This is a genomic window from Aminobacter sp. J44 (assembly GCF_007829415.1).
GTDB lineage: Bacteria > Pseudomonadota > Alphaproteobacteria > Rhizobiales > Rhizobiaceae > Aerobium.
This window is the reverse complement of sequence record NZ_VLJG01000001.1, coordinates 16750-129752: the sequence shown is the minus strand read 5'-3', so window position 1 is coordinate 129752 and position 113003 is coordinate 16750. Positions and strand designations below refer to the sequence as shown.

At 63.3% G+C, this 113003-nt stretch carries 111 protein-coding genes, 2 tRNA genes and 1 pseudogene (1 of these 114 running past the window's edge); 56 read left to right on the top strand and 58 right to left on the bottom strand.

The features are described from left to right. The 3 genes from pip to rarD all read left to right on the top strand — a co-directional run. Positions 1-70, top strand: partial view of a prolyl aminopeptidase gene (pip, locus tag L610_RS00650; protein WP_024848567.1) — the 3' end only. The gene continues 884 nt to the left of window position 1, outside the view; the window shows 70 of its 954 coding nt (coding positions 885-954); its start codon lies off the left edge, out of view; the stop codon is at positions 68-70. Then, positions 67-1680 carry a citramalate synthase gene (gene cimA / locus L610_RS00645; RefSeq protein WP_144701670.1) on the top strand — a complete coding sequence of 538 codons (1614 nt, stop codon included), beginning with the start codon at positions 67-69 and terminating at the stop codon, positions 1678-1680. The genes pip and cimA overlap by 4 nt, the downstream gene beginning before the upstream one ends. A gap of 101 nt (positions 1681-1781) precedes the next feature. Beyond that, a complete protein-coding gene (gene rarD, locus L610_RS00640; RefSeq protein WP_024848565.1) occupies positions 1782-2720 on the top strand; it encodes an EamA family transporter RarD in 939 nt (312 codons plus the stop codon). Here the strand turns inward: rarD and L610_RS00635 are convergent. Then, positions 2704-3315, bottom strand: a complete 612-nt coding sequence (locus L610_RS00635) for a TIGR00730 family Rossman fold protein (protein WP_024848564.1) — start codon at positions 3313-3315, stop codon at positions 2704-2706. The two genes, rarD and L610_RS00635, sit on opposite strands and share 17 nt — an antisense overlap. Positions 3316-3429: 114 nt before the next feature. Here L610_RS00635 and L610_RS00630 point away from each other — a divergent pair, with 114 nt between their 5' ends. The 5 genes and pseudogenes from L610_RS00630 to L610_RS00610 all read left to right on the top strand — a co-directional run bounded on the left by L610_RS00630 (position 3430) and on the right by L610_RS00610 (position 8964). Then, on the top strand, positions 3430-4950 hold the full coding sequence (locus L610_RS00630; RefSeq protein WP_144701667.1) for a LysM peptidoglycan-binding domain-containing protein: 1521 nt from the start codon (positions 3430-3432) through the stop codon (positions 4948-4950). An 84-nt stretch (positions 4951-5034) separates the two neighbouring features. After that, positions 5035-5376, top strand: coding sequence for a helix-turn-helix transcriptional regulator (locus tag L610_RS00625; RefSeq protein ID WP_024848562.1), 342 nt, complete (start codon positions 5035-5037; stop codon positions 5374-5376). Positions 5377-5396: 20 nt separating this feature from the next. Continuing rightward, complete coding sequence (locus tag L610_RS00620) at positions 5397-7295, top strand: ABC transporter ATP-binding protein/permease (RefSeq protein WP_024848561.1); 1899 nt, start codon at positions 5397-5399, stop codon at positions 7293-7295. Positions 7296-7428: 133 nt separating this feature from the next. Next, positions 7429-8127: pseudogene (locus L610_RS00615) on the top strand (phosphatidylserine decarboxylase); the annotation flags it as partial. A gap of 3 nt (positions 8128-8130) precedes the next feature. Then, complete coding sequence (locus L610_RS00610) at positions 8131-8964, top strand: phosphatidylcholine/phosphatidylserine synthase (protein WP_144701662.1); 834 nt, start codon at positions 8131-8133, stop codon at positions 8962-8964. Positions 8965-8971: 7 nt separating this feature from the next. Here L610_RS00610 and L610_RS00605 read toward each other — a convergent pair whose 3' ends face one another. The 3 genes from L610_RS00605 to L610_RS00595 all read right to left on the bottom strand — a co-directional run bounded on the left by L610_RS00605 (position 8972) and on the right by L610_RS00595 (position 10949). Then, the gene (locus L610_RS00605; RefSeq protein WP_144701659.1) at positions 8972-9676 is read right to left on the bottom strand and encodes a 1-acyl-sn-glycerol-3-phosphate acyltransferase; all 705 of its coding nucleotides are present in this window, start codon (positions 9674-9676) and stop codon (positions 8972-8974) included. Between the two features lie 98 nt (positions 9677-9774). Then, positions 9775-10116 carry a hypothetical protein gene (locus L610_RS00600; protein ID WP_024848557.1) on the bottom strand — a complete coding sequence of 114 codons (342 nt, stop codon included), beginning with the start codon at positions 10114-10116 and terminating at the stop codon, positions 9775-9777. A gap of 86 nt (positions 10117-10202) precedes the next feature. Further along, entirely contained in the window at positions 10203-10949 is a 747-nt protein-coding gene (locus tag L610_RS00595; RefSeq protein ID WP_024848556.1) for an SDR family NAD(P)-dependent oxidoreductase, read from the bottom strand. Between the two features lie 180 nt (positions 10950-11129). Between L610_RS00595 and sugE the strand changes: the two genes are divergently transcribed. After that, positions 11130-11447 carry a quaternary ammonium compound efflux SMR transporter SugE gene (gene sugE, locus L610_RS00590; RefSeq protein ID WP_024848555.1) on the top strand — a complete coding sequence of 106 codons (318 nt, stop codon included), beginning with the start codon at positions 11130-11132 and terminating at the stop codon, positions 11445-11447. Here the strand turns inward: sugE and purF are convergent, their stop codons facing one another. The 8 genes from purF to rpsF form a co-directional block, all read right to left on the bottom strand. Next, a complete protein-coding gene (purF, locus tag L610_RS00585; RefSeq protein ID WP_144701656.1) occupies positions 11448-12917 on the bottom strand; it encodes an amidophosphoribosyltransferase in 1470 nt (489 codons plus the stop codon). 61 nt (positions 12918-12978) lie between these two features. Beyond that, positions 12979-13518 carry a CvpA family protein gene (locus L610_RS00580; protein ID WP_024848553.1) on the bottom strand — a complete coding sequence of 180 codons (540 nt, stop codon included), beginning with the start codon at positions 13516-13518 and terminating at the stop codon, positions 12979-12981. Between the two features lie 42 nt (positions 13519-13560). Continuing rightward, entirely contained in the window at positions 13561-14958 is a 1398-nt protein-coding gene (gene radA / locus L610_RS00575) for a DNA repair protein RadA (protein ID WP_024848552.1), read from the bottom strand. Between the two features lie 38 nt (positions 14959-14996). Further along, complete coding sequence (locus L610_RS00570; protein WP_144701706.1) at positions 14997-16487, bottom strand: replicative DNA helicase; 1491 nt, start codon at positions 16485-16487, stop codon at positions 14997-14999. 240 nt (positions 16488-16727) lie between these two features. Then, a complete protein-coding gene (locus L610_RS00565) occupies positions 16728-18023 on the bottom strand; it encodes a cyclopropane-fatty-acyl-phospholipid synthase family protein (protein ID WP_144701652.1) in 1296 nt (431 codons plus the stop codon). A 123-nt stretch (positions 18024-18146) separates the two neighbouring features. Beyond that, the gene (gene rplI / locus L610_RS00560) at positions 18147-18725 is read right to left on the bottom strand and encodes a 50S ribosomal protein L9 (RefSeq protein WP_024848549.1); all 579 of its coding nucleotides are present in this window, start codon (positions 18723-18725) and stop codon (positions 18147-18149) included. A 189-nt stretch (positions 18726-18914) separates the two neighbouring features. After that, a complete protein-coding gene (gene rpsR / locus L610_RS00555) occupies positions 18915-19163 on the bottom strand; it encodes a 30S ribosomal protein S18 (RefSeq protein ID WP_019170551.1) in 249 nt (82 codons plus the stop codon). Continuing rightward, positions 19163-19588: a 30S ribosomal protein S6 gene (gene rpsF, locus L610_RS00550; protein WP_024848548.1), complete on the bottom strand. Its 426-nt coding sequence runs from the start codon at positions 19586-19588 to the stop codon at positions 19163-19165. The genes rpsR and rpsF overlap by 1 nt, the downstream gene beginning before the upstream one ends. Positions 19589-20010: 422 nt before the next feature. Here rpsF and fabD point away from each other — a divergent pair, with 422 nt between their 5' ends. The 7 genes from fabD to gmk all read left to right on the top strand — a co-directional run bounded on the left by fabD (position 20011) and on the right by gmk (position 26378). Then, positions 20011-20952, top strand: a complete 942-nt coding sequence (fabD, locus tag L610_RS00545; protein WP_144701649.1) for an ACP S-malonyltransferase — start codon at positions 20011-20013, stop codon at positions 20950-20952. A gap of 59 nt (positions 20953-21011) precedes the next feature. After that, on the top strand, positions 21012-21749 hold the full coding sequence (gene fabG / locus L610_RS00540; RefSeq protein WP_024848546.1) for a 3-oxoacyl-[acyl-carrier-protein] reductase: 738 nt from the start codon (positions 21012-21014) through the stop codon (positions 21747-21749). A 237-nt stretch (positions 21750-21986) separates the two neighbouring features. Continuing rightward, positions 21987-22223 (top strand): acyl carrier protein, encoded by a 237-nt coding sequence (locus L610_RS00535; protein ID WP_024848545.1) that lies wholly within the window; start codon positions 21987-21989, stop codon positions 22221-22223. Positions 22224-22266: 43 nt separating this feature from the next. Next, positions 22267-23526 (top strand): beta-ketoacyl-ACP synthase II, encoded by a 1260-nt coding sequence (gene fabF, locus L610_RS00530; RefSeq protein WP_024848544.1) that lies wholly within the window; start codon positions 22267-22269, stop codon positions 23524-23526. 99 nt (positions 23527-23625) lie between these two features. Beyond that, positions 23626-24801 carry an endolytic transglycosylase MltG gene (gene mltG, locus L610_RS00525; RefSeq protein WP_144701646.1) on the top strand — a complete coding sequence of 392 codons (1176 nt, stop codon included), beginning with the start codon at positions 23626-23628 and terminating at the stop codon, positions 24799-24801. 29 nt (positions 24802-24830) lie between these two features. Next, positions 24831-25718: a YicC/YloC family endoribonuclease gene (locus L610_RS00520; RefSeq protein WP_144701643.1), complete on the top strand. Its 888-nt coding sequence runs from the start codon at positions 24831-24833 to the stop codon at positions 25716-25718. A gap of 3 nt (positions 25719-25721) precedes the next feature. Next, on the top strand, positions 25722-26378 hold the full coding sequence (gene gmk, locus L610_RS00515) for a guanylate kinase (RefSeq protein ID WP_144701640.1): 657 nt from the start codon (positions 25722-25724) through the stop codon (positions 26376-26378). A gap of 19 nt (positions 26379-26397) precedes the next feature. Here gmk and blaOXA read toward each other — a convergent pair whose 3' ends face one another. The 7 genes from blaOXA to lptF form a co-directional block, all read right to left on the bottom strand. Continuing rightward, positions 26398-27207 carry a class D beta-lactamase gene (blaOXA, locus tag L610_RS00510; protein WP_144701637.1) on the bottom strand — a complete coding sequence of 270 codons (810 nt, stop codon included), beginning with the start codon at positions 27205-27207 and terminating at the stop codon, positions 26398-26400. Beyond that, a complete protein-coding gene (gene rsmA, locus L610_RS00505) occupies positions 27204-28049 on the bottom strand; it encodes a 16S rRNA (adenine(1518)-N(6)/adenine(1519)-N(6))-dimethyltransferase RsmA (RefSeq protein ID WP_144701634.1) in 846 nt (281 codons plus the stop codon). Before rsmA ends, blaOXA begins: the two co-directional genes overlap by 4 nt. After that, the gene (gene pdxA / locus L610_RS00500) at positions 28046-29041 is read right to left on the bottom strand and encodes a 4-hydroxythreonine-4-phosphate dehydrogenase PdxA (protein WP_144701631.1); all 996 of its coding nucleotides are present in this window, start codon (positions 29039-29041) and stop codon (positions 28046-28048) included. Before pdxA ends, rsmA begins: the two co-directional genes overlap by 4 nt. A gap of 36 nt (positions 29042-29077) precedes the next feature. Then, positions 29078-30010, bottom strand: coding sequence for a peptidylprolyl isomerase (locus tag L610_RS00495; RefSeq protein ID WP_024848537.1), 933 nt, complete (start codon positions 30008-30010; stop codon positions 29078-29080). Between the two features lie 92 nt (positions 30011-30102). Beyond that, positions 30103-32433: an LPS-assembly protein LptD gene (locus L610_RS00490; protein ID WP_144701628.1), complete on the bottom strand. Its 2331-nt coding sequence runs from the start codon at positions 32431-32433 to the stop codon at positions 30103-30105. Positions 32434-32510: 77 nt separating this feature from the next. Further along, positions 32511-33593 (bottom strand): LPS export ABC transporter permease LptG, encoded by a 1083-nt coding sequence (gene lptG / locus L610_RS00485; RefSeq protein ID WP_144701625.1) that lies wholly within the window; start codon positions 33591-33593, stop codon positions 32511-32513. Beyond that, positions 33590-34786 (bottom strand): LPS export ABC transporter permease LptF, encoded by a 1197-nt coding sequence (lptF, locus tag L610_RS00480; RefSeq protein ID WP_144701622.1) that lies wholly within the window; start codon positions 34784-34786, stop codon positions 33590-33592. The genes lptG and lptF overlap by 4 nt, the downstream gene beginning before the upstream one ends. 294 nt (positions 34787-35080) lie before the next feature. Between lptF and L610_RS00475 the strand changes: the two genes are divergently transcribed. The 3 genes from L610_RS00475 to L610_RS00465 are packed head-to-tail and all read left to right on the top strand — an operon-like array spanning position 35081 to position 37639. Then, the gene (locus L610_RS00475) at positions 35081-36571 is read left to right on the top strand and encodes a leucyl aminopeptidase (protein WP_144701619.1); all 1491 of its coding nucleotides are present in this window, start codon (positions 35081-35083) and stop codon (positions 36569-36571) included. A 16-nt stretch (positions 36572-36587) separates the two neighbouring features. Continuing rightward, complete coding sequence (locus L610_RS00470) at positions 36588-37037, top strand: DNA polymerase III subunit chi (RefSeq protein WP_144701616.1); 450 nt, start codon at positions 36588-36590, stop codon at positions 37035-37037. Next, a complete protein-coding gene (locus tag L610_RS00465) occupies positions 37034-37639 on the top strand; it encodes a hypothetical protein (protein ID WP_144701613.1) in 606 nt (201 codons plus the stop codon). The genes L610_RS00470 and L610_RS00465 overlap by 4 nt, the downstream gene beginning before the upstream one ends. A gap of 23 nt (positions 37640-37662) precedes the next feature. On the opposite strand, the gene L610_RS00460 is transcribed toward L610_RS00465, so the two are convergent. Together L610_RS00460 and L610_RS00455 are read right to left on the bottom strand one after the other, a co-directional pair. Beyond that, positions 37663-39549, bottom strand: a complete 1887-nt coding sequence (locus L610_RS00460) for an ABC-F family ATP-binding cassette domain-containing protein (RefSeq protein ID WP_144701610.1) — start codon at positions 39547-39549, stop codon at positions 37663-37665. A 42-nt stretch (positions 39550-39591) separates the two neighbouring features. Next, positions 39592-40059 carry a MarR family winged helix-turn-helix transcriptional regulator gene (locus L610_RS00455; RefSeq protein WP_144701607.1) on the bottom strand — a complete coding sequence of 156 codons (468 nt, stop codon included), beginning with the start codon at positions 40057-40059 and terminating at the stop codon, positions 39592-39594. A gap of 93 nt (positions 40060-40152) precedes the next feature. Between L610_RS00455 and L610_RS00450 the strand changes: the two genes are divergently transcribed. After that, a complete protein-coding gene (locus L610_RS00450; protein WP_144701604.1) occupies positions 40153-41235 on the top strand; it encodes a sialidase family protein in 1083 nt (360 codons plus the stop codon). Continuing rightward, positions 41235-41501, top strand: a complete 267-nt coding sequence (locus L610_RS00445; RefSeq protein WP_144701601.1) for a MoaD/ThiS family protein — start codon at positions 41235-41237, stop codon at positions 41499-41501. Before L610_RS00450 ends, L610_RS00445 begins: the two co-directional genes overlap by 1 nt. A gap of 4 nt (positions 41502-41505) precedes the next feature. On the opposite strand, the gene L610_RS00440 is transcribed toward L610_RS00445, so the two are convergent. Further along, a complete protein-coding gene (locus L610_RS00440; RefSeq protein WP_144701598.1) occupies positions 41506-42018 on the bottom strand; it encodes a DinB family protein in 513 nt (170 codons plus the stop codon). A gap of 117 nt (positions 42019-42135) precedes the next feature. On the opposite strand from L610_RS00440, the gene ndk reads away from it, so the two are divergent. Next, positions 42136-42558: a nucleoside-diphosphate kinase gene (ndk, locus tag L610_RS00435; RefSeq protein WP_144701595.1), complete on the top strand. Its 423-nt coding sequence runs from the start codon at positions 42136-42138 to the stop codon at positions 42556-42558. Positions 42559-42691: 133 nt separating this feature from the next. Here ndk and L610_RS00430 read toward each other — a convergent pair whose 3' ends face one another. The 4 genes from L610_RS00430 to uvrC all read right to left on the bottom strand — a co-directional run bounded on the left by L610_RS00430 (position 42692) and on the right by uvrC (position 46125). After that, positions 42692-43159, bottom strand: coding sequence for a molybdenum cofactor biosynthesis protein MoaE (locus tag L610_RS00430; protein WP_144701592.1), 468 nt, complete (start codon positions 43157-43159; stop codon positions 42692-42694). Position 43160: 1 nt separating this feature from the next. Further along, a complete protein-coding gene (gene moaD, locus L610_RS00425) occupies positions 43161-43415 on the bottom strand; it encodes a molybdopterin converting factor subunit 1 (protein WP_024848523.1) in 255 nt (84 codons plus the stop codon). 2 nt (positions 43416-43417) lie between these two features. Beyond that, a complete protein-coding gene (gene pgsA, locus L610_RS00420; RefSeq protein ID WP_024848522.1) occupies positions 43418-43999 on the bottom strand; it encodes a CDP-diacylglycerol--glycerol-3-phosphate 3-phosphatidyltransferase in 582 nt (193 codons plus the stop codon). A 95-nt stretch (positions 44000-44094) separates the two neighbouring features. Further along, positions 44095-46125, bottom strand: coding sequence for an excinuclease ABC subunit UvrC (gene uvrC / locus L610_RS00415; protein WP_246658880.1), 2031 nt, complete (start codon positions 46123-46125; stop codon positions 44095-44097). A gap of 143 nt (positions 46126-46268) precedes the next feature. On the opposite strand from uvrC, the gene L610_RS00410 reads away from it, so the two are divergent. From L610_RS00410 to L610_RS00400, 3 genes are all read left to right on the top strand, one after another. Next, positions 46269-47036: an SDR family NAD(P)-dependent oxidoreductase gene (locus L610_RS00410; protein WP_186441265.1), complete on the top strand. Its 768-nt coding sequence runs from the start codon at positions 46269-46271 to the stop codon at positions 47034-47036. Then, positions 47033-47398 carry a dihydroneopterin aldolase gene (gene folB, locus L610_RS00405; RefSeq protein WP_144701582.1) on the top strand — a complete coding sequence of 122 codons (366 nt, stop codon included), beginning with the start codon at positions 47033-47035 and terminating at the stop codon, positions 47396-47398. Before L610_RS00410 ends, folB begins: the two co-directional genes overlap by 4 nt. A gap of 208 nt (positions 47399-47606) precedes the next feature. Further along, complete coding sequence (locus L610_RS00400) at positions 47607-48263, top strand: outer membrane protein (protein WP_144701579.1); 657 nt, start codon at positions 47607-47609, stop codon at positions 48261-48263. 77 nt (positions 48264-48340) lie between these two features. On the opposite strand, the gene L610_RS00395 is transcribed toward L610_RS00400, so the two are convergent. The 4 genes from L610_RS00395 to L610_RS00380 form a co-directional block, all read right to left on the bottom strand. After that, positions 48341-48940, bottom strand: a complete 600-nt coding sequence (locus L610_RS00395; protein ID WP_144701576.1) for a glutathione S-transferase family protein — start codon at positions 48938-48940, stop codon at positions 48341-48343. 57 nt (positions 48941-48997) lie between these two features. Then, positions 48998-49654, bottom strand: coding sequence for a ribonuclease (locus tag L610_RS00390; protein WP_144701573.1), 657 nt, complete (start codon positions 49652-49654; stop codon positions 48998-49000). A 12-nt stretch (positions 49655-49666) separates the two neighbouring features. After that, on the bottom strand, positions 49667-50101 hold the full coding sequence (locus tag L610_RS00385) for a hypothetical protein (RefSeq protein ID WP_024848515.1): 435 nt from the start codon (positions 50099-50101) through the stop codon (positions 49667-49669). A 97-nt stretch (positions 50102-50198) separates the two neighbouring features. Continuing rightward, a complete protein-coding gene (locus L610_RS00380) occupies positions 50199-51050 on the bottom strand; it encodes a 23S rRNA (adenine(2030)-N(6))-methyltransferase RlmJ (protein ID WP_144701570.1) in 852 nt (283 codons plus the stop codon). A gap of 73 nt (positions 51051-51123) precedes the next feature. Here L610_RS00380 and L610_RS00375 point away from each other — a divergent pair, with 73 nt between their 5' ends. Then, a complete protein-coding gene (locus tag L610_RS00375; RefSeq protein ID WP_024848513.1) occupies positions 51124-53277 on the top strand; it encodes a molybdopterin-dependent oxidoreductase in 2154 nt (717 codons plus the stop codon). 40 nt (positions 53278-53317) lie between these two features. On the opposite strand, the gene purN is transcribed toward L610_RS00375, so the two are convergent. Both purN and purM read right to left on the bottom strand, forming a co-directional pair. Beyond that, positions 53318-54016 carry a phosphoribosylglycinamide formyltransferase gene (gene purN / locus L610_RS00370; RefSeq protein WP_024848512.1) on the bottom strand — a complete coding sequence of 233 codons (699 nt, stop codon included), beginning with the start codon at positions 54014-54016 and terminating at the stop codon, positions 53318-53320. Continuing rightward, positions 54013-55077: a phosphoribosylformylglycinamidine cyclo-ligase gene (purM, locus tag L610_RS00365; protein WP_024848511.1), complete on the bottom strand. Its 1065-nt coding sequence runs from the start codon at positions 55075-55077 to the stop codon at positions 54013-54015. Before purM ends, purN begins: the two co-directional genes overlap by 4 nt. Positions 55078-55270: 193 nt before the next feature. Here purM and L610_RS00360 point away from each other — a divergent pair, with 193 nt between their 5' ends. From L610_RS00360 to hdaA, 3 genes are read left to right on the top strand one after another with little or no spacing between them, the layout of a single operon-like run. Continuing rightward, positions 55271-55819: a CDP-alcohol phosphatidyltransferase family protein gene (locus L610_RS00360; RefSeq protein ID WP_024848510.1), complete on the top strand. Its 549-nt coding sequence runs from the start codon at positions 55271-55273 to the stop codon at positions 55817-55819. Beyond that, positions 55800-56930 carry an AI-2E family transporter gene (locus L610_RS00355; protein ID WP_024848509.1) on the top strand — a complete coding sequence of 377 codons (1131 nt, stop codon included), beginning with the start codon at positions 55800-55802 and terminating at the stop codon, positions 56928-56930. The genes L610_RS00360 and L610_RS00355 overlap by 20 nt, the downstream gene beginning before the upstream one ends. Before the next feature lie 13 nt (positions 56931-56943). Beyond that, on the top strand, positions 56944-57636 hold the full coding sequence (gene hdaA / locus L610_RS00350; RefSeq protein ID WP_024848508.1) for a DnaA regulatory inactivator HdaA: 693 nt from the start codon (positions 56944-56946) through the stop codon (positions 57634-57636). A gap of 2 nt (positions 57637-57638) precedes the next feature. Here the strand turns inward: hdaA and L610_RS00345 are convergent, their stop codons facing one another. The 6 genes from L610_RS00345 to L610_RS00320 all read right to left on the bottom strand — a co-directional run bounded on the left by L610_RS00345 (position 57639) and on the right by L610_RS00320 (position 64398). Further along, positions 57639-60413 carry a sensor histidine kinase gene (locus tag L610_RS00345; RefSeq protein ID WP_024848507.1) on the bottom strand — a complete coding sequence of 925 codons (2775 nt, stop codon included), beginning with the start codon at positions 60411-60413 and terminating at the stop codon, positions 57639-57641. Further along, a complete protein-coding gene (locus tag L610_RS00340) occupies positions 60410-60646 on the bottom strand; it encodes a hypothetical protein (RefSeq protein ID WP_024848506.1) in 237 nt (78 codons plus the stop codon). The genes L610_RS00345 and L610_RS00340 overlap by 4 nt, the downstream gene beginning before the upstream one ends. A gap of 18 nt (positions 60647-60664) precedes the next feature. Then, the gene (locus L610_RS00335) at positions 60665-61054 is read right to left on the bottom strand and encodes a response regulator transcription factor (protein WP_024848505.1); all 390 of its coding nucleotides are present in this window, start codon (positions 61052-61054) and stop codon (positions 60665-60667) included. A gap of 203 nt (positions 61055-61257) precedes the next feature. Then, on the bottom strand, positions 61258-61638 hold the full coding sequence (locus L610_RS00330) for a hypothetical protein (protein WP_186441264.1): 381 nt from the start codon (positions 61636-61638) through the stop codon (positions 61258-61260). A gap of 65 nt (positions 61639-61703) precedes the next feature. Further along, positions 61704-63836 (bottom strand): histidine kinase dimerization/phosphoacceptor domain -containing protein, encoded by a 2133-nt coding sequence (locus tag L610_RS00325; RefSeq protein WP_034330212.1) that lies wholly within the window; start codon positions 63834-63836, stop codon positions 61704-61706. Further along, a complete protein-coding gene (locus L610_RS00320) occupies positions 63817-64398 on the bottom strand; it encodes a biliverdin-producing heme oxygenase (protein ID WP_144701564.1) in 582 nt (193 codons plus the stop codon). The genes L610_RS00325 and L610_RS00320 overlap by 20 nt, the downstream gene beginning before the upstream one ends. Positions 64399-64541: 143 nt before the next feature. Here L610_RS00320 and L610_RS00315 point away from each other — a divergent pair, with 143 nt between their 5' ends. Continuing rightward, positions 64542-64880, top strand: coding sequence for a hypothetical protein (locus L610_RS00315; RefSeq protein ID WP_144701561.1), 339 nt, complete (start codon positions 64542-64544; stop codon positions 64878-64880). Positions 64881-64921: 41 nt separating this feature from the next. Beyond that, positions 64922-65890, top strand: coding sequence for a YihY/virulence factor BrkB family protein (locus L610_RS00310; RefSeq protein ID WP_144701558.1), 969 nt, complete (start codon positions 64922-64924; stop codon positions 65888-65890). Positions 65891-65958: 68 nt separating this feature from the next. Here L610_RS00310 and L610_RS00305 read toward each other — a convergent pair whose 3' ends face one another. Further along, a complete protein-coding gene (locus L610_RS00305) occupies positions 65959-66972 on the bottom strand; it encodes an ROK family protein (protein WP_186441262.1) in 1014 nt (337 codons plus the stop codon). 219 nt (positions 66973-67191) lie between these two features. Here L610_RS00305 and L610_RS00300 point away from each other — a divergent pair, with 219 nt between their 5' ends. Continuing rightward, complete coding sequence (locus L610_RS00300; protein WP_024848499.1) at positions 67192-67488, top strand: SemiSWEET family sugar transporter; 297 nt, start codon at positions 67192-67194, stop codon at positions 67486-67488. 164 nt (positions 67489-67652) lie between these two features. Here L610_RS00300 and L610_RS00295 read toward each other — a convergent pair. The 8 genes from L610_RS00295 to L610_RS00260 all read right to left on the bottom strand — a co-directional run bounded on the left by L610_RS00295 (position 67653) and on the right by L610_RS00260 (position 72854). Then, positions 67653-67729: transfer RNA gene (locus tag L610_RS00295), tRNA-Arg, on the bottom strand. A gap of 19 nt (positions 67730-67748) precedes the next feature. Next, positions 67749-68054, bottom strand: coding sequence for an ETC complex I subunit (locus L610_RS00290; RefSeq protein ID WP_024847905.1), 306 nt, complete (start codon positions 68052-68054; stop codon positions 67749-67751). A 20-nt stretch (positions 68055-68074) separates the two neighbouring features. Continuing rightward, positions 68075-68151 (bottom strand) — tRNA-Pro (locus tag L610_RS00285). An 85-nt stretch (positions 68152-68236) separates the two neighbouring features. Further along, positions 68237-68953, bottom strand: coding sequence for an ABC transporter ATP-binding protein (locus L610_RS00280; protein ID WP_024847904.1), 717 nt, complete (start codon positions 68951-68953; stop codon positions 68237-68239). Further along, positions 68946-69710 carry an ABC transporter ATP-binding protein gene (locus L610_RS00275; RefSeq protein WP_034329746.1) on the bottom strand — a complete coding sequence of 255 codons (765 nt, stop codon included), beginning with the start codon at positions 69708-69710 and terminating at the stop codon, positions 68946-68948. Before L610_RS00275 ends, L610_RS00280 begins: the two co-directional genes overlap by 8 nt. Beyond that, the gene (locus L610_RS00270; protein ID WP_051473156.1) at positions 69710-70696 is read right to left on the bottom strand and encodes a branched-chain amino acid ABC transporter permease; all 987 of its coding nucleotides are present in this window, start codon (positions 70694-70696) and stop codon (positions 69710-69712) included. Before L610_RS00270 ends, L610_RS00275 begins: the two co-directional genes overlap by 1 nt. 7 nt (positions 70697-70703) lie before the next feature. Continuing rightward, positions 70704-71555 carry a branched-chain amino acid ABC transporter permease gene (locus tag L610_RS00265; RefSeq protein ID WP_198019539.1) on the bottom strand — a complete coding sequence of 284 codons (852 nt, stop codon included), beginning with the start codon at positions 71553-71555 and terminating at the stop codon, positions 70704-70706. 132 nt (positions 71556-71687) lie between these two features. After that, complete coding sequence (locus L610_RS00260; protein ID WP_024847901.1) at positions 71688-72854, bottom strand: ABC transporter substrate-binding protein; 1167 nt, start codon at positions 72852-72854, stop codon at positions 71688-71690. A gap of 301 nt (positions 72855-73155) precedes the next feature. Between L610_RS00260 and L610_RS00255 the strand changes: the two genes are divergently transcribed. The 3 genes from L610_RS00255 (at position 73156) to L610_RS00245 (ending at position 76336) form a co-directional block, all read left to right on the top strand. After that, positions 73156-73890: a GntR family transcriptional regulator gene (locus L610_RS00255; RefSeq protein ID WP_024847900.1), complete on the top strand. Its 735-nt coding sequence runs from the start codon at positions 73156-73158 to the stop codon at positions 73888-73890. A 246-nt stretch (positions 73891-74136) separates the two neighbouring features. Then, positions 74137-75540 carry an aminomethyltransferase family protein gene (locus L610_RS00250; protein WP_024847899.1) on the top strand — a complete coding sequence of 468 codons (1404 nt, stop codon included), beginning with the start codon at positions 74137-74139 and terminating at the stop codon, positions 75538-75540. 61 nt (positions 75541-75601) lie between these two features. Next, positions 75602-76336, top strand: a complete 735-nt coding sequence (locus L610_RS00245) for a GntR family transcriptional regulator (RefSeq protein WP_144701555.1) — start codon at positions 75602-75604, stop codon at positions 76334-76336. Positions 76337-76424: 88 nt separating this feature from the next. On the opposite strand, the gene L610_RS00240 is transcribed toward L610_RS00245, so the two are convergent. Then, positions 76425-77597 (bottom strand): cystathionine beta-lyase, encoded by a 1173-nt coding sequence (locus L610_RS00240; protein WP_144701552.1) that lies wholly within the window; start codon positions 77595-77597, stop codon positions 76425-76427. 415 nt (positions 77598-78012) lie between these two features. Between L610_RS00240 and L610_RS00235 the strand changes: the two genes are divergently transcribed. The 4 genes from L610_RS00235 (at position 78013) to L610_RS00220 (ending at position 82413) form a co-directional block, all read left to right on the top strand. Next, positions 78013-79044 carry an amino acid ABC transporter substrate-binding protein gene (locus L610_RS00235; RefSeq protein WP_144701549.1) on the top strand — a complete coding sequence of 344 codons (1032 nt, stop codon included), beginning with the start codon at positions 78013-78015 and terminating at the stop codon, positions 79042-79044. A gap of 158 nt (positions 79045-79202) precedes the next feature. Further along, the gene (locus tag L610_RS00230; protein WP_144701546.1) at positions 79203-80393 is read left to right on the top strand and encodes an amino acid ABC transporter permease; all 1191 of its coding nucleotides are present in this window, start codon (positions 79203-79205) and stop codon (positions 80391-80393) included. A gap of 1 nt (position 80394) precedes the next feature. After that, positions 80395-81552, top strand: coding sequence for an amino acid ABC transporter permease (locus tag L610_RS00225; RefSeq protein ID WP_144701543.1), 1158 nt, complete (start codon positions 80395-80397; stop codon positions 81550-81552). Positions 81553-81609: 57 nt separating this feature from the next. Then, positions 81610-82413 carry an amino acid ABC transporter ATP-binding protein gene (locus tag L610_RS00220; protein WP_144701539.1) on the top strand — a complete coding sequence of 268 codons (804 nt, stop codon included), beginning with the start codon at positions 81610-81612 and terminating at the stop codon, positions 82411-82413. A gap of 84 nt (positions 82414-82497) precedes the next feature. Here L610_RS00220 and L610_RS00215 read toward each other — a convergent pair whose 3' ends face one another. Continuing rightward, positions 82498-83679 (bottom strand): FAD-dependent oxidoreductase, encoded by a 1182-nt coding sequence (locus tag L610_RS00215; RefSeq protein ID WP_144701536.1) that lies wholly within the window; start codon positions 83677-83679, stop codon positions 82498-82500. Positions 83680-83689: 10 nt separating this feature from the next. Beyond that, positions 83690-83935 (bottom strand): zinc-finger domain-containing protein, encoded by a 246-nt coding sequence (locus L610_RS00210; protein ID WP_024847891.1) that lies wholly within the window; start codon positions 83933-83935, stop codon positions 83690-83692. Positions 83936-84091: 156 nt separating this feature from the next. Between L610_RS00210 and L610_RS00205 the strand changes: the two genes are divergently transcribed. Both L610_RS00205 and ppx read left to right on the top strand, forming a co-directional pair. After that, complete coding sequence (locus L610_RS00205; protein ID WP_144701533.1) at positions 84092-86302, top strand: RNA degradosome polyphosphate kinase; 2211 nt, start codon at positions 84092-84094, stop codon at positions 86300-86302. Beyond that, complete coding sequence (ppx, locus tag L610_RS00200) at positions 86299-87816, top strand: exopolyphosphatase (RefSeq protein WP_144701529.1); 1518 nt, start codon at positions 86299-86301, stop codon at positions 87814-87816. The genes L610_RS00205 and ppx overlap by 4 nt, the downstream gene beginning before the upstream one ends. A gap of 45 nt (positions 87817-87861) precedes the next feature. Here the strand turns inward: ppx and rnd are convergent, their stop codons facing one another. Continuing rightward, positions 87862-89016 (bottom strand): ribonuclease D, encoded by a 1155-nt coding sequence (gene rnd / locus L610_RS00195; protein WP_144701526.1) that lies wholly within the window; start codon positions 89014-89016, stop codon positions 87862-87864. Positions 89017-89091: 75 nt separating this feature from the next. Beyond that, a complete protein-coding gene (locus L610_RS00190; protein WP_144701524.1) occupies positions 89092-90366 on the bottom strand; it encodes an MFS transporter in 1275 nt (424 codons plus the stop codon). Positions 90367-90651: 285 nt separating this feature from the next. Here L610_RS00190 and aspS point away from each other — a divergent pair, with 285 nt between their 5' ends. After that, positions 90652-92442, top strand: coding sequence for an aspartate--tRNA ligase (aspS, locus tag L610_RS00185; protein ID WP_144701703.1), 1791 nt, complete (start codon positions 90652-90654; stop codon positions 92440-92442). A 107-nt stretch (positions 92443-92549) separates the two neighbouring features. Here aspS and L610_RS00180 read toward each other — a convergent pair whose 3' ends face one another. Continuing rightward, the gene (locus tag L610_RS00180; protein WP_144701521.1) at positions 92550-93734 is read right to left on the bottom strand and encodes a hypothetical protein; all 1185 of its coding nucleotides are present in this window, start codon (positions 93732-93734) and stop codon (positions 92550-92552) included. A gap of 207 nt (positions 93735-93941) precedes the next feature. On the opposite strand from L610_RS00180, the gene parC reads away from it, so the two are divergent. Continuing rightward, positions 93942-96224 carry a DNA topoisomerase IV subunit A gene (parC, locus tag L610_RS00175; protein ID WP_144701519.1) on the top strand — a complete coding sequence of 761 codons (2283 nt, stop codon included), beginning with the start codon at positions 93942-93944 and terminating at the stop codon, positions 96222-96224. Between the two features lie 147 nt (positions 96225-96371). After that, entirely contained in the window at positions 96372-97889 is a 1518-nt protein-coding gene (locus tag L610_RS00170; RefSeq protein WP_024847883.1) for an ATP-binding protein, read from the top strand. Here the strand turns inward: L610_RS00170 and L610_RS00165 are convergent, their stop codons facing one another. The 4 genes from L610_RS00165 to hemB form a co-directional block, all read right to left on the bottom strand. Further along, the gene (locus L610_RS00165) at positions 97890-98771 is read right to left on the bottom strand and encodes a DMT family transporter (protein WP_245263691.1); all 882 of its coding nucleotides are present in this window, start codon (positions 98769-98771) and stop codon (positions 97890-97892) included. 57 nt (positions 98772-98828) lie between these two features. Then, positions 98829-99590, bottom strand: coding sequence for an arginyltransferase (locus tag L610_RS00160; RefSeq protein WP_024847882.1), 762 nt, complete (start codon positions 99588-99590; stop codon positions 98829-98831). Positions 99591-99701: 111 nt separating this feature from the next. Next, positions 99702-100172 carry an RDD family protein gene (locus tag L610_RS00155; protein WP_024847881.1) on the bottom strand — a complete coding sequence of 157 codons (471 nt, stop codon included), beginning with the start codon at positions 100170-100172 and terminating at the stop codon, positions 99702-99704. Between the two features lie 81 nt (positions 100173-100253). Further along, positions 100254-101285 (bottom strand): porphobilinogen synthase, encoded by a 1032-nt coding sequence (gene hemB, locus L610_RS00150; RefSeq protein ID WP_144701516.1) that lies wholly within the window; start codon positions 101283-101285, stop codon positions 100254-100256. A gap of 110 nt (positions 101286-101395) precedes the next feature. On the opposite strand from hemB, the gene L610_RS00145 reads away from it, so the two are divergent. The 11 genes from L610_RS00145 to L610_RS00095 all read left to right on the top strand — a co-directional run bounded on the left by L610_RS00145 (position 101396) and on the right by L610_RS00095 (position 112299). Next, complete coding sequence (locus tag L610_RS00145) at positions 101396-101824, top strand: DUF6163 family protein (RefSeq protein ID WP_024847879.1); 429 nt, start codon at positions 101396-101398, stop codon at positions 101822-101824. Between the two features lie 146 nt (positions 101825-101970). Continuing rightward, positions 101971-102486, top strand: coding sequence for a transcriptional regulator LdtR (ldtR, locus tag L610_RS00140; protein WP_024847878.1), 516 nt, complete (start codon positions 101971-101973; stop codon positions 102484-102486). Between the two features lie 229 nt (positions 102487-102715). Then, positions 102716-103966: a murein L,D-transpeptidase gene (locus tag L610_RS00135; RefSeq protein WP_144701513.1), complete on the top strand. Its 1251-nt coding sequence runs from the start codon at positions 102716-102718 to the stop codon at positions 103964-103966. Between the two features lie 157 nt (positions 103967-104123). Next, positions 104124-105437: a serine hydroxymethyltransferase gene (gene glyA, locus L610_RS00130; protein WP_144701510.1), complete on the top strand. Its 1314-nt coding sequence runs from the start codon at positions 104124-104126 to the stop codon at positions 105435-105437. Positions 105438-105471: 34 nt separating this feature from the next. After that, complete coding sequence (nrdR, locus tag L610_RS00125; protein WP_024847875.1) at positions 105472-105936, top strand: transcriptional regulator NrdR; 465 nt, start codon at positions 105472-105474, stop codon at positions 105934-105936. A gap of 6 nt (positions 105937-105942) precedes the next feature. Further along, positions 105943-107058 (top strand): bifunctional diaminohydroxyphosphoribosylaminopyrimidine deaminase/5-amino-6-(5-phosphoribosylamino)uracil reductase RibD, encoded by a 1116-nt coding sequence (gene ribD, locus L610_RS00120; RefSeq protein WP_024847874.1) that lies wholly within the window; start codon positions 105943-105945, stop codon positions 107056-107058. Next, positions 107058-107675, top strand: coding sequence for a riboflavin synthase (locus L610_RS00115; protein ID WP_024847873.1), 618 nt, complete (start codon positions 107058-107060; stop codon positions 107673-107675). The genes ribD and L610_RS00115 overlap by 1 nt, the downstream gene beginning before the upstream one ends. Positions 107676-107793: 118 nt before the next feature. Beyond that, positions 107794-108249: a 6,7-dimethyl-8-ribityllumazine synthase gene (locus tag L610_RS00110; RefSeq protein ID WP_024847872.1), complete on the top strand. Its 456-nt coding sequence runs from the start codon at positions 107794-107796 to the stop codon at positions 108247-108249. 2 nt (positions 108250-108251) lie between these two features. Further along, entirely contained in the window at positions 108252-108758 is a 507-nt protein-coding gene (nusB, locus tag L610_RS00105; RefSeq protein ID WP_024847871.1) for a transcription antitermination factor NusB, read from the top strand. After that, on the top strand, positions 108755-109981 hold the full coding sequence (locus L610_RS00100) for an MFS transporter (RefSeq protein ID WP_024847870.1): 1227 nt from the start codon (positions 108755-108757) through the stop codon (positions 109979-109981). Before nusB ends, L610_RS00100 begins: the two co-directional genes overlap by 4 nt. A 179-nt stretch (positions 109982-110160) precedes the next feature. Continuing rightward, positions 110161-112299: a sodium-translocating pyrophosphatase gene (locus tag L610_RS00095; protein WP_024847869.1), complete on the top strand. Its 2139-nt coding sequence runs from the start codon at positions 110161-110163 to the stop codon at positions 112297-112299. Positions 112300-112369: 70 nt separating this feature from the next. On the opposite strand, the gene L610_RS20080 is transcribed toward L610_RS00095, so the two are convergent. Beyond that, positions 112370-112522, bottom strand: coding sequence for a hypothetical protein (locus L610_RS20080; RefSeq protein WP_156941755.1), 153 nt, complete (start codon positions 112520-112522; stop codon positions 112370-112372). 116 nt (positions 112523-112638) lie between these two features. Here L610_RS20080 and L610_RS20280 point away from each other — a divergent pair, with 116 nt between their 5' ends. Beyond that, positions 112639-112920 carry a PepSY domain-containing protein gene (locus L610_RS20280; RefSeq protein WP_024847868.1) on the top strand — a complete coding sequence of 94 codons (282 nt, stop codon included), beginning with the start codon at positions 112639-112641 and terminating at the stop codon, positions 112918-112920. Positions 112921-113003: the final 83 nt, after the last annotated feature.

Sequence of the window (113003 nt, the reverse complement as noted above, 5' to 3'; positions counted from 1 at the left end):
CGCCTACAACGAGCCCGGCATCCTCGATCGCCTCATCTATGCTACCGACAAATTTGCAGGCAAAGCATGACACGCAAGCGCATCTATCTCTTCGACACGACCCTTCGGGACGGCCAGCAGACGCCGGGCGTCGATTTTTCGGTCGAGGACAAGATTGTCATCGCGAACATGCTGGATGAGTTCGGCTTCGACTATGTCGAGGGCGGTTATCCGGGCGCCAATCCGACGGACACCGCCTTCTTCGAAAAGAAGCGTACGTCGAAGTCGCGTTTTGTCGCCTTTGGCATGACCAAGCGCGCGGGCATTTCCGCTTCGAACGATCCGGGACTTGCCGCGCTGCTGCAGGCGAACTCTGACTGCATCTGCTTTGTTGCCAAGAGCTGGGATTATCACGTCCGCGTCGCGCTCGGCTGCACCAACGAGGAAAACCTCGAGTCGATCCGTGAGTCGGTGGAGGCCGCCAAGGTTGTCGGCAAGGAGCCGATGGTCGACTGCGAGCACTTCTTCGACGGCTTCAAGGCGAACCCGGAATACGCGATGGCGTGCGCGAAGGCGGCCTACGATGCCGGCGCGCGCTGGGTCGTGCTGTGCGACACCAATGGCGGCACGCTACCGTCCGAGATCCGCGAGATCGTGGGGAAAGTAATCGCCGGCGGTATCCCCGGCGAAAATCTTGGCATCCACGCCCATGACGACACGGGCCAGGCAATCGCCAATTCGCTGGCAGCCGTTGAGGCGGGCGTGCGTCAGATCCAGGGCACGCTCAATGGCATCGGCGAGCGCTGCGGCAATGCCAACCTGATTTCGATCCTGCCGACGCTCGTTCTCAAGCCTCGTTTTGCCGAACGCTTCGAGACCGGCGTTTCTCGCGAGAAGCTCAAGGGCATCTCGCGCCTGTCGCACGCTTTCGACGAGCTTCTCAACCGCGCGCCGGATGCGCAGGCGCCCTATGTTGGCTCGTCAGCCTTTGCGACCAAGGCCGGCATCCACGCCTCCGCGATTCTCAAGGAGCCAGAGACCTACGAGCATGTACCGCCGCAGTCAGTCGGCAACAGCCGTAAGGTCATGGTCTCAGACCAGGGCGGAAAATCGAACTTCATTGCCGAACTCAAGCGCCGCGGCATCAACGTCGCCAAGGACGACCCGCGCCTCGATACGCTCATCGCTCTGGTCAAGGAGCGCGAGGCGCAGGGCTACGCTTATGAGGGCGCCGACGCGAGCTTCGAGCTGCTTGCCCGCCGCACGCTTGGCTCAGTGCCGGATTTCTTCCACGTCACCGGTTTCCGCTGCATGGTCGAGCGCCGCTACGACGCCACCGGCAAGCTGAAGACTGTCTCGGAAGCCATCGTGAAGCTCGTCATCGACGGTGAGCAGAAGATGTCGGTCGCTGAGGGCGATGGCCCGGTCAACGCGCTCGACATTGCGCTGCGCAAGGACCTCGGCAAGTTCCAGGACGAGATCGCCGATCTTTCGCTAACCGACTTCAAGGTGCGCATTCTCAACGGCGGCACCGAGGCCATCACCCGCGTGCTCATTGAGTCGCACGATGCGACCGGCGCGCGCTGGTGGACGGTGGGCGTGTCCGAGAACATCATCGATGCCTCGTTCCAGGCGCTGATGGACTCGATCATCTACAAGCTGGTCAAGAACCGCGAGGACATGAAGGTCGCAGCCGCCTGATCAGGGAACCGTGCAGTCCTTTTGATCGGTTGATCAGAAAATCGCGTTGGTAGCTCTTCACCTGCGGGTGTAGGAGATTGCCCCAAAGGAAACGCATCTGAATGCAGGAACATGTGAAGCTGGCGCCCGCCACCGAAGGGGTGTCGCGTATGCCTGACGCGACGCGCGGCTTCTTCTTCGCGCTTTTCGCTTACCTGATGTGGGGCTTCCTTCCCCTCTACATGAAGGCGATCTCGTACATCCCGCCAGTGGAGATCATCGCTCACCGCATTGTCTGGTCGGTACCGGTGGCTGGCATCGTGCTGCTGATGCTTGGCCGTACGGGCGATATCAAGATCGCATTCCGCCAGCCGCGCACGCTGGCGATGGCCGCGCTCACCGCGGCGATCATCACCATCAACTGGGGCGTTTATGTCTGGGCGATTGCGGCCGATCGCGCCGTCGAAACGGCGCTCGGCTACTACATCAATCCGCTCGTCAGCATGGTGTTCGGCGCGCTGTTCCTGAAGGAGCGCTTCACGCGCCTCCAGATGGTGGCGCTGATGCTGGCGACCTTGGCGGTCGTCGTCCTGACTCTCGACGCCGGTGGTCTGCCGTGGGTGTCGCTGGTGCTCGCCTTCTCGTTCGCGATCTATGGTTTCCTGCGCAAGACGCTGCCGGTGGGCCCCAGCCAGGGCTTCTTCCTCGAGGTGCTGATCCTGTGCCTGCCGTGCCTTGCCTACATCTTCTGGCTAGAGGAGACGGGGCAGGGGCACTTCTTCGACAGCAGCTTCAACTTCCTCATGCTGCTCGCCTCCGGCATCGTCACAGCGGTTCCGCTGATCCTGTTTGCCTTTGGTGCCAAGCTCCTGCGCATCTCGACCATCGGCATCATGCAATACCTCGCGCCGACGATGATCGCGCTGATCGGTGTCTTCCTGTTCGGCGAGCCGTTCGGTACCGGGCGCATGATCGCCTTCGCGCTGATCGTCAGCGCGCTCGTGCTCTATACATGGTCGATGCTGTTCGGCGCGAAGCCCGAGCCTAAAGACGGTCGATGACCTTTGGGTCGCCTTCGCTGGGAGTTCCGGAGGAGGCGGCTTCCGACAGGATCGCCGGAACGATCTTGTCGACGGAGTCCACCACCAGCGGCTGAACCAGATGCGACGTGTGCACGAAGCCCGCGTCGCGCATGTGGTCGAGCAGCGCCAGCATCGGATTCCAGAAGCCTTCGATGTTTGCGAACACGATCGGCTTGCGGTGCCTGCCGAGCTGCGCCCAGGTCATGATCTCGACGATTTCCTCGAGCGTACCGATACCACCGGGCAGCGCCACAAAAGCATCGGATTCGAAGAACATCTTGCGCTTGCGCTCGTGCATGTTCTCGGTGACCACCAGCTGCGATAGCTCCCCGAGGCCTTCTTCCGTCGCTTCCTTGTTCATCAGGAATTGCGGAATGATGCCGAGCACCTGGCCCCGGCCTTCGAGGGTCCCGCGCGCAACCGCGCCCATGATGCCCTTGGTGCCGCCGCCATAGACGAGACGCAGCTTTGACGCGGCGATCGCCCTGCCGAGGGCGTAGCCGGCTTCGACGTACGTTTCACTGCGTCCGGGCGAGGAGCCGCAGTACACGCAAATTGAACGAATCATATTCATGAAGGAGATTGGTGACTACGCTTGGGTGATGGTCAAGGCATCAAGGTGTTTTTGTTGTAGGTACCTGAAAAACAGGCTAGACGCAGGAAAACGCAGGCAAAGGAAAGCTCTATCATGATGCCAGTCTGGCTCAAGGCGCTCCTGTTCGTGGGGGGAGGCGTGGTTGCAGCGACAGGGGCCGCTTATGTGACAGGCGCTCTCGATCCGTGGCTGGGTCGGCAGCCGGCATCAGTGGCGGAAACTTCCGCAAATCAGCCGGCACCGCAACAGCCGGCGAAGACGGAACCGCAGCCCGAGGCGCAGCAGCCTGCAACCGAAACAGCCAAGGAACCTGCCGAGCCGCAGACGACGGAAAAAGAGGCTCGTCTTCCTGCTCCGAATTTCGATGTTCTCCGCGTAGAAGCCGACGGCTCCGTGGTGGTCGCCGGTACTGCTCCCGCCAAGGCAAAGGTCGAGGTGCTGCATGGCGACACGCAGCTTGCCGGTACCGAGGCGAACGAAGGCGGCGAGTTCGTGATCGTCTTCGATAACCCGCTGGCTCCGGGCGACTACGTCCTGTCGCTACGCGCGACGACGCCGGAAGGCGAGGTGATCGAATCTAGCGAGACGGCCGTCGTCTCGATCCCTGAGAAGAAGGACGGCCAGGTCCTCGCCATGGTGCAGGAACCGGGCGCAGCCGCGCAGCTGATGGCCGTTCCCGAAGCAAAGAAGGAATCCGAAGAGCCGGCCGCGCCTGCGCAGGCCGAGGAGAGCGCATCCTCCACGGATGAGCCAGCCGTAGCCGCTTCCGAAGAAGCCTCGCCGGCCTCCGAGGCGCCTGCCGCCGAGCAGCGTACTGTCGCCGCGGCGGAAGATGAGGCTGAGAGCGACGCTTCAGCCGCCGAACCCGATACCGATCAGAGCTCTACCGAACAGGAAGTCGCCGCCGCGTCGCCTGAGCCGCAATCGGCACCCGAGCCGCAGCCAGCGCAGACGGGGCAGGTTGTGGTCGAGGCCGTCGAGATCGAGGGCGACACCATCTTCGTGGCGGGTCATGCCGATCCCGGCTTCACCGTGCGCGTCTATGCCGGCGACATCCTGCTGGGCGACAGCGTTTCCTCGAAGGCCGGCCGTTTCCTGGTCGAAGCCAAGCGCGACCTTCCGGTTGGCAGCTACGTGATCCGCGCTGATCTGCTTGCGCGCGACGGCAGTGTGATTGCCCGCGCAGCGGTGCCGTTCGAGCGCGAGGCTGGAGAGACGCTTTCGGCTGTTGCCATGCAGCAGCCGTCTGACAGCACGGCGCCGTCCGCAGCAGGGCAGGCGGCTGGTTCGACGGATGCTGCAGATCCTAGTGCATCCGGCTCTGACACGCAGGCCGCGGCATTGGACACCCAGTCGGGCGACCTGACCGCTCCGGCTCTGCAGCGTGTAGACGGATCGGTCATCATCCGTCGCGGCGACTCGCTTTGGCGCATCTCGCGCCGCGTCTATGGTCGCGGCGTCCGCTACTCGACCATCTACCTCGCCAACCAGGATCAGATACGCAATCCGAACCTGATCTGGCCCGGACAGGTCTTCACGGTGCCGCAGGTGACCGAGGAAGGCGAGCAGGCCGACCTCGACGCGATCGCCGATCAGGTCGTGAAGCCGCAGTAAGAACAGTGCGAAAGTCGGCGGCGGAGGAAGAAATTTCTCCGCCGCCTTGTTTTTCGCACATTCATCGTCTATCGGCGATAGACGATGAATTGTTCCGCTGCATCTGATATCAGGCCTGCCTGCGATAGTGTTGCGATCGCGGCGAAGCTCGCGGCGCTCTCGCATCCTGCCCGCATCGACATCCTGCAGCACCTTGCCGGCGTTGATGCTTGCTGTTGCAAGGACGTCGTGGAGCGGCTGGACCTTGCGCAATCGACCGTCTCGCAACATCTCAAGGTTCTGGTCGATGCCGGTTTGGTGCGCGTGACGCCCGAGCGGCAGCGCTCCCGTTATGAGGCGGACCGGGCCGCCCTTGCAGAACTTTCCGCCGCGATCAGCGGTTTGCTTTCCTCCTGCTGTGCCGACAAGCCGGCCGCGCGGGACTGACCGATTACAGGACGAATATTTTGGCTTCCAAGACTGTTTCAGCTGATTCCGGCTCGACATTCAGCACGCTGGCAAACCTGTGGCCCTACATGTGGCCGGCGGGACGTCCGGACCTCAAAGTCCGCGTGCTGTGGGCGACGTTTTTCCTCGTCATCTCCAAGCTGATCCTCGTTCTGGTCCCCTACTTCTTCAAGTGGTCGACCGACGCCCTGACGGGCGAGTTCCAGCCCTACCCATGGATCCCGTCGCTGCTCGTTGCGCCGATCATGCTGGTGCTGGCGTACAACTTCGTCCGCATCGTCCAGCTCGGCTTCAACCAGCTGCGTGACGCGCTGTTTGCCCGCGTCGGCCAGAACGCGGTGCGCCAGCTTGGCTACCGGACCTTCGTGCACATGCACAACCTGTCGCTGCGCTTCCACCTCGAGCGCCGCACGGGCGGCCTGTCGCGCATCATCGAGCGTGGCGTGAAGGGCATCGAGACGATCGTCCGCTTCACCATCCTCAATACGGCGCCAACCGTGCTCGAGTTCGCGCTGACGGCGATCATCTTCTGGGTGGTCTACGGCTGGATCTATGTCGCCATTATCGCCGTGACGGTCTGGGTGTACACCTGGTTCACAGTCAAGGCGAGCGACTGGCGCATCTCCATCCGCCGCGAAATGAACGAGAGCGACACAGACGCCAACACCAAGGCTGTCGATTCGCTGCTCAACTACGAGACGGTAAAGTACTTCTCGAACGAGAAGATGGAGGCGGAGCGCTTCGACCGCTCGATGGCGCGCTACGAGGACGCCGCGACCCGCACCTGGACCTCGCTCGGCTGGCTGAACTTCGGCCAGGGCGTGATCTTCGGCGTCGGGATGGCAGCCGTGATGGCGCTGTCGGCCTGGGAAGTCATGCGCGGCACGCACACGATCGGCGACTTCGTCTTCGTCAACGCGATGCTGATGCAGCTGTCCATCCCGCTCAACTTCATTGGCTTCATCTACCGCGAAATCCGCCAGGCGCTGACCGACATCGAACAGATGTTCGACCTGCTCGACGTGAAGCCGGAGGTGAAGGACAAGGAAGACGCAAGGCCCCTGGAAGTCAGGGACGGCACCGTCACCTTCGAGAACGTTCACTTCGCCTACGATCCGGAGCGCCCGATCCTCAAGGGCATTTCCTTCGAGGTTCCCGCCGGCAAGACGGTTGCGATCGTTGGCCCGTCGGGTGCCGGCAAGTCGACCATCTCGCGACTGCTGTTCCGCTTCTACGACATCCAGTCCGGCTCGATCCGCATCGATGGCCAGGACATCCGCGACGTGACGCAGGAGAGCCTGCGCGCGGCGATCGGCATGGTTCCTCAGGACACGGTGCTGTTCAACGACACCATCCTCTACAACATCCGTTATGGCCGCATGTCGGCCACGGAAGAGGAGGTGGCACGCGCAGCCGAGCTCGCGCAGATCAGGGACTTCATCCTGCAGCTCCCGGATGGCTTCAAGACGATGGTCGGCGAGCGCGGCCTGAAGCTTTCCGGCGGCGAGAAGCAGCGCGTGGCGATTGCCCGCACCATTCTCAAGGCGCCGCCGATCCTGATGCTCGACGAGGCGACCTCCGCGCTCGACACCCAGACCGAGCAGGAGATCCAGGCAGCGCTCGACCTCGTCAGCCAGGGCAGGACGACACTCGTTATCGCCCACCGCCTGTCGACGGTAATCAGCGCCGACGAGATCATCGTGCTGAAGGACGGCCAGATCGCCGAGCGCGGCCGCCACGCCGAGCTCCTTGCAAGGCGCGGCCTCTATGCCCAAATGTGGGATCGTCAGCGCGAGGCGACCGAGGCCGAGGAGGCATTGCGGCGCGCACGCGAGGAAGACGAGATGGGAATCCTCGTCCGTCGCCGCACCCCCGAGGTCGAACCGGAACAGGGCTGAGCGCCCGCGCCCTGATGGCACCGCGCTCGCGCGCGGCCCCGGATGCCGGCTTCCGGCGTCCACGGGTCACGTTGCCCTTGGTGCGTCAATCCGTTAAAGGTCCACCTCCAGTCTTGAGAGGGAGAAGTCAGGCCGCATGAGCATCGCCGACACGATCAGGAACACACTGGTGCCGGTGCGCCGCGAAGGATGGCCTTTTATTGCCGCCTTTGCTGCCGTTGCCATCATCCTCGGCTTCTTCTCGACCAGCCTGTTCTGGATCGGGGCGATCCTGACCGCGTGGTGCGCCTACTTCTTCCGCGATCCCGAGCGTGTGACTCCGATCGATGACCGGCTCGTCATCAGCTCGGCCGACGGCATCGTGTCTGCCGTTGGTCCCGCAGTGCCGCCACGCGAGCTCGGCCTCAGCAACAGCAAGATGCTTCGCATCTCCGTGTTCATGAATGTCTTTTCCTGCCACGTGAACCGCTCGCCGGTACGTGGCCGCATTGCGACGATCGAGCACCGCCCCGGAAAGTTCCTCAACGCCGAGCTGGACAAGGCGAGCGTCGAGAACGAGCGCAATGGTCTCGTCATCGACAGCCCCAACGGCCGCATCGGTGTCGTTCAGGTGGCGGGCCTCGTCGCCCGTCGCATCCTGTGCTGGGCGGAGCAGGGCAACGACATTTCGACCGGCGAGCGCTTTGGCCTGATCCGCTTCGGCTCGCGCGTCGATATCTACCTTCCGGAGGGCTTCGCCCCGATGGTTGCGGTCGGCCAGTCCGCAGTCGCCGGTGAGACGATCATCGCCGAATTTGGCGCGCCGCGGACGCCGCTGGTCAGGGTGTCGTGACCCATGGACGTCGATCCTCAAGCTGAAGGACCCGGCAGCCGCGGCCGCAGCCTGCGCGGCATTCCGTTGCGCGTGCTCGTCCCGAACCTGATGACGGTGCTGGCGATCTGCGCCGGCCTCACCGGCGTTCGCCTTGCATTTGAAGGCCGTTTCGAGCTTGCCGTCACGATGGTGCTGGTCGCGGCCCTTCTCGACGCCGTCGATGGCCGCATCGCCCGCATGCTGAAGGGCACCTCGAACTTCGGCGCGCAGATGGATTCGCTCGCGGACATCGTCAACTTCGGCGCAGCACCGGCGCTGCTCCTCTACGCCTACATGCTCGACGTGGCAGGGGCGTTCGGCTGGATCGCGGCGCTGATGTTTGCCATCGCCTGCTGCCTGCGCCTCGCGCGCTTCAACGTCATGCTGGAAGACCCGAACCGGCCAGCGTGGAAGGCGGATTATTTCGTCGGCGTGCCGGCACCGGCGGGCGCTCTGCTCGTCCTGCTGCCGCTCTATCTCGGCTTCCTCGGCATGCCCCGCAACGAGGTCACGGCCTTCTGCGCCAGCGCCTATTCGGTGGTCGTCGCCCTGCTGATGGTCAGCCAGCTTCCGGTCTATTCCGGCAAGACCGGCATCCGCGTTCGCCGCGACCTGGTCATGCCGCTGATGCTCGGCATCGTCCTCTACGTCGCGCTGTTCTTCAGCTTCAGTTGGGAGACGATGGCCGCGTCGGCAATTGCCTATCTGATCTTCCTCCCGTTCAGTGCTGTCGCCTACAAGCGCCGCGAGAAGGTCGAGGCCGCCAGGCTGGAAGCCGCCTTGCAGGAAGAGCCGAAGGGCGAAGAAGACTTCTGACCGCGGCTCAGGCGGCGGCAGCCGCCTCGCGCCGGCGCAGCTCTTCGCAGCGTGCGTAAAGCGCCGCGGAGGAGGTGTTTATCTCCGGATCGCGCGCGACAAGTTCCTCGAGGGTGATCGGCTTCAGGGTTCTCACTGCCAGCTGTGGAAACAGCTGGCGCTTGCCGGTGCTGCTTTCGACAAACGACGACGTCAGCCTGTCGGCCCCCTCGACATGGATCGGCTGCACCCGCGCCTCGGCGCGCAGCGCGATGCGCGCAACCGCACGGTAGAGGCGGAAGGCGCGAGAGTTTGGGTCCATGTCGGCCGCGAGGTAGACGCAGAGACGCCCCTTGCTACGCAGCACGCGCACCAGCCGCCGGCTGACGAAGACATGCTCCGGATTAAAGGCGATGGTGCGGGCGAGCTCCCGCCAGGGCTCCAGCCAGATCGAGCGTGCTGCCCGGTCGTCGAGAATATGGAGCGTGTCCTCCGGCAGGAGGCTCAGCATCAATGCCGGATCGAGCCGCGACTGGTGCGAGACGATATAGAGGATTGGACCTTCATCATCGGCCGTATCCTCCAGCGCCGTCGCATCGACGCGCCACAGCGCCGCCAGCGGCACGTAGAGCGCCGCCTGATGGAAGCTGATCTTATGCCGGCGGGAAAACCAGAAGGCCGCGGCAAGCCATGCCGCAGCTACGGCGGCGATGATGAGTCCGATCAGGATCAAGTTCGCCTCCGGTTCAGTCGAACGTCGCCAGGCTGAGCAGGAGGGAAGGGTAGCGCAAGGACCTGACGCGTCAATCGCCGCTCACGCGAAAATTGTGTTTAGGGCCTCCAGCCCTGCTCCCACGGTGGCGGGTTGCCGCCATAGGTGAGGTCGAGGTACTTCCGCGCCTGCGACTGGCCGGTGGTCGTGATCGAGAAATTGCCGAACTGGCAGGTCGTCGCCCTGGTCTCACCGGCGAGGTTGCCCGAATAGGACGGAACCATCTCTTCCTTGCAGTTGCTGCCGGAAGTTACACCCGGCACGACGTCGAGATTAACGCCCGGCAGGGCATCCGACGTCGACGGACTGCCGTCGAAGCTCTGCGAGCTGAAGACGTCCGCCTGGGCGGGAACGACCGCGGCGACCGCAAGACCAAGCGCAAAGAGCAGAGAAGTCTTCATGTGGGGTTTCCAGCTGTCTCGAAGATGCAAGCAACGTTCAGATGCTTAGCATGGGCGGGAAACCCGGTCGATAGTGTGACGCAGGGTTACTGCGGCATGGAGTATCGCAGGAATTTCTCCGCGCGCACGTCGTAGATCGCGCCGGTTTCGGTCAGCGTCGGGCTGGCGAGCGGGATGATCTTGGGGGCGACCTCTGACGGATGCGGGACCGTCTTGGGATCCTCGCCCGGCATCGCCAGCGCGCGCATCGCGGTGCGCGTGCGGCCCGGGTTCACGCAGTTGACCCTCAGCGCAAGATTCTTGGTCTCGTCGGCCCAGGAGCGCGCCATGGCTTCGACTGCCGCCTTGGAGGCCGCGTAGGGCCCCCAGTAGGCCTTCGCGCTATGGGCGGCGCCCGAGGACATGATGATGGCGCGGCCAGCGTCGGAGAGGCGCAGCAGCGGGTCGACCGATCGGATCAGCCGCCAGGTCGCGGTGACGTTGATGTTCATCACCTTCTCGAAGGTCTTCGCCTCAACGTGGCCAAGCGGCGCAATGACGCCGAGGATCGCGGCGTTGGCAACGAGGATGTCGAGCTTGCCCCAGCGTTCGTGAATTGCGCCGCCAAGGCGGTCGATGCCGGCCATGTCGGTGAGGTCGAGCGGCACCAGGGTTGCCTGGCCGCCCGATGCCTTGATCTCGTCGTCGAGCTCTTCCAGCCCGCCCACGGTGCGCGCAACGGCGATCACATGCGCGCCGGCAGCGGCGAGTTCCTTGGCGATAAAATATCCGATGCCGCGGGAGGCGCCGGTAACAAGAGCGATGCGGCCGGACAGATCAGGGGCTTCGGACATGATAATTCCCATGGTTGATTGTGGCGCTTCGGCCAGTTCACGAGCCGACTTAGCCTAATCGGGGCGGGAGGGGAACCCGCTTGACCTTCCTGACGGTGCGTCCCATATCTGCCCGGCCGGGACGACCCGGTCTTCGGACAACAGATGGGGACGGCCCCATCTCCTCAAAGGAGACGGGCAATGGCCTGGATTTATCTGTTTTTCGCCGGATTGTTCGAAGTGGCCTGGGCGGTCGGCCTCAAATACACCCACGGATTCTCGAAGCTCGTACCGAGCTTGTTCACCGTCGGCGCAATGGGCGTGAGCCTGTTTTTGTTGGGCCTTGCCCTGCGCACGCTGCCGCTCGGCACGGCTTATGCCATCTGGACCGGCATCGGCACCATCGGCACCGCGATCCTCGGCATCCTGCTGTTTTCTGAGCCGGCCGAAATCATGCGCATTCTCTGCATCGTCATGATTGCGGCCGGCATCATCGGCCTTAAGCTGGTATCGCCCTGATCAGGAGTTGCTGGCCAGCAGCGACAGGGTGCGGACGTTTTCCGAACCTTCCATGTCGGCAAGGCGAGTCGGGTACTCGCCTGTGAAGCAGGCGTCGCAGTACTGGGGCAGCGCGTTGTCGCGGGCTGCCTCGCCGACCGCGCGGTAGAGACCGTCGATCGTCAGGAAGCCGAGCGAATCGACACGGATGAAGTCGGCCATTTCCTCGACGGTCATCCGCGAGGCGAGCAGCTTCGACTTCTCCGGCGTGTCGACGCCGTAGAAGCACGAGGCGCGGGTCGGAGGCGACGCGATGCGCATGTGCACCTCGCGGGCGCCGGCGTCGCGCACCATCTGCACGATCTTCTGGCTGGTGGTGCCACGAACGATCGAGTCGTCAACGAGGACGACGCGCTTGCCTTCGATCATCTTGCGGTTGGCGTTGTGCTTCAGCTTCACGCCCATGTGACGGATGGAGTCGCCAGGCTGGATGAAGGTGCGGCCCACGTAGTGGTTGCGGATGATGCCGAGTTCGAACGGAATCCCCGAGGCCTGGCTGAAGCCGATGGCAGCGGGCGTGCCCGAATCCGGAACCGGAACGACGATGTCTGCGTCGACCGGGTTCTCGCGGGCGAGTTCAACGCCGATCTGCTTGCGCACCGTGTAGACGTTGCGGCCCTCGATCGTGGAGTCGGGGCGGGCGAAGTAGACGTATTCGAAGATGCAGAACCGCGCCTTCTGCTTCTCGAACGGATAGAAGCTCTCGATTCCCTTGCTGGTGATGACCACCATCTCGCCCGGCTCGATGTCGCGGACGAAGCGGGCGCCGATGATGTCGAGCGCGCAGGTTTCCGACGCGAGGATCCAGGCGCCGTCGAGGTCACCGAGCACTAGAGGGCGGATGCCGAGCGGATCGCGGCAGCCGATCATCTTCTTCGCGGTCAGCGCGACCAGCGAGAAGGCGCCTTCGATCTGACGGACAGCATCAATGAAACGCGAGTTGATGTCCGCCTCACGGCTCATGGCGATGAGGTGGAGGATCGTCTCGGTGTCGGAGGTCGAGGTGAAGATCGCGCCCTGCTTCTGCAGTGCGCGCTGCACCGTCATCGCGTTGGTGAGGTTGCCGTTGTGGGCAACGGCGATGCCGCCTTCGGCGAGTTCGGCGAACAGCGGCTGGRTGTTGCGGRKGCTGGCGCCGCCGGTGGTCGCGTAGCGGGTATGGCCGATAGCGCGGTTGCCTTTGAGGCGGTCGAGGACCGACTGCTTGGTGAAGTTGTCACCGATCAGGCCAATGTGCCGCTCGACGAAGAACTTGTGGCCGTCAAAGGAGACGATGCCCGCCGCCTCCTGTCCGCGGTGCTGCAGCGCGTGCAGTCCCAGCGTTACGATGGCTGCCGCGTCGGGCCTGCCGAAGATGCCGAAAACGCCGCATTCGTCATGAAAGCGGTCGTCGGCACCTGAGGAAAACGGAGTATCGTCTGCGTCAGCCATTGGTCTGCGCCCTTCATACCGCTCTATGTGCGTTGTGTTCTTGTCCCTTTGGGGACTGGTCCTAGTTCTCGGCTGGCGCTTCGCCTGCGCCATCTCCCTTGATACGATCAAGGATGGAGTTTTCCGGGTCGTCCGGCAGGATGCTTTCCAGCCAGTCTCCCACACCTTCCAGCAGCGGCAGCGACTTCGCCTCGGAAATCCATGTCGGGGCGTTCGGTCCGACGAGCCACGAGAAGAAAAGCAGGCCCACTGCAACCACCAGCACGCCACGGGCAGCGCCGTAAAGGAAGCCAAGCGTGCGATCGAGCGCGCCGATGCGCGAATCGATGATGAAGTCGGCGATTTTCATGGTGATAATGGTCACCACGATCAGCGCGACGAAGAACACGATGGCTGCCGCGACGGCGAGCTGTACCTGTGCGTGGTCTATGTAGGGCTGAACGTAAGGCAGAACAATGGGGTGGAAGAAATATGCCGCAGCGGCCGCAGCCACCCATGACGCGATCGACAGAACCTCGCGGGAAAATCCGCGGACCATCGCCAGCATGGCGGAAACCAGCGTGAAGCCGACGAGGATACCGTCCAGCAGGGTGATTGGCATTCGAGCTGTCACTCCATCATGGCGCATGCGCCGCCAGTTTCATCAACCATCTGCGTCCCGCGCACGCGCTCCGGCGATCCGCGCGACGAGTTCCGAAAGCGTAGACGGCTGAAAGTTTCCCCGCGCGCCGCCACCTGGCTCGTCACCATTCGAGGGCGGCATCACCGCCCTTGCAAAACCCAGCTTTTCCGCCTCTTTCAGGCGCTGCTGGGCGTGTGCGACTGGCCGTATCGCCCCCGAAAGGCTGATTTCGCCGAAATAAACGCAATCGGCTGGAAGGGCAAGACCGGTGAGCGACGAAACCAGAGCTGCCGCAACGGCAAGATCCGCTGCCGGCTCGGTGATCCGGTAGCCGCCTGCGACATTGAGGTAGACGTCGTGCTGCGAGAAGCGGACGCCACAATGGGCTTCCAGCACCGCCAGCACCATCGACAGGCGCGAGGAATCCCAGCCAACCACGGCTCGGCGCGGCGTGCCGAGCGGCGAGGGGGCAACCAGCGCCTGGATTTCCACCAGCACCGGCCGCGTGCCTTCCATGCCGGCGAAGACTGCTGCGCCGGGCGCGGCTGCACTGCGCTCGCCAAGGAAGAGTTCAGACGGGTTGGCGACTTCACGCAGGCCTCGGTCGGACATCTCGAAGACGCCGATTTCGTCGGTTGGGCCGAAGCGGTTCTTCACCGTCCGCAGGATGCGGTAGTGGTGGCCGCCTTCGCCCTCGAAATAGAGCACGCCGTCGACCATGTGCTCGACCACGCGCGGGCCGGCGATCTGGCCTTCCTTGGTGACGTGGCCGACGAGAACGACCGCGGCACCGGTCGATTTTGCATAGCGGATCATCGCCTGCGATGCCGCGCGCACCTGCGTCACTGTGCCAGGGGCGGAATCGGCCATGTCGGTCCACAGGGTCTGGATCGAGTCGAGGATCAGGAGGTCCGGGCGCTTGCCTTCGGCAACCGTCGCCAGAATGTCCTCGACATTCGTCTCCGCCGCGAGTTCGACCGGCGTTTTGTCGGCGCCGAGCCGCTGCGCGCGCAGACGGATCTGCGCTACCGCCTCCTCACCGGAGACGTAGACGACGCGATGACCGCGCAATGCGAGCGCAGCCGCGGCCTGCGTCAGCAGGGTCGACTTGCCAATACCTGGATCGCCGCCGATCAGCAGCGCCGAACCGCGCACGAAGCCGCCTCCCGTCGCGCGGTCCAGCTCGCTGATACCGGAGACGATGCGTGGCGCTTCCTCGATCTCGCCCGAGAGGGTTGTGAGTGCTACCGGCCGGCCCTTGCGCGCACTACGCAGGCTTGAAGGCCCGGCGCCGATGCCACTGGACGTGCCTTCCTCGATCAGCGTGTTCCATTCGCCGCACGCGTCGCACTTTCCAGCCCAGCGGGCGTGAACCGTGCCGCAGTTCTGGCAGATGAATTGCGTGCGCGACTTAGCCATGGGCGCGCGTCGCCTGGAACGACCAGCTTCTCAAGGCACTACTCAAAGCGCTCGGGCAGACGGTCCTCGTCCGCCAGATCCGAGAAGCGGGTGTACTGGCCCTCGAAGGCGAGTTCGACGGTGCCCGTAGGACCGTGACGCTGCTTGGCGATGATGACTTCCGCCTTGCCCTTGGCGCGCTCGTACTTGAGGCGCCATTCCTCGTATTCGGGGGTGCCTTCCTCGGGCTGCTTGTTCTGCAGGTAGTACTCGTCGCGATACACGAACAGCACGACGTCCGCGTCCTGCTCGATCGAGCCCGATTCACGAAGGTCGGAGAGCTGCGGGCGCTTGTCGTCACGCGATTCCACCTGACGCGACAGCTGGGAGAGAGCGATGATCGGAACCGACAGCTCCTTTGCCAGCGCCTTGAGGCCGGTGGTGATTTCAGTGATTTCCTGCACGCGGTTCTGCGAGGCTCGGGCGGACGAGCCCTGCATGAGCTGAATATAGTCGATCACCAGGACGTCGAGGCCGCGCTGGCGCTTGAGACGGCGCGAACGTGCCGCAAGCTGCGCGATGGAGATGCCACCGGTCGAGTCGATGTAGAGCGGGATCTTCTGCAGCGTCTGGGTGCAGCTGACCAGCTTCTCGAAGTCGGCTTCGGTGAGGTCACCGCGACGGATCTTCGATGAAGGCACTTCCGCCTGCTCTGAAATGATACGCGTTGCCAGCTGTTCTGCCGACATTTCGAGCGAGAAGAAGCCGATCACGCCGCCGTTCTTGGCCTTGAACGAGCCGTCTGCCTGCTGCTCCGGCTCATAGGCCGCAGCAATGTTGAAGGCGATGTTGGTCGCAAGCGAGGTCTTACCCATACCCGGACGGCCAGCGAGGACGATAAGGTCCGAAGGCTGCAGGCCGCCCATGCGGGCGTCGAGGTCATACAGGCCCGTCGAGATGCCCGACAGATGGCCATCGCGCATGTAGGCCGCGCTTGCCATATCGATCGCGGTCTTGAGCGCGTCGGAGAAGCTTTCAAAGCCGCCGTCATAGCGTCCGCTTTCCGCGAGCTCGAACAGGCGGCGTTCGGCGTCCTGGATTTGGTCGGACGGGGACATGTCGACAGGCGCATCATAGGCGATGTTGACCATGTCCTCGCCAACCTGGATCAGCGCGCGGCGCGTTGCGAGGTCGTAGATCGCACGACCATAATCGCTCGCATTGATGACGGTGACGGCCTCTGCCGCGAGGCGTGCAAGGTACTGCGCGACTGTCATGTCGCCGACCTTCTCGTCGGCGGGCAGGAACGTCTTGATCGTCACCGGATTGGCCATCTTGCCCATCCGGATCAGGTCCGAGACGACTTCGTAGATCTTGCGGTGAAGCGGCTCGTAGAAGTGAGTCGGCTTCAGGAAGTCCGAGACGCGATAGAACGCGTCGTTGTTGACAAGGATAGCACCGAGGAGAGCCTGCTCGGCTTCGATGTTATTGGGCGCCTCACGATAGAGAGGCGTCTCCGCTGAGCTGAATTTGCGTGCTGCTTCCGCCATGCCGGTTCCAATTGCCATTGTCGGGCCGGCACGCGAGACTGGCTCCGGCATCATCTCCGAAACAGTCCTAGACCGCATGGGCGGACATTCAAAGCACCAAGCTACCGGAGCTTTGGACGCGCCCCAGATCGCTACCGTGATCCACAGAAGTTCACAGCTCGATGGAGCGAGTCACTGATTCGCGCTTGACCCGTTTGCGGCGGGAGCATAGCCGCGCGGCCCGTCCCGGTTAAGGGGCGATCAGCCCTTTCCCGTCACCTTTTTCCGCTTCGCCGAAGATGCGGCAGCCGGGGCGCCCCGGCTTGCGGCAGGGCTATCGCGCTTGGCGATCTCCTTCTCGGCGAGGGTGATGTAGTCGCGTGTCAGCGGCAGGGTGTCGTTGCGTGGCGAAAGCTGCAGCTGGAACACCATCATGTCCTGCCAGCGGAACGCGGCCTCGGAGCCTGCGAGGTAGAATTCCCACATCCGCGCGAAGCGCTCGTCGTAGATCTCGAGCACCTTGTCGCGGTTTGCCATGAAGCGCTCGCGCCAGTGACGCAGCGTCTCGGCGTAGTGGATCCGCAGGATCTCCGTGTCGGTGACGAACAGGCCGGCCTTTTCGATGTGTGGCAGCACCTCGGAAAGGGCAGGGATATAGCCGCCCGGGAAGATGTGCTTGCGGATAAAGGCATTGGTCGCGGCGGGCGGGCCGGCGCGACCGATCGAGTGCAGCACCATCACGCCGTCGGGCTTGAGCAGCGACGCGCACTTCTCGAAGAAGGTACGGTAGTGGTTGACGCCGACATGCTCGAACATGCCGACCGAGACGATGCGGTCAAACCGCTCCTGCAAGCTGCGATAGTCGCGAAGCTCGAAATGGACGTGGCGGTCAAGGCCAAGGTCATGCGCGCGATCGGTGGCCACCGCGTGCTGTTCGGTGGAGAGCGTGACGCCAAGGACGTCGACGTCGAAATTCTGGGCAAGGTAGAGGCCAAGGCCGCCCCAGCCCGAACCGATGTCGAGCACCTGCTGGCCGGGTTTCAGGTCGAGCTTTGCTGCCAGGTGGCGCTTCTTGGCGAGCTGCGCTTCCTCGAGCGTCATGTCGGGCCGCTCGAAATAGGCGCAGGAGTATTGCATGTCCTCGTCGAGGAAGAGGCGGTAGAACTCGCGCGACAGGTCGTAGTGGTGTTCGACGTTCTTGCGTGACCGGTGCGCTGTGTTGATCTGGTGGAAGCGGCGCAGGGCGACACGGACGCTTTCCAACGCTTTGGCCCACGCGTTGCCGTAACTCCACGGCCCCATATTCTCATAGGCGATCTTCAGGAACGAGAGGACGTCGCCCTCAAGGATTTCCAGTTCGCCTTCCATGTAGGCTTCAGGCACCGCGAGCCAGGGATCGAACAAGATCGCGCGCTGTGCGTGCTTGGTCTTGATGGCAACGTGGATGCGCTGGCCGGTCCCGTCTCCAAAGTGTTCAGTCGTACCGTCCGGGTATGTGAGAGAAAGATTTCCGGTACGAACCAGCCGCTCGACGACACCATGAAGTAAACGGTTCATGTCCTCCGCCTCCGAACAACAAGCCCCATGCTTGCACAACTTCGGCGGAGAAAAAAGGTTCGAAAACAAGAGGCCCGCCCGGTTACCCGGACGGGCCTGTACTCACCGCCAGGCGGCGAATTCTTACTCTTCGTCTTCGAAGCCTTCGGCGTTCGGATCGAAGAACGACTCAGGACGGGCGTTCTCGTTGATGTCCTCGCCGTAGATGGCCTCAGCCGAATCGAGCTTCTCGCCGGCTGCCTGACGCTCGGCTTCCTCAGCCGTACGGGCGATGTTCAGCTGGATCGTGACCTGGACTTCCGGGTGCAGCGAAACGACGATGTCGGAGATGCCGATCGCCTTGATCGGGTGGTTCAGCTCAACCTGGTTGCGCGAAACGTTGAAGCCCTCGGCGACCAGCAGGTCGGCGATGTCGCGGGTCGAGACCGAGCCGTAAAGCTGGCCGGTTTCACCAGCCGAGCGGATGATGACGAAGCTCTTGCCGTCGAGACCTTCGGCGACCTTGGAAGCCTCGGCCTTGCGCTCCTGGTTGCGGGCTTCGAGCTGGGCACGCTGAGCCTCGAACTTCTTCATGTTGGCTTCGGTCGCGCGGAGCGCCTTGCCCTGCGGCAGAAGGTAGTTGCGTGCAAAACCGTCCTTGACGCGGACGGTGTCGCCCATCTGGCCAAGGCGTGCGATACGCTCGAGAAGAATAACCTGCATTGTCTTGCTCCTTCATGGCCGCTTGCGGCCAGGACATGAAAGGCAGGACATCAAGTGGGGCTGGGTGCCCGGGTCGCTGTCCTGCCGCGTTGGCAGTTAGGGCCATGTAGCCCAACTCGGATTTGGGAATCACACCGACGCGCCGACCGCGAGGGTGGAAGCCGGGGCGGCGAGCCGCCCCGGAAAGTCTTACTTCACGACGTACGGAAGCAGGCCGAGGAAGCGGGCGCGCTTGATCGCCTTGGCGAGCTCGCGCTGCTTCTTCTGGCTGACAGCCGTGATGCGGGACGGAACGATCTTGCCGCGCTCCGAGATGTAGCGCTGCAGCAGACGGACGTCCTTGTAGTCGATCTTCGGTGCGTTCGCGCCGGAGAACGGGCAGGTCTTGCGGCGACGGTGGAACGGACGCCGAGTCGGGATCTGGTTGATGTCGACCATTATTCCGCTGCTCCTTCAGCCTGTTCGCGCGGACGGCGCGGGCCACGATCACGATCGCCGAAGCGAGGACGGTCGCCAAAGCGGCCTTCACGCTCACGGTCATCGCGCTTCTGCATCATTGCCGACGGGCCTTCCTCGTGCGCTTCGACGCGGACGGTCAGGAAGCGGAGGACGTCTTCCGACAGACGCTCCTGGCGCTCGAGCTCCTGGATGGCAGCGGCCGGAGCCGAGATGTCCATGAGCGTGTAGTGCGCCTTGCGGTTCTTGTTGATGCGGTAAGTGAGGGACTTCAGTCCCCAGTTCTCAACCCGGCCAACCGTGCCGCCCAGCGATTCGATCACTGCCTTGTACTGCTCGACAAGGGCTTCGACCTGCTGCGCGGAGAGATCCTGCCGGGCAAGGAACGTGTGTTCGTAAAGAGCCATATTCTCTTGCCTTTCTTCGTTTCTCTGTCGGGCCCGGCGGCTAAGCCTCTGCAACTTCTCTTGTCCGCGAAGCGGCCGAAGAAAGGAGCATGACGAGACGGTCGAGAGCGGAGACACGGGAGGCGGAGAGACTTGCCCTCACATGCGGCCGCCTCTATTCGAAACGGCAACAGCCCTCCGTTCAGCCCCCAGCTGGGACCGGCAGATTGCGGGCGTCTATACAGGTTTTTGCGCCGAACGCAAGTTTGCCCCGCCATCGAAAGGGACATCTGCGTCAATAAACAGCCAGAAAACTCATCCAAAGGGAACCTGCGGAGGCGAAATGCGCAGGGACAAGCCGCGCCGACGTTGCATTGCGGCCTTGACCTCACTGGCTCCTTGCGCCACACGCTCGCTCGACAACAGGCTGGAGAAACGCCGTCATGACGATCGCCTTTACCTTTCCGGGCCAGGGTAGCCAGGCCGTGGGGATGGGCAAGGATCTTGCCGATGCCTTCCCGGAAGCCCGTGCCGTATTCGCCGAAGTTGACGATGCGCTGGGCCAGAAGCTTTCCACGCTGATGTGGGAAGGTCCTGAAGATGAGCTGACGCTGACTGCCAACGCGCAGCCGGCGCTGATGGCTGTTTCGCTGGCCGCGATCCGCGTGCTTGAAGCGCGCGGCTTCTCGCTGAAGGACAAGGTCACCTACGTCGCCGGCCACTCGCTTGGCGAATACTCGGCGCTCGCCGCTGCCGGTGCGTTCTCGATCGGCGATACCGCGCGTCTCCTGCGCATCCGCGGTAATGCCATGCAGGCAGCTGTTCCGGTGGGCGAGGGCGCGATGGCCGCGATCATCGGCCTCGAGCAGGATCAGGTCGAGGCCGCGTGTGCCGAGGCCGCGCAGGGCTCTGTTTGCCAGATCGCCAACGACAATGGCGGTGGCCAGCTGGTGATCTCCGGCGCGAAGCCTGCCGTCGAGCACGCCGCTCGCATCTGCACCGAAAAGGGCGCCAAGCGCGCGCTGATGCTGCAGGTCTCCGCGCCCTTCCATTCGGCGCTGATGCAGACGGCCGCAGACGCAATGCGCGAAGCCCTGTCGAAGGTAACGGTAAACGCGCCGGTCGTTCCGGTTGTGGCAAACGTGACCGTTTCGCCGATCACCGACCCGCAGGACATCGTCGCCCGTCTTGTTGAGCAGGTCACCGGCCGCGTGCGCTGGCGCGAGACCATCGAGTGGTTCGGCGCCAACGGCGTGACCACGCTTTATGAAGTCGGCTCCGGCAAGGTCCTGTCGGGCCTCGCGCGGCGTATTGACCGCAACATCGCGACCGCCAATATCGGCACGGCGAGCGATATCGACGCCGTTCTCGCCGAACTGGCCTGATGCTTCCGGCGGCGCTCCCTTAGCAGGGGAGTGGGCCCGATCACGAAGGGATTAAAAAGATGTTCGATCTGACCGGCCGCAAGGCGCTCATTACCGGTGCAACCGGCGGCATTGGCGAAGCCGTTGCACGTGTGCTCCATTCCGCCGGCGCGACCGTCGGCCTGCACGGCACCCGCGTCGAGAAGCTCGAGGCGCTGGCTTCAGAGCTCGGCGACCGCGTGAAGATCTTCCCGGCAAACCTCTCCGATAAGGATGAGGTCAAAGCACTCGGTCAGAAGGCCGAGGCTGAGCTTGAGGGCGTCGACATCCTCGTCAACAACGCGGGAATCACCCGCGACGGCCTGTTCGTCCGGATGTCGGACGATGACTGGGACGCGGTAATCAACGTCAATTTGAGCGCCGTCTTCCGTCTGACCCGCGAGCTGACCCACCCGATGATGCGCCGCCGCTTCGGCCGCATCATCAACATCTCCTCGGTGGTCGGCGTGACCGGCAATCCAGGTCAGGCGAACTACTGCGCCTCCAAGGCCGGCCTGATCGGCTTCTCGAAGTCGCTGGCCCAGGAAATCGCGACCCGCAACGTCACCGTGAACTGCGTTGCGCCGGGTTTCATCGAATCGGCCATGACCGACAAGCTCAATGAGAAGCAGAAGGAGGCGATCATGGGCGCCATCCCGATGCGCAAGATGGGCACGGGCGAGGACATCGCCGCCTCAGTGCTGTATCTTGCCTCCAACGAGGCCGGCTACGTCACCGGTCAGACGCTTCACGTCAACGGTGGCATGGCGATGATCTGAGGATCAGCACGGAGGGACGTCTTTTTGCCTTGGTTCCCGTTACCGTTTCTGGTATCGGGCGCCGCAGCAGAGGGTAGATAACCATCTCCAGGAGCAGTCTGGCAGCAGCCTGATCGGCGGAACTAACCACAAGAAAACGGGTTTATGGGCCGCCTCTGCTCCGATCTTTCATCTTGATTACCGGCAATCGTGCCGTTAACGAAGTTCCATCAACTTTCAGAAGTCGAGGGTTTGCAAATGAGCGATACCGCAGAACGCGTCAAGAAAATCGTTGTCGAGCATCTGGGCGTCGATGCCGACAAGGTCACCGAAGGCGCGAGCTTCATCGACGACCTCGGCGCAGACAGCCTCGACACCGTCGAGCTGGTCATGGCTTTCGAAGAAGAGTTCGGCGTTGAGATCCCGGACGATGCCGCTGAGACGATCCTGACCGTCGGCGACGCCGTCAAGTTCATCGAGAAGGCCTCGGCCTGATCTCGCGTCCGCGCCGCACTGAAACAGACCTGAGCGTCGAGCTATGAGACGAGTTGTCGTCACTGGCGTGGGCCTGCTGTCGCCTTTTGGCGTCGGAGCAGAGCACACTTGGAAAGAGCTTCTGGCCGGAAAGAGCGCGGCGCGTCGCGTTGAGACATTTGAGGTGGACGATCTTGCTTGCAAGATCGCCCACGTCATTCCTCGCGACGGCGGGGAGAATGCGTTCAATCCTGACGACTTCATGGAGCCGAAGGAGCAGCGCAAGGTTGGCGACTACATCATCTACGGTATCGCCGCCGCAGACATGGCGCTGGCCGATTCGGGCTGGAAGCCGCAGACCACGGAAGAGCAGGAGGCTACCGGCGTCCTGATCGGTTCCGGCATCGGCGGCATCGAGGGCATCGCCGAGAATGCGATGATCCTGAAGGAAAAGGGTCCGCGCCGCATCAGCCCGTTCTTCATTCCGGGCAACATCATCAATCTGGTCTCCGGCCACGTCTCGATCCGCCACGGATTGAAGGGCCCGAACCACGCAGTCGTCACCGCCTGCTCGACCGGCGCGCATGCCATCGGAGATGCCGCACGCCTCATCATGTTCGGCGACGCAGACGTCATGGTGGCTGGTGGTGCGGAAGCTCCGGTGACCCGTCTGTCGCTGGCTGGCTTCGCTGCCTGCCGCGCACTGTCCACCGAGCGCAACGACGAGCCCACCAGGGCTTCCCGTCCTTACGACCGCGACCGTGACGGTTTCGTCATGGGCGAGGGCGCAGGCGTCGTGGTTCTCGAGGAACTCGAGCACGCCAAGGCACGCGGCGCGAAGATCTACGCCGAGGTCGTCGGTTACGGTCTGTCGGGCGACGCCTACCACATCACCGCTCCGTCCGAGGATGGCGACGGTGCGTTCCGCTGCATGACCAACGCGCTGAAGCGGGCAGGGCTTGCTCCGTCGGATATCGATTACATTAACGCCCATGGCACTTCGACCATGGCCGACACCATCGAGCTCGGCGCAGTCGAGCGGCTGGTGGGTGATGCGGCGTCGAAGATCTCGATGTCGTCGACAAAGTCGGCGATCGGCCACCTGCTCGGTGCTGCCGGTGCAGCGGAAGCGATCTTCTCGGTCCTCGCAATCCGCGACAACATCGCTCCGCCGACGATCAATCTCGATAATCCGGAGCGTGAAACGGCCATCGATCTGGTTCCTCACAAGCCGCGCCAGCGGCAGATCGATGTGGCGCTGTCCAACTCGTTTGGCTTTGGTGGCACCAACGCGTCTCTGGTGTTCCGTCGTTACATTGCGTAACGTCTTCGGCGGCGCGGTGCGCCGCCATTTCTGCCACATTCGGGCTTAGGTTCGGGAACCGACTCGGACCTTATTTTTCAATGGAGAGCCGCAAGGCCTATGACGACCGATTCCGCGGATCAGGGTACCTCGCCAGCGACTCCTTCGCCCGCGTCGGCGAAGCCGATAGTGCCCAAGACCGCAAGCGAAGCGCTGCGGCCGCAGGCCGGTACGCCGCCGCCGGTACGGTCGCGCCGCTCGCGCAGCCAGTTCGTCGTCTTCATGAACTTCGTCATGTCGGTGATCGTCTTCGTGGCGATCGTATCATTCGCGGCGGTCTGGTACGGTAAGGCCGAATTTGAAGGCCCTGGCCCGCTCGCTGCCGCCGATACGATTCTGATCCGTCCTTCGACGGGCGTTGGTGAGATCGCCGATTTGCTTGAGCGCAAGGGCATTATCTCCGATGCGCGCATCTTCCGCCTTGGCCTGCGTGCCTACGGCAATGACGGCAAGCTGAAGGCTGGCGAATACGCCATTCCGGCAGCGGCTTCGATGCACGACATCATGGACCTGCTGGTGAGTGGGCGCTCGATCCTGCATTCGGTGACCGTTCCCGAGGGGCTTACCGTCAAGCAGGCGCTCAAGCGCATCGCCGAGGTCGAGGAGCTTGAGGGCGATCTTCCTGCGGAACTGCCGGAAGAGGGGTGGATTGCTGCCGACACCATCCGCTTCACGCGCGGCATGAAGCGCGAGGAAGTCGTCAAGCGCCTTATGGCCGACCAGAAGGCGCTGGTGGAAAGCATCTGGGCGCGTCGCGCCGAGGGCTTGCCGATCAACGACATCAACGAGTTCGTCACGCTCGCGTCCATCGTCGAGAAGGAAACGGCCCGCGGCGACGAGCGCTCGCGCGTGGCAGCGGTGTTCATCAACCGCCTCAAGAAGGGCATGCGGCTCCAGTCCGACCCGACCATCGTCTATGGTTTGTTCGGTGGCGACGGCAAGCCGTCCGACCGTCCGATCTATCGCTCGGACATCGAGAAGCCGACGCCCTACAACACCTACGTCATCGATCGCCTGCCGCCCGGACCGATCGCGATCCCCGGACGCGCGTCGCTGGAGGCAGTCGCCAATCCATCGAAGACCAACGATCTTTATTTCGTCGCTGACGGGTCGGGTGGACACGTCTTTGCCGAGACACTGGAAGAGCACAACGAAAACGTCGCGCGCTGGCGCCGTATCGAACGCGAGCGGGCAGCAGCTTCTCAGTCGTCGGGAGGAGAGACTCCGGCACAGTAGGCTAGTCGGCGGGGACAGGGGGTAGCGTTATGAGTTTGCAGAGTATGACCGGCTTTGGCCGGGCCGCCGGAGAGCACCACGGTGCCGTATTCGTCTGGGAACTGAAGTCGGTTAACGGCAAAGGTCTCGAGGTTCGCCTGCGTCTGCCCGCCGGTCTCGAACGGCTCGAGCAGGCGGTCCGTCCCGCCATCCAGAAGCGTTTTTCACGCGGCAACATCCAGGCTTCGCTGAACCTCACACGCACCGGCTCGCTGGCGCAGCCGGTTGTGAACGAGGATTTTCTCAAGGACCTTGCGGGTCTCGCCAGGCGGCTCGAGGAGCAGTTCGGCGTGGCGCCCGCTACTGCCGATGGCCTGCTCGCGCTGCGCGGCGTGTTGGATTCGCCGGAGACGCTTGAAGACGAGGAAAGCAGAGCCGCACTCGATGCCGCGATTCTCGCGTCGCTGGATGAAGCTCTCGACGGCCTGCAGCAGGCCCGCGAGAACGAGGGGCAGGCGCTCGCCAAAGTGCTGCTTGCCCACCTCGATACCATCGAGGCGCTGACGCTGCGTGCCGAGGCAGACCCCTCGCGCGAGCCTGCTTCCATCCGCAAGCGTTTGGCCGAGCAGGTAGCACTGCTGCTTGAGACGAACGCACCACTTGATGAGGCGCGGCTCCATATGGAGGCGGCGTTTCTCGCGACCAAGGCCGACATCCGCGAGGAGATCGACCGGCTCAAGACGCATATTGCGGCTGGCCGCGCGCACATCGCCGGCGGCGGAGCGATCGGCAGGAAGCTCGACTTCCTGTCCCAGGAATTCAATCGTGAAACGAACACGCTTTGCTCGAAATCGAACGCAGCTTCTGTTACGGCCATCGGCCTGGAGCTGAAGGCGGTCGTCGATCAGTTTCGCGAGCAAGTGCAGAATTTGGAGTAGATCATGGCCGATACGCCGCTCAACGCAACAATCCGCAGGCGCGGGTTGATGCTGGTGCTGTCGTCGCCGTCGGGCGCGGGCAAGTCCACCATTGCGCGCAGCCTGCTTGAAGAGGACAAGGGCTTCGAGCTGTCGGTCAGCGTCACCACGCGCGCGCGCCGCGGCAGCGAGATCGATGGCCATCACTATCATTTCCGCACCAAGCGCGAATTCGAGCTGATGCGCGACAATGATGAGTTGCTGGAGTGGGCCGAGGTCCACGGCAACTACTACGCTACGCCACGCGCGCCGGCCGAGCGCGCGATCGCGGAAGGCCGCGACATGCTGTTCGACATCGACTGGCAGGGAGCAGAGCAGCTGCGCGAGAAGATGCGCGGCGATGTCGTCTCGATCTTCATCCTGCCGCCGTCGATGCGTGAACTGAAGGAGCGCCTGCGTCGGCGCGCTGAGGATGCGGAAGAGGTGATTGAGGCGCGCCTCAAGAACGCACGCACCGAAATCGAGCACTGGCTCGACTACGACTACATCGTCATCAACGAGGATCTGCAGAAGGCGTTTGCCGAGGTGCGGGCAATCGTCACCGCCGAACGCCTGCGCCGCGACCGCCGTCCGGGCCTGTTCGACTTCGTCACCGGCCTGCTGGACGAGAAGCTCGGTTAGCGACTGGGAGGCTGCCTGTTCAGTCGGGCAGCCGCTTCACAAGCTGGTCCCAGCCTTCCAGGAATTCTTTTCGCGCCCTCAGGCCGCCCGGCGCGCGGATCAGCGTCTCGTCCTGATTTAGCCGGGCAAAGACCAGCGTGCGGCCATTCTTCTTGGCCCAGCCGACATACCAGCCCCAACCGCGCGCGCGGTCGAGAGATCCGTCGCGCTTGCGCGGGAATGCCGAGCCGGTTTTCCCGGCGACCGTCCAGCCGGCCGCGGTCGAACGTTCGATGATCCGGTCCGTCTTGTCCATGGCGTCCCTGGAAACCGGCAGCTGCCGGTTCATGAGTTGCCGAAGGAACTCGACCTGTTCCGCCGGTGAGATCTTCAGCGACGAGCCGATCCAGGCGCGGTCGAGCGCGTTGTCCTTTCCCTTGTCGCCGGACCAGTCGGAATTGCCGTAGCCGAATGCAGCCGTGTAGGCAGCAAGCCTTTCCTTGCCAAGAGCGTGCGAAATCTGCTGCGAGTACCAGACGACCGAATGTTTCAGCCAGCGCGCCGGCGTGGTGGTCTGCTTCCAGTCCGGCCCGCCCCAGTCCGCATAACCCTTTTTGACGGGCAGGGCAGGGTTGTTCTCGTCCTTGAGGAAGCCAGAGTCAAGCCCGATCACCGCAAGGGGGATCTTGAAGGTGGAGGCAGGCGTCACGCGCGTGCGGCAGTCGCCTTCTTCGAGCAGGACTTTTCCGGAGGTTCCGTCCGCGATCACGGTGCAGAGGGTAGCGGCGCTGGCTGCTGCGGGAACGAGGAAACCCAGAACGGCAACGACAATCCCGCAGATCAACTTCATGTGCCGGTTTTCCCATCCACCAGTCGCGACAACGCAACGAATTCCTCGACGCTTAGAGTCTCGGCGCGCCGGGTCGGCTCGATATCCGCCTGTTGCAGCAGCGCCTCGCCGCCGAGCGACTTCAGGCTTTGCCGCAGCATTTTTCGGCGCTGGCCGAAAGCGGCCTCTGTAACCTTCGCAAGAGTGCGCTCGTTGGCCTCAAGAGGCTTTTCCCGCGGTTCGAGGTGCACAACGGCGGAATTGACCTTCGGCGGCGGCGAGAAGGCCTGCGGCGGCAGGTCAAAGACGATGTTGGCGCGCGTGCGCCAGCCCGCTAGTACCCCCAGCCGACCATAAGCGTTATCGCCGGGTTTCGCCACGATGCGCTGCGCGACTTCCTTTTGGAACATCAGCGTCATTGAGGTCCAGAACGGTGGCCATTGCGGACCGGTTAGCCAGCGGATCAGTAGTTCGGTGCCGATGTTGTAGGGCAGGTTCGCGACGATCCGCACGTTCTCTGCGCCGCTTGCCAGCGCCGCAAAATCCGTCTCCATCGCATCGCCCGCAATCACCTCAAGTCGGCCGGGATAGTGCGCGGAAATTTCCTCCAGCGCCGGCAGGCAGCGTTCGTCACGCTCGACAGCGACGACGCGATGAGCGCCGTTGGCGAGAAGCGCGCGGGTCAGGCCGCCCGGGCCGGGACCGACCTCAATGACGGTGCTCTTCGTCAGGTCCCCGGCCGAGCGGGCGATCTTGTTGGTGATGTTGAGGTCGAACAGAAAGTTCTGGCCGAGGTTCTTCTTGGCGCGCAGTTCGAACCGGTCGACCACGTCCTTGAGCGGGGGCAATCCGTCGAAGCTCATGCGCGTGCCGCCTTCCTGTCGGCCATGAAACGGGCGAGCCTCAGCGCTGCGACGAGGCTGTCTGGCCGCGCGATGCCCTTGCCGGCGATGTCGAACGCCGTGCCGTGGTCGGGCGACGTGCGGATGAAGGGTAAGCCAAGGGTGACGTTGACCGTCTCGTCGAAGGCGAGCGCCTTGGCCGGGATCAGCGCCTGGTCGTGATACATGCAGACGGCCGCATCGTACGACGCGCGCGCTTGCGGATGGAACATCGTGTCGGCGGGCAGCGGCCCGCGCACATTGATGCCGCGACGGCGCAGCTCATCTATCGCCGGCTGGATGATCTCTATTTCCTCGCGCCCCATGGCCCCGCCTTCGCCCGCGTGGGGGTTAAGACCGGAAATCGCGACGCGCGGCTCTTCTATACCGAACTTCTCGCGCAGGTCGGCTGCGGTTACAGCGGCCGTCTCGACGATTTCCTCTGTCTTGAGGATCTGTGGAACCTCGGAAAGCGCAATGTGGATCGTCACCGGCACTGCGCGCAGCTCTGGTCCTGCAAGCATCATCACCGGCTTCACGCCGCCCGCGAGATGGCCGAGGAATTCGGTGTGCCCAGGATAGCGGAAACCGGCGTCGTAGAGCGGCTTCTTTGCGATCGGGCAGGTGACGAGGGCATCGGCGCGACCGGCGTTGACGTGTTCTACCGCGCGCTCGATCGACTCGATGATGCCAGCGGCATTGTTCGCGCTCGGTGCGCCCGGCTCGTTCTCATAGCGTGCCTTGAGCGGAACGACCGGAAGCGCCCTGGCGAAGACATCGGCGGCGCTTTCAGGCGTCGTCGTCTCGACAGGCACCTTCAGGCCAAGCTTGGCAGCCTGCGCCTGCAGAGCGTCCGGATCGGTGAGGAGATAGAATGCAGGAGTGTTCAGCTCCTCCCGCTCAAGCCATGCCTTGAGGGCGATCTCCGGCCCGATGCCGGCCGGATCGCCCGATGTGAGCGCTAGCAAGCCCAAACTGCGCCTCCTTGCAGACGACCGGCCGAAAGCCGATCAGCGACGGACGATCTGCGCCTTGGCGCGGAGTTCCTCAGTCAGCTTCTTCGACTGGTCGTCCTGGCTGCCGCCACCGCCCTTTTCGGATTGGAACACCATCTGGGCGACGCTATCGTCCGAAACCTCGCGGGCGCTGCAGACGCCGATGAACTCGACCCCGCGCTCGGTTTCACGCACGCGCGTGGCCTGGCCCGGCTTGGTCTGCTTGATGTGCTCTGCCCAGTCGGGGGGCAGCTGCGGCTCCAAAATGCGGCCGAGGTCGCGGACGGTGACGTCGATCAAGCCCTTGGCAAATTCGCGCGTCGTGGCGCAGTTCTGGAAGCGCTGGCGCAGTGCCTCAGCCTCGCGTTTGCGCACGCCCAATTTGCCGCGCTCCTTGGCCGGAACGACGAAGATCACCTGCTGCAGCATGTACTCGGTCGCCGACGGCTTGTTGCCGCCCTGCTGCAACATGCGCTGCACGGCGTCCTGCTCGCTGACGCGGCCAGCTTGCGAGCGCTGCTGCAGAACCTGCGACCATGCCATCTGAGCGCGAATGTATTCGCGGAAGTGAGCCTTGGTTACGCCGGCCTGATTGAGGATCTGGTCCATCTGCTTGGCCGACATGTTGTTCGACTTGGCGAAGCGCTCGTAGGCGCCGGCGACCATGTCGTCGGAGATGTTGATGCGCATGCGCTTGGCTTCCGCCATACGCACCGCCTGGTCGATCATTTCCTCGGCAGCCGCAGTCTGAACGTTGCCGCGACGGTTCTGCAACCGCAGGAAGGCGGCGCGGCGCTGGATGTCGTAGCTTGTGATGGGCTGGTTGTTGACGATGTACTTGATCTCGCTGGCATGAGCGACAGGCGCCATGAGCGGAACTGCGGCCCCGGCGAGCGCAAGGCTCAAGGCGAGAGTGGTGCTGCGCAGGACGCTGCCGAACGTTTTCATCCGAAAAGTCTCCTGTGGTGCCAGACGCAAGGATCGTGACGATCCCTGCCTCCTTTGTGCGGCGAAAGCGTGACGCCCGCGCACAAAGGGGGTCAGTTCTGGCTGATAGAGGTGGATGTCGCAAAATCCCCGAGCGTACGCAAGGAAATCTGGAAACCCAACGTGCGTCGCTTGTCGCTCGTGTTGTCGCGATTGATGTATTCGGCCGCGCTGATCGTGTACGAGAAGCACTCATCGTCGTAGGCGAAGCCGATCGCCTTCCTGACCATCACCTCGTTGGTGATGTCGTAGGTGCCGCTGCCGAAAACGCGCCAGTTCTCGTGGAGGCGAACCGACGCCGAACCACGAACCTCGTGACGGTCCGCGGCAAAGCCGTAGTCAGGCTGCCTCTCGATGAACGAGTAGGCGGCCGAGACCGAAACCGGACGCGATGCGTAACCCGCAGTCAGATCCGTGCGGCGAACTTCGAAGCTTTCCTCATCGAAGCGGGCGCCGATGCTGGCGTTGAAGCCAATCGGGCTGACGACGCCGAAGGAGCCGACATAGTCCGAGCGGGCCGTCTCGAGGCCGGAGGCTGCGCCAACATTCACGTAGTCCAGCTGCGCGTAAGGATTGCGGCCGGCGAGGTGGAACGACTGGCCGAACAGGCCGTGCGCCGACCAGCCATTGTCGAAGTTGCCGGAGTAACGCAGGCCGACATTGGCGCGCACGCCGCCCTCAATGCGGTCATAGCCGGAGAACTTATCGCGCTCGAACAGGTTCGACGCGTCGAACACCATGCTCTGCGCATCCTCGTTGGGGATGCCGAGGCTGGTGCCGTGCGGCTCGTTCGGGCGGGCAAAAATCTGCGCCATCGGCTCGAGGACATGGGTCGAGCTGGTGGTCGAGAACAGCACCGGCCAGCGAGCTTCGAGGCCAGCAGTCGCCATCGCGCGATAGTAGGCGGAACGGACGTCGGATGCGATGCCGAGCACACCGAGGCGCTCAAGCGAGTTGCCCTGGAAGTCGACACCGATTGCATCGCCGCGCGCATGCAGCAGCGGGGTCAGCATCAGGCCGCCCGGCGCAATGAGCGAACGCTTCCATTCGGCTTCGGCTGTCACGCGGCCAGACCACCCCTCGATGCCGGCGAGGCGGCCGTAGGCGGCGCCCGTTACGGGTGCGGCGTCATCGACCAGACGGCGGTAGAGGCTCTGCGTGTTGACGTCGATCGACAACTCGCCACCGCCAATGCTCTGGTCCGGAATGTACGAGTAGTCGAAGGAGGGAAGGACCCACGGCTGGCGTGCGTCGCGCGCGTTCGGGTTCGGCGCGCCCGTTTCGCGGTTGAAGTTCGTCACCTGTTCCTGCACGTCGAACTTGTAGCCGCGCAGGTCGAAATAGTTCCGGTCGTTCAGTCCGGTAAGATAGATCTGGTTCGTACGGCTGTGCTGATCGTAGCCGTCGATGCCGTAGCGATAGGCGAAGTTCTTGTCGGTCTGGGCGAGGAAGTCCCAGCCTGCGGTCCAGCGCGAGTTGATCTGGAACCGGCCCTTGGTGCCGATCATCGCGCGGGTGGTCTCGTTGTCCGAACTGTAGGCCGGTGCGATCGATTTGTAGAATTCTTCCGGGCTGCGCTGGCGAATGCCGGCAACCGTGATCGAGTACTCGCCATTGTCGAACTTCTGGCGCCACTCAGCATTCGCGAGGAAGCCTTGCTTCGAATACCAGGCCGGCTTGAAGGTCAGGTCCGCCGTCGGCGATACTGCCCAGTAATACGGAACCTCGGCACCATAGCCGAGACGGCTGCCGGACTTGTAGCGCGGGAACAGGAAGCCGGACTTCTGCTTGACGGTCGGATCGGCGATCTCGAATGCCGGCAGGAAGGCCAGCGGCATGCCGAACATCTCGAAGCGCGACTTCTCGAAGCGGACGGTCTTCGCCTTGCCGTTCCAGATGATCTTCTGCGCCTTGATGCGCCAGATCGGCGGCTGATCGGGCTTTTCCTCACACGGCTCGCAGGCGGTGTAGACGCCGCGGGTGAAGGTCGTGATGTTGCCTTCGCGGCGATCCGCGTTCTCCGCGGCGAAATAGGTGTTGTCGGTTGTCTGCACGCGCAGTGCGTTGACGAAGCCGTCCCGAAAGTCGTCGGTGATGTCGATCTCTTCCGAGTAGATCTTGGTGCCGTCCGGGGAGACGATCTCGACCCGACCGCTGGCGATCAGGCGCGACGTGTTCTGGTTGTAGGCAACGCGCTGCGCCACGAGGCGATAGCCGTCGTAGTCGATCTGCACGCCGCCGACTGCGGTGACGGTGGCCTGGTCGTGGTCATAGACGATCGTGTCCGCCTCGAGCAGCATTTCGCTGTCGGTCGACACCCCAGTCGCTGCGACCAGGTCAATGTCCTGCGCAAAGGACACGCCCGGAAGGACGACGCATGACATGATGCAGGCCAGTGCGGTCGCTCCCCAAAGGTGCAACCTGCGGGCCGAGCTGCGTTGTGCCGCCAGCGCCCCCCTCACTAGCCGTCCTCCCTGTACAAGAGAAATGTCACCCCGAAGAAACCCGCAACTATCACCGGAAACCACGCCGCAGCGATGGGCGGCACGAATCCGGCGCTTCCAAATGCCTGTACTAAAACAGAAACGACATAAAGCAGAAAGCCGGCGAGGACGCCACCCAGAATAATCGTTACGGACTGGCCCATCCGCGCAAAACGCATGGAAACAGTGGCTGCAATCAGAGTCATGGTTACCAGCAGGACGGGCAGTGCCGCGAGTGAGTGGAAGTGCATGGCGAACGCGTCGGCGCTGAGGCCAAACGAGCGCGCCGCCGCGATCTTGCGCGGCAGTTCGTAGAACGGAATCGACTCCGGATTCGCGAGCCGCTCGAGCACGTATTCCGGTGTGAGGTTGGTCGGAACCTGGAGCATGTCCACATGCTCAGGCAGGCCGCCTTCGCCATAACGGGTGGCTTCAAGCAGCTCCCAGTGGCCTTCGCGCAGGTGGGCGACGCGCGCGTCGATTCGCTCGCCGATCTCTCCGTTCTGGTTGATCCGCAGGAAGGTCGCGCCGTGCAGCTCAAGCCCGAGGTTGAGTGCCGACTGCGCGCCGATAATCGTCTCGCCTTCGCTGGTGCGCTGCTTGATCCACGGCGTGTCCGGCATCGCCTTAGGCTGATTGCCTCGCAAGTTGGTCTCGATGCTCTCGCTGCGCTCGACGCCGTAGGCGGCGAACGGATTGAGGGCGGCAAGCGCCAGGACCCCGCAGAAAAACGCAGCGAGGCAGATCGGGAACAGGAACTGCCAGGCTGAAATGCCTGCCGAGCGCGTCACGACCAGTTCGTACCGGCGGTTGAGTGACACCAGGGTCACGATGCCGGAGATCAGGCAGATGAACGGGACTGCCTGCTGCATGATCATCGGCGTCTGCAGCGCTGCGAATGCAAGCGCGTAGCCCGCGCTGTAGTTTGGCAAGCCACCGGCGCGGCCGGCGAATTCGGTGAAGCTGATGATGAAGACGAGACCCGCGACACCGAGGAAGAACCAGAAGGTGATCGAGAGGTAGCGCATGAAGAAGTAGCGCCCGAGGGTGAAGCCGATCATGGCTGGCCCTCCGTGGGTGCGGCGGATATGCCCGAGCGCAGGGAAAGAATTCTATTTCGCGCGCGGCTCCACAGGTTGCCTATCTTTTCGATGACGGAAGTTGGCAACTCCAGCACCCTGTTCGTGGCGATGAAGTAGGCCGCAACCGCAATCGCCAGCGCCGGCACGATATAGATGCCGGCGGTGACCGATGCGTCCTTGGAGATCCGGTTCTCGAAATAGAAGCCGCCCCAGCGCACGAACATGGCGATCGTCATGGTCGTGAGCAGCGGGTGGATGCGCGCCTCGCGGAAGGATCGGGAATCGCCGGCGACGGCGAGGCCGATCAGCGCAAAGACGAGCGGATAGAGCCATTCCGTCAGGCGGCGGTGCAGCTCGGCGCTGAATGAGAGCGGCTTGCCCTGGAAATATGGGTCGTTGGGATCGGGCGAGAGCAGGTAGGGCAGGGAGCGATCCTTTGGCGACAGGATCGGCTCGGAATTGCTGCTTGCCTTGAACTCCGACAGGTCGAATGCGTAGGACTTGTAGCGGATCACCGAAACGCCATCGGCGGTTTTGCGGTGGATGACGCCGTCCTGCATCACCAGCACTTGTTCGTCGCCCAGTTCCACCATCACGCCGTTCTTGGCGTAGTAGATGAGTTCGAGCCCTTCCTCGCGACTGTCGGCAACGAAGATGCCACCAAGCAGTCCGCCCGGCAGGCGCTCGCCGATCTGGATGTAGAGGCCGTCATCGACCTTCTGGAACGTGCCTTCCTGAATGATGGTCGAGATCAGGTCCGCGCGCGCCTCGGCGACGAGATAGCGGATGCGCTCGCGGGCCGGCGGAACGACGACGTTCTGGATGGCGAAAGATGCGATGCAGGCGAAGATCGCGAGGATCAGCATCGGCCGCATCACCGTGATGCGCGGGGCACCCGCTGCACTGATCACGATGAGTTCAGAATCGGTGTTCATCGTCGAGAGTGTCTGCGCCACGGCGATGCCGACGGCGAACGGCAGCACGATCGGAATGACTGACGGAAGCACCAGTGCGGCGAGTTCAAGGAAGGTGGCCGCGGACTGGCCGCTGGTGGTGACGATGTTCAGGCGGGCGAGGATCTGCGTGGTCCAGACGATCGCGAGCACCCAGACCAGGGTGGCGACGAAATACGCTGTGGCGCGGCGCAATATGTAGAACTCGACGACTTTCATGCGTCGCGATAATCCAGTCCATGCTGGCGGAAACGCGGCCGACTGCGAGCAATTTCATGTTCCCGCAGCAGCCGATTTCGCCGAGATAACGCCCGACACCCTGTTTGCAGGCCAAGGTGATCGACTTTGGCGAATAAATCGCCAACAAACAAGGTTAACGAAACGACACGCCCTCTGTGCAACGCGAGGCTTGAGCCGGGCTTGTCAAACGTGCTCAAAAGGCGACTATCGCCCTCCGCGCCGAACCCACCTTCGGGAGGCGCAGCCAGTTCAAGTGTCCAGACAGGAACTCAAATGTCCATCCGACCGACAATTTCCTTCGCAAAGACTGAAACGCCGAAAAAGGGCAGCGTCGTCGTGCTGGCGACGGACGGTGGCACACTTTCCACTGCCGCAAGGGCGGCCGATCCTTCTGGGGTTCTGGCGCGCGCCTTCGAGGTTGCGGAGTTCAACGGCAAGGTCGCGTCGACCGTCGAGGTCCTGGCGCCTGCCGGCACCGACTATGACCGCATCGCCGCTGTCGGCCTCGGCAAGACTGAGGAGCTCGACGCCAAGACGTGGACCCGGGTTGGCGGTGCGGTCTACGGCGCGGTGAAGAAGGCGCAGGACGTTTCCGTGATCGTCGATGCCGAAGGCGTGCAGCTGTCCGGCGACGATGTCGCCGCGCTGGCGCAGGGCATCCTGCTCGGCTCCTATACCTTCGACAAGTACAAGACGAAGAAGGACAACGGTAAGCCGGCACAGGACAAGGCCGCCAACATCACGATCCTCTGCGCCGACCCGGATGCGGCGAAGAAGGCGTTCGGCGACGCAGAGGCGATCGTCAACGGCGTGTTCCTCGCTCGCGACCTGGTCAACGAGCCGGCCAACATCCTCGGCACCGAGGAATTCGCCGCGAAGGCGAAGGAACTCGAGGCGCTTGGCGTCGAGGTCGAGGTGCTCGGCCGCGAGGAAATGGCTAAGCTCGGCATGGGCGCGCTGCTCGGCGTGGCGCAGGGTTCCGTCCGTCCGCCACAGCTCGTCGTCATGCAGTGGAAGGGCGGCAAGGAAGGCGATCAGCCCGTCGCGTTCGTCGGCAAGGGCGTCGTCTTCGACTCGGGCGGCGTGTCGATCAAGCCGGCTGCTGGCATGGAGGACATGAAGGGCGACATGGGCGGCGCCGCTGCGGTGACGGGTCTCATGCACGCGCTCGCCTCCCGCAAGGCGAAGGCAAACGTCGTTGGCATCATCGGCCTCGTAGAAAACATGGTCGACGGCAATGCGCAGCGTCCGGGCGACATCGTCACCTCCATGTCGGGTCAGACCATCGAGGTTCTGAACACCGACGCGGAAGGCCGTCTCGTGCTCGCCGACGCGCTCTACTACTGCAACGACCGCTTCAAGCCGCGCTTCATGGTCAACCTCGCGACCCTGACCGGCGCGATCATCGTCGCACTCGGCACCGAGCATGCCGGCCTGTTCTCCAATGACGACGAGCTGGCAGGCCGCATCACGGCAGCCGGCCTCGCGACCGCCGAGAAGGTTTGGCGCATGCCGCTCGATCCGGCCTACGACAAGCTGATCGATTCCAAGAACGCCGACATGAAGAACATCGGCGGCCGCAATGGCGGCTCGATTACGGCAGCGCAGTTCCTGAAGCGCTTCGTCGGCGAGACTCCGTGGGCGCATCTCGACATTGCCGGCACCGCGATGGGCTCGCCGGAGTCGGAGATCAACAAGTCGTGGGGTTCGGGCTTTGGCGTCCGCTTGCTGGAACGTCTCGTCCGCGACCACTACGAAGGCTGAGCCGCAGCACCCAGCCATGACGGAAGTGCTCTTCTATCATCTGACCGAGTCGACGCTCGAAGAGGCGCTTCCTGCCTTGCTGGAAAAGAGTCTGGAACGGGGATGGCGCGCGGTGGTGCAGCTTGGCACCCCCGAGCGCCGCGATTCCCTCGACCAGCATCTTTGGACCTACCGTGACGACTCGTTCCTCGCGCACGGGTCCGAGCACGACAATTTCCCGGAGCGTCAGCCGGTATTGCTGACTACCGGGCCGATCAATCCGAATGCGGCGCAGATCCGCTTCCTCGCCGATGGCGCGGAGCCGCCGGATCTTGCACCTTACGCCCGCGCCGTCTTCATGTTCGACGGGCATGACGCCTTCCAGCTGCAGCGGGCGCGTGAGCACTGGAAACTGATGAAGGCCGCTGGCCATCAGGTCACCTATTGGCAGCAGGGTCCGGACCGGCGCTGGGAGAAGAAGGCGTGAGGCGTTTCGTCAGCATCCTACTGCTGCTGATGGCGATCGCCGGCGCCGTGATCGCCTATCAGAATTCGTCGCTGGGCAAGGAGCCGGCGGTCGTCACCAGCCACGAGCTTCCGCTCTACACCCGCGAGGCCGGCTTTGCGCCGGCGCAGCTGCCGCAGACCACCGCCTCGCTAACTCTTTCGCTATCGATGACCATCGATGGCCGCTTCCAGGCAGTTGCCGGCGAGCCGGTGCTGGAACTGATCGTTACCGGCGACGATACGGTCGTCCTTCATCAGAGCGTCGATTTCGCGCGGGCGCGGGAAATCCTGGCGAGCCCGCAGGCACTGTCAGCAACCTATCGCGCCGATGTCGGAAAGTTCGGGCCGACGGGCGCGCGCGCCTATCTTGCTTCGCTCACGCCGCTGAAGACGGACGGGCTGTCGATCGAGTCGATCGATCTGATCGTGACGGAAGCGGCAGAGGGTAGAGACGACGGGCTGATGGTCACCGGCCTGATGATGACGGTCGTGGGTGTCATCGGCTTTGCGCTGACCGCGCGCCGCCGTCGCGAGCGCAACCCGAACTCGCAGCCGCCACCGCCGCGCTGGGGCAGGGGCTGACCTGACCTTATGGGAGCCGGCGGCTATTCGGSCGCCATGCCCTCTTCATATTGAGCCGAAAGCTCCAGCCAATTGTCCTCCTGCTCGGCGACGGTGTCGACGAGGTCGGACCGTTCCTTGGCAAGCTGCGCCGCCTTGGCTGGGTTCTTTTCGTAGAGCGCCGGATCGGCAAGCTGCTGCTCGATCGCCTCGATGCGCTTGCGAGCCTTGTCGATCAGCGCCTCGGCTGCTTTGATCTGCTTGGCGATAGGTTCGAGAGCAGCGCGCCGGACGGCCGCCTCGCGGCGCTTGTCAGCCTTCGAGTTGGTTTTCTCGGCTTCCTTCTTCTCGCGCTTGTCGGAGCCGTTGCTGCCGGTGACGTACTGGTAGTAGTCGGCAAGGTCGCCGTCATACGGCTTCACCGTCCCGTCGCGTACGATCCAGAGCCGGTCCGCTGTTGCCTCGATCAGGTGGCGGTCGTGGCTGATCAGGATAACCGCGCCTGGGAACTCGTTCAGCGCGATCATCAGCTGCTCGCGGCTGTCGATGTCGAGGTGGTTCGTCGGTTCGTCGAGGATGAACAGGTTTGGGCCGTCGAAGGTGGCAAGGCCCATCAACAGGCGCGCCTTCTCGCCACCTGACAGGTCCTTCGCCTTCGTGTCCATCTTCTCGGTGGTCAGGCCCATCTGCGCCACGCGGGCGCGAACCTTGGCCTCCGGCGCATCCGGCATCAGGCGGCGGACATGCTCGACCGGCGTTTCTTCCGGTCGCAGATCATCCATCTGGTGCTGCGCGAACATCGACACCTTCAGGCCCGGCGCAATGGTCATCGTGCCGGTTTCGAGCGACAGACGCCCCGCGATCAGCTTGGCGAAGGTCGACTTGCCGTTACCGTTGGCGCCAAGCAGCGCGATGCGGTCGTCCTCGTCGATGCGAACGGCGAGGTTTTTCAGGATAGGCTTGCCCGGCTGGTAGCCGACCGTGCCGCCCTGCATGGTGATGATCGGCGAGGCGACCGTCTTCACCGGTTCCGGGAAGGAGAACGGCCGCACGCTTTCCTCGACCGCCGCCGCGATCGGCTTCAGCTTCTCCAGCGCCTTCAGGCGCGACTGCGCCTGACGCGCCTTGGAGGCTTTGGCGCGGAAACGCTCAACGAAGCTCTCCATGTGCTTGCGGTGCGCTTCCTGCTTCACGCGCGCCTTTTCCTGATGCTCAAGCTGCTCGGCGCGCTGGCGCTCGAACTGGTCGTAGCCGCCGCGCCAGAAGGTGAGCTTCTTCTGGTCGAGGTGGACGATGTTGTTGACCGCCTTGTTGAGCAGGTCGCGATCGTGGCTGATCAGCAGCACGGTGTGCGGATAGCGCGCGACATAACTCTCCAGCCACATCGTGCCTTCGAGATCGAGATAGTTGGTCGGCTCATCGAGGAGCAGGAGGTCCGGCTCCGAGAACAGCACCGCCGCGAGCGCAACGCGCATCCGCCAGCCGCCCGAAAAGGATGAGGCCGGCCGCTTCTGCGCCTCGGCATCGAAGCCAAGACCGGAGAGGATCGTTGCCGCGCGGGCTTCCGCCGAATGGGCGTCGATATCGGCAAGGCGCGTTTGTATCTCGGCGATGCGGTTCGGGTCCGTCGCCGTCTCGGCTTCGGCCAGCAGTGCCAGGCGCTCCTTGTCGGCCTTCAGAACGATTTCGATCAGCGGCTCCTCGGTCCCCGGCGCCTCCTGGGCGACCTGTCCGATGCGCGTGCTCTTCGGGAAGCTGATGGAGCCGGTCTCGGTCGGCAGTTCGCCGGTGATCGCCTTGAAGAGGGTGGTCTTGCCGGTGCCGTTGCGTCCGACAATACCTGCCTTGGTCCCCGCCGGAATGGTCAGGGACGCGTGGTCGAGAAGAAGACGGCCGGCGATCCGCAGCGAAATATCGTCGATGATGAGCATGGTGCGGCCTTATTGACCGAGCGGCGAGGGGAACGCAAGGGATCAGCCTAGCGACTTCAGGTCTGCGCGCAGCCTGTCCGCGTCGCTATCTGATGACAGCAGGGCCTCGATCTTCGCGTGGGTGCCCTTCCAGATCGTCAGGGCCTGCGCCAGAAGCGCGCGTCCTTGGCTCGTAATGATGAGGCGTCGGCCGCGCCGGTCGTCCTTGTCGGGCGTCACTTCCACCAGCCCGCGCCGTTCCAGCGGCTTCAGCATTGCCGTCAGCGTGGTGCGATCCATGGCCAGCAGGCCCGTCAGATCGCGCATGAGAGGCGGCTCCGGCCGGTTGAGCGACATCAGCAGGGAAAACTGCCCGTTGGTGAGGCCGACAGGACGCAGCGCATTATCGAATAGGCGGGSCGCCGAACGCGCGGCCCGTTGCAGATGCAGGCACAGGCATGTGTCGCGCACATAGGGCGTGACCTCGAATGGCAGGAGCTCGGACTGGGCAGCTGATACGTGCTTTGACATGCTTCCTTTATGTTGATATCAACATATTTGTCCAGCAAAGTTTGCTGCGCGAGGAGGGGTCTAGACGAAATCTATTCCGGAGGGAGAAAACCGATGCCGGAGCGCGTACTCGTACTAATCGGCACCAAGAAGGGCGTCTTCATCGCCGAGAGCGATGCGGACCGGCGTAAGTGGGACCTGCGCGGGCCATACTGCGAGACCTGGCCGATGCAGCATGTCATCGCCGACCAGAACATGGGAACGATCTACGGCGCGGGCGGCAACGAATGGTTCGGCCCGGCGGTGTGGAAGTCGGATGATCTCGGCCATAGCTGGACGCATTCCAGCGCGGGCCTCGCCTACAAGGAAGGCGAGGAGCCGGTTAAGTCGGTGTGGAGCCTGGCTGCTCGCAACGGCACGCTCTACGCGGGCGTCGAGCCCGCCGGCCTGTTTGCCAGCGACGATCGCGGGGAAAGCTGGAGCCATGTGGAGGGCCTGCGCAACCACCCGACCCGGACGGAATGGAACCCGGGCGGTGCGGGTCTGATTCTGCACTCACTCGTACCCGATCCGGCCGACGAATCCCGCATCTGGGTCGGCATCTCTTCGGCCGGCGTCTTCTATACTGAGGACGGTGGTCGGACGTGGGAGCCGCGCAACAAAGGCACCCGTGCCGATTTCATGCCAGAGGACCAGCGCTATCCCGAATTCGGCCAGTGCGTGCACTGCCTCGTGCAGGCGCCCGGGGGCGGCGATCTTCTCTACCAGCAGAACCACTGCGGCATGTACCGCAGCGAGGACGGTGGCAGGACTTGGCAGAGCATAGAGGAGGGGCTTCCCACCACCTTCGGCTTCCCGGCAGCCGTCCATCCCCGCGAGCGCGAGACGCTCTACCTGTTGCCGCTCAACGGTGACATTTACGGCCGCTTCGTGCCTGACGCCAAGGCCGCCGTCTGGCGCACCCGAGATGGCGGTCGCACTTGGGAAGACCTGCGCCAAGGATTGCCGCAGGAAAACGCCTTCTTCGGTGTGCTGCGACAGGCAATGGCAACCGACCGGCTCGAGCCCGCAGGCGTCTATTTCGGCACATCCGGCGGCGCGTTGTTCGCGTCTGGCGACGAGGGCGAGAGCTGGAGCTGCATCGCAGAGCACCTACCGTCGATCTCCTCTGTCGAGACCCTGGTCATCGAGCGCTGATGACGGTCACGGTGAAATTGTCGCCGCTGCTGGTCGACCTGTTTCCGGGCTCGTCCCGCCGCGTCGAGCTGGAGGCTGCGAGCGTACGCGAAGTGATCGACGAGCTCGACCGGCGCTGGCCGGGCATGCGCGACCGCATCTGCGACACACGCCCGGCGATCCGCAAGCACATGAACGTCTTTGTGGATGGCGATCGTTCCACACTCTCGACGTCGCTTAGAGACGGCGCCGAGGTGTTCATCATCACCGCGATCAGCGGCGGTTAGAGGATTATGCGAAGGCGCGGCCATCCTCGGTGCGCTGGAAGTAGATCAGGTCGAGCTGCGGCGCGTCCTTGCCGAGCGCGGTGAGGATCGTGTGCGCCTGGCCGCGGTGGTGTGTCTGGTGGTTGAACAGATGCGCGAGCGCCGGAGCCAGCCGCTGCGAGATCGTGCGCATGTCGGTCACCGTCAGGTACGTGAAGCGACCGGCAAACGCCTTGTCCGGAAGAGATTCGATCCACTCGACGATGCGGGCGTCCTCGGCGGCACGCGCCTCTGCGAGCGACGGTAGATCCGGATGCAGGATGGCGTTGAGTTCGCTCGGGGCGGAGCCCTGGCCGGTGAACCGCTTCATCCAGATGCGGTCGGCGACGAGGATGTGGTTGAGCGTTCCGATCATCGAACGGAAGAACGCGCCGACATCGCGATTGAGTTCCTCCACCGTGAGTTGCGACGCAGCTTCATAGAGCCTCGCATTGGCCCATCGGTTGTAGGCTGCGAACATACGGAAGTGTTGCCTCATGGATATCGTCTTTCAAAAATGCCGCGCGCTTGGGCCCCAAGCCGCCTCTTCACAACATCGCGCGTCACCTGTATAGACCCGCAACCCAATCAACCAAAAGATACCGAAGGACGAGCAATGGCGATCGAACGCACCTTTTCGATGATCAAGCCCGACGCAACCCGGCGCAACCTGACCGGCGCGATCACCAAGATGCTGGAAGACGCGGGCCTGCGCGTGGTCGCTTCCAAGCGCGTTTGGATGAGCCGCCGCGAGGCCGAGGGTTTCTACGCCGTGCACAAGGAACGTCCGTTCTTCGGCGAGCTGGTCGAGTTCATGTCGTCGGGCCCGACCGTCGTGCAGGTTCTCGAGGGCGAGAACGCAATCGCCAAGAACCGTGAAGTGATGGGCGCCACCAATCCGGAGCAGGCTGCCGAGGGCACCATCCGCAAGACCTTCGCGCTGTCGATTGGCGAGAACTCGGTCCACGGTTCGGATGGTCCGGAGACAGCTGCCGAGGAGATCCGCTACTGGTTCTCCGAGACCGAGATCGTCGGTTGAATCAAATTGGCAGCACACGGCGCTAACGCGTTGTAGCTGTTGGAGAATGAAGGCCGGAGCTCAGCTCCGGCCTTTTTCGTTTTCCGGCTTCGAGGAAGGTCGTGATTGTTTCGGGGGATTCAAGAAAAGGCGGTTAGCGCCAGCGCGCCTGCGCGGCGTCGTCTTCTTCCTTCGCGGCGACCCATTCGCCCGGCATGCCGTCAGCGCGATGCTCGCGCTTCCAGAACGGCGCGCGGGTCTTCAGAAAATCCATCAGGAAGGATGCGGCCTCGAATGCCGCCTGCCGGTGGCTGGACGCAGCCACCACCAGCACGATGTTGTCACCCGGCCGCATCATGCCGTAGCGGTGGATGACGGTGAGGCCGGTCAGCGGCCAGCGCTCGGTGGCCTCATTGGCGATACGAGAAATCTCCGCCTCCGCCATGCCGGGATAATGCTCGAGCTCGAGCGCGGAGAGAGCACCGTTTTCATCACGGCAGAGGCCGGAGAAGGTGACCACGGCGCCGATGTCGGTGCGTCCCGCGGTCAGCCGCGCGATCTCCTGCGCGGCGTCGAAATCCTCGGCCTGCACCCGGACGATCGGCTCGATCCGCGCGGACATCTCAGCCCCCGGTCATCGGCGGGAAGAGGGCGATCTCCCGCGCGCTGCCGACCGGCTCGTTGTGGTCGGCGTGCTCCTGGTTGATGGCAACGCGGATTGCCTCGGGATGTTGCAGCGCGTTGGCATAGCCCTCGTCACGCTCCTTCAGCCACAGCAGCAGGTCGCGCACCGACATCACTTCCGCCGGAAGGACGATGTCCTCCTCGGCCTTCCCGATCCGCTCGCGCACCCACGCGAAGTATCTGAGCTTGACCATCCCTAGTCCTCGAAATGCTTCATGCCGGCGCGGAAATAGTCGTAGCCGGTGTAGAGCGTGACCAGCGCCGAGACCCACAGCAGGCCGCTGCCGATTTCCGTGACATACGGGAACATCTGGTCGCCGGCTGGGCCCGCAAGCAGGAATCCGATCGCGATCAGCTGCAGGGTGGTCTTCCACTTGGCCAGTTTCGTGACCGGCACCGACACTTTCAGCCCGGCGAGGTATTCGCGCAGGCCGGAGACGAGGATCTCGCGGCAGAGGATGATGATCGCCGCCCAGAGCGTCCACTTGTCGATGGTGCGGTCGTAGGCCAGCAACAGCAGCACCGCCGAGACGAGAAGCTTGTCGGCAATTGGGTCGAGCATGCGGCCGATATTGGACGTCTGCTTCCAGATGCGGGCGATGTAGCCGTCGAAATAGTCGGTAACACTCGCCGCCACGAACAGCCAGAACGACACCCATCGCCACCATTCGGTCGGGCGAATCCTGCCCTCGAGATAAAAGCACAGCACGATCGCCGGAACCGCGAGGATTCTGGCATAGGTGAGCATGTTGGGCAGGTTGAACGCGCGCTTCGACATGGCTTTTCGCAAAGATTCTTTCGTCTAGTAATCAGGACGGACGGGGCGGGGTCAACCTCGCGAAGCGCGGCAAGACGCCCGGAGCCGCCTGTGGCTCATCCATTCTCGTGGAAATGGCCATAGATCAACTTCGCCACGCGCTCGGAAATGCCTTCGACCTGCATGAGATCTTCGATCGCCGCGCGGCTCACCGCCTTTGCGGTCCCGAAATGGTGCAGCAGCGCGCGTTTGCGGGTCGGGCCGATACCCGCGATCTCGTCGAGCGGATTGCGCACCATCTCCTTCTTGCGGCGGGCGCGGTGGGAGCCGATTGCGAAGCGGTGGGCCTCGTCGCGCAGGCGCTGGATGAAGTAGAGCACCGGATCGCGCAGCGGCAGCATGAAGGGTTCGCGGCCTTCGATAAAGAAGCGCTCGCGCCCTGCATCGCGATCGACGCCCTTGGCGATGCCGATCGCCTTGACCTTATCTGCGATGCCGAGCTCGTTGAGGATGGCGCGTACGGCGGTCATCTGGCCTTGGCCGCCGTCGATGAGGATGAGGTCAGGCCATGCCGGGAAGGCGTCGGATTCGGGTTCGTCCTCGGCAAGCTCGGGCTGCTCCTGATCCGGCGCCGCATGCTCCTTGATGAGGCGCGAGAAGCGGCGCTGCATCACCTCGCGCATCATTCCAAAATCGTCGCCAGGCGTGGTGTCTGGCGACTTGATATTGAACTTGCGGTACTGGTTCTTCACGAAGCCTTCCGGTCCCGCGACGATCATCGCGCCGACCGCATTTGTGCCCATGATGTGGGAGTTATCGTAGACCTCGATACGGCGTGGGGCGCGTTCGAGCCCGAAGGTGTCGGCCAGCCCCTGCAGCAGCCGCGCCTGCGACGACGTCTCGGCCAGCCGTCTGCCGAGCGCCTGCTTCGCATTCTGCAGCGCGTGGTCTGTCAGGTCCTTCTTCTCGCCGCGGCGCGGTACGAAGATTGTCACGCGGCGGCCGGCTCGGGTCGACAGCGCTTCCTCGAGCAGCTCCTGCTCCTCGACCGGATGCGACAGCAGGATCGTGCGCGGCAGCGGCTTGTCGTCATAGAACTGCGCCAGGAACGCGCCCAGCACCTCGGCCGGCTCCAGCAGCGGGTCGGCCTTCGGGAAGTAGGTGCGATTGCCCCAGTTCTGGCCGGTGCGGAAGAAGAACACCTCGATGCAGTTCTGCCCGCCTTCGTGGTGAATGGCGAAGACGTCCGCTTCGTCGACCGACTGCGGGTTGATGCCCTGATGGCTCTGGATGTGGCTGAGCGCGGCGAGGCGGTCGCGGTAGATCGCGGCGCGTTCGAAATCGAGTTCGTCGGATGCCCGCTGCATCGCGGCGGCGATCTCTTCCTTGATCTTGCCGGAGCGGCCTGACAGGAACGCCTTACCTTCGGCTACCAGTTCGGCATAGTCCTCGCGGGAGATCTCGCCGGTGCACGGACCTGAGCAGCGCTTGATCTGGTAGAGCAGGCACGGCCGCGTCCGGTTCTCGAAGAAGGAATCGGTGCAGGAGCGCAACAGGAACGCGCGCTGCAGCGCGTTGATGGTGCGATCGACCGCGCCTGCCGAGGCAAACGGGCCGAAATAGTCGCCCTTGCGGGTGCGCGCGCCGCGGTGCTTGAAGATGCCGGGCGCGGAATGGTCACCGGTGATCAGGATGTAGGGGAACGACTTGTCGTCCCGCATCAGCACGTTAAAGCGCGGCCGCAACCTCTTGATGAGATTCGCTTCCAGCAGGAGCGCTTCGGTCTCCGTGCGGGTGACGACGAATTCCATCGCGCAGGTCTCGCGCACCATCCGGCCGATGCGGTTCGTGTGGTAGCGGCCCTGGGCGTAAGCCGTTACGCGCTTCTTGAGGCTGCGCGCCTTGCCGACATAGAGCACGTCGCCATTGGCATCCATCATGCGATAGACGCCCGGCGCGTTCGGCAGGCGCTTCACCAGTGCCTGGATGAGCTCCGGCCCTTTTAGTCCCTCATGCTCGCCTTTGACGCCATCCCAGTCGACAGCCGGCACCGCAGCCTCGGCGCCCTCATCGAGCACCTCAGCTTCCGTGTCGTCTTCGAGGATGTCGTCAGGTGCGTCGGGGGACTGGTTCAGGTGGCGACTCATCAAGTTCCGGCTCATATCCAGCTGATGCTGATCCCGATATGGGCATGCATCCTTATATAGGCTAGCCTTGCCGGGATAGCGTCAGTATGTGCATTCCTCAATTGCGTCGCCTCGTGGCGCGGGGCTTTCCCAGGAGAACACACTTGCCGGCAAAGGATGAAGCACGTCCCCTCTGTCTCGTGACGGGCGGCGCGCGCCGCTTGGGTGCGGCGATGGTGCGCCACCTTGCTGCGAGTTTCAACGTCGCCATCCACTTCAACTTGTCCGAATCCGACGCGAAAGCCCTTGCGGCTGAAATGACCGCGATGGGTGCGCGGGCCGAAACGTTCAGGGCCGACCTTGCCGACGATGCCCAGGCGGCAGCGCTCGTCCAGCGGGTCGGGGCGCGGATGGGGCCAATCGACCTCCTGGTCAACAGCGCCTCGACCTTCAAGTACGATTCGCCGTCCGAATTCGATGCCGCCATGATGAAAGACCTGCTGGCGGTGAACCTCGTCGCACCAATGGTGATCGCGCGCGAGTTTGCGAAGGTGGCGAGTCCAAGGGCGGTACTCGTCAACATGCTCGACAACAAGGTCTTCGCGCCGAATCCCGACTTCTTCAGCTACAGCCTCGCCAAATTCGCTTTGAAGGGTGCGGTCGATATGCTCGCGATGCACTATCGCGGTCGTATGCGCGTGGCGGGAATCGCGCCGGGGGTGACCCTCATCAGCGGCAATCAGAGCGAGGAGAACTTCCGCAAAAGCTGGCGGCACAGCCTAACGGGGACAGGGACCACACCCGAAGAGATAGCTCGAACAGTCGAATTCATCTGGCGCACGACGTCGATCAATGGTGAGATCATCGTGCTCGACGGAGGGCAGCACCTCATGTCGCTCCAGCGTGACGTCGCATTTGTGGTGCAGGAATGATTGTTACCCGAAGGACGATTGTCGTCCGCAATCTCGAAATCAGCCTCTCGATCGGCATCCATCCGCACGAGAAAACCGCGCCTCAGCGCTTTCTCGTCAGCGTCGAACTCGAGGTTGACACAGGCCCTGCGGGGGCCAGCGACAGCATACGGTCGACTGTCGACTACGACGCGATCTGCGATTTCATCCGGAGCCTCCAGAACGAGCCGCACATCCAGCTGCAGGAGACCGTGGCGCAGCGCGTGTTGGAATTTGTCCTTTCAATACCGGGAGTTGCGGCCGCCACGGTCGAAACGCGCAAGCCCGACGTCTTCGACGACTGCGAGTATGTCGGGGTTACAATCACCGCACTTAAGAGCTGACGCTGCCCGCACCTGTTGCTGAATCGCAACGCCAAAATCCTGCCTCAATCCCGCCAGCGAATGACCCAATTTCAGGTCAGGTTACGCCGCATTCAAGCATCAGATAGGAAACATGCAGACGCAAACGGCCGCTACCTCCCAGTGGTCGGCGCGGCTCTGCGAAGGGGGAAGCGCGAGTACGGCTTCCTTGCGGCAAAGGAGTACCAACATGAATACCACTTCGAGATTCGCTCTCGCCTCTGTGGCCGGCCTTGCAGCTCTGGTCGCTGTTCCGGCTTTCGCGGCAGACGTTGTTTATCAGGAGCCGCCGGCACCTGCTCCGGTTTACGAGCCGGCCCCGGTTGCCACTTGGGCAGGCCCCTACGCAGGTGTTCAGCTCGGCTACGGCTTCAGCGGTAGCGTCGAGACCCCGGGCAACGACATCGAGACCGATGGTTTCCTTGGCGGCGTCTTCGGCGGCTACAACTTCCAGAGCGGCCAGTTCGTCTACGGTCTTGAGGGCGACATCAACTACAACGACGCTGACGGCTCCAACGCTGGCGTCCGCGCCCGTTCGCGCTACGACGGCTCGATCCGCGCTCGCGCCGGTATGGCTGTAACCGACGACGTCCTCGTCTACGGTACCTTCGGTGGCGCTGCCGAGAAGCTGCGCGTCAGCGACGACGCTGGCAACCGCGACTCGAACACCATGCTCGGCTACACGGTCGGCGCCGGTGTTGACGCTCGTCTGACCGAGAAGGTCTTCGCCCGCGGCGAATACCGCTACACCGACTACGGTTCTGAAGACTTCAACCTCGGCGGCACCGTCTCCGAGTACGACTCCAGCAACCACCGCGTTACGCTGGGCGTTGGTTACAAGTTCTGAGTTCGCGTAACCACCTCCAGTCAAAAAGGCCCGGAGCAATCCGGGCCTTTTTCCATGTGGTCACCTGAAAGAGGGGGTCACTTCGGCAGTACCGTGAGCAGTTCGGGGAAGCGCTCGTCGAAGCGCTTGATCCAGCGAGCAAGCTTCGGCCGGCCGCGACGCCAGTTGCTGTCGGCAAAGCGCAGGTCGAGATAGCCGAGCGCGATTCGAAGGGCGATCTGGCCGCCGTCGGTCTTGGAGGTCACGCGCGGAGCGTTCTCATTGAGGTGGTCAAGCACGCGAACGGCCTTGCTCCACTGCTTGTCGAGCCACGGCTGGTGCACCTTTTCCTCCGGACGGAAGCGGCGCTCGTAGACGTGCGCCAGCAGGCAGTCGCACAGGCCGTCTGCAAGAGCTTCCAGACGCTCCGCGTCAAGCCGCTTCGCCGCGTTGCGCGGGAAGAGGGCGTTGCCCGAGATCCGGTTGAGGTACTGGGTGATGGCGCGGCTGTCGAAGATCGCGCCGCTGTCCTCGGTGAGGAGGACGGGGATCTTGCCGAGCGGATTTGCCGAGATCAGCTCTTCCGGCTCCTCACTGGTGTTGACCGCCTTCGCCTCGAGATCGACCTTGCACCAAAGCGCCGCCATGCGGACCTTCGCGCTAAAGGGCGACGAAGGCGAATAAAGTACGACCGGCATGAAACTCTCCTGAAATCCGATCACAAGCGCTCGCTGGAGCGCAGAGCCGATTGTTGTCTATCGTGCAGATGCCGGAAGCGAAGCGCGGGGCATCTTGCAGCCCTTGGCGTCTATCTCGGTGCAGGAGCGAAATTCCAGCGATTTCGTCATGCAGATCCGCACTTCGCTAATCATCCGGTTCTCGCAGGTTACCGCAATGCCATCAGCGGGTAGGGAAGGATTGGCACTGCGGAAGGCATCTTCGACCTCCACCGGCGAGACCGTCAGGTCGCGGCCGGTATCCTCGAACACCCGCGGGATCTTCACTTTCTCCCAGGCGGTGCGCACCAGCGAGAAATAGTCGCGCTGGCTGAGGCCCGCGCAGGAACCGTGCTTGCGCCACTGGTGTCCTACGAGACCTGCCGACGGCATGATGTCGGCCACTTCGCGGACGAGATCGTTTGGCACGCGGGATGGCTCGCGCGACTGGCAGAATTCTGGCCAGCCGCGTTCAAACTGCGGCCACAGGCCGTGGACGATGAAGTCGAAGCTCTCGCGGCTGCCGCATTGCTGGCGGCTTGCCCGGTCGCCCTCGATTTCGCAATAGGTCGGCGACCAGGCTAGCGACAGCACGAAGAAGTCGTATCCGTCGCCTTGCGGCAGGCTGCCGGCAGAATCAGGCTGGCAGGCACTCAGGAGAACCCCAAGTGCCAGCGTGGCTATGCGTCTCGACATGGATTGCTGCGCTTAGCGGACGGTGCGGCAGCGTCCGCCGTAGACGTGCCAGCGATCGAAGCCGGAGACGCAGAATTCGACGTTGCTGCCGATGCCGGCGAAGCCTAGCGGCTTCTCGATCAGGTACCAGACGTCACGGGTGCGGCCATCCGAAAGCTGCGCCTTGGCGAAGCAGTAGCGGCGGTCGATCGGACGTACGTCCTTGATGCGCGGCAGGTGACGGCTCTCGCCGATGCCGTAATAGTCGACGATCGAGACCTGCGGCAGGTTAGGCACGTGCCGTACCTGGTAGGAGAAGCGATTGGTGATGCGGTTCAACACCGCCGGCTGTGCGCAGATGCCGGGATCCGAATAGTTCACCATCACCATGTCGGCCGCCGACGCGCTGACGCTTCCGCCGCCGACCGCGAGCATCGATGCCAGCAGCATTTTGGCGATACGGTTCATATGTGGCCTCCGAGTGATGATCCGATTGATGAAGATTCGTCCGACGTTTTTGCGGTGCGCCAGTGTGATCATAGACTTACCGCCGGTCAAGCGCTGATCAAGGCTTGCCCGTCAGCCAGGTTGCTCCTGCATAGGCGCCGTTTTCTTCAGCGAGAACCTTGGTCAATGCCGGAAGAACGGCCTTCATTTCATCTTCGAGCACGTAAGGCGGATTGACGACGACCATGCCGCTGCCGTCGAAGGTTGCTTCGTCGCCGGGCTTGCGGATCTCGAAGGCTATGTCGAGCATTTTCGGGATGCCGGTTTCCTTGAGTGCTTCCCGGAATGCCGCCACCGCTTTGCGGTTCTTAATCGGATACCACAGCGCATAGGTGCCGCCCGGCCAGCGCTTGTGTGCCTTGACGAGTCCGGAGACGAGCCGCTCGAACTCGCCCTCCTGTTCGAAGGGCGGATCGACCAGCACCATGCCGCGTCTTTCCTTTGGCGGCAGATGCGCCCCAAGCGCCAGCCAGCCGTCGAGCTCCAGCACCCGCACCTGACAATCGCCGGCAAAGCGCTGCTTGAGGGCGGCGCTGTCCTGCGGATGCAGTTCGATCGCGGTGAGCCGGTCGATGTGGCGCATCAGGTAGCGCGTTACCATCGGCGAGCCAGGATAGTGGCGCACGCCACCTTCCTCGTTCACGCTCCTCACCGCGTCGAGATACGGCGAGACAAGTTCGGCAACGTCCGTCGGCAAATCTGCTTCAAGCAGCGGGCCGATACCGCCCAGCCATTCGCCGGTCTTCTGCGCTTCCTCGGAGGTGAGGTCATAGAGGCCGATGCCGGCGTGCGTGTCGATGACGCGGAACGCACCTTCCTTGCGCTTCAGATATTCGAGGATGCGGGCGAGCACGATGTGCTTCATCACGTCGGCAAAATTCCCCGCGTGATAGGCGTGGCGGTAGTTCATCGTCTCTCCGTGCAAACCTGATTGAGCAAGACTGGCTCTACTCCGTGGCCGCGAATTCCGCTAGTTTGCAATGATGAACATAGCCTCCGAGATCCGCGTCGGGCACTCTGCGTGCCCGCATGACTGCCCTTCGACCTGTGCGCTCGACGTCGAGATCATCGACAAGCGCACCATCGGTCGCATCCATGGCGCCAAGGGCAACGACTACACGGCCGGCGTCATCTGCGCCAAGGTCGCGCGCTATGCCGAGCGGGTTCATCATCCCGACCGGCTGCTGAAGCCGCTGATCCGCGCCGGCGCCAAGGGCGAGGGCAACTGGAAGGAAGCGAGCTGGGAAGCCGCACTCGACCTCGTTGCCGAGAAGTTTCTCGAGGCGGAGGCTCGCTACGGCTCCGAAACCGTCTGGCCCTACTACTACGCCGGCACGATGGGCCTCGTGCAGCGCGATTCGATCAATCGGCTGCGGCACGCGAAGAAGTATTCAGGCTTCTTCAGCACGATCTGCACCAACCTCGCCTGGACCGGCTACGTGATGGGCACGGGTCGGCTTGCTGGCCCTGATCCGCGCGAGATGGCAAAGTCGGACTGCGTCGTCATCTGGGGCACCAATGCGGTGGCGACCCAGGTCAACGTGATGACCCATGCCATCCGCGCCCGCAAGGAACGTGGCGCGAAGATTGTCGTCATCGACATCTACGACAACGCCACGATGAAGCAGGCCGACATGGGCCTGATCTTGAAGCCCGGCACCGACGGCGCGCTCGCTTGCGCAGTAATGCATGTGCTCTTCCGCGATGGCTACGCCGACTGGGAGTATCTCGAAAAGTACACCGACGATCCGCGTGGGCTGGAAGCACATCTGCGCACCCGCACCCCGGAATGGGCGTCGGCGATAACCGGCCTGTCGGTCCAGGAGATCGAAGATTTTGCCCGTCTCGTCGGAACGACCAAGCGCACCTTCTTCCGTCTTGGCTATGGCTTTGCCCGCCAGCGTAACGGCGCGGTGAACATGCATGCGGCGGCTTCAATCGCCGCGGTCACCGGCTGCTGGCAGTACGAGGGCGGCGGCGCCTTCCACAATAACGGCGCGATCTACCGCCTCGACCTGTCGACGGTCGAGGGTATCAAGATGAAGGACCCGCGCGTCCGCCATCTCGACCAGTCGCAGATCGGCCGGGTGCTCACCGGCGATTCCGAGGCACTGCATGGCGGGCCCCCGGTGACGGCATTGCTCATCCAGAACACCAATCCCGCCAATGTCTGCCCCGAGCAGCGGCTGGTGAAACAGGGTTTTCTCCGCGACGACCTCTTCACCTGCGTGCACGAACAGTTCATAACCGACACGGCGAAGCTCGCTGATGTCGTCCTGCCGGCCACGATGTTCCTGGAGCACGACGACATCTACAAGGGCGGTGGCCACCAGTACATTGTGCTTGGGCCCAAGCTGATCGATCCGCCGGAAGGCCCGCGCACGAACCTCTATGTCATCGAGGAACTGGCGAAGCGCCTTGGCGTCGCCGATCAGCCGGGCTTCGGCCTCACCGAGCGCGAGCACATCGACCGCATTCTCGGGCGCCACAACTACGGCACCTACGAGTCGCTGAAGGAAAACCGTTGGGTCGACGTCCAGCCGGAATTCGAGACAGCGCACTACATCAACGGCTTCGGCCATCCCGATGGAAAGTTCCGCTTCCGCCCGCAGTGGGAGAGCACCGCGGTTCCGAACACGCCGCCGCGCTCGATCGGCCTTCAGGGGCCATTTAAGGCGCTGCCGGAGTTCCCGGACCATGTCGACCTGATCGAGGTTGCCGACGAGGAGCATCCGTTCCGGCTGGCGACGTCGCCAGCGCGCACCTTCCTCAACTCGACCTTCACCGAGACGCCCGGCTCCTTCAAGCGGGAAGGGCGCCCCGAGCTGATGCTTCACCCGGAGGACGCGGCCCGGCTCCGTATTGCCGACGGCGCGCGCGTCGAGATCGGCAACACGCGCGGAGAAGTCGTGCTGCATGCGAAGCTGTTCGACGGCGTCAAGCGCGGCGTCGTGATTGCGGAAGGCATCTGGCCGAACTCGGCCCACGAGCGCGGGGAGGGTATCAACGTGCTTACCGGCGCGGATGCGGCTGCACCTTGTGGCGGTGCGGCCTTCCACGACAACCGGGTCTGGGTGCGTGCGCTGGATGTGGCGGCCGAGCTGGAAGAACCGGCCATCAGCCTTGTGAGCGGCTGAAACGAAAAAGGAGCAGTCCGGGGACCGCTCCTTTGAAACTTTACGGCGTCATCCGCGCTAGGCTTTCGATGTCGACGTCGTCCGGGGCTGAACCCGGAGACATCAGCGCGCCTTCGGCCGCAACGCCCGTCAGGACCGCCTTGTCGTTCTCCATCCGCGCCTTGCCGAGAGCAAGCAGCCTCACGGCCAGCGGATAGAGCTTGTGCTCGACGGTCAGCACGCGCGCCGCGAGGCTGTCCGCGTTGTCGGTCGGCAGGATTGGGACGACTGCCTGCGCGATCACCGGGCCGTCATCCAGCTCGGGCGTGACGAAGTGGATCGAGCAGCCATGCACGCGCATGCCGCTCTCGATGGCGCGGTTGTGCGTGTCGAGGCCCTTGAATAGCGGCAGCAGCGACGGATGGATGTTCACCATCTTGCCTGCCCACTTGCGCGCAAAGCCCGGCGTGAGCAGCCGCATGTATCCGGCGAGGCAGACAATGTCCGCCTCAAGGCGCTCGAGCTCAGCGTCAATCGCCGCGTCGTGCGCTTCCTTGCTTGGATAGTCGCGGCGCGGGAAGGCAGCCGTCGAAATGCCATGCGCGGACGCGATGGCGAGCCCCTTTGCGTCCGGATTATCCGAAATCACGCCGACGATCTCCGCCGGGTAGTTCGGATCGCCTGCAGCCTCGAGCAGGGCCAGCATGTTGGAGCCGCGCCCTGAAATGAGAACCGCAACGCGTTTTTTCTGCGTGGTCAAAGCCCGATTTCTCCCCGGTAGACGACGCCGGCATCACGGCGCGGAAGGATCCGGCCGATGGTCGTGACGGTCTCGCCGGCCTGCGTCAGCACGGCGGCAACCTGTGCCGCCTGGCCGGCTGCCACGACGAGAACCATGCCGATGCCGCAGTTGAACGTGCGCATCATCTCATGGTGCGCGACACCGCCGGTGCTGGCAAGCCAGGAGAACACCTTCGGGACACTGATTGCCTCGAGATCGAGTTCCGCGGCATAGTCCTTCGGCAGCACGCGAGGCATGTTTTCGGGGAAGCCGCCGCCGGTGATGTGCGCCAGCGCCTTGATACCGTGGGTCGAGCGGATCGCCTGCAGGATCGACTTCACATAGATGCGCGTCGGCGTCAGCAGCGCCTCGCCGAGCGTCTTGTGCTTGTCGAACGGGGCAGGGTCGTTCCACGAAAGGCCGGAGCGCTCGACGATGCGGCGCACGAGCGAGAAGCCGTTCGAGTGGACCCCCGAGGAGGCGAGGCCGAGCAGCACGTCGCCCTCGACGATGTCGTTGGTCGGCAGCAGTGCGCCGCGCTCTGCCGCGCCCACCGCGAAGCCGGCGAGGTCATAGTCGCCTTCCGAGTACATACCCGGCATTTCGGCCGTCTCGCCGCCGATCAGCGCGCAACCAGCCTGGCGGCAGCCTTCCGCGATGCCGCCGACGATCGATGCGCCCTGCTCGGGGTCGAGCTTGCCGGTCGCAAAATAGTCGAGAAAGAACAGCGGCTCTGCGCCCTGGACGACGAGGTCGTTGACGCACATGGCGACGAGGTCGATGCCGACGGTGTCGTGCTTGTTGGCCTCGATCGCCACTTTCAGCTTGGTGCCGACGCCATCATTCGCAGCCACGAGAACCGGATCGTTGAAACCTGCTGCCCGCAGGTCGAACAGGCCGCCGAATCCGCCGATTTCGCCATCCGCACCCGGCCGTCTCGTCGACCGGACCATTGGCTTGATCTTCTCGACCAGCTCGTTTCCTGCGTCGATGTCGACGCCTGCCTGGCTGTAGGTGAGGCCGTTATTCTCGTCGCTCATGGCGCGTCCACCTTGATGGTATTGCCGATGCGGGCTCTTCGCATGATCCACCCGCTGCCGCAAGCGTCGGCTGTGTCGCGTGGCGGGTGAAAGCCGTGGAAAGCGGCCACCGTGGGCCGCACTTGATCCATATTGGCTACCACCTCATGTACATGCCATCGCGACCCCGCCGCGCGAGGAGCCAGTTGCCAGTTTGACCATAGCCAATCTGATCACGGTGTTTCGTTTCCTGCTGGTGCCGGCGGTGGTCTGGGCGCTGGCCAGCGACAACGTCGTCTGGGCGTTGATCTTTTTCGTCACCGCCGGCCTGTCTGATGCAATCGATGGCTTCGTCGCGCGGCACTTCAACCAGCGCACCGAACTTGGCGCCTATCTCGACCCGATGGCCGACAAGATCCTGCTGGTGACTGTCTTCCTTGCCCTCGGCCTGATGAAGGAGCTGCCGCTGTGGTTCGTCATCGTGGTCGTCTCGCGCGATGCGCTGATCATCGCCGCCGTGCTGCTGTCCAGCGTCATGGGCCAGCCCGTCGACGTGAAGCCGCTGATGGTTTCCAAGGCAAACACCGCTGCCCAGATCGTACTGGCGATCGTGGTGCTGGCTGAGCTTGGCTTCGAAACCGCCTTTGGCCCACTGCGCCTCGGCCTTGTCATTGTCTGCGGCCTCTTGACCGTCGCTTCCGCAGCGGCCTATCTCGTGCAATGGCTGAGGCACATGGGTCACCATGAACAATCGCAACGGTGACATCGAAAACCAGATGGCGGAAGCAATGGTGGCGTCGGCCTGGCGCCGTCAGGTCATCTTCTGGCTGGTCGCTGCAACGATCTTCATCGGCTTTCTATACATCTTCTCGTCAGTCCTGCTGCCGTTCTTCGCCGGCATGATCCTGGCCTACTTCCTCGACCCGGTGGCGGACCGGCTGGAGCGCTGGGGCTTGTCGCGCATCGCCTCGGCGATCGTTATCCTGGTGATGTTCCTGATCCTGCTGGTGCTGGGGCTGATGCTGGTCATTCCGATCCTCGTCACCCAGCTCACCGACTTCCTCGCCAAGCTGCCGGAGTATCTGTCCAGCCTCCAGACACTGGTGACCAGCTTCGACGCGGAGTGGCTGAGCGAGCGCCTCGGGGTAAACCCGGCATCGCTGCGCGATGGCATCAACTCTTTACTCAACCAGGGCACGGGCTTTGTCAGCACGCTGTTCGGCTCGATCTGGAGCTCCGGCAAGACGCTGATCGACATTGCCGGCTTGTTCGTGATCACGCCGGTTGTTGCCTTCTACATGCTGATCGACTGGGACAAGATGGTGGCTCGCGTCGATAGCTGGGTGCCGCGCGATCACCTGCACACTGTGCGCGAGTTGGCCCTCGAGATCGACACGGCGGTCGCAGGCTTCGTGCGCGGGCAGGGCACCGTCTGCCTCATCTTGGGTGCCTTCTATGCGCTCGGGCTGACACTGGTTGGCCTCAACTTCGGCCTGCTGATCGGACTGTTTGCCGGCCTTATCAGTTTCATTCCGTATGTGGGCTCTCTCATCGGCCTGGTGCTGTCGCTCGGCGTCGCCGCCGTGCAGTTCTGGCCGGAGTGGCAGTGGATCGTGGCGGTCGCCGTGGTCTTCTTTGCGGGCCAGTTCTTCGAGGGTAACATCCTGCAGCCCAACCTGGTCGGAAAGAGTGTTGGCCTTCACCCGGTCTGGCTGATGTTCGCGCTGGTGGCCTTCGGTGCACTTTTTGGCTTCGTGGGCCTGTTGATAGCGGTACCAGCCGCGGCTGCGGTCGGTGTGATCGTTCGTTTCATGCTAAGGCGCTACCTGGAATCGCCCATGTATCGCGGTCACGGCGTGGCGCGCGAAAACTAAGAGCCAACTTGTCGTGCAAAAGCCATTACAACTTCCTCTGGATCTCGTTCTGGACGCCGCACACAATCGCGATGACCTCGTGGTGGGGCCATCGAACGAACAGGCTGTCGCTCTGATTGACCGCTGGCCCGACTGGCCAGCGCCCGTCGTCGTGCTTGCCGGGCCGCCCGGATCAGGCAAGACGCACCTTGCCGCCATTTGGCGCGAGGTCTCGGGAGCGCAGGCCATCAGCCCCGACCGGATCGGCGAGGAGGGCGTCGAGGCTGCCGAGCGGGGACCGGTGCTGGTCGACGACCTCGACAGCGCCCCGCTCGATGAGGTCGGGATGTTCCACCTGATCAATGCTGTCCGACAGAACGGGACCAGTCTGCTGATCGTCTCGCGCCGCTTTCCACAGGCCTGGGGCGTCAGGCTGCCGGACCTTGCCTCCCGCCTGAAGGCGGTGACGACCGTGGAGATCCACGAGCCGGACGACATGCTGATGATGGCGGTGGTGACGAAGCTTTTTGCAGACCGGCAGGTAGAGGTCGAACGGCATGTCGTTCAGTTCCTCGTCCGCCGCATCGAGCGATCGCTGTCGGCCGCGATGGAAGCAGTGGCCCGCCTCGACCGTGTCGCGCTTGAGCGCAAGTGCCGCGTCAGCCGTGCGCTGGCTGCCGAAATCGTCGCGCAGTGGGACGGCGGCCAGACCAATCTCGACGTCTAGGTTCAGGCGCTTGTCCGCAGGCGCTCTGAAGCTGGCTTGCGCGCTTCCTCTTCCGGCTCTGATGGCTTCTCATGCTCTGCTAGTGGCAGGGTGGCGCGGAAACATGCGCCGACGGTCGTTTTCGGCACCAGTTCGAGCGTGCCACGCATGCGCGCAATGATCTGCTGGCTGATCGGCAGGCCGAGGCCGGCACCCGCGTAGGACGTCGCCTCGCCATTTCGGCCGCGGTAGAACTTATCGAAGATGCGGCCGCGCTCCTCCTCCGGAATGCCGGATCCGTTGTCAGCCACTTCGATGATGTATTGTTCGCCGTCGATCCTGGAGCGGATCACCACCTCCGGATTCTCCGCGTCGTTGTACTTGATCGCATTGGAAATCAGGTTGATCAGCACCTGGCTGAGGCGGTCGGCGTCTGCCGAGACGATGGCCACACTGGCGCGGGGGCCACTCACCATCCGTGTCCGGTTCTGGCGGGCGAGGGCGTCGCACACGCGCATCGCCTGATCGAGTGTCTCTTCGGCATTGATCGGCCGGCTTTCCCACACCCGCTCGCCGCGTTCCAGCGCCGACAGGTCGAGGATTTCGTCGAGCAGCGAGGTGAGGCGCAGGCTCTCCTTGTGGATCGTGGAAATGAACTTCCGGCTGGCGGCCTGGTCAAGTTCGTCTTCCGAGAGCAGGATTTCCGAGAAGGCGCGGATCGCCGTCATCGGCGTGCGCACCTCATGGCTCACCTGACTCAAGAACTCGTCCTTCTGCTGGTCGACCAGCCGCAGTTGCCGGTTCGCGACTTCGAGCTTTTCAGCGGTGGCACGTAGCTGCGCAGAGGCGCGTTCCAGCGCCTGCGAATGCTCGATCGCCTGCTGCGTCTCGTCGGCCATCTGCATCACTTCTTCCAGCGAGATGACACCACCGGAAACCACCTTGGACAGCATCACGTGCGCGGAGGCCGCGCCAATCGAGCCTGCGAGCTCGCGTTCGAGGCGGTGGATGAAGTTCGGGCTCGGTTCGATGCTGGTCCAGGCCGTCCCCGTCTGTCGCGCTTCCTCCCGGAAAAGGTCAAAAGCGCGCTGGTGACCAAGCACGCGCCGCGCGACGAGGAATAGGTCGTCCGCGGTGGCCGAGCCGCGGAGCGGGTTCGGCTCGCCGGAGCCATGACGGGCGACATTGAGGAAGATCGCTGCCTGCACGTGCTCCAGCGCCGACTGGCTGGTGATGAGCGAGCCGACGATCAGCACCGTCGTGTTGAGGAACAGGCTCCAGAACACCGCGTGTGCGAGGGGATCGAGCCGGTCGAGGCCGAACAACGCTTGCGGGCGCAGCCAGGTGAGGCCGGCGGGGCCGTTCTGCATGATCTCGGCGACCATCGGCGACGAGGAGGCGAAGGACGGCAGGAAGCTCGACCAGAACCACACAATGAAGCCGATCGTCACGCCCGCCACTGCCGCCTTGGTCGACGCGTCGCGCCAGAACAGCGCGGCGAGGATGGCCGGCAGGAACTGCGCGACGCCGGCGAACGAGATCAGGCCGATCGGCGCCAGCGCATCGGACGTGCGGGTAAGCGAGAAATAACTGAAGCCGAGGAACAGGATCAGCAGGATCGACAACCGCCGCGCGTTGAGGATCAGGCGGCGCACGCCGAGCCCGTCGCCGGGGCTGTCGTCGGCGCTGAAGCGCAACATCACCGGCACGACGATATGGTTGGACACCATGATCGACAGGGCGATGGATTCAAGGATGATCATCGACGTCGCCGACGAGAAGCCGCCGATGAAGGCAAACAGCGCCAGCCCTTCCTGCCCGGCTGCCAGCGGCAGCGTCAGCGTAAACATGTCGGGGTTGGAGCCCTCGGGCATCGTTGTCAGGCCATAGAGGGCGATCGGCACGATGAACAGGCTCATCGCCAGCATGTAGGCTGGGAACGCCCAGCTGGCGGTGCGCAGGTGGCTTTCGTCAGAATTCTCGACGACCGTGACCTGGAACTGGCGCGGCAGACAGATGATTGCGGAAGCCGCCAGCAGCATGGTGGCTATCCAGCGGTCACCGAACGTTTCGGTGGCGTGGATGTTGAGCCCCTGTTCGGCGGCGCGGGTGAAGATGTTTTCCAGCCCGCCGCCCGCATAGAGGACAAAGACGCCGACGGCGATGAGCGCGGTGAGCTTGACGACCGCCTCTAGCGCAATCGCCGCGACGACCCCGTGGTGCTGCTCCTTGGCGTCGACATTGCGCGTGCCGAACAGGATCGTGAACAGCGCCATGCCGGCGGCCACACCAAAGGCGAGGCCAACTTCGTCCCAGCCTTCGATGCTGCCGTGGCCGTATTCGGACGACCCCGCGATGGCCTGGATCGACGAAGTAACCGCCTTGAGCTGCAGGGCGATGTAGGGGGCGATGGCGATGACAGCGAGGATCGTCACCAGCACGCCGAGCGGGCTCGATTTGCCGAAGCGCGACGAAAGAAGGTCGGCGATCGAGGTGATGCGCTGGTCATGGCTGATGCGCACCAGCCGGCGCAGGATGAACCACCAGCCGATGAAGACCAGCGTGGGGCCCAGATAGATTGTCGTGAACTCAAGGCCGGTGCGCGCGGCGGTACCGACCGCGCCGTAAAACGTCCAGCTGGTGCAGTAGACGGAGATCGACAGCGTGTAGACGAAGGGCGAGCGCAGGAACCCGCCCTGGCGGTTGCGCGTGTGCCGGTCGCCGAGGAACGCCACCAGGAACAGGAGGCCGACATAGGCGACCGCAGTGGCGATGACGAAATCGGCGGTGAGCGTCATGGCTCGCGGTCCTGGGTGTGCCGCAGCAGCTGGTCGTCATCCGGCAGGACGCGGCTGAACCAGCGCGCGCCGATCACCAGGATCGCCCAAAGGACAAAGACATAGACCGTCTCCACCGGCACGCCGCCGATCCGCGCGTCAAAGCGGAACAGCAGCACCAGCGGTGGCAGCAGCGCGATGACGCCGAAAAGCGTGAAGAACAGCGCAGCGGCGATGAGCTTCCGGCGTGTCATCGATTCGCGTCCCTGGCGTTATGGGCCTGCCAGTGCCGTCGGCACATCGAGCAGGGTGCGGACCGCGTCCACGACGTCGGCATTGGAATAGGGCTTGGTGACGAACATGTCCGCCCCCAGTTCCTCTGCGATTCGTCGGTCCTGCTGCTGCCCCTTTGCCGTCAGGACAAGTACTGGCAGGTTTTGCGTTTGCGGATTTGCCCGGATCTGCTTCAGCACGTCGAAGCCAGACCGTTTGGGCAGCATGACATCGAGCACCAGCACGCGCGGTTGAGTCACAAGGACAGCCTCCATGACGGCTTCTCCGTCCGTCACGGAATGAACCGACCAGCCTGCTCTCTGCAGGACGAAACTCAGCGCCTCTAGGATGCTCGGCTCGTCTTCTGCAATGAGAATGTCCGTAGCCAAACCGTTTCCTCCACCCCCTTCCTCCCAAGGGGACCCCGCTGTCACTAAAGCGCAATCATCGCAGTTCGCCAAGTGGCAACAGCCAATATAGGCCCAGGAAACATTTTACCTATGGTGATGGGCGGCAAATACTTTCTTTAGTCTTGCTAGGTTCTCCCAGACGGTAGCAAGGAACTGCCGCGTGGGTGCTTGCCGGCAGCGCCTCAGGCCGCTGCAACAGCCGCCTTGAGCCGCTGGACAAACTGTTCCGCGCGCACCGTCATGAACCGAACTTGGGTATCTTTCGTCGAAAGCTCCAGCCGCTCGGATAACGTACCCGGCGTGAACGAAATGCCGGCGATGTCGCCAAGCGGAATCGACCAGCCCGGGGCGCCCTGAGCAGACTTAACCAGCCGTGCCTGTTCGAAGCGCAGCTTGTCGCTGTCGAGATGCAGCGTCCCATTTCGCCACACGCCTTTCTGGCGCTTCAGCATCAGCGCCGTTGCCGGCAACAGGATCCAGCGCCATATCGGGATCATGTAGCCTTCAGGCAGAGGCTGCAGCCAAGATACGGGGATGGAGTTCGCAGGCGTTATGTTGGTCAAGGCGCAATTCCGTAACAGTCGGCCCCTGCGATGCCACTGAAAGTGCGGGAAGACAAGCGCTCTGACTAGGCGCCTGTCCCCATCGGATCGATCGGCGCGGTCAGCGTCGCCAGCGTGCCGGGTTGATTGTCGCTGTAGTTGAGCGTGCCGGCGAGCTGGCTGACCAGAACATCCAGCATACGCGAGCCAAAACCGGTGCGCGTCGTGCCGCGACCGGCACCGTGGTCGCCGACGCTGACGATCACCCTGCTGCCGCTCTCCTTCATCGCCACGTGCAACGGTCCTGCCGCGCCGCCGTAGGCGTATTTTTGCGCGTTGATGAAAAGCTCGGTGACGATGAGGCCGAGGCTGATCGCCCGGTCATTCGGCAAAAGCACCGGGTCGAAGTCGCGCGTTATCTGCTGTTTCCATTCTTCGCCTGAGGCGGCCAGCAGATCCTCCAGAAGTTCATCGAGATAGCGCGCGCCCTCGACCGTGCGGATCGAATTGGCGCCATAGAGGCGGCGATGGACGAGGGAGACGGCCGATATACGCCGTCGGGCCTCCTCGAGTGCAGCCCGGGTCGACGGCTCCTCCGTCTCGCGCGACTGCAGCGACAGAAAGCTTGCAACCAGCGCCAGGCTGTTCTGGACGCGATGGTTGACCTCACCGAGCAGGAATTCACGTTGCTTCAGCAAAGTGTCCTTCTGCTCAAGGAGAGCGACGAGCTCCTTGTTGAGATCGCGGATCTGCCGCGTCTGCCAGACGCTGCGGATCGCGACAGACAGCCGCTCGGCCGCCTCGATTTCCGGCAGGCTCCAGCGCCGCGCCTTGCCGCGGATCGTCTCGCTCCATGCTTCGAAGCTTGCGCGCGGCCGCAGATTGCCGTCGCTGTCGAGGTTTGCAGCCTTGTGCGGATTGCCGGCCCAGTTGATCTCCTCAAGGATTTCGGCACGAAACCACATGACGATCCATGGCTCGGACGACAGCTTCATTGCCAGCAACCCGGCGGAGAGCGGAACGGCTTCGGGCGAAAGGAGCGATCGCGCCTCAAGTTCGTGGGTCGCGAATATCGGATCTCCATCCTTGCGCACCACCCAGTCAGCCAGGATCCGCACGTCTTCTTCGCCGGGGCAGGCCCCCTCCCGAACGACAGCCCCGCCGCGGATGACGGCAACACCATCAGCGTCGAGCATCTTCTGTACTTCGCGCAGATGTTTCGACAGCGCGACGTCGATCGCGCCCTCGCGGCTGAGGATTTCGACGATGCGGTCCTCGAAGGTACGAAGGCGAACACGCTCGCGATAAGTGTCGGTGTTGTTCCGCGCCTTGATTTGCCGCGCCAGGCTGACCGCCAGCGCGCGGCAGCCCGATCGTACATCGAGCGGAATCTGCAGCGGCGAAAAATTGTGGCAGGCGATCAGCCCCCACAGCGCGCCGTCTATGACGATCGAGAACGATGCGGAGGCGGCCACGCCCATGTTCCTGAGATATTGCAGGTGGATGGGCGAGACGCTGCGGAGCACGCAGTCGCTCATGTCGAGCGGATTTTCAAGCGGACGGGCGGGGCGCAGCGGCGCCGGCACGTAGTCCACCTGCGGAATGACGCGGACGAGGTTCTGCACGTAGAGGGCGCGCGCCTGTACTGGGATGTCGCTCGCCGGGAAATGGTGGTTGAGGAACGAGTCAGCTCCAGGGCCGGAGGCCTCCGCGATGACGCGTCCGGCGGCATCATCGAGGAAGCGGTACACCATCACCCGGTCATAGCCGGTCAGGCGCCGGAACTCCTGCGCAGCAGCGCGCGCGAGCGCGGTCAGGTCGCGAGCGCTGTCAAACGCCTGAACGGCGGCCTCCAGCCGGGGAAGAAGCGTCGAAAGCTCTTGCGTAGGGCCGGCCGGCTCCAGTTCGATAAGTAACTCGCCTTCTTGCCGGGCGACGCTGACATCGAACGCATCGGCCGCGTGCGGTGGCCTGATGCTGCGCGGCAAAAGCTCGCCCGGGTTCATGATAGACGCTGCGACATCTGCCCCGAGAAGATCGGCAAGTTGCGCGTCTGCCCATTCCGTAATGCCGAGCTTGCCTTCTACGTCCCCTGCGACGTGCGCGATCCGGCCCGAAGCCGCATTGCATACCAGCATGACGCCATGCGGCTGGATCGAGCCCGGGATGTGGATCGGCTCGCGGTCGCAGCTTGTGAGGTCAGGCGACTGGAAGTTCATGCGCATCTCCGCACAGCGTGTTTTCCGCATGGGTGAAGCCGCGAACGCCGCCGCGGCAGATGCTCTCAAGTTCTGCTGGGCCGGTCTGGCCCTCATGCTCGATGACCGTGAGCACCGCGCGCCACATGCGCGCCGAGTCATTGCCATACGGGTCGAGGAAGGACAGCGACCGATCGATGATCCCCTTTCGCGCTAGCGCCTTCAGGATCAGCCGCCCCCCAAGTGTCGATCCCTCGATGACATAGAGCAGCCCAAGCGCCTCGTGGGTATTGGCCGGCTTCGGGAAGGGACTTTCTGCTTCCTGCCCTATAAATCCTTCAGGCCAGCGCAGCGCCGCGCGCCGCTCCATTTCCAGGCCCGCGATGCTCGACAGCCACGGCATGAGGGTCTGAAAGGCTCCACTGTAGAGCCTCTGATAGCGGGCGACGATCTGCGGCCGTCGGTCCGGATCACCAAGCGCCATTACCGCGTCAAACCGATCTTCAAGGCGCCGATGAAGTTCTCCGGTCGCGAGCCTGAGATGGCTCAGGGCCGGCCGGTCCGTCAGTCGGGGCAATTCCATTCGCAGCCTCCCTCTCGGGGGCCACAATGCCGCAAAAGTCGCGGCGCGGATACCCCGTGGGGACAATCTTCCTACGACGCCCTGTCGCAAGGTGCGGGAACAAAAACATCTTCCGCTTGCTCGGTCTCAAAAAGGAAAGAGTCATGACTTCATCCGAAAGAGAAACGGCAGCGAACATTCGCGGCGACATCCAGCGCGGCAGGAGCGGCGACAAGAAGCCGGGTTTCGACCCGGCAGCAGCCCCGATGGAAACCGACGGTGAGGCGGGTGGCACACCCCTCGATGAAGAGAGTGTGCGGCTCGATCGCGCTGCCCAATACAATCCAGACCGGTCGGATCACCACGGCACCGATGCCACTGCGATGCGCATGTTTGAACCGGAAAGAGCCGCTCGGGAGAAGCGCCAGCGGCAGACATGGATCCTGGCGGCTGCAATCGCGTTTGCGCTGGTGGTGCTGGCCGTGATCATCGTTGCGGCGTGAAGCGCGCCAGCCATAACAAGATCCTGCTGCCGGAGTAATAGATGGTCTCTGACGCTTCCCTTGAACGCGACGCGCATGGGCGCGATGCCCACAGCCCCGGAGCGATACCGGTCAGAGGCTGGTGGTCGGTCATCAAACGGGTAGTAAGTGAGGTCTCTCAGGACCGGATCATGCTGACCGCGGCGGGTGTGACCTTCTACCTGCTTCTCGCGCTCTTTCCCGCGCTCGCGGCCTTCGTCTCGATCTACGGCTTTGTCGCTGACCCGCTGACCGTCGCAGAGCATCTCGACGTTTTGGACGGCGTTCTTCCAGCGGACGGCGCCGACCTCATCGAAACGCAGTTGCAGTCACTGGCGCGGCAGGATGCGGGCGCACTCAGCTTCGGTTTCATCTTCGGTCTGCTCGTCGCGCTGTGGAGCGCCAACAGCGGCATGAAGGCAATCTTCGACGCGATGAACGTGGTCTACGAGGAGGATGAGAAGCGCGGCTTCATCAAGTACAACCTGATGTCGCTGGCGTTCACGCTCGGTGGATTGGTTGCGGCGATCTTCTTCATCATCCTGATCGGCGTCGTGCCGGCGGTGCTTGCTTTTCTTCATCTCCAAGGCATCACCGAACTTCTGATCCGAATCCTGCGCTGGCCGCTGATGCTGGTGGCGGTGGCGCTCGTCTTCTCGCTCATCTACCGCTGGGCGCCGAGCCGCAGGAAGGCCAAATGGCGGTGGGTGAGTTGGGGCTCGGCACTTGCAGCCATCTTCTGGCTCGTCGTGTCGATCGGCTTCTCTTGGTACCTGGAGAACTTCGCCAACTATAACGCGACCTATGGCTCGCTGGGCGCCGTGATCGGTTTCATGATCTGGACGTGGATCTCCGTCATCATCTTGCTCGTCGGCGCGGAGCTTAATGCCGAGCTGGAACATCAGACCGCTATCGACACGACGCACGGTCCCGATCGGCCGATGGGCGAACGCGGAGCCGCCGTAGCGGATAMCGTCGCGCCGATAGAATAGGCCGAACTCCCGATTGTTTGAGATCGGAGGGGGGGCAGAAGCATACATTACTGGAGTGGACGAGCAGGCTAAGCGTCCCGGTTGCGGTAGACGGCGTTGCCAAGCCCGGTCCCGATCGTAATGACGGCCCAGCAGTTATTTTCTTGCATCTGGTCGGCTTCGCTCAGTCCCTGCACGACCGCATCGTTGTGCATGACGATTTCGAACTCGACGCCCAGATGCGCGGCGAGTGCTTCCGGCAGGCGGAAGTCATCGGCTTCCCAGTCGCCCGGCAGGTTCTGTGCGCCGTCGCGGATGCCTCCGTCATCGAGAATACAGCCGGGGCAGGCGAGGGTGAGGTAGGGGGCAAGCTTCTTGCCAGCTTTCGCCTTCAGCTCGCCCAGCATCTGCGCAAGACGCTCGACCGCCGCGTCGCAGCTCGGCTCCTCGTCCTCTTCCGCATACTTCCACTGGTCGAGCGCAATAACCGCGGCTTCGGACAGATCGTGCGGGGCCTTCGGTGAAAACTCGATCAGGCCGGCGCGAATGCTCGAGCCGCCGATATCGACGGCGAGCATCTGCGAGAAGCCATGCAGCTTTTCTTCCTCGATGAGGCGCAGTCCCCCGAGCAATGCGGCCTCGTCCGGGTCCTGTGTGATCGGCACGAGATCGACGGTGATCCCCTCGAACCGCAGGATGGCGGTGGTGCGGCCAATGGCAATCTCGCCAATGCGGCTATCGCGCAAGCCGCCGCCGACCGCGATGCGTCCGACCTTGGCCCAGTGCTCGTCAGCCAGGCGGTAGGCACGCACGACGCGCGCCAGACGCTGCGCAAACTCTTCCACCGCCGAAAACACCACGCCAGCCGCGAACACGTCACCTGCGTCCCATGCGGCGTCGATATCGTTGAGGGTCAGGTCCTCCGTCGCCCTGTTGTCGAACGGGTCGGTTCCCGCCTCGCAAAGCGGTTCACGCAGTTCGTCGAGGATCGAGAAGAAGGCGCGGTTGCTCGCGCGGTCGCCGATGAAACCGCTTCGGTCCTTCAGCGTCAGACTGTAGCCCAGAACTTCGAGGTGGGGGAGGATGGCGCGCCCGTGGGTCATCATGTCCTGCGTTTGGTGCAATCCGCACAGCAACATTCGGAGGGCGGGGGTGGTTCCGCAGGATGCGGAAAGAAGTTGATGCGGATGAACCGCACGTTCAAGGGGAACAACGGCGCGACAGGCCGGTTCGCCGAATATGACCCAGATGAAGCAGATGAGAATCAGCCTGCGACGGCTGCGTAAGGTCCTTGTGCGCCCAAGTGCCCCGGAGGCTACCGCATGGATCTGACCCTCGCGATTGGCTACCTCGCCTCTCTTTGCTCGATGACGAGCTTCGTTCCTCAGGCCTGGAAGGTGATCAAGACGCGCGACACGCACGCGATCTCCCGGCGCATGTATTCGGTGACGGTGGCAGGTTTTGCGCTGTGGACCGTCTTCGGCATCCTGCGCGTTGAATGGCCGATCATCCTCACCAACACGGTGTGCTTCTTCCTGTCAGCCTTCATCCTGACGATGACGCTGCTGCCGGCGCGACAGCGGGACAAAGTTGCCGATGTGCTGGATCCTGAGGCGTGATCCGAGAGGGAAGGTCAACGTTTCAGCAGAATGAGGCTCGCTTTCTGCGGGCTACTTCCCGAGAATCCTGCTGCCGCCCGTCACTAGGCGGGTAGCCTATGCAAGCTTCATCTGAGGGGGAAGAAGACCTGTTCGCCGGGCGGCGCGCTAAGACCTTGAGAAGGTGGCGATCCCGGCAGGATTCGAACCTGCGACCATCGGCTTAGAAGGCCGGTGCTCTATCCAGCTGAGCTACGGGACCCTCGCAAGCCGCCTGGACCTTAGTGGGTCCAGGGCATCTTGCGATCGTGGCGGAAGTTTTCCGCGTATGCCATCTGCCGGCGGCGGGGTTCCTTCGGTTCCTGGACGCGGAAGGCAATGCCGTTGCGCTGAGCGTAGGCGATCGCTTCTTCCTTCGTCGCGAAAGTCAGCCGGATCTGGCTCTTCATGTCACCCGAAGTGGTGTAGCCCATGAGAGGATCGATCTTGCGCGGCTGCTCCGGCTCAAACTCGAGAACCCAGTGACCCGTCTTAGCCTTGCCGGACTGCATTGCTGTCTTGGCTGGGCTGTAGATACGAGCGGACATGGAAACCTCGTGAAAATCGATGGTCGGAGTGGCAGGATTCGAACCTGCGACCCCCTGATCCCAAATCAGGTGCGCTACCAGGCTGCGCTACACTCCGGGCCGCTGTGAGCCGTGGCTTCCTTAGGTTCTTGGCGTCGGGGAAGCAAGGGCTTTTTTTCACATCAGCCAGTCTGATCGAGCTTTTATCCCGCCCCGAGCTTGAGGCCAAGATAGCGATCGAGCGTCGCGCGGTCCTGGAGCAGTTCCGCGGAGGGCGCTGCGTGCGCAATGCTGCCGCGCTCGATGATGATCGCGTCCTTCGTCAGTCCCAGCGCAACCTCGGCGTGCTGCTCGACCAGCATCAGTCCCATGCCCTCGGCTTCCGACATCTTGCGAATCGCAGCCGTCAGCTCCTCGACGATGATGGGGGCGAGGCCCTCGAGCGGCTCATCGAGCAGCAGCACGCCCGGATTGGTCATCAGCGTGCGGGCGATCGTCAGCATCTGCTGCTCGCCGCCCGACAGCTGGTTGCCCATGTTTGTGCGCCGTTCCTTCAGCCGAGGGAAGAGGCCATAGACCGCGTTGAGGTCCCAGCGGCCCGGACGCGCTGCCACCGTTAGGTTCTCCTCGACGGTCAGCGACGGGAAGATGTCGCGCTCCTGCGGCACCCAGCCGACGCCTAGCCGAGCCCGCTTGTACGAGGCAACACGCGAGATGTCCTGTCCCTTGTAGGAGACGGAACCGCGCGCGACGCGCACGAAGCCCATTGCCGTCAGGAACAGGGTGGTCTTGCCGACGCCGTTGCGGCCAAGCACGGTCATGCTGCCGCCCTCGGCAAGCGAGAAGGAGACGTTGTCGAGGACGACGGCCTCGCCGTATCCGGCGCGCACGTCACGAAATTCAAGAAGTGCCTCAGCCATGATGTGCCTGCCCGAGATAAACCTCACGTACGCGCTCGTCCGAACGCACGGCGTCCGGTGTGTCCTCGACGAGCAGGCCACCGGCGACGAGCACCACGATGCGCGAGGCGAAGCGGAAGACGATGTCCATGTCATGCTCGATGAACAGGATCGACATGTCTTCGGGGAGTGAGGAGATGACGGAGAAGAGCATCTGGCTCTCGTCCTTCGGAACGCCCGCTGCCGGCTCGTCGAGCAGCAGCACCTTCGGGCGCGTCGCAAGCGCGAGCGCGATCTCCAGCAGGCGCTGGCGACCGTAGGCGAGGGTGCGGGTCGTACGGGTGGCAACGTCGCCGAGCTTCAGCTTTTCGAGGATGTCGTAGGCCTCGTCGATTGCTTCCTGCTGCGCTGACAGCCCGCGCCAGAACTGGCCCGTCACCTTCTGGCGCTCGCATACGGCGAGCGTTACTGCCTCAAGCGGCGTGAGGTCCGGGAACAGCGTGTTGATCTGGAACGTGCGGGTCAGGCCCTTACGCACGCGCGCCGCGACCGGAGCATCGGTGATGTCGTTGCCATCCAGGATGATGCGGCCCGAATCCGGCTTGAGCTGGCCGGTGATCAGGTTGATCAGCGTGGTCTTGCCGGCGCCGTTCGGCCCGATCAGGGCGTGGCGGCAGCCGTGCGGAAGTTTCAGCGAGACGCTGCGGGTGACCTGAAGCGCGCCGAAATTCTTCGTCAGCGCCTCAGTCTGCAGGACTATCGGTTTGGTTTCAGCCATTAGTCGCGCCTTCCGGCCAGACGGCTGACGAAGCCGAGGATGCCCTTGGGCATGAACAGAACGACTACCATCAGCAGAAGGCCAATCCAGAAGTACCAGTATTGGGGGTTCACGCCGGCGAGCTGGTCGCGGGCGATGAGGAAGATGATCGCGCCAACGATCGCGCCGTACAGGCGGCCCGTGCCGCCGAGGATCAGCATGACGACCACGTCGGCCGAGCGGTTGAAGCTCAGCACCTCGAGCGTCACCGTGCTGGTGGTCTGCGCGAGCAGCGCACCGGCCATGCCCGCCATCGCGGCTGAGATCGCGTAAATCTTCTGCTGGTGCGACTGGTAGGCCGAGCCGATCGCCGGCATGCGCTTGATGTTCTCGCGCACGCCACGCAGCGCGAGGCCGAACGACGAGTTGACGATGCGGCGGCTCAGCAGGAAGCAGATGAACAGCACCGCAAGCGTATAGCCGTAGCCGGTGTAACCCCACAGGTCGAAGCGGAAATAGTTGAAGATCGGCCAGGTGCGCGGAATGCGCAGGCCGTCCGTGCCGCCGGTAAGCCAGGTCAGCGCGTTCGCGAGTTCCTGTGTCAGCAGGCCAAGGCCGAGCGTGATCATCAGCAGCGCAAGGTGCTGGACGCGCACGATGATGAAGCTGGCGATGAAGCCGATGATGCCGGCGAACAGGCCGGACAGCAGCAGCCCCGAAATCGGCTCGCCCCAGCCGGCCTTGCCAAGCAGCGCCGCACAATAGGCGCCAAGGCCGAAGAACATCGCATGGCCGAGCGTGATGATGCCTGCATAGCCGAGGATCAGGTCCACCGACAGAGCGAACAGCGCTGCAATCGCGATCTGCGAGGCGAGAGGCAGGTAGGTCGGGAACAGGAAGAACGGCAGCAGCAGCGCCAGCCAGAAGATGATCTCGAACGGAGACCAGCGGCTCTGGCTGCGGAGCCAGCCGCGTGCAGTTGCCTGGGTAAAGGTCGTGTCAGTCATGTCCGGGTCACCGCTTTCCGAACAGGCCGAGCGGGCGAACGAACAGGATCGCCACCATCAGCATATAGATCAGGAACGAGCCGATCTCCGGCCAGAAATACTTGCCGGCGACGTCACCGATGCCGAGAAGGGCGGCGCCCACGAATGAGCCGGTGATCGAGCCAAGGCCGCCCACGGAGACGACGATCAGCACGTAGACGAGGAAGTGGAAGCCAAACGACGGGTCGAGGCCGACGATCTCCACCGCAAGCGCGCCGCCGAGGCCGGCAAGGCCGCTGCCCAGCGCGAAGGTGATGCCGAAGATCTTCTCGACGTCGAGGCCGAGCCCCTTGGCCGCGCGCTGGTTGTCAACCGCGGCGCGGATCTGCGCGCCAAGCCGGGTGCGCTCGAGGCCGAAGACCAGCACACCGGTCACGATCAGCGAAATAACGATCAGGAAGATGCGGTAGACGCCGAAGCGCATGCCGAACAGCTCGACCGATCCGCGCAGCCATTCAGGCAGGATAAGGACCTGCTGCACGGTGCCGAAGAAATAGGTCGCGACAGCCGACGCCACGAAGACGACGCCGATCGTGAACAGCACCTGGTTGAGCTCGGTCGCGCCGTAAAGTCGGCGGAAGAGCAGTCTTTCGAAAATGACGCTGACGATCGCGGCGGCGAGAAAGGCCGTGGGCAATGCCAGCAGGAATGGAAAACCGAGTTGGCGCATGACTGTGACAGCGACATAGCCGCCCAGCATGCCAAATGCTCCGTGGGCCAGATTGATGAAATTCATCAGGCCCAGGGTCACCGACAATCCCACCGACAGGACGAATAGCAGCATCCCGAAGGCGAAACCGTCGAACAGAATTATGATCAAACTGCTCATATCGGCCCGTAGCGCGTGTTGATTTCGCGGCGGTTGATAGCCGAAGTCCGGAAAGAGCAGGCCTTCCGGACTTCGCACATTGAAGAATGTAAAGCGGGCAGGGCAGACCTGCCGCGCTCGTCTTTAGTGGAGCGGATCCTTAACGTTCGGGATCTCGTGGATCACGACGTTCTGGAGCTTACCGTCAACTTCCTGCACTTCGCGGATGTAAACGGTCTGGACGACGTCGCGGGTCTCCGGGTCGATCGACATCGGGCCGCGCGGGCTGTCCCAGGACATGCCCTTGGCAGCTTCGAGGAGCGCATCGCCGGAAGCGTCGCCGTTCGTCTTCTTGAGCGCCTCATAGATGAGGTGCATGCCGTCGTAACCGCCAATCGAGAACAGGTCCGGCTGGCGGCCGTTATTGGCAGCCGTATAGCCATCGACGAATTCCTTGTTGAGCGGATCGTCGCGCTCGAGCGTGTAGTGGAACGTGGTGATGATGCCGCGGGCATTCTCACCCATGCTCTCGAGGGCTTCCGGATGGGTCAGCTCGCCCTGCGCGAAGATCTTGGTCGCCGGCGGGTTCAGGCCGCGATCAGCAAGTGCCTTGCCGATGGCTGCCGGCTGAGCGCCGCCCGGAACGAAGATGTAGACGGCTTCCGGATTCGCATCCTTCACGCGCTGCACGAAGGCCGAGAAGTCCGGATTCGCGACCGGGGTGCGGTCGGAGCCGAGCATCTTGCCGCCTGCTTCAGTAAAGCCGGCCGAGAACGACTTCTCCGCGTCATGGCCCGGACCGTAGTCGGAAACGAGGGTGTAGGCCTGCTTCACGCCGCCTTCCTCGAATGCCCACTTGCCGAGCGCGTAGTTAACCTGCGGGATCGTCACACCGGTGCGGACGATATATTCCGACTGCTCGGTGACGTTCGAGGTCGCAGCGTTCATCACGACCATCAGCTTCTGCGCTTCCTCAGCGACAGGTGCCGCGCCGAGCGCTTCTGGCGTCAGGGCGAAACCTGCGATGATGTCGGCGCCGTCACGGACCACGAGCTCCTGCGCCGCGCGCTGGGCGGTATCGGCGTTCGGACCACCGGTGTCCTTCTTGATCAGCTCGATCTTCTTGCCGGCAACGGTGTCGCCATGCTTGGCAATGTAGAGATCGATGCCGGCCTGCAGCTGGTTGGCAGCGTCGGCGAACGGGCCGGAATAGGGCAGGATCACGCCGATCTTGACCGTTTCCTGAGCGAGTGCGGACGTCGACATGGCCAGGGCAACGCCAAGCGCAAGAGTGACGCGTCTAGTCAACATTAGAAAAACCTCCCTAGGTTGTCGAATTGCAGACGAACCTAAGCCCCCGTCTGCTCCTCGATACGGACTGTATACACGGATCGATATTTCGCCAAGGGGGATGTGTATAAACTGTCGCCAGCACGAGCAGGCTGGTCCGGAATCCCGACCGTACACAGAGGTTCAGGCGCGAGTGGACACCCTGGAAGATCGCTGAACCTGCGGTGTATACAAAAGTCGCAAATATCTCCCGGTGCCATGGTGCGCCGGGGCGCGCGGCGTGTATAGTTGCGACAGCTGAAAGGGGAGGATTTCAGTTGGCATGAAGCAGGGTTCAACCCGTACGCATGCGATTCGTGTGGCAATCGAGTTGCGCAGGCGCATCCTGAATGGCGAGTTCGAGGGAGGTTCTCGCCTGTTCGAGGTGGCGCTGGCGGAATCCATGCAGGTGTCTCGCACGCCGGTACGCGAGGCGATGTTCAGGCTGGCCGAGGAGGGGCTGCTCGAGCGGGTTCGGGGAGGTGGCTTCACCGTTCGCACCTTCAGCCTCAGCGACGTCGCGGATGCCATTGAATTGCGTGGCGTCCTGGAAGGAACCGCCGCGCGCCTGGCAGCTGAGCGCGGCGTGGGCGAAGCGCGGCTCCGGCAGATCCATGAGACGCTTGAGGAGATGGAGGGCTGCTTCGGTGCGACCGCCGGGGAGGTCGATTTTGACGGCTATTGCGACTTAAATGCGCGTTTCCATACCGAGCTGGCTTCTCTCGCGGGAAGCGAGGTACTGAGACGGGAGATCGATCGCGTTACCCATCTGCCATTCGCGTCACCTTCCGCATTCCTGCCGAACAATGCTGACGTCGAAGCTTTCCGACTCTCATTGCGCCCCGCGCAGGAGCAGCATCGCGACCTCCTTGATGCAATCGTTAAGCGTGAAGGGACGCGGGCCGAAGCTATTGCACGCGAGCATGCACGCGCTCCCCGGCGCAATCTGGACATCCTTTTGGCGGGCCAGCCGGATCTTTTGGCTCGTATGCCGGCTCTCGCGCTGCTCGTTACCTGAGCGGGATCGTGCGATGTACACAGAACTGTGGCGGCAGTCGTAGTCGGCCGATCCGTACGGGTGCTTTTTTGGAAACAATGGGTTAGGCGCGAATTCTTCCCCTTTCTTCCGCACCGAGTTCCTCGCGAAGAAGTCAGAATCCAACGCTCTCTCACGCTGACTGCTGATTTCGCCTCCAAACCGCCTTGCGTTTTTCGAATGTGCGATACAGTATGTATACATACTCACATTCATGGAGGAAGAAGAGTGTCAGCGACCAGCCTTGAAGCCCTGATTCAGGAGAAGGGTAATCCCGTCGACATCCTGCGCAATTCGCGCATCGGTGCGTACGTTTACCCGGTTGTCGCGCCGGAATTCTCGAACTGGCGTACCGAACAGTGGGCGTGGCGCAATTCAGCCGTGCTCTTCGATCAGTCGCATCACATGGACGAACTGATCGTCGAGGGTCCGCAGGCGGAGGAGTTCCTTGCGTATCACGGCATCAACGCCTTCGGTAACTTCGACCTGAACCGTGCGAAGCACTACGTTCCGGTCACTCCGGCCGGTCACGTCATCGGCGACCACATCATCTTCCGTGAGCGCCAGGACAAGTTCATCCTCGTCGGTCGCGCTCCGACCTCGAACTGGCTGATGTTCTGCGCCGCTTACGGCAAGTGGAATGTGCGCATCAAGCACGACCCGCGTTCGCCGTCGCGTCCGGAAGGTGAGCGCGTCCTGCGCACGCACTACCGCTACCAGATCCAGGGTCCTGAGGCGAACAAGATCCTCGAGAAGCTGAACCGCGGTCCGCTTCCGGAGATCAAGTTCTTCCACGTCGACTGGATCAACATCGGCTCGCGCCGCGTCCAGGCGCTGCGTCACGGCATGTCGGGCGCTCCGGGCCTCGAGATCTGGGGTCCGTACGAGGACAAGAACTACATCCTGTCCGAGATCATGCAGGCCGCCAAGGACGCCAACGTGGATCTCGTCCGCTGCGGCAGCCGCGCCTACTCGACCAACACCCTCGAGTCGGGCTGGATTCCGTCCCCGCTTCCGGGCATCTACACCGGCGACGGCATGCTCAAGGCCTACCGCGAGTGGCTCGGCGTCGACAGCTACGAAGCTACCGGCACGATCGGCGGTTCGTTCGTTTCGTCGAACATCGAGGACTACTACGTCAATCCGTTCGAACTCGGCTACGACTTCTACATCGGCTGGAAGAAGTCCGACTTCGTCGGTAAGGAAGCCCTCCTGAAGATGAAGGAACAGAAGAACCGCAAGAAGGTCACCTTCGAGTGGAACCGCGAGGACGTCCTCAAGGTCATCGGTTCGGCCTTCGAGCAGGGCACGCCGTACAAGTGGATCGACTTCCCGCAGCCGAACTACGCTTCGTCCTCGGCCGACATGATCCTGCACAACGGCAAGATGGTCGGTATGTCGATGTTCAACGGCTACTCCTTCAACGAGCGCTGCGTGCTCTCGCTGGGTGTCGTCGATGCGGACATCCAGGAAGGCGACGTCCTCACCATGCTGTGGGGCGAGCCGGAGCCGACCGCAAAGACCTCGACCGAGCAGCACAAGCAGGCCGAGATCCGCGTCCGCGTCTCCCCGACGCCGTATGCTCGCGACGCTCGCGAGAACTACGCAGAGAGCTGGCGCACCAAGCGCTAAGCGCAATTCCAGGGTGGCGGCCAGCAGTGGCCGCCACCACCTCCACATACGGGCCAGGGACATGAACGACCGCAAGGAAGCCTCCCAGACGCTCAAGGCCCTGATGGGTATCCGCAATCTGGTCGTGGGTGGCGTGATTGCTCGTGGGGAGCGCCTGTCCGAAGTTCCTCTTTCGGAGCGCCTTGGAATTTCCCGAACACCTATTCGCGCCGCTCTGGCGCGCCTTGAGCAGGAAGGGCTGCTCGAACGAATTCCGTCCGGCGGCTATATCGCACGCGGCTTTTCCGCCGACGAAGTTATCGATTCCATTGAGATACGCGGCGTGCTCGAAGGCACGGCAGCGCGCCTTGCGGCTGAGCGCGGCGTCGAACCGCGTAAGCTGATCGAGATCAGCAAGGTGGTGGAGGCGCTGGACGCAACAATCAATCCGAACCCTGCCAAGATCAATTTCGAACGCTACGTGGAACTCAATGCCGAGTTTCACCGGTTGCTGTCGATGCTTGCCGGAAGCGAGACCCTGCGCCGCGAGATCGAGCGCGCGACCAGCCTGCCGTTCGCCTCGCCCAGCGCGTTTCTGGAGACTGAGGAGGCGTTCGTCGTCTTCCGCCGCTCGCTCATCGGCGGTCAGGAGCAGCACCGCTCCATCGTTCAGGCAATTGAGATGCGCGAGGGCGCGCGCGCCGAAGCAATCGCGCGCGAACATGCGCGCGTCGCGCGTCAGAACCTCGAATATGTGCTCAACACCGACAAGAGCCTGCTCAGCCGCATTCCGTCCCTGAATCTGATTGTTACCTGAACGACGCAGGTCTTTGAGTGGAAAGAAAAAGCCGCCGGAAGATCGGCGGCTTTTTCGATTCGGGTCGTCAGGCGTTGCAGCGGCTGACTCAGGCTGATGCCGCCGCCGCCAGCGCGTTGGTCAGATCCTGCTTCAGGTCCTCGACGTCCTCGAGGCCGATCTGCAGGCGGATGATCGGGCCGCCGTAGCTGCGCTTCGAAACGAGGCGGTCGCCGATCCAGACATGCACGGCAAGGCTCTCGAACCCGCCCCAGGAATAGCCCAGGCCGAAGATCCTCAGCGCGTCGAGGAAGGCGTGCGCCTGCTTTTCGCCGCCGCCGTTGAGAACGATCGAGAAGATGCCGCTTGATCCCTTGAAGTCGCGCTTCCACAGCGCGTGGCTCGGGAAGCTTTCGAGAGCAGGGTGCAGCACCTGCGCAACGCCCGACTGTGCTTCCAGCCAGCGCGCTATCTCAAGTGCGTTCTTCTCGTGGCGCTCGAGACGCACGCCCATGGTCCGGAGGCCGCGCAGCACCTGATAGACATCGTCGGGAGCCGCGCAGCAGCCCATGGTAACGAAGGTCTCGTGCAGCTGATTCCAGCAGCGTTCGTTGGCGGACACCGTGCCTAACAGGATGTCCGAATGGCCGGCCGGATACTTGGTCGCCGCGTGGATCGAGACGTCGACGCCGTGGTCGAGAGGCCGGAAGTAGAGCGGCGTCGCCCAGGTGTTGTCCATCATCACGATCGCGCCGCGCGCATGCGCGGCCTGTGCGATTGCGGGAATGTCCTGGATCTCGAAGGTGTTGGACCCGGGCGATTCGGTGAACACGACCTTGGTGTTGGCCTTTATCAGTGCCGAGATGCCGCCGCCGATCGCCGGGTCGTAATATTCGACCTCGACACCGAAGCGCTTCAGCATCATGTCGGCGAAGTGGCGGGTCGGGTGGTAGACGGAATCGACGATCAGCACATGATCGCCTGCCGACAGGAAGGCCAGCATCGGGATCGTGACCGCCGCCAGACCCGACGGCACGATGATGGTTCCGGCCGAGCCTTCCAGCGTGTCCATGGCCGAGGCCAGTGCGTCGGTCGTCGGCGTGCCGCGCGTCCCGTAGGTATATTTCTGGTTGCGTGACGCCATGGTCGCTGCGTCCGGAAACAGCACTGTGGAGGCATGCACGACCGGCGGGTTCACGAAGCCGTAAAAGTCGCGCGGGTTGTTGCCGATATGGGCAAGCTGCGTGTGGATGCCCTTCTTGGTCTGGCCTGAATTGCTCATCTGTCCTCGATCCGTTTAGGGGAGGGATAGCCACTGCAGCCAGCTTCTGCAACTATCGCAGACCAACGCAGCGGCCCCGTAAAAATTGGGCCAGAGTGCCGAGTGGCGCTCCTGACGAACTATGTAAGTTTTTCCGGATAATTGGCCGGAAAACTACATTTTTTTTGCTCACTCATTGGCTCTACATGCACGAAAGATGGTGTGAGGTGCATCAATTTTGGGCAATTCTTCCCGCTGTTTCATTCGCACTTGACCGATGGTCAATAATCGCTTTCGATGGCCGCGTAATGGGAGGCGGGACGACAGGGCCTCAAGCTCTCAGGCGACCTCAGGCTGTTGACAGGGCTGCCACTGCTTCCGCAGGAACCACAAGGGGACACGCACCCCGACAAAAATTAGAAAAGGGTATGTGGGCATGAAAAAGTTTGTGACCGGAATTCTCGGATCGGCTGCGATGGTGCTGATGTCGGCTGCGGCCGGGTCGGCGGCGACGCTCGACGACGTGAAGGCCAAGGGGTTTGTCCAGTGCGGCGTCCACACCGGCCTTGCCGGTTTTGCTGCCCCCGACGATCAGGGCAACTGGAAGGGCTTCGACTCGGACTTCTGCAAGGCCGTTGCTGCCGCCGTCTTCGGGGATCCGGAGAAGGTGAAGTTCACCCCGACCAACGCGACCGAGCGGTTCACCGCGCTGCAGTCGGGTGAAATCGACCTGCTCGCGCGCAACACGACCTGGACGCTGAGCCGCGACACGTCGCTCGGCTTCAACTTCACTGGCGTCAACTACTATGACGGCCAGGGCTTCATGATCAACGCGGCGAAGCTCCCGGGCATCAACTCCGCGCTGCAGCTTTCGGGCGCCGCGATCTGCGTGCAGACCGGCACGACGACCGAGCTCAACCTCGCCGACTACTTCCGTGCCAACAACATGGAATACAACCCGGTCGTGTTCCAGGGCTTCGACGAGACCAATGCCGCTTATGAGGCTGGTCGCTGCGACGCCTACACCACCGACCAGTCCGGTCTGTATGCGCTCCGTCTGACGCTCGCCAACCCGGATGAGCACGTGGTTCTTCCGGAGATCATCTCCAAGGAGCCGCTCGGCCCGCTCGTCCGCCAGGGTGACGACCAGTGGTTCGACATCGTCAAGTGGACTCTCTTTGCGCTGATCCAGGCCGAGGAACTCGGCATCACCCAGGCCAACGTCGAGGAAATGAAGGGCTCCGACAATCCGGAGATCAAGCGCATCCTCGGCCAGGAGCCGGAATCCAAGATTGGCGCGATGCTCGGCCTCGAAAACGACTGGGTCGTGAAAGTGGTCGCCGGCGTCGGCAACTATGGCGAGATGTTCGAGCGTAACATCGGCCAGGAGAGCCCACTCAAGATCGCCCGCGGCCTGAACCAACTCTGGACCAAGGGCGGCCTGCAGTACGCTCCGCCGCTCCGCTAAGAAATTTGCTCCGGCTGCCGGCAACCCCGGCAGCCGCTTTTCTTGGTGCCCGGTGCAAATGCACGCCTTGATCTTTGCAAGGTGAGTACCGGCTCTGGAAATTATCGGGAATGACGGAGACGCTACGCACGTCCCCGCACCGAACCAAGGGGAACCACATGGCATCGACTGAGGTGCTGCGCGCTGACACGTCAGCACGCGTCTCGTGGAAGAACGATCCGCGGGTTCGCGGGATCATCTTCCAGGTACTTGTCGTGGTCATTCTGGCCGCGGCGGTCTACTGGATTTGGGGAAATACGGTAGACAATCTTCGCCGAGCGAACATTTCGTCCGGCTTTGGCTTCCTTGATCGCCGTAGCGGTTTCGACGTCTCGCAGTCACTGATCCAATACACGGCGGACTCATCCTTCCGCAGCGCGCTGATCGTTGGCCTGCTGAACACGATCCTTGTCGCCATTTGCGGCATCATCACTGCGACCATCATCGGCTTCCTTGTCGGCGTCGGCCGGCTGTCTGGCAACTGGCTCATCGCCAAGATCTGCACGGTTTATGTCGAGGTGTTCCGCAACATCCCGCCGCTGCTCGTCATCTTTTTCTGGTATCTCGGTGTGCTGTCGGTGCTGCCCGGGCCGCGCGACAGTCTTGAGCTGCCATTCTCGTCCTATCTCAACAACCGTGGCTTCTTCCTGCCGAAGGCCATCTGGGAAGAGAGTGCGTGGCTCATTCCGGCCGCTCTCGTCGTCGGCATCATCGTCGCCTTCATCGTCAACCGCTGGGCCTACCGGCGCCAGATGCAGACCGGCCAGCCGTTCCCGCGGCTTGCAACATCGCTCGGCCTCATCATTGGCCTGCCGCTGCTGGTGACGTTGCTGCTCGGCATCCCGGTCAGCTTCGAGTTCCCGCAGAAGGGCACCTTCAACCTCAGCGGCGGCTTCCAGGTGAAGCCCGAGTTCCTGTCGCTGTACCTGGCGCTGTCTTTCTACACCGCCTCGTTCATCGCCGAGATCGTTCGCGCCGGTATCCTCGGCGTCAACCGCGGTCAAACAGAAGCCTCCTACGCTCTCGGCTTGCGCTCCGGCCTGACGCTCAGGCTGGTGGTGATCCCGCAGGCGATGCGCATCATCATCCCGCCGCTTACCAGCCAGTATCTCAACCTGACGAAGAACTCGTCGCTCGCCGTCTTCGTCGGCTATCCCGACCTCGTCCAGATCGGCCAGACGACGATGAACCAGACCGGCCAGGCGATCGAGGTCGTGGCCATCTGGATGGTCATCTATCTCGGCCTCAGCCTGTCGACCGCAGCCTTCATGAACTGGTTCAACGCCAAGATGGCGCTGGTGGAGAGATAAGATGACGAGCGCTGATCTTTCCTATGTCCGCACCGAAATGCTGGGGCCGCAGCCGGCCCCGTCGCGGGCCCGCGGTTTTGGCGCCTGGCTGCGCGCCAACCTGTTTGCCTCGCCGATGGACACGGTGCTTACGCTGCTTGGCCTGTTCCTGATCGTCTGGTTCGTGCCGAATATGCTGCGCTGGGCGTTCATCGATGCCGTATGGTCTGGACCCGACCGTACCGTCTGCGCCACCGTTTCGCAGGGTGGCGTCCGGCCGGACGGCTGGTCCGGTGCGTGCTGGGCGTTCGTCAACGCGAAGTTCGCCCAGTTCATGTACGGTCGCTACACCTACAGCGAGCGCTGGCGCGTCGATCTCACGGCGATCCTGTTCGTACTGCTGCTGGTGCCGCTGCTGATCCCGCGCGTACCCTACAAGGCCCTCAACGCGCTGCTGCTGTTTGTCGTCTTCCCGATCGTCGCCTTCTTCCTGCTGGTCGGCGGCTATTTTGGCCTGCGCTATGTGCCGACCTCGGAATGGGGCGGGCTGCTGGTGACGATCGTGCTGTCGGTCGTCGGCATTGCAGTGTCGCTGCCGCTTGGCATCGTGCTGGCGCTGGGACGACGATCCAAGATGCCGGCGATCAAGATGATCTGCGTCATCTTCATTGAGCTGGTGCGCGGCGTGCCGCTGGTGACCGTGCTGTTCATGGCCTCGGTGATGCTGCCGTTGTTCATGCCGGCGGGCATGACCTTCGACCGGTTCCTGCGCGCGCTGGTGGGTGTTGCCCTTTTCGCGTCAGCCTACATGGCGGAGGTGGTTCGCGGGGGCCTGCAGGCGATCCCGAAGGGGCAGTACGAGGGCGCGGATTCGCTCGGCCTCAGCTACTGGCAGAAGATGTGCCTGATCATCCTGCCGCAGGCACTGAAGCTGGTCATCCCCGGCATCGTCAACAGCTTCATCAGCCTCTTCAAGGACACGAGCCTGGTCTACATCATCGGCATGTTTGACCTACTGGGCATCGTGCGCCAGAACTTTACTGACGCCGCCTGGGCATCCGCGCAGACGCCGATGTCGGGGCTGATCTTCGCCGGCGCCGTCTTCTGGATCTTCTGTTTCGGCATGTCCCGCTACTCGATCTGGATGGAGCGGCGGCTTGACACCGGATACCGCCGATGAACACGACCTCCCGTAACAAACACAAGACAAGGCCGAAGAGCCACAGGGGAACAGAAAATGGCCACTGAAAACGCTGTTGCCGCGAACGAGATCGCCGTCGACCGCTCCAAGATGAAGGTGTCGGACACGGACGTCGCCATCGAAATCATCGGCATGCACAAGTGGTACGGTGACTTCCACGTCCTCAAGGACATCAATCTCAAGGTGATGCGCGGCGAGCGCATCGTCGTGGCCGGCCCGTCGGGCTCCGGCAAGTCGACGATGATCCGCTGCATCAACCGCCTTGAGGAGCACCAGAAGGGCAAGATCATCGTCGATGGCATCGAGCTCACCAACGATCTCAAGAAGATCGACGAGGTGCGGCGCGAGGTCGGCATGGTGTTCCAGCACTTCAACCTCTTCCCGCACCTGACGATCCTTGAAAACTGCACACTGGCGCCGATTTGGGTGCGCAAGATGCCGAAGAAGCAGGCCGAGGAAATCGCGATGCATTTCCTCACCCGCGTGAAAATCCCGGAGCAGGCGCACAAATACCCGGGCCAGCTATCGGGCGGCCAGCAGCAGCGCGTGGCGATCGCCCGCTCGCTCTGCATGAACCCTCGCATCATGCTGTTCGACGAGCCGACCTCGGCGCTCGACCCGGAGATGATCAAGGAAGTGCTGGAGACGATGGTCGGTCTTGCCGAGGAAGGCATGACGATGATCTGCGTGACCCACGAGATGGGTTTCGCCCGTCAGGTCGCCAACCGCGTCATCTTCATGGATCAGGGCCAGATCGTCGAGCAAAACACGCCGGCCGAGTTCTTTGACAATCCGCGTCACGAACGCACCAAGCTGTTCCTGTCACAAATCCTGCACTGACAATCGTTCCGAGGCGGGCGAGGGGAAACCTTTACTCGTCTTCGTTTTATCAGGCGGTCCTGAACCAGACGGGCAGGGCCGCTCTCAGTGCTGGGTGTAGCCGTAGAGCCAGTCGAAGCCGGTGGCGAGCTGCTGCGGAGTGCGTCGCGAAAGCACGATGTCGCGGCCGAGCGCGATGGGCCCAGAGGCGTGCCAGGCGAAGCGGTTGAACCTGCCGCGGCTGGCAACGCGGCGCAGGCGCGGCTTGCGTTGCGCCTCGTAGGCCGTGAGCGCGGCGGGGATATCCGGATGCGCCTTCAGCTGCTCCGCCAGCGCCTGCGCGTCCTCGATTGCCATCGCCGCTCCCTGTGCTGCATAGGGGCTGACGGCATGTGCGGCATCGCCGATCAGCGCGACCTTGCCCGCAAAAGTCCACGGCGTCGCTGCCGGCACCTCATGGATCGGCCAGGTGGTCCAGCGCTGCGCCCCCCGGACCAGCGCCAGCAGGGCAGGGTCCGCGCCCGCTATGGCCACTTCAAGGCGTGTGGAGGTGGAGTCGTTAGACCAGGACATCGCCTCGGCGAGGCCCGGCGTGACGGCGACTAGATTGATCTCTTTGCCGGCGCGGATCGGGTAGGCGACCAGATGGAAGTTGCGGTGGAGGAAGGTGGTAACGCGGTCGATGGGCACGAGCTTGCCGCCATCGCCGACCGTCGTGCGCCAGGCGATGTAGCCGGTGTAGAAGCTGCCGATGCCCTTGCCGAACAGGCCGCGCACCGTCGACCAAACGCCATCTGCGCCGACGACGAGGTCGCTGGTAGCTTCGAAATGATGATCCGCTCCGGCGATGGTGAGAGAACAGTTCCCCTTGGTGGTCGAGACACGCTCGACGCGGGCGCCGGTCACCAGGGTGATTGACGGATTATCGAGCGCAGCCTCGAGCAGCGCCTTCTGCAGGTCAGCGCGATGGATGGTAAGGTATGGAGCGCCCCAGCGGTCGAGGGCGAACTGGCCAAGCTCTACCGAGGAGAGCAGCCGGAGGCTGTCAGCCCGACGGATGGCGATTTCGCTCGGGCGGACGGCATGCGGGAGAAGACGGTCGAGAACGCCAAGCTCACGCAGGATGCGGGTGGCATTGGGAGACAGCTGCAGTCCAGCGCCGACTTCCTGCAGTTGTGGGGCGCGCTCGTAGATCGTGACCTTGTACCCAGCGCGAGCCATCGCTAGCGCACAGGTGAGGCCGGCGATTCCGGCTCCTGCTATCGCGATTTGCCCCGCTTCGGGCATCTTCTATCGGTCAGGCTGCGTTGGGGTGGTAAAGAGCGCCGGCCGGGTTGGTCTCGTCAGCCTTAAGCTTCGGATCGTAGCGGTACAGCGTCGAGCAGTACGGGCAGATCTTTTCGGACTCGTCGCCCATGTCGAGGAAGATGTGCGGGTGGTCGAAGGGCGGGTTAGCCCCAACGCACATGAACTCCTTCACCCCGATCGCGATCGCGGGATGACCTGCGTCGTTCTGGAAATGCGGTACCGCGTGGCCAGCCATGAGATGCTCCCGGATTCCTATGCCGATTGCGCCTGCGAGAGCGTTTGCCGCATAAACGTGGTCTTTGCAAGTTGATGATATCAAACTGTCGCAAATGCCTGCCAGAAGCTAAGCTGGCAGCATGCCGTTTGCCTGCGGCAGGGGAAAAACAGGACGATGAACGAGCTCAAGCCCGCGACAAGTGAATTCACTGGCGAGATACAGGCCCTGTCGGCGTCGCCCGACGGCAACCCTGATCGTTTCGTCAATCGTGAATTCTCGTGGCTGCAGTTCAACCGGCGCGTGCTGAGCGAGGCGGAGAACCCGAATCATCCGCTCCTTGAGCGTGTCCGCTTCCTGTCGATCTCCGCCGATAACCTCGACGAGTTCTTCATGGTGCGCGTGGCGGGCCTTGCCGGCCAGGTCCGGCAGGGCATCGCCATCAAGAGCCCGGACGGGCGCACCCCGGAGCAGCAGCTGGAACTGCTGCTTTTCGAGGTCGCGAGGCTGCAGGAGGACCAGCAGCGCGCCTATGCCCATCTGACCGAGCTGCTGCGGCAGGAGGGGATCGAGGTCATCCGCGCCGAAAATCTCGAGCGCGAAGAGCTGGAGTGGCTCGACGCCCATTTCATGGAAGCGATCTTCCCGGTGCTAACGCCGCTGTCGATCGACCCGGCGCATCCATTCCCGTTCATTCCGAACCTGGGCTTCTCGATCGCATTGCAGCTGCGCCACCTGCGCAACCGCGAGCAGATGACGGCGCTGCTGCGTCTTCCCACGGCACTGCGTCGCTACATCCTTATTCCGGGCAACGGCTCGTGCGTCCGCTTCATCAAGTTGGAAGAGGTGGTCGCGCTCTTCATCGGCAAGCTGTTCCCCGGCTACGAGGTCGAGGGATCGGGCACGTTCCGCATCATCCGTGACTCGGATATCGAAGTTGAGGAAGAGGCGGAGGACCTGGTACGCCTGTTCGAGAGTGCGCTGAAGCGCCGCCGGCGCGGCCAGGTGATCCGCATCGAGTTCGACGACAAGATGCCCGGGGCGCTGCGCGAATTCGTGGCGACCGAGCTTGAGGTGCCGGCGTCGCGCATTTCGATTTTGCAGCGGCCGCTTGCGGTCAATCATGTCTCTGAGCTGGTTTCGCTGCCGCGCGATGAGCTCAAGTTCACGCCCTACAATCCGCGCTTCCCCGAGCGCATCCGCGAGCACGGCGGCGACTGTTTCTCGGCGATCCGCGAGAAGGACATCATCGTCCACCACCCCTATGAGTCGTTCGACGCCGTGGTGCAGTTCCTGCGCCAGGCTGCGTTCGACCCGGATGTGGTCGCGATCAAGCAAACGCTGTACCGCACCTCGAATGACAGCCCGATCGTGCGCGCGCTGATCGAGGCGGCCGAGGCCGGCAAGTCGGTGACGGCGCTGGTCGAGCTCAAGGCCCGCTTCGACGAGGAAGCCAACATCCGCTGGGCGAGGGACCTGGAGCGCGCCGGCGTGCAGGTCGTGTTCGGCTTCCTGGAGCTGAAGACCCACGCCAAGATGTCGCTGGTGGTGCGCCGCGAGGACGGCAAGTTGCGCAACTACGTCCACCTCGGCACCGGCAACTACCATCCGATCACCGCGCGTATCTATACGGACCTTTCATTCTTCACCTCGGACCCGGTGATCGCCCGCGACGTTGCGCAGATCTTCAACTTCATCACGGGCTATGCGGAGCCTACCGGCGAGATGCGCCTGGCGATCTCGCCCTTTGGCCTGCGCAGCCGTATCCTGAAGCACATCGAAGATGAAGTCCGCTTCGTGCAGGAGGGCAAGCCCGGCCAGATCTGGATGAAGATGAACTCGCTGGTCGACCCGATCGTCATCGACGCGCTCTACGAGGCAAGCCGCGCCGGGGTCGAAATCGACCTCGTCGTGCGCGGCATCTGCTGCCTGCGGCCGCAGGTGCCCGGCCTTTCGGAAAACATCCGCGTGAAATCGATCGTCGGTCGGTTCCTCGAGCACAGCCGCATCTACTGCTTCGGCAATGGCAGCGGTCTGCCGTCGGACGAGGCCATCGTCTATATCGGCTCGGCCGACATGATGCCGCGCAATCTCGATCGCCGCGTCGAGACGCTGGTCCCAATCACGAATCCGACCGTGCACGAGCAAGTGCTCGGCCAGATCATGCTGGGCAATATTATGGACAACCAGCAGAGTTTCGAGGTACTGGCGGACGGAACCTCGCGGCGGATCGTCCCCGAGGAAGGCGAAGAGCCTTTCAACGCGCAGGAGTATTTCATGACCAATCCGAGCCTTTCGGGTCGTGGTGATGCCCTGAAATCTCATGCGCCACAGCGCATTGCGCAGTACAAGCGCCGCAAGAAAGCCAGCGTGGCAACCTCAGCATGATCTCTGTATCGCAGGGCCGGCTTCCAGATCGCCGGCCTTTGTCCATCGTGGACATTGGATCGAACTCGATCCGCCTCGTCATCTACGAGGGGATCGCCCGATCCCCAACCATCTTGTTCAACGAGAAGATGCTGGCGGGCCTCGGCCGCGGAATCTACTCCACCGGCAAGCTCGACCCGAAGGCGGTCGATATGGCGCTGGAAGAGTTCCGACGCTTTCGGGCACTGTCAGAGCAGGCCGGGGCGCAATCGCTGCACGTGATCGCGACGGCGGCGGCGCGCGAGGCCGAGAATGGCCCCGACTTCATCCGCCGCGCCGAGGACGTGTTTCGCGTACCGATCCGTGTCCTCACCGGCCGCGAGGAGGCAACCTACGCCGGCCTCGGCATCATCTCTGCCTTCCATGATCCCGATGGCATCTCTGGTGACCTCGGCGGTGGCAGCCTGGAGCTCGTCGACGTCAAGGGCGAGGAGATCGGCGAGGGCATCACGCTGCCGCTTGGTGGCCTGCGGCTGCAGGAAATGGCGAAGGGCTCGACTTCGCGGGCATCAAACATTGCGCGCACGAAGCTGAAGCGTGCGAGCTTCCTAGAAGAGGGCAAGGGCCGCACCTTCTACTGCGTTGGCGGCACCTGGCGAAACCTTGCTCGCCTGCACATGACCTCGCAGGGCTACCCGCTCGACGTGATGCACCACTACGAGTTCGAGTTGGACAAGCTCGGCAGCTTCCTGCGGCAGGTGATAGACGGCGACATTTCGCGCATGAAGGGCGTCGAGCGCATCTCGAAGTCGCGCCGCGCGCTGTTGCCTTACGGTGCAGCGGTGTTGCGCGAGATCGTCCAGGCGATGAAGCCGGGCAAGGTGGTGGTGTCAGCGCTCGGCGTGCGCGAGGGCTACCTCTATTCGCTGCTCGACGAGCAGCAGAAGCGCCAGGATCCGCTCATCTCGGCAGCCGAGGAACTCGCCGTCCTGCGTGCGCGCTCGGTTACGCACTGCCGCGAGCTGGAGGCCTGGACCGGCGAGGCCTTTGAGGCCTTCGGCATCGAGGAGACGGTGGAGGAAGCGCGCTACCGCCGCGCCGCCTGTCTGCTCACCGATATCGGCTGGCGCGCTCACCCCGACTATCGCGGCACGCAGTCGCTCAATATCATCGCCCACGGCTCGTTCATCGGCGTCGATCACCCGGGCCGCGCCTTCATCGCGCTGACCAGCCTGTTCCGCCACGAGGGCATCTACGAAGATGACGTCTCGCCGGTGATGCGTTCGCTTGCCGGGCCGCTCTATCTCGAACGCGCCCGCATCCTCGGCGCACTGCTGCGCGTCGTCTACCTGTTCTCGGCCTCGATGCCCGGCATCATCCCAAAGCTCAAGTGGCGGAAGGGCGAGGGCCGGAAGCTGTCGCTGGTGGTGCCGAAGAGCCATGCCGACCTGAGGGGCGAGCGGCCCGACAAGCGCATGGCCCTGCTCGGCAAGGTGCTGAACCGTCCAATGGACATCGTCGTCGCCGACGACTGAGGCAGTTGCTCAGCGATGGAACGAAATAAGCCGGCAACTGCCGGCTTATTTCGTCTCGAAGACGGTGATTTTCCGCTTCTCGAATTTGAGGGCGATTTCGCCGCGCACCAGCGCCAGCGCCCGCTCGCCAAACACCTCACGGCGCCAGCCATGCATGGCCGGAACGTCGGCGTTTTCGCCCGATGCGGCGATCTTCTCGACGTCCTCGGACGACGCCAGCACCTTCGGTGCCACACCCTGCTGCTCGGCGACGATCTTGAGCAGGACCTTCAGTAGCTCGGCGGCAGCGCTCGTGCCTTCGGCCTGCTGCACCTGCTTGGGCAGCTTCGGCAGCTGATCCTTCGGGATCTCCAGCGCCTTGTTGACAGCTGCCAACACGCCTGCGGCGGTGGAGGAACGCTCCCATCCCTTCGGCGTGGTGCGGAGGCGGGCAAGCGCGGCGGCATCACGCGGCGCCTGCTGGGCGATCTCGAAGATCGCGTCATCCTTCAAAACGCGCCCGCGCGGCACGTTGCGCTCGCGCGCCTCGTATTCGCGCCAGGTGGCGACGGCCTGCATGATCGCCAGTTCCTGCGGCTTGCGCACGCGCATCTTCAGGCGCTTCCACGCATCCTCAGGATCGGGATCGTAGGTCTCGGGCGAGGTGAGGACGCTCATCTCCTCGTTGAGCCAGTGCGCGCGGTTCTCGCGCTCCAGCTCGTCCTTGAGATGGCGGTAGACGTCGATGAGGTGGGTGACGTCCGCCAGCGCATATTCGAGCTGCTTGTCCGACAGCGGCCTGTGGCGCCAGTCGGTAAAGCGGGAGGTCTTGTCGATCCGCGCGCCGGTAACCTTCTGCACAAGCTGATCGTAGGAGACGCTGTCACCAAAGCCACAAACCGCCGCCGCAACCTGCGTGTCGAACATCGGCGTCGGGATGATCTTGCCGAGATGGTAGATGATCTCGACGTCCTGGCGGGCGGCGTGGAACACCTTGAGGATGCGCTCGTCCGCCATCAGGCGGAAGAAGGGCGCAAGGTCCAGCCCGGGCGCGAGCGGATCGACGAGGGCAGTCACGCCCGGCGCGGCCATCTGGATGAGGCAGAGTTCAGGCCAGAATGTCGTCTCGCGAATGAACTCGGTGTCGACGGTGACGAAATCGGAGCGCGACAGCTCCCCGATGACGGTGTCCAGTTCTTCCTGGCGGGTGATGAGGTGCATCAGGCTCGAAAATCTTGGTTTTCTGTCTCCATTCCAGTCATGGAGGTTCACGTCAAGTGTTGAGCCGCGCTAAGCCTATCTTTCCCCTTCTTCTGCACGGTCTTGTGTTCGCGGGTGAGGGCGTTCCTTGCGTGCCTGCCACTGGGCGAGGCGTGCAAACAGCGTCGAGGTCCGAAGCAGGGCGGTGAATCGGCCGCGCTCGCTGTCGTCGGCTGGMCCGCGCACCGCCATACGCCAGATCGTGATGACGAGGAACACGACGTAGACACCGGCCGAGAAGTGGAACAGCGCGTGCGGCCCAAAGCGCTCCATCCCAGCGGCTGCCGTGAACGGACCGACGATTGCGCCGACGGAATAGAAGAGCATGAGTGCCGCATTTAGCATGACGAACTCGTGCGGCCCAGCGCGGTCGTTGGCATGCGCGGCCGACAGCGAGTAGAGCGGCATCGCAAAGCAGCCGAACACGAAAACGATGGAGAAGTTGAGCAGTCGGTTGTCGCCGGCAAGCAGCCCGATCGCCAGCGCCGAGGCAAGCGCGAGTGCGGTTGTGACCAGGATCACCTTGCGCCGGTCATAGCGGTCCGAAGCATAACCCAGCGGGTACTGAACCAGCGCGCCGCCGATGATCGACATGCTGACGAAGGTCGCGACGTCCGCGACCGACATGCCGATGTCCTGCGCATAGATGGGCGAGAGCGTGCGGAAGGCGCTGTTGGTCATGCCGACGGCGATGCAGCCGATGGCCGCGAGCGGCGAGATCGCCCAGGCGCGCCTGAGGTTGAGCTTGATGTCAGGCGGAGCGGCCGGGTTGGAACGGTCGCCGAGCGAAACCGGGACCAGCGACAGGGTGATCATGATCGCCATGACGGCGAAGATCGAAAAACCTCCGGCGCCAACGAGCGGGATCAGGAACTGCGCGCCCGTCACCGAGCCAAGGTCGACGATGCGGTAGACGGCAAGCACCCGGGCGCGGTCTGAATTGGCGACGCCCGAGTTGAGCCACGCTTCGATAACGGTGAAGAGTCCAGCAAAGCAGAAGCCGGAGACGAAGCGCGCGCCTACCCAGGTAAAGACGTCGACCGAGATCACCATTACGAGCGTTGCACTGGCCGCGATGGCGGCAAGCGCAGCGAAGCAGCGGATGTGCCCGACGGAACGGATCATCCGCACGATGTCGAGGCACCCGATCAGGAAGCCGGTGAAGTAGGCGGTGCCCATGAAGCCGATCGCTGCGGGGGAAAAGCCCTCCTGAACGCCGCGCACTGCAATCAGCGTTCCCTGCAGGCCGTTGCCGCCGAGCAGGATACCCGCAGCGAGGAGAATCGGGACCAGAGGTCCGAGGCTTTTCATGTGCCGCCACCGGATCGGAAGGATAGGCTTGCCCTAGGTACGACGGTGCGCGAATCCTTGCCAATGTCAGGTCGTGGCGGTTGCTGGTCCAGCAGCATCCGTGCCGCATTCCGCCGGGACAAAATTCTTTTCGACGACACTGCAGAATTGTCGCGGATCTGTCCGGGCAGCCTTGCAAAACGCACGCTATCCTTGACAAATCCGGCCTCTCATGCGCTCTACCGCGCAAAAGAAGCGCCGGAGTCCCGCGCCGGCCGCCAATTAAATCCGGAATCTCACATGACCCTGCATCGTTACCGCAGCCACACCTGCGCCCAGTTGACCAAAGCCGATGTCGGCCAGACCGTCCGTCTCTCGGGCTGGGTCCACCGCGTGCGTGACCATGGCGGCCTGCTCTTCATCGACTTGCGCGACCACTATGGCCTGACCCAGATCGTCGCCGACCCGGATTCGCCCGCGTTTAAGACCGCTGAGACCGTTCGCGGCGAGTGGGTGATCCGCGTCGATGGCGAGGTGAAGGCGCGCACGCCGGACACTGTCAACCCGAACCTCTCCACCGGCGAGATCGAAGTCTTCGCCCAGGAAATGGAAGTCCTGTCGTCCGCTAAGGAGCTGCCGCTCCCGGTTTTCGGCGAGCCGGAATATCCGGAGGACATCCGCCTCAAGTACCGCTTCCTCGACCTGCGCCGCGACACGCTGCACAAGAACATCGTCAAGCGCACAAAGATCATCTCCGCGATGCGCACTGGCATGGCCGCCGCCGGCTTTGCCGAGTACTCGACGCCGATCCTGACGGCCTCGTCGCCGGAGGGCGCGCGCGACTTCCTCGTGCCGAGCCGCATTCATCCGGGCAAGTTCTTCGCGCTGCCGCAGGCGCCGCAGCAGTACAAGCAGCTGCTGATGGTCGCTGGCTTCGACCGCTACTTCCAGATCGCGCCGTGCTTCCGTGATGAAGACCCGCGCGCCGACCGCCTGCCGGGCGAGTTCTACCAGCTCGACGTCGAGATGAGCTTCGTTACCCAGGAAGACATCTGGGCGACGATGGAGCCGATCATGACGTCGGTGTTCGAGCAATTCGCCGACGGCAAGCCGGTCACGAAGAACTGGCCGCGCATTCCGTATGACGTCGCGATGCGCAAGTACGGCACGGACAAGCCGGACCTGCGTAACCCGATCGTCATGGAAGAGGTGTCCGACCACTTCCGCGACTCCGGCTTCAAGGTGTTCGCGAACATCCTCGCCAATGACCCGAAGGCGGAAGTCTGGGCGATCCCGGCCAAGACCGGCGGCTCGCGCGCCTTCTGTGACCGCATGAACTCGTGGGCGCAGAGCGAAGGCCAGCCGGGCCTCGGCTACATCTTCTGGCGCAAGGAAGGCGACAAGCTCGAGGGTGCTGGCCCGATCGCCAAGAACATCGGCGAGGAGCGTACCGAAGCCGTCCGCCAGCAGCTCGGCCTCGATGACGGCGACGCCTGCTTCTTCGTCGCGGGCGATCCGAAGAAGTTCGCCTCGTTCGCTGGTGCTGCCCGCACCCGTGCTGGCGAGGAGCTGAACCTTGTCGACCGCGACCGCTTCGAGCTCTGCTGGATCGTCGACTTCCCGTTCTACGAGTGGAACGAGGACGAGAAGAAGATCGACTTCGCCCACAACCCGTTCTCCATGCCGCAGGGCGGCATCGAGGCGTTTGACAGCGCCGATCCGCTGACGCTCAAGGCATACCAGTACGACGCGGTCTGCAACGGCTTCGAAATCGCCTCGGGCTCGATCCGTAACCAGTCGCCGGAACTGATGGTGAAGGCGTTCGAGAAGGTCGGCCTGTCGAAGGAAGACGTCGAGGAGCGTTTCGGTGGCCTCTACCGCGCATTCCAGTACGGCGCTCCTCCGCACGGCGGCTGCGCTTTCGGCATCGACCGCGTGGTCATGCTGCTGGTTGGCGCGAAGAACCTGCGCGAAATCTCGCTGTTCCCGATGAACCAGCAGGCACAGGATCTGCTGATGAACGCTCCGTCGGAGGCAACCCCGCAGCAGCTGCGCGAGCTGTCGCTGCGCGTCGTAGCTCCAAAGAAGGAAGACTGATCGGAGGCGCCGGCGGCGCGGCCGCCGGCTTCTTGCTCCATCCGGAGTGAGGTCAAAAGAAAAGGCCCGGGGTTTGCCGGGCCTTTTTGCTGTTGTCGTATCCGCGATTAGTCGTTCGCGGTCACCTTGACGTTGAGCGTCTTGATCAGGCCCTGCGGGGTGCTCATGCCTTCTGCCATGATGAGGGCGAAGGGAACGTCGTTCGCTGGCTTCGCGGTGATGCGGATGACCTTCGGGTTGTCGAGGAAGGCCGACACCGCCTGCGTGGTAGAGGCGGTGAAGTCGGAATCGCCCAGCTGGGACACGGCAAACGGCACCGCGCCCTTGGCGATGGCGGCCACGTCGGTCTTGCTCATGCCCTGCATCTGGGCGACGAGCTCCAGCACCTTGCTGGTGAGCGAGTCGTCAGTGAAGGAGATCTCGGCACTGCGGAAGCTCATCTGCTGCATCAGGCCAAGTGCTGCCATGCCCTGAGCCGTGCTGTCGGCTTCCGGATCGTCGGCCATCTGCTGCTGAATCTCGCGCAGCGAGGCGATCAGCTCGCGGGTATAGCCGCCGAGGGTGAAGGACATGCCCAGCGTGCCGGCATCATTGATGGTGATGTTGGTCTCGGTCAGCTCGAAATCGCCGTCCTGCGGATTCCACTTGCCGCTTGATTTGATGCTGCCGCTGATCTGCTGGTAGCCTAGGGCCTCGATGATCGGCCATTGCTCGCTGTCCTTGGCGAGCGAAAGATCGACGAAGAATTTCTCGACCGATCCGGTATAGGAGATCGGCGCGCCGGAGACCGGTGGCGTGATCGTGATCTGCGCGTTCGTCATCGACGCAACGTCAACACCGTCGACGCTGATGCGGGCGTCATCGACATGCGCCTTCTCGTAGAAGATGAAGCCGCCGTAATTGTCGCGCACGTCGTCGTTCGGCATCAGCACGTTGTTCATGCCGATGCCGCTGACGGCCGCATAGAAGCCGTCCTCGCCCTCGACCTCGAAGTCGTCCATGGTGATGGAGCGGACGCGATAGCCTTCCGGATCATCCGAGATGTCCTCGAAGGCAATGTTCGAAACCTCGAAATCCTCGCCTGCCGAGGTGACAGTGACGTTCTCGAGGACGGCGTCGTCACCGCTGATGGCGGCGTTTTCCCACTCGATCGCCATGCCCTGTTCTTCCCACAGGGCCTTGAAGCGCTCGAGGGCTGCGTTGACGTCCTGCGCCTGGGCCGCGCTCAGCGGCGCTGCGACAACTGCTGCCGACAGCAGCAGGAAACGGATATGGCGGCGGCAGTTGTTCATGAAGTCCCCCTGATGGTGGTTTGGTTCTCTGGTGCGCAGGCCTGCACGGGTGCGGATGAGCACGCATACCGGCGTGCAGGATTGTCGCAAAGTGGATCAATGGCAATCGGGATCTGAATGGATAATGAACGGTGAATAAATTGCGTCGTTTGCCGCGTCTTGCCTGTTGCACTTGCCGCGAATCACCCAGTCAGTTAACCCCACTGCATGGGAAAAAGCTTAGTTCCGCCCGGTTCGGGCGGGGATGATCACATCGAGCCGGTCGACCTGAAGCAGGCGCTCGAGGAGCGGTACCTTGCCTATGCGCTGTCGACCATCATGCACCGCGCCCTTCCGGACGTCCGCGACGGGCTGAAGCCGGTCCATCGGCGCATCATGCACGCCATGCGGCTGCTGCGCCTCAACCCGGACCAGGCATTCGCCAAATGCGCGCGCATCGTCGGCGAGGTGATGGGTAAGTTCCATCCGCACGGCGATCAGTCGATCTATGACGCTCTGGTGCGCCTCGCGCAGTCCTTCTCCATGCGCTATCCGCTGGTGGACGGGCAGGGCAACTTCGGCAACATCGACGGCGATAGCGCCGCGGCGATGCGTTACACCGAAGCCCGCATGACTGAGGTGGCGACCGAGCTGCTTGCTGGCATCACTGAGGACGCGGTCGACTTTCGCCCGACCTACAACGAGGAAGACGAGGAGCCGGTTGTCCTGCCGGGCGCCTTCCCGAACCTGCTTGCCAACGGCTCGTCGGGTATCGCGGTCGGCATGGCGACGTCGATCCCGCCGCACAACGTGGCGGAGCTCTGCAAGGCGGCGCTGTACCTGATCGACAATCCCGACGCCGAGGTCGAGGACCTGATGACGCGGGTCCCGCACGAGGACCCGGACGAGAACATGGTGCGCGGGCCGGACTTCCCGACCGGCGGCGTCATCGTCGACTCCTTCGAGACGATGCTGGAGGCCTACAAGACCGGCCGTGGCTCGTTCCGCGTCCGCTCGAAGTGGGCGGTGGAAGACCAGGGCCGCGGCACCTACCAGATCGTCGTCACCGAAATCCCGTACGGCGTTCAGAAGTCGCGCCTGATCGAGAAGATCGCCGAGCTGCTGCTGGCGCGTCGCCTGCCGCTGCTGGAAGACATCCGCGACGAGAGTGCCGAGGACATCCGCGTCGTCCTGGTGCCCAAGAGCAGGACGGTCGATCCGGCGCTGCTGATGGAGTCGCTGTTCAAGCTCACCGAGCTTGAGGTGCGCTTCCCGCTCAACATGAACGTGCTGTCGCGCGGCAAGGTGCCGGGCGTGCTGTCGCTCAAGCAGGTGCTGCGCGAGTGGCTCGATCACCGCAAGGAAGTGCTGATCCGCCGCTCCAACCACCGGCTGGACGAGATTGTGCGCCGGCTGGAAATCCTCGGCGGCCTGCTGATCGCGTACCTGAACCTCGATGAAGTGATCAGGATCATCCGCGAGGAGGATGAACCGAAGCCTGTGATGATGGCCCGTTGGGACCTCACCGACCTTCAGGCCGAGTCGATCCTCAACATGCGGCTGCGTTCGTTGCGCAAGCTGGAAGAATTCGAGATCCGCAAGGAGTTCGATGCGCTCTCCGAGGAAAAAGCGCAGATCGAGGCGCTGCTCAACTCCGACCAGAAGCAGTGGAAGACGATCCGCTGGGAAGTCGAGCGCCTGCGCGACCGCTTCAGCTCCTCGACCGAGCTTGGCCGCCGTCGTACGCAGTTTGCGGATGCGCCGGAACACGACATTGAGGACATCCAGCAGGCGATGATCGAGCGCGAGCCGATCACTGTCGTGGTGTCGGAAAAGGGCTGGCTGAGGGCGCTGAAGGGCCACCTGTCGGACTACTCGACCCTGAGCTTCAAGGAAGGCGATGCCCTCAAGCTCGCCTTCCACGCGCAGACCACCGACAAGATCCTGTTCCTGACCACGGGCGGCAAGTTCTTCACCATCGGCGCCGACAGGCTGCCGGGCGGCCGCGGCCATGGCGAGCCGATCCGCATCATGGTGGACATGGAGAATGACCAGGCGATCGTCACCGCCTTCGTGCACGATCCGTCGCGCAAGCTGCTCTTGTCGTCCTATGTCGGCAACGGCTTCCTCGTTCCGGAGACGGAGGTTGTCGCCAACACCCGCAAGGGGCGCCAGGTCATGAACGTCAAGGCGCCGGACGAGGCGAAGTTTTGCCTGCCAGTCGGGGGCGACCACGTCGCGATCGTCGGCGAGAACCGCAAGCTGCTTGTCTTCCCGCTGTCGGAAGTGCCCGAGATGGGCCGCGGCAAGGGCGTGCGCCTGCAGAAGTACAAGGACGGCGGCGTCTGCGACATCAAGACCTTCAACCTTGCCGACGGGCTCACCTGGCAGGATTCCGCCGAGCGCACCTTCACGCGCACCAAGGAAGAGCTCGTCGAGTGGATGGGCGCGCGTGCCTCCGCCGGACGCATGGTGCCTAAGGGCTTCCCGCGCACCGGCAAGTTCGGCTGATCTTCAATCGGTCGCCAGCAAAGAACGGGCGCCTCGCGATCCTCGCGAGGCGTGGTGGCCGCTCTCTTGTGAATTGCGGCTCGCAGGCGACACATCGGGCGGCAGTGATGCTATGCCTGTCGCTGCGCAACGAACGGAGATTTCTGGATGACTGTCGGCATCGATCTCGGTAAGGGTGCGGGTAGCGCGTCCGTCAAGGTCGATCTTGAGGAGCTGCTTGCAACTCGCTTGCTGGTGCAGGGCAATTCCGGTTCCGGCAAGTCGCACCTCCTGCGCCGTCTTCTGGAGCAATCCGCACCCTGGGTGCAGCAATGCGTGATCGACCCGGAGGGTGACTTCGTCACGCTTGCGGACAAGTACGGCCATCTGGTCGTTGATGCGCAGCGCACCGAGCAGGAACTGACCCGCATCGCAGGCCGCATCCGCCAGCATCGAGTCTCCGCCGTGCTCAACCTCGAAGGCCTCGACGCCGAGCAGCAGATGCGGGCGGCGGCAGCCTTCCTTGGCGGCATGTTCGATGCCGAGCGCGAGTACTGGTATCCGGTGCTGGTCGTCGTCGATGAGGCACAGCTGTTCGCTCCGGCCGCCGCAGGTGAGGTTTCGGATGAAGCGCGAAAACTCTCGCTTGGCGCGATGACTAACCTGATGTGCCGCGGCCGCAAGCGCGGCCTTGCGGGCGTCATCGCCACGCAGCGCCTTGCCAAGCTCGCCAAGAACGTGGCGGCGGAAGCCTCCAACTTCCTGATGGGCCGCACCTTCCTCGACATCGACATGGCGCGTGCCGCCGACCTCCTTGGCATGGACAAGCGTCAGGCCGAGCAGTTCCGGGATCTTGAGCGCGGCCGCTTTGTCGGCCTTGGCCCAGCGATTTCGCGCCGCCCGCTTCCGATCGCTATCGGGCCGGTCGAAACCTCGGCACGCTCGGTCAGCCCCAAGCTGATGCCGCTGCCGGAAACGGCGCCCGAAGACGCGGCAGAGCTGATCTTCAAGATCGACCCGGAAGAGGAGCGCCGCATCGTCCGCCGCCCGCCGCCTCCGCCGCCGGCACCGACCGCTGAGATCCTTGAGCGGCTGACCCGTCAGCGCGCCGAACCAATGGCTGCCCCCGAGCCGCCGCCGAGCCTGTTCCCGGAGATCGACGAGGCCGAGCGCGAAGCGGCCCTTGCCGCCGTGCTGCGGGAGATCGTGGACGATCCGGACGCCGGCTTCCGCTCGGTTGCCGTTCTCTACCAAGACTTCATCGTCCGCTGCCGCATCCACCGGGTGCCGGGGCAGGTGCCCGACCTCAACAACTTCAAGCGGCGCCTCGCCATTGCCCGCGCCGGCGTCGACAACAAGACGGCTGAAGGCGAGGAGTGGAAGCAGGCCGAAGCGATGGCCGACACGCTGACCGATGACATCCGCGGCGTATTCCTTGTCGTCGCGCAGGCTGCGCTTTCCAAGGCGCCGTGCCCGTCCGACGCGACGCTGGCACGCGTCTACGGAACGCGCTCCCCGTCGCGCGCCCGTCGTCTGCTGACCTATTTCGAAGAGAGGGGGCTTCTGGTCCTGCGCACCGATTTCCACGGCATGCGCATTGCCGTCTTCCCTGAGCTTGGGGCGGAGACCGCGCCGGGCGATCCTAACGCGCCCGACGAGATGGAAGGCCGCGACGCCGCCGAGTGATCAGGCGGTCACGCGCCGGCGCCGGCTCTGGTTCAGCTGCCACAGCGAATGGCAGAGCAAGGCGCCGATCAGGATCGCGCCGCCGATCAGGCTCTGGTCCGACGGCACTTCGTTGAATATGAGCCATACCCAGATCGGCGCCAGCACCGTTTCCAGCAGATAGAACATCGCGACTTCCGGGCCGCTGATGTATTTCGGGCCCGTCGCCAGCAGGAAGAAGGCGATCGGGATCACGATCAGGCCGTCGAGGATGATCCACCAGGGGGCCTGGATGTTGAGGCCCTGGCTTGCCACCACAGAACCGCCGATGAGGATCGGCACGACGACGGCAATCAGCGGCGTAAAGCCCATATCGCGGCCGCTGGCGCGGGAGATGACGATCGCGGAGGCGATCGCCAGCGCCGCGAAGAGTGCGAGCATGTCGCCGAACCAGCCGCCGGAGCTGAGGCCGTCCTGTACGATCAGGCCGATCGCAACGATCATCACGGTGATGGCAGCCAGCGTCTGCGGCCGGGGTACCTCGCGCAGGAACAGCCATGACAGGATGGTCGAGAACACCGTGCTGAAGGCGACGCAGAACACGAGGTTCGCGGTCGATGTGTAGAACACTGCGCTCATGAAGCAGAGGGAGGTGACCCCGTAGCAGGCGGCAACCGCCAGGCCCGCCTTACCGGGGATCAGCGGCGGCACGTTGCGCGAAACCGCGCGCCAGGCAAGCCAAGCAACCAGCGCCGCAACCAAAGTGGAAACGCCGCGCAGGAGCAGGATCGACCAGACGTCACCTTGGGAGAGCTTGATCAGCGGGATGTCGAGCGTGAGCGCCAGGCCGCCAATGGCTGTCAGCAGCAGGCCCTTGGTGTGCGGCGACATCTTTTCGGACATAAAGCAACTCCTGCGCCGTTGGCGCGAACTCGCGGAAATGTTTCAGGAAGGCTGGTGCTAGCCGGCGTTGTCGGGATCGAACCTCTCCCAACCGCGCGGACCAAGGTGCTCCTGCGGCTCGAAGCGGATCTTGTACGACATCTTGCGCGAGCCATTGACCCAGTAGCCGAGATAGATGTGTGGCAGGCCGGCTGCGCGCGCCCGGTTGATGTGGTCGAGGATCATGAAGGTGCCGAGCGAGCGATCCTCCATGTCCGGGTCGAAGAACGAATAGACCATGGACAGACCGTCACTCATCCGGTCAGTGAGCGCGACGGCGATCAACTCGCCTTCACCTTCGCCGGTGATGAAGCTGTCCGGGCCACGACGGCGGTACTCGATCAGCATCGTGTCGACGTGGGTGTCCTCGACCATCATCGCGTAGTCGAACACACTCATGTCCGACATGCCGCCGCTGCGATGGCGGCGGTCGAGATAGGTGCGAAAGAGGGAGTACTGCTCGGTCGAGGTCTCCGGCAGCTTGGCGCAGCCGATGAGGTCGCTGTTGCGCGCAAGCACGCGCTTCATGTTGCGGGTCGGCTTGAACTCGTCGACGAGGATGCGCACCGACACGCAGGCCCGGCAGGTTTCGCAGGCTGGCCTGTACGCAATATTCTGTGAGCGGCGGAAGCCGCCCTGAGTGAGGAGGTCATTCAGTTCAGGAGCGCGATCACCCACCAGATGGGTAAAGACCTTCCGCTCCTGCTGTCCCTCGAGATAAGGGCAGGCAGCCGGGGCGGTGAGGAAAAACTGGGGGGATTGCGTCGTCTGATGCGTCATGGCTTCTGGCAGGTGTCCCAACCAAGGGTACACCTGAATAAGCTCGTCTGACGGGCTAAAAAGTCAAACGAAAAAGTTTGAAACGGTATCGTCAGCCGAGCGGTGGCCGGCTTAACGATCTGAGCGGGCAACGACGGTGCCGAGCAGCAGGTCGTGGACCGTGCGCTTGCGCTCGAGGAAGAGCGTTGCGAGAAGGATGAGCGGCGTCAGGATCGCGTTGCCGGCCCAGAACAGGACGGTGTGAACGATCGCCAGCATGCCGTCGACACGACCGCCGTCCAGCCGCTCGAGGCGGATGTTCATCATCCGCATGCCGATGGTGGCCTGATCCGGGCCGCCTAACGTCTTCCAGACGTAGATGAGCGCGACGGCGGGGCCGAGGATGGCAAACAGCATCCAGCCGAGCCCAAGGGTCAGCAGGCCAAGCAGGAACACCAGGATCCCGAACGGGATCAGGAGGAGCCCGATAATCAGATAGTCGATCAGGAAGGCGAAGACGCGCCGCGTCCGCACTCCGTCATAGACACGAATATCATCGAGGCGGTCGTTGATGATCTCGCCATCAAGCGTTCGGCTGTTCATTGAGTCTTCCCTCATCATGCCTGTCAGGTGGTGTGGCAGGACGCCGATTTCAACCGAACGCTGAAAGTGCAGGGCTGATTGTCAGCCCTGTTGCTTGAGCAGTTCCGCGACGCGCGGCGCGAAGTAGGTGAGGATGCCGTCGCAGCCGGCGCGCTTGAAGGCGAGCAGCGACTCCAGSMYCSCCTTCYCCCCATCGACCCAGCCATTGGCTGCGGCCGCCTGGATCATCGCGTATTCGCCCGACACCTGGTAGGCGAACATCGGCACGCGAAGCTCCTGCTTCAGGCGGTAGATGATGTCGAGATACGGCATGCCGGGCTTGACCATCAGCATGTCGGCCCCCTCGACGAGATCCTGCTCTGCCTCTCGCACGGCCTCGTCGGAATTGGCGTGGTCGATGTAGTAGGTCTTCTTGTCGCCCTTGAGCAGGCCGAGCGTGCCGATAGCCTCGCGATAAGGACCATAGAAGCACGACGCAAACTTGGTCGCGTAGGACATGATGGCGACGTCCTGGAAGCCGGCGCTGTCGAGCGCGTCGCGAATGGCACCGATGCGGCCGTCCATCATGTCCGACGGGGCGATGATGTCGGAGCCTGCCTCGGCCTGGCGGATCGCAGCCTGCGCGACCTGCTGGACCGTCTCGTCATTGACGATGATCCCGTTGCGCAGGATGCCGTCATGGCCGTGGCTGGTGAACGGATCCAGCGCCACGTCGGTTATGATGCCCATCTGTGGCACCGCGGCCTTGATCGCGCGGGTGGCGCGGTTGATGAGGTTGTCCGGGTTGAGGATTTCCGAGCCGGTCTCATCCTTCAGCGCCCCGTCGACCTGAGGGAAGGTCGCGATCGCCGGGATGCCGAGCTTGGCGGCATGCTCTGCCTCCTTCACCGCCTCGTCGACCGACATGCGGAAGACGCCGGGCATTGCTTCCACCGGCTCGCGGCGCTTTTCGCCGTCCATCAGGAAGATCGGCCAGATCAGGTCATCGACGGTCAGGCGGTTCTCCTGGACGAGGCGGCGCGACCAGTCGGCCTTGCGCATGCGGCGCAGTCTTCTGGACCCGGTAATCTCGTCAACGGTGCGGGCCGAAGAGCGGAAAGGAGGAATGTTCATGGCAGGGACTCCAGTTTCCGCGCTTCTAACATGGGGATTGCCGCCGGGCCAATTGCTTGCAGATCAAACCTGCTGCCCTATGCTGCATGGCGAATCTGACGGGAGAGAGCATGCCGGTTACGAACGAGTTCTTCGAACGCACGCCAACCTATGCGTCGACGCTTGAGCTCGCCTGGCAATGGTTTCTTCGTGTCGTGGCTGCCTGGAGCCTTATCCTCGGCATTCTCTATTGGGTGCGGCTGATCGGCTTCTATGACGGCGCCGAATGGCGCTTCGACCTGATGCCCGTTCACTGGCAGGTGGCCGCAGTGGCGCTTGCCGTCCTCTTTCCCTTCGCGGCCAGCGGCCTGTGGATGCTCGCGTCGTGGGGGCCGGTCATCTGGTTTTTGTGCGCGGCGATCGAGTTCGGCATGTATCTCGGCTTCCCGCGCCTGTTTGGATTTCACCTCGAAATCCTGATCGCTCACGGCATCGTTGCGATCATCTACTGCGCCTTCCGCGCGGTCTTTTTCCTCAAGGCACGCAAGCAGTCAGATTAACTGCGCATTAGTCCTGTCTGCCTGTTTCGCCCGGTAAGCCCCTGTTAAGCCTGCGGTTTAAGTCGAATTTTATACGTGTTCGATATGGTCGGGCCAAGGTGAGAACAAAAAAGAAAATCACCAGGCGTCAAACAAGAGGCAAGACCATGATGACTTCCCGTCAGGCGGCGAAGCCCGCGGATAACCATGAAGATCGCAAGGATGCTATCCGGAATCTTTATCTGGAATCTTTGCAGCTGGTGGAAAGACTGCACCGTCGTCTTCTGGACGTGATCAAGGACGAGTTCGACCGCAACGGCCGTTCGGACATCAACGCGATCCAGGCTCTTCTGCTCTTCAACATCGGCGATGCCGAGCTGACCGCCGGTGAACTGCGCACCCGCGGCTACTATCTCGGCTCGAACGTGTCCTACAACCTGAAGAAGCTGGTCGACCTCGGCTTCGTCAGCCACCAGCGTTCGCGCATCGACCGTCGTTCGGTCCGTATCAGCCTGACCGAGAAGGGCCAGGAAGTGGCCGAGATCGTCGGCCGTCTCTACGAGCGCCACGTCGGTTCGATCGAGCAGGTCGGCGGCATCAACGCGGACGAGTTCAAGCAGATGAACCGCGCCCTGCAGCGTCTCGACCGCTTCTGGAACGACACGATCGCCTACCGCATGTAATCCGAACGGTCATCCGGCGCTCTCGAAACCGCGTGTGCTCCGGCGCGCGCGGTCGCGGCGTTTCAGCCGCCGCCACGTTCCCGCCATAAAAGCATGGGACCGGAAGCTACGCGCATCGTTAATGAATTCGGCTACTGTTTGGGCTATCTTAACCCTGTTGCCGCAATATGCGTGAGTGGTGCCGCAGGCCTTCGCCGCGGCGAAAATTTCGAGTGCCGGGACCAACTCAATGAAGACATCTCGTCGTACCTTTATCCGGGGCGTGGGCGCAGGGGCTGCCACGGCAGCACTCGCAGCGCCGGCGATGGCCCAGAGCGTCATTGACGAAATCCTGTCCTCCCATTCGCGCGCAACCTGGGACGACCAGTTTGATGCGCGCCCGACGGCGCAGCCGGGCAGGGTGGTTTCCACTTCGCCGGTTTTCAGTCAGCAGACCGTCGCCTATGTCGAGCAGACGATGGCGCACTACCAGAACATCGTTGCCAATGGCGGCTGGCCGATCGTGCCGAGCGGGAAGGCTCTCAAGCTTGGCGTGGTCGATCCTGACGTCGCGGTTCTGCGCCGCCGCCTGATGATCTCGGGCGATCTGGCCGAATCGGCTGGCATTTCGAACGCCTTCGACTCCTATGTCGACGTTGCCCTGAAGCGCTTCCAGACGCGCCACGGCCTGCCAGCTGACGGGGCGACCGGCCGCTACACCTATGCGGCGATGAATATTTCAGCCGACATCCGCCTCGGCCAGCTGCAGACGAATCTCGAGCGCCTGCGCAACATGCCGGACACGTCCGGCCGCTTCGTGATGGTGAACATTCCGGCTGCCGAGATCGAGGCCGTCGAGGACGGCCGTGTTGCTTCGCGGCACGTCGCCGTCGTCGGCAAGATCGACCGCCAGACGCCACGCCTCACCTCGAAGATCCACGAGATTAACCTCAACCCGTACTGGAATGCGCCGGAGTCGATCGTTCGCCGCGACATCATCCCGCTGATGCGCAAGAACCCGAACTACCTGAAGGAAAACAACATCCACATCCTCGGGCCGAACGGGGAGGTCGATCCGCTGTCGATCGACTGGAACACGGAAGAGGCGGCGAAGCTCCGCTTCCGCCAGGATCCGGGCCGCATCAACGCGATGGCGAGCACGAAGATCAACTTCCACAACCCACACGCGGTTTACCTGCACGACACGCCGCAGCAGAGCCTGTTCAACGGCCTCGAGCGTTTCCACTCGTCGGGTTGCGTGCGCGTCCAGAACGTGCGCGACCTCGTCGTCTGGATCCTCAAGGAGACGCAGGGCTGGGACCGCCGCCGTATCGAGCAGACCATCCAGACGGAATCGGACGTCAAGATCCCGGTGGCCAATCCGGTGCCGATCCACATGACCTACGTGTCGGCATGGGCGACCGACCAGGGCGTCGCACACTTCCGCGACGACATCTACGGGCTCGACGGCGTGGACGCGTTGCAGATCTCGACGCTCTGACGAAAAACAATTTCCGGAATGGCCGCCTCGGGGCGGCCTTTTCATTTGTGGCGCAAAGCCGCAATCAAATTTCGCGGTCGTGCATGGTCGCACCACGGGAAGTGTGCTAATCGCGCCGCATCCAACGCCACCCCAAGTAAGTCCGAAGGACAGGTCCATGGCCATTGCTTCCGCAGCGTCGGCAGATGCTTCCGCTTTCTTCACCCAGCCGCTCGAAGAGCGCGATCCGGAAATCTTTGCAGCAATCCGCAAGGAGCTCGGTCGTCAGCGCGACGAGATCGAGCTGATTGCCTCGGAGAACATCGTCTCGCGCGCCGTTCTTGAGGCCCAGGGTTCGATCCTGACCAACAAGTATGCGGAAGGCTATCCGGGCAAGCGCTACTACGGCGGCTGCCAGTTCGTCGATATCGTCGAGGAACTCGCCATCGAGCGCGCCAAGCAGCTGTTCGACTGCAAGTTCGCCAACGTCCAGCCGAACTCGGGCAGCCAGATGAACCAGGCCGTGTTCCTGGCGCTGCTGCAGCCGGGCGACACCTTCATGGGCCTCGACCTTAATTCGGGCGGTCACCTGACCCACGGCTCGCCGGTCAACATGAGCGGCAAGTGGTTCAACGTCGTCCCCTACGGCGTCCGCAAGGAAGACCAGCTTCTCGACATGGACGAGGTCGAGAAGAAGGCGCACGAGACCAAGCCGAAGCTGATCCTCGCCGGCGGCACTGCCTACTCGCGCATCTGGGACTGGAAGCGTTTCCGCGAGATCGCTGACGCGGTCGGCGCTTACCTTATGGTCGACATGGCGCACATCGCCGGCCTCGTCGCGGGTGGTCAGCACCCGTCGCCGCTGCCCTACGCGCACGTCGTCACCACCACGACCCACAAGTCGCTGCGTGGTCCGCGCGGTGGCATGATCCTCACCAACGATGAGGAAATCGCGAAGAAGATGAACTCGGCCGTGTTCCCCGGCCTGCAGGGCGGCCCGCTGATGCACGTCATCGCCGGCAAGGCGGTTGCGTTTGGCGAGGCGCTAAAGCCGGAGTTCAAGACCTACGCGAAGAACATCGTCGACAACGCCAAGGCGCTGGCTGCCGCTCTCAAGGAGACTGGCCTCGACATCGTCTCGGGTGGCACCGACAACCACCTGATGCTGGTTGACCTGCGTCCGAAGAACGCCACCGGCAAGCGCGCCGAGGCGGCTCTCGGCCGTGCGCATATCACCTGCAACAAGAACGGCATCCCGTTCGACCCTGAGAAGCCGTTCGTGACCTCGGGCATCCGTCTCGGCACCCCGGSGGGCMCSMCCCGCGGCTTCGGCACCGCCGAGTTCACCCAGATCGGCCACATGATCTCGGAAGTGCTTGATGGCCTGAAGGTCGCCAACTCCGACGAAGGCAATGCCGGCGTCGAGCAGGCTGTGCGTACCAAGGTCGAGGAGCTCTGCGCACGCTTCCCGCTCTACCCCTATCTGGGGTAAGCCTACGGCTACCAAGATTCGTCGGGGATGAGCGATGCGCTGCCCATACTGCCAGTCTGAAGACACGCAGGTAAAGGATTCCCGCCCCGCAGAAGACGGGGCGGCGATCCGCCGGCGCAGGGTCTGCCCGGTTTGCGGCGGTCGCTTCACCACCTTCGAGCGCGTGCAGCTGCGCGATCTCGTTGTCATAAAGAAATCGGGCCGCAAGGTCCCCTTCGACCGCGACAAGCTGTTGCGGTCGATGGAAACGGCGGTGCGCAAGCGCAACGTCGATCCGGAACTGCTGGAGCGTGCGGTTAGTGGGATTCAGCGACAGCTCGAGAGCTCCGGCGAAATCGAGATCAATTCCGGCGATATCGGCCGGCTCGTGATGGATGCCTTGAAATCCATCGATGACGTTGCCTATGTGCGCTTCGCCTCGGTCTATCGCAATTTCCGCGAGGCCAAGGACTTCCATGATGTCCTCGGTGAACTGCGAGGCGACGAAGACGAGGAATAGGTGCCGATGGCGGCAAGTTCGCGCAGTGAGGCAAGCGAGGCCGACCGTCGGTTCATGGCTGCTGCGATCAGGCTGTCGCGGCGCAATCTTGGTCTGACTGCTACCAATCCCTCTGTTGGAACGCTCATTGTCCGCGACGGCGTCATTGTCGGTCGAGGGGTGACCGCGCTGGGCGGACGCCCGCATGCCGAGCCGCAGGCTCTCGCCGAGGCAGGCGAACTTGCGCGTGGTGCGACGGCCTACGTGACGCTTGAGCCCTGCGCGCACCATGGCCGGACGCCGCCCTGCGCGAACACGCTGGTGACGGCAGGTGTTGCTCGTGTTGTTGGGGCAGCAAGCGATCCGGACCCCCGCGTTTCCGGTAAGGGCTACGCCATTCTCCGCGCTGCCGGCATCGAGGTCGTTGAGCGCGTACTGGCTGAAGAAGCCGTCGACGCGATGGCCGGCTACCTGACTCGTTCCATGAGCCGTCGGCCGGAAGTGACTCTAAAGCTTGCGGTTTCCGCCAACGGCATGATCGGTAAGACGGGAGAGGGCCAGGTGGCAATCACCGGCCCGCAGGCCCGGGCCCAGGTGCACGTGATGCGCGCCGAGTCGGATGCCATTCTCGTCGGCATCGGCACTGCGCTTGCGGATGATCCGGAACTGACCTGCCGACTGCCCGGGCTTGAGGCGCGTTCGCCGATGCGCATTGTGCTCGACCGTTCGCTTCGGCTGCCGGTTGCGTCCAAGCTGGCGCGTACGGCGCGCGAAGTGCCGGTGCTGGTTGCAACCTGCAATGAGGCGGGCGATCCCGAACGCCGCGATGCGCTTGCGGCAGCGGGCGTCAGCTTCATGGCAGCCGAAACCTATGACGGCCGCCTCGCTCTGCCGGAATTGCTGGAGGATCTCGGCTCGCAGGGCGTCTCGACGCTGATGGTCGAGGGTGGAGCAAAGACTGCCCGCCAGTTCATCGACGAAGACCTTGTCGATCGTATTGCGCTATTTTCGGGCGACGTGACGATCGGCGAGGGCGGTATCGCTTCGCCCATCACGCGCGACACCGTGCCGGAAGGTTTCCGGCTCGTGCGCACCGCGCGCTACGGCAATGACGACTATCTTGAATTTGTGAGGGTACGCTAATGTTCACCGGTATCGTGACGGACGTTGGAACCGTGGCTTCCGTCTCGCCGCTGCCGGAAGGCATCCGGCTGCGCATTGCGACCTCCTATGATCCGAAGACCATCGACATCGGCGCCTCGATCGCCTGCTCGGGCGTGTGCCTGACGGTCATCGCGCTTCCCGAGGCTGGCTCGAACGAACGCTGGTTCGAGGTGGAAGCCTGGGAAGAGGCGCTGCGGCTCACCACGGCATCCTCCTGGAAGCCCGGCACACGCATCAATCTCGAGCGCGCGCTGAAGATCGGCGACGAACTCGGCGGCCACATCGTATCGGGTCACGTCGACGGTCGGGCAGACATCGTGGGCCGTAAGGAGGAGGGCGATGCCGTGCGCTTCACCCTCGAAGCGCCGCGCGGGCTGGCACGTTTCATTGCCCCCAAAGGTTCGGTTGCCCTCGATGGCACTTCACTCACGGTCAACCATGTCGACGGTACAAGATTTGACGTATTGTTGATTCACCACTCGCTCTCCGTGACGACCTGGGGCGAGCGGCAAATTGGCGACCGGGTCAACATTGAAATTGACACAATGGCCCGCTACGCCGCGCGTTTGGCCGAGGCCGTCCGGCGGGGCCTGTAACCACTTCGATCCTGATCAAGTTGAAGCATTGCGCCCAGTGCAATGCTCCAGCGTCAATGTACCGCTTGCTAAGGGGCCTGCTTCGGCCTAAGTCACCGAACAATCTCCGGAGTATCGCATGACCACGACCACCCCGCCCCGGCTCCTCATTGTTGAGGCGCGATTCTACGACGATTTGTCTGACGCCCTGCTCGAAGGGGCGAAGGCCGCGTTGGACGCGGCTGGCGCCCAGTATGATGTTGTCACCGTCCCTGGCGCACTTGAAATTCCTGCTGCCATTTCGTTCGCGCTCGATGGCGCTGAGAACGGCGGCACCGATTATGACGGCTTTGTCGCGCTCGGCTGCGTTATTCGCGGCGAGACCTACCATTTCGACATCGTCGCGAACGAGTCCTGCCGCGCGCTGATGGACCTCGCCGTCGAGGAATCGCTGGCGATCGGCAACGGCATCCTGACCGTCGAAAACGATGAGCAGGCATGGGCTCGCGCAAGGCGCAGTGAAGGCGACAAGGGTGGCTTTGCAGCGCGCGCTGCACTGACCATGATTGCCCTGCGCGAGCGATTTGGAGCTTAAGCGTGGCTCCGAAATCAAATACCCCCAAACCGGGCACGCCGCGTCCGGCCAACAAGCGCGGCGTCGCACGTCTTGCCGCCGTGCAGGCCCTCTACCAGATGGACGTGGCCGGTAGCGGTGTCCTCGAGATTACGGCCGAGTACGAGCAGTTCCGCCTCGGCAAGGAAGTCGACGGAGCGCAGTACCGTGAGGCCGATCCGCAGTGGTTCCGCGCCATCTTGTCGGGCGTCGTCGAGAACCAGAAGATCGTCGACCCGGTCATCCGCCAGGCACTGACCGACGACTGGCCGCTGTCGCGCCTCGATTCCACGCTGCGTGCGATCCTGCGCGCCGGTGTCTACGAGCTGATGAAGCGCGAGGACGTGCCGGTTCCGGTCGTCGTCTCCGAATATGTCGACATCGCCAAGGCGTTCTACGAAGAGGAAGAGCCGAAGCTCGTGAACGCGGTTCTCGACCGTGTTGCCCGCCGTCTGCGCGGTGAAGGGCGGGGCAAGGATCCTGAGGCGTGACAACACGACCGGTCTATGACGAAGCGGCTGCGCGCCGCGCGGCGATCATCTTCGCTTCGTCACAGGCCATTGTCGGCTCCGCCGCACCCATCACCATCTCGATAGGCGGGCTCGCCGGCTACTACCTGCTCGACGCGGACAAGTCGCTGGCGACGCTGCCGGTGACCGGCTTCACGCTGGGCGTCGCCGTCGGCGCGATTCCGGCCGCGGCCCTCATCAAGGGCCTTGGTCAGCGCGCCGGCTTCATGCTCGGCACCAGCGTTTCCGCGCTGGGCGGCGCGCTCGCGACGCTCGCCCTGTTCGAATCCTCCTTCTGGCTGTTTGCGCTGGCGCTTGCCATCATCGGTCTTGGCGGCGCCTTCGTGCAGCAATTCCGCTTTGCAGCTGCAGACAATGCGCCGCCGCCGTTCAAGGCGCGCGCGATCTCCTTCGTGCTAGCCGGCGGGATCATTACGGCCATCCTAGGGCCGCAGATCGTCATCTTCACACGTGAGTTGCTTGCGCCGGTAATGTTCGCCGGCTCGTTCGCCTCGATCGTCGTGCTGGCAGCGGTCGGTGCTGTGATCCTCTCCTTTCTGCGCGCCCGGGACACGATCTCCCACCACTCGGTGGCTCAGGAGGGCCCCGCCCGGTCGCTGGGGGAAATCATCCGTCAGCCGCGCTTTGCTGTCGGCCTACTGTGCGCTGTCGGCACCTATGCGCTGATGAGTTTCGTCATGACCGGCGCGCCGATCGCCATGGTCGGCTGCGGCTTCACCCCTGACGAGGCGACGCTCGGCATCTCCTGGCACGTCATGGCCATGTACGCGCCGAGCTTCTTCACTGGCCGGCTGATCAGCCGGTTCGGCTGCGAGAAGATCATCGCGTTCGGGCTCGTGCTCCTGCTCGGCTGCGCCATAGTTGGCCTGTCCGGCATTCAGCTATGGCAATTCTGGACGTCGCTGATCCTGCTCGGCCTCGGCTGGAACTTTGGCTTCATCGGCGCCACCGCCATGGTTGCCAACACCTACCAGCCGAATGAAAAGGGTAGGGCGCAGGGATTTCATGACTTCGTCCTGTTCGGCGTCGTCGCCGTCGCCTCGTTGTTGGCGGGATTCGTCTACAACGCCTGGGGCTGGGAAATGCTGAACTGGCTGACCTTCCCGGTGATCGCAATCTGCTTTGTTGGCCTGCTGGCGCTGCATCAATTGTCCGGTTCAAAACCAGCAGTTGAAAGCAATTGATCAAGTAGTAGATCAGCAACGGTCCGCGAAAAAACTACAAAACACGTACACTAGCTTGACGTCTGCATAGCCGTTTCGCACTCTGCGCGCGGAAGGCAGGAGTCCTTTCGGGGTTTCTGCCTCTTCAAACCCGGCCCGGGGAGGGGTTTTTCGGGCCATCAAGTGAGGAAATCCGCGAAATGACCATGCTTTATGTCGTCATTCTGTGCGGCTTGCTTTCTGTGGTCTATGCCGTCTGGGCAACGCAATCGGTTCTTGCGGCAGACCAGGGAAATGCTCGCATGCAGGAAATTGCCGGCGCAATCCGCGAGGGGGCGCAGGCGTACTTGAATCGTCAGTACACCACCATTGCCATCGTCGGCGTCGTGGTCTTCCTTCTTGCCTGGTGGTTGCTTTCGGGAGCGGCAGCCATCGGCTTCCTGATTGGTGCGGTCCTGTCCGGCGCAGCCGGCTACATCGGCATGAACGTGTCGGTGCGCGCTAACGTCCGTACTGCCCAGGCGGCCTCGGGCAGCCTGTCAGCCGGCCTCGACATCGCCTTCAAGGCAGGCGCCATCACTGGCATGCTGGTGGCTGGCCTCGCGCTGCTTGGCGTTGCGGTCTACTATTGGGTGCTGATCGGCCCTGCCGGCTATTCGCCCTCGGACCGTGCCGTCGTGGACGCACTTGTGGCTCTCGGCTTCGGCGCCTCGCTCATTTCGATCTTCGCCCGACTGGGAGGCGGCATCTTCACCAAGGGTGCTGACGTCGGCGGCGACCTCGTGGGTAAGGTGGAAGCCGGTATTCCCGAAGACGATCCGCGAAACCCGGCGACGATTGCCGACAACGTCGGCGACAACGTCGGTGACTGCGCGGGCATGGCCGCGGATCTTTTCGAGACCTATGCGGTGACGGTTGTCGCCACCATGGTTCTGGCCGCGATCTTCTTCGCCGGATCGGAAATGCTCGCCTCGGTGATGCTCTATCCGCTCGCAATCTGCGGCGCCTGCATCGTCACCTCGATCATCGGCACATTCTTCGTCAAGCTCGGCGCCAACGGCTCGATCATGGGTGCGCTCTACAAGGGCCTGATCGTGACGGGTCTTCTGACGATCGTCGGCGTGGCGATTGCAAACCAGTTCACCATCGGCTGGGGCGAGATCGGCGTTGTCGCGGGACAATCGATCACCGGATCGAATCTCTTCATCTGCGGCCTGATCGGCCTCATCGTGACCGGTCTGATCGTGGTGATCACCGAGTATTATACAGGCACCAACAAGCGGCCGGTGAACTCGATTGCCCAGGCGTCGGTGACAGGCCACGGTACCAACGTGATCCAGGGTCTCGCCGTCTCGCTCGAATCGACGGCGCTGCCGGCGATCGTGATCGTCGGCGGCATCATCGCGACCTTCCAGCTTGCTGGCCTGTTTGGCACGGCGATCGCGGTCACGACGATGCTCGGCCTTGCAGGCATGATCGTCGCGCTCGATGCCTTCGGCCCCGTGACCGACAATGCCGGTGGTATCGCCGAAATGTCGGGCCTGCCGCCAGAGGTGCGTCACTCGACGGACGCGCTCGACGCGGTCGGCAATACGACCAAGGCGGTCACCAAGGGCTATGCAATCGGCTCAGCGGGCCTTGGCGCGCTGGTGCTGTTTGCCGCCTACTCCTACGACCTCGAGTATTTTGCCGCCAATAGCGAACGCTACCCGTATTTCGCGGGCATCGGCGACATCTCGTTCTCGCTGTCGAATCCGTACGTCGTCGCCGGCCTGATCTTCGGCGGCCTGATCCCGTACCTGTTCGGCGGCATCGCGATGACTGCGGTTGGCCGTGCGGCAGGCTCGATCGTGGAGGAAGTGCGCAAGCAGTTCCGCGAGGATGCGGGCATCATGGCTGGGACTTCCAAGCCCAACTACGCCCGCGCGGTCGACATCCTGACGAAGGCTGCGATTCGCGAGATGATCGTGCCGTCGCTGCTCCCTGTGCTGGCCCCGCTCGTCGTCTATTTCGGCGTGCTGATCATCTCCGGCTCCAAGGCCTCGGCCTTTGCCGCGCTAGGCGCTTCGCTGCTTGGCGTGATCATCAACGGCCTGTTCGTCGCCATCTCGATGACCTCGGGCGGCGGCGCGTGGGACAACGCCAAGAAGTCATTCGAGGACGGCTTTACCGACAAGGACGGCGTCAAGCACCTGAAGGGCTCCGACGCGCACAAGGCCTCCGTGACCGGCGATACGGTCGGTGATCCCTACAAGGACACGGCAGGCCCCGCCGTGAACCCGGCGATCAAGATCACCAACATCATGGCGCTGCTGCTTCTGGCAGTCCTCGCGCACTGATCGGGCGATGACACACGAAGGGCCGCGGATTCACTACCGCGGCCCTTTTTGATTTCGCTTCCGATTCGCCTCAGGGCAGGCGAGATCCGGGGAAGGGACGATCCGCTTCTCTCCGCCACCGATCTGGCGAAGCGATCAGGGCCACCGGCCGCCGCTGCTGATTCTCTTTCATGATTACGTAGCCAAGCCAGGTCAGGCCGCCGAGGAATAACAGTTTCAGCATCTGCGCTCTCCTTTCGTCCCCCAACTCCCGCGAGGCAGCCGAGGTTCCTCTTCGGAGACAGGGAACGCGAAACACTTTTTGCCGTTCCACTCCCGCAACCTAGAGGAGAGAACGTCATGCTCAGGAAACTGATACTCGCGGCAGGCCTGGCACTTTTCACCACTGCGGCCGGCTACGCCCAGGGGCAGGCGCAGGCGCCGGCAAACACCGCCAGCTCTGACTTGCGTAAGCCGTCGGAGATCCTCCTTCTCATCGAGAAGCGCCCCGATTTCGCACGGCTGGAGGAGATGAGTTGGGACGACGACGGCTACTACGAGATCGTCTACCGCACCGGGGACAAGGCGCGGGTAGAGATCAATATCGACGCGAGAACCGGCGAACCCGTTGATGGGCGCTGACGCTGCGGTCTTCCCGAGCTTGTATGGAAAGAAGTGGCTCCCCGGGCCGGATTCGAACCAGCGACCAACCGGTTAACAGCCGG

Bases quoted from the DNA above. Each gene is read 5' to 3' on its own strand.
- cimA (WP_144701670.1), top strand. From the start codon at position 67: ATGACACGCAAGCGCATCTATCTCTTCGACACGACCCTTCGGGACGGC.
- rarD (WP_024848565.1), top strand. From the start codon at position 1,782: ATGCAGGAACATGTGAAGCTGGCGCCCGCCACCGAAGGGGTGTCGCGT.
- L610_RS00635 (WP_024848564.1), bottom strand. From the start codon at position 3,315: ATGAATATGATTCGTTCAATTTGCGTGTACTGCGGCTCCTCGCCCGGA.
- L610_RS00630 (WP_144701667.1), top strand. From the start codon at position 3,430: ATGATGCCAGTCTGGCTCAAGGCGCTCCTGTTCGTGGGGGGAGGCGTG.
- L610_RS00625 (WP_024848562.1), top strand. From the start codon at position 5,035: ATGAATTGTTCCGCTGCATCTGATATCAGGCCTGCCTGCGATAGTGTT.
- L610_RS00610 (WP_144701662.1), top strand. From the start codon at position 8,131: ATGGACGTCGATCCTCAAGCTGAAGGACCCGGCAGCCGCGGCCGCAGC.
- L610_RS00600 (WP_024848557.1), bottom strand. From the start codon at position 10,116: ATGAAGACTTCTCTGCTCTTTGCGCTTGGTCTTGCGGTCGCCGCGGTC.
- L610_RS00595 (WP_024848556.1), bottom strand. From the start codon at position 10,949: ATGTCCGAAGCCCCTGATCTGTCCGGCCGCATCGCTCTTGTTACCGGC.
- sugE (WP_024848555.1), top strand. From the start codon at position 11,130: ATGGCCTGGATTTATCTGTTTTTCGCCGGATTGTTCGAAGTGGCCTGG.
- L610_RS00580 (WP_024848553.1), bottom strand. From the start codon at position 13,518: ATGCCAATCACCCTGCTGGACGGTATCCTCGTCGGCTTCACGCTGGTT.
- radA (WP_024848552.1), bottom strand. From the start codon at position 14,958: ATGGCTAAGTCGCGCACGCAATTCATCTGCCAGAACTGCGGCACGGTT.
- L610_RS00570 (WP_144701706.1), bottom strand. From the start codon at position 16,487: ATGGCGGAAGCAGCACGCAAATTCAGCTCAGCGGAGACGCCTCTCTAT.
- L610_RS00565 (WP_144701652.1), bottom strand. From the start codon at position 18,023: ATGAACCGTTTACTTCATGGTGTCGTCGAGCGGCTGGTTCGTACCGGA.
- rplI (WP_024848549.1), bottom strand. From the start codon at position 18,725: ATGCAGGTTATTCTTCTCGAGCGTATCGCACGCCTTGGCCAGATGGGC.
- rpsR (WP_019170551.1), bottom strand. From the start codon at position 19,163: ATGGTCGACATCAACCAGATCCCGACTCGGCGTCCGTTCCACCGTCGC.
- rpsF (WP_024848548.1), bottom strand. From the start codon at position 19,588: ATGGCTCTTTACGAACACACGTTCCTTGCCCGGCAGGATCTCTCCGCG.
- fabD (WP_144701649.1), top strand. From the start codon at position 20,011: ATGACGATCGCCTTTACCTTTCCGGGCCAGGGTAGCCAGGCCGTGGGG.
- fabG (WP_024848546.1), top strand. From the start codon at position 21,012: ATGTTCGATCTGACCGGCCGCAAGGCGCTCATTACCGGTGCAACCGGC.
- L610_RS00535 (WP_024848545.1), top strand. From the start codon at position 21,987: ATGAGCGATACCGCAGAACGCGTCAAGAAAATCGTTGTCGAGCATCTG.
- fabF (WP_024848544.1), top strand. From the start codon at position 22,267: ATGAGACGAGTTGTCGTCACTGGCGTGGGCCTGCTGTCGCCTTTTGGC.
- mltG (WP_144701646.1), top strand. From the start codon at position 23,626: ATGACGACCGATTCCGCGGATCAGGGTACCTCGCCAGCGACTCCTTCG.
- L610_RS00520 (WP_144701643.1), top strand. From the start codon at position 24,831: ATGAGTTTGCAGAGTATGACCGGCTTTGGCCGGGCCGCCGGAGAGCAC.
- gmk (WP_144701640.1), top strand. From the start codon at position 25,722: ATGGCCGATACGCCGCTCAACGCAACAATCCGCAGGCGCGGGTTGATG.
- blaOXA (WP_144701637.1), bottom strand. From the start codon at position 27,207: ATGAAGTTGATCTGCGGGATTGTCGTTGCCGTTCTGGGTTTCCTCGTT.
- rsmA (WP_144701634.1), bottom strand. From the start codon at position 28,049: ATGAGCTTCGACGGATTGCCCCCGCTCAAGGACGTGGTCGACCGGTTC.
- L610_RS00495 (WP_024848537.1), bottom strand. From the start codon at position 30,010: ATGAAAACGTTCGGCAGCGTCCTGCGCAGCACCACTCTCGCCTTGAGC.
- L610_RS00490 (WP_144701628.1), bottom strand. From the start codon at position 32,433: ATGTCATGCGTCGTCCTTCCGGGCGTGTCCTTTGCGCAGGACATTGAC.
- lptG (WP_144701625.1), bottom strand. From the start codon at position 33,593: ATGATCGGCTTCACCCTCGGGCGCTACTTCTTCATGCGCTACCTCTCG.
- lptF (WP_144701622.1), bottom strand. From the start codon at position 34,786: ATGAAAGTCGTCGAGTTCTACATATTGCGCCGCGCCACAGCGTATTTC.
- L610_RS00475 (WP_144701619.1), top strand. From the start codon at position 35,081: ATGTCCATCCGACCGACAATTTCCTTCGCAAAGACTGAAACGCCGAAA.
- L610_RS00470 (WP_144701616.1), top strand. From the start codon at position 36,588: ATGACGGAAGTGCTCTTCTATCATCTGACCGAGTCGACGCTCGAAGAG.
- L610_RS00450 (WP_144701604.1), top strand. From the start codon at position 40,153: ATGCCGGAGCGCGTACTCGTACTAATCGGCACCAAGAAGGGCGTCTTC.
- L610_RS00445 (WP_144701601.1), top strand. From the start codon at position 41,235: ATGACGGTCACGGTGAAATTGTCGCCGCTGCTGGTCGACCTGTTTCCG.
- L610_RS00440 (WP_144701598.1), bottom strand. From the start codon at position 42,018: ATGAGGCAACACTTCCGTATGTTCGCAGCCTACAACCGATGGGCCAAT.
- ndk (WP_144701595.1), top strand. From the start codon at position 42,136: ATGGCGATCGAACGCACCTTTTCGATGATCAAGCCCGACGCAACCCGG.
- L610_RS00430 (WP_144701592.1), bottom strand. From the start codon at position 43,159: ATGTCCGCGCGGATCGAGCCGATCGTCCGGGTGCAGGCCGAGGATTTC.
- moaD (WP_024848523.1), bottom strand. From the start codon at position 43,415: ATGGTCAAGCTCAGATACTTCGCGTGGGTGCGCGAGCGGATCGGGAAG.
- pgsA (WP_024848522.1), bottom strand. From the start codon at position 43,999: ATGTCGAAGCGCGCGTTCAACCTGCCCAACATGCTCACCTATGCCAGA.
- uvrC (WP_246658880.1), bottom strand. From the start codon at position 46,125: ATGAGTCGCCACCTGAACCAGTCCCCCGACGCACCTGACGACATCCTC.
- folB (WP_144701582.1), top strand. From the start codon at position 47,033: ATGATTGTTACCCGAAGGACGATTGTCGTCCGCAATCTCGAAATCAGC.
- L610_RS00400 (WP_144701579.1), top strand. From the start codon at position 47,607: ATGAATACCACTTCGAGATTCGCTCTCGCCTCTGTGGCCGGCCTTGCA.
- L610_RS00395 (WP_144701576.1), bottom strand. From the start codon at position 48,940: ATGCCGGTCGTACTTTATTCGCCTTCGTCGCCCTTTAGCGCGAAGGTC.
- L610_RS00390 (WP_144701573.1), bottom strand. From the start codon at position 49,654: ATGTCGAGACGCATAGCCACGCTGGCACTTGGGGTTCTCCTGAGTGCC.
- L610_RS00385 (WP_024848515.1), bottom strand. From the start codon at position 50,101: ATGAACCGTATCGCCAAAATGCTGCTGGCATCGATGCTCGCGGTCGGC.
- L610_RS00380 (WP_144701570.1), bottom strand. From the start codon at position 51,050: ATGAACTACCGCCACGCCTATCACGCGGGGAATTTTGCCGACGTGATG.
- L610_RS00375 (WP_024848513.1), top strand. From the start codon at position 51,124: ATGAACATAGCCTCCGAGATCCGCGTCGGGCACTCTGCGTGCCCGCAT.
- purM (WP_024848511.1), bottom strand. From the start codon at position 55,077: ATGAGCGACGAGAATAACGGCCTCACCTACAGCCAGGCAGGCGTCGAC.
- L610_RS00355 (WP_024848509.1), top strand. From the start codon at position 55,800: ATGAACAATCGCAACGGTGACATCGAAAACCAGATGGCGGAAGCAATG.
- L610_RS00345 (WP_024848507.1), bottom strand. From the start codon at position 60,413: ATGACGCTCACCGCCGATTTCGTCATCGCCACTGCGGTCGCCTATGTC.
- L610_RS00340 (WP_024848506.1), bottom strand. From the start codon at position 60,646: ATGACACGCCGGAAGCTCATCGCCGCTGCGCTGTTCTTCACGCTTTTC.
- L610_RS00325 (WP_034330212.1), bottom strand. From the start codon at position 63,836: ATGAACTTCCAGTCGCCTGACCTCACAAGCTGCGACCGCGAGCCGATC.
- L610_RS00320 (WP_144701564.1), bottom strand. From the start codon at position 64,398: ATGGAATTGCCCCGACTGACGGACCGGCCGGCCCTGAGCCATCTCAGG.
- L610_RS00315 (WP_144701561.1), top strand. From the start codon at position 64,542: ATGACTTCATCCGAAAGAGAAACGGCAGCGAACATTCGCGGCGACATC.
- L610_RS00305 (WP_186441262.1), bottom strand. From the start codon at position 66,972: ATGACCCACGGGCGCGCCATCCTCCCCCACCTCGAAGTTCTGGGCTAC.
- L610_RS00300 (WP_024848499.1), top strand. From the start codon at position 67,192: ATGGATCTGACCCTCGCGATTGGCTACCTCGCCTCTCTTTGCTCGATG.
- L610_RS00290 (WP_024847905.1), bottom strand. From the start codon at position 68,054: ATGTCCGCTCGTATCTACAGCCCAGCCAAGACAGCAATGCAGTCCGGC.
- L610_RS00280 (WP_024847904.1), bottom strand. From the start codon at position 68,953: ATGGCTGAGGCACTTCTTGAATTTCGTGACGTGCGCGCCGGATACGGC.
- L610_RS00275 (WP_034329746.1), bottom strand. From the start codon at position 69,710: ATGGCTGAAACCAAACCGATAGTCCTGCAGACTGAGGCGCTGACGAAG.
- L610_RS00270 (WP_051473156.1), bottom strand. From the start codon at position 70,696: ATGACTGACACGACCTTTACCCAGGCAACTGCACGCGGCTGGCTCCGC.
- L610_RS00260 (WP_024847901.1), bottom strand. From the start codon at position 72,854: ATGTTGACTAGACGCGTCACTCTTGCGCTTGGCGTTGCCCTGGCCATG.
- L610_RS00255 (WP_024847900.1), top strand. From the start codon at position 73,156: ATGAAGCAGGGTTCAACCCGTACGCATGCGATTCGTGTGGCAATCGAG.
- L610_RS00245 (WP_144701555.1), top strand. From the start codon at position 75,602: ATGAACGACCGCAAGGAAGCCTCCCAGACGCTCAAGGCCCTGATGGGT.
- L610_RS00240 (WP_144701552.1), bottom strand. From the start codon at position 77,597: ATGAGCAATTCAGGCCAGACCAAGAAGGGCATCCACACGCAGCTTGCC.
- L610_RS00235 (WP_144701549.1), top strand. From the start codon at position 78,013: ATGAAAAAGTTTGTGACCGGAATTCTCGGATCGGCTGCGATGGTGCTG.
- L610_RS00230 (WP_144701546.1), top strand. From the start codon at position 79,203: ATGGCATCGACTGAGGTGCTGCGCGCTGACACGTCAGCACGCGTCTCG.
- L610_RS00225 (WP_144701543.1), top strand. From the start codon at position 80,395: ATGACGAGCGCTGATCTTTCCTATGTCCGCACCGAAATGCTGGGGCCG.
- L610_RS00220 (WP_144701539.1), top strand. From the start codon at position 81,610: ATGGCCACTGAAAACGCTGTTGCCGCGAACGAGATCGCCGTCGACCGC.
- L610_RS00215 (WP_144701536.1), bottom strand. From the start codon at position 83,679: ATGCCCGAAGCGGGGCAAATCGCGATAGCAGGAGCCGGAATCGCCGGC.
- L610_RS00210 (WP_024847891.1), bottom strand. From the start codon at position 83,935: ATGGCTGGCCACGCGGTACCGCATTTCCAGAACGACGCAGGTCATCCC.
- L610_RS00205 (WP_144701533.1), top strand. From the start codon at position 84,092: ATGAACGAGCTCAAGCCCGCGACAAGTGAATTCACTGGCGAGATACAG.
- ppx (WP_144701529.1), top strand. From the start codon at position 86,299: ATGATCTCTGTATCGCAGGGCCGGCTTCCAGATCGCCGGCCTTTGTCC.
- rnd (WP_144701526.1), bottom strand. From the start codon at position 89,016: ATGCACCTCATCACCCGCCAGGAAGAACTGGACACCGTCATCGGGGAG.
- L610_RS00180 (WP_144701521.1), bottom strand. From the start codon at position 93,734: ATGAACAACTGCCGCCGCCATATCCGTTTCCTGCTGCTGTCGGCAGCA.
- parC (WP_144701519.1), top strand. From the start codon at position 93,942: ATGGGAAAAAGCTTAGTTCCGCCCGGTTCGGGCGGGGATGATCACATC.
- L610_RS00170 (WP_024847883.1), top strand. From the start codon at position 96,372: ATGACTGTCGGCATCGATCTCGGTAAGGGTGCGGGTAGCGCGTCCGTC.
- L610_RS00165 (WP_245263691.1), bottom strand. From the start codon at position 98,771: ATGTCCGAAAAGATGTCGCCGCACACCAAGGGCCTGCTGCTGACAGCC.
- L610_RS00160 (WP_024847882.1), bottom strand. From the start codon at position 99,590: ATGACGCATCAGACGACGCAATCCCCCCAGTTTTTCCTCACCGCCCCG.
- L610_RS00155 (WP_024847881.1), bottom strand. From the start codon at position 100,172: ATGAACAGCCGAACGCTTGATGGCGAGATCATCAACGACCGCCTCGAT.
- L610_RS00145 (WP_024847879.1), top strand. From the start codon at position 101,396: ATGCCGGTTACGAACGAGTTCTTCGAACGCACGCCAACCTATGCGTCG.
- ldtR (WP_024847878.1), top strand. From the start codon at position 101,971: ATGATGACTTCCCGTCAGGCGGCGAAGCCCGCGGATAACCATGAAGAT.
- L610_RS00135 (WP_144701513.1), top strand. From the start codon at position 102,716: ATGAAGACATCTCGTCGTACCTTTATCCGGGGCGTGGGCGCAGGGGCT.
- nrdR (WP_024847875.1), top strand. From the start codon at position 105,472: ATGCGCTGCCCATACTGCCAGTCTGAAGACACGCAGGTAAAGGATTCC.
- ribD (WP_024847874.1), top strand. From the start codon at position 105,943: ATGGCGGCAAGTTCGCGCAGTGAGGCAAGCGAGGCCGACCGTCGGTTC.
- L610_RS00115 (WP_024847873.1), top strand. From the start codon at position 107,058: ATGTTCACCGGTATCGTGACGGACGTTGGAACCGTGGCTTCCGTCTCG.
- L610_RS00110 (WP_024847872.1), top strand. From the start codon at position 107,794: ATGACCACGACCACCCCGCCCCGGCTCCTCATTGTTGAGGCGCGATTC.
- L610_RS00095 (WP_024847869.1), top strand. From the start codon at position 110,161: ATGACCATGCTTTATGTCGTCATTCTGTGCGGCTTGCTTTCTGTGGTC.
- L610_RS20080 (WP_156941755.1), bottom strand. From the start codon at position 112,522: ATGCTGAAACTGTTATTCCTCGGCGGCCTGACCTGGCTTGGCTACGTA.
- L610_RS20280 (WP_024847868.1), top strand. From the start codon at position 112,639: ATGCTCAGGAAACTGATACTCGCGGCAGGCCTGGCACTTTTCACCACT.